The 114,218-nt window shown below is 73.4% G+C and carries 99 protein-coding genes; 43 read left to right on the top strand and 56 right to left on the bottom strand.

Annotated features, from left to right (window positions below; genetic code table 11):
* The first annotated feature begins 143 nt into the window (after positions 1–143).
* Complete coding sequence (locus tag ABD385_RS28965; protein WP_344581618.1) at positions 144–1,280, top strand: DUF4185 domain-containing protein; 1,137 nt, start codon at positions 144–146, stop codon at positions 1,278–1,280.
* 90 nt (positions 1,281–1,370) lie between these two features.
* Here ABD385_RS28965 and ABD385_RS28960 read toward each other — a convergent pair whose 3' ends face one another.
* The gene (locus ABD385_RS28960; RefSeq protein ID WP_344581662.1) at positions 1,371–2,540 is read right to left on the bottom strand and encodes an anhydro-N-acetylmuramic acid kinase; all 1,170 of its coding nucleotides are present in this window, start codon (positions 2,538–2,540) and stop codon (positions 1,371–1,373) included.
* A 427-nt stretch (positions 2,541–2,967) separates the two neighbouring features.
* Between ABD385_RS28960 and ABD385_RS28955 the strand changes: the two genes are divergently transcribed.
* Positions 2,968–3,597, top strand: a complete 630-nt coding sequence (locus ABD385_RS28955) for a PepSY domain-containing protein (protein ID WP_344581617.1) — start codon at positions 2,968–2,970, stop codon at positions 3,595–3,597.
* A 118-nt stretch (positions 3,598–3,715) separates the two neighbouring features.
* Here ABD385_RS28955 and rdmE read toward each other — a convergent pair whose 3' ends face one another.
* The 3 genes from rdmE to ABD385_RS28940 all read right to left on the bottom strand — a co-directional run bounded on the left by rdmE (position 3,716) and on the right by ABD385_RS28940 (position 6,582).
* Positions 3,716–5,314: an aklavinone 12-hydroxylase RdmE gene (rdmE, locus tag ABD385_RS28950; protein ID WP_344581615.1), complete on the bottom strand. Its 1,599-nt coding sequence runs from the start codon at positions 5,312–5,314 to the stop codon at positions 3,716–3,718.
* 220 nt (positions 5,315–5,534) lie between these two features.
* Complete coding sequence (locus ABD385_RS28945; protein WP_344581614.1) at positions 5,535–6,215, bottom strand: NAD(P)H-dependent oxidoreductase; 681 nt, start codon at positions 6,213–6,215, stop codon at positions 5,535–5,537.
* A 34-nt stretch (positions 6,216–6,249) separates the two neighbouring features.
* A complete protein-coding gene (locus tag ABD385_RS28940) occupies positions 6,250–6,582 on the bottom strand; it encodes an ArsR/SmtB family transcription factor (protein WP_344581613.1) in 333 nt (110 codons plus the stop codon).
* A 134-nt stretch (positions 6,583–6,716) separates the two neighbouring features.
* Here ABD385_RS28940 and ABD385_RS28935 point away from each other — a divergent pair, with 134 nt between their 5' ends.
* Positions 6,717–7,679 (top strand): NAD(P)H-dependent flavin oxidoreductase, encoded by a 963-nt coding sequence (locus ABD385_RS28935; protein WP_344581612.1) that lies wholly within the window; start codon positions 6,717–6,719, stop codon positions 7,677–7,679.
* 30 nt (positions 7,680–7,709) lie between these two features.
* On the opposite strand, the gene ABD385_RS28930 is transcribed toward ABD385_RS28935, so the two are convergent.
* Positions 7,710–8,417: a response regulator transcription factor gene (locus ABD385_RS28930; RefSeq protein WP_344581610.1), complete on the bottom strand. Its 708-nt coding sequence runs from the start codon at positions 8,415–8,417 to the stop codon at positions 7,710–7,712.
* Positions 8,414–9,685, bottom strand: a complete 1,272-nt coding sequence (locus ABD385_RS28925; RefSeq protein ID WP_344581608.1) for a sensor histidine kinase — start codon at positions 9,683–9,685, stop codon at positions 8,414–8,416. The genes ABD385_RS28930 and ABD385_RS28925 overlap by 4 nt, the downstream gene beginning before the upstream one ends.
* Before the next feature lie 206 nt (positions 9,686–9,891).
* Between ABD385_RS28925 and ABD385_RS28920 the strand changes: the two genes are divergently transcribed.
* Complete coding sequence (locus tag ABD385_RS28920; RefSeq protein ID WP_344581607.1) at positions 9,892–11,442, top strand: nitrilase-related carbon-nitrogen hydrolase; 1,551 nt, start codon at positions 9,892–9,894, stop codon at positions 11,440–11,442.
* Positions 11,443–11,464: 22 nt separating this feature from the next.
* Here the strand turns inward: ABD385_RS28920 and grpE are convergent, their stop codons facing one another.
* Positions 11,465–12,118 carry a nucleotide exchange factor GrpE gene (gene grpE / locus ABD385_RS28915; protein ID WP_344581605.1) on the bottom strand — a complete coding sequence of 218 codons (654 nt, stop codon included), beginning with the start codon at positions 12,116–12,118 and terminating at the stop codon, positions 11,465–11,467.
* Positions 12,115–13,983 carry a molecular chaperone DnaK gene (dnaK, locus tag ABD385_RS28910; RefSeq protein WP_344581603.1) on the bottom strand — a complete coding sequence of 623 codons (1,869 nt, stop codon included), beginning with the start codon at positions 13,981–13,983 and terminating at the stop codon, positions 12,115–12,117. Before dnaK ends, grpE begins: the two co-directional genes overlap by 4 nt.
* 496 nt (positions 13,984–14,479) lie before the next feature.
* On the opposite strand from dnaK, the gene ABD385_RS28905 reads away from it, so the two are divergent.
* From ABD385_RS28905 to ABD385_RS28895, 3 genes are all read left to right on the top strand, one after another.
* Positions 14,480–15,778, top strand: a complete 1,299-nt coding sequence (locus tag ABD385_RS28905) for an erythromycin esterase family protein (protein WP_344581602.1) — start codon at positions 14,480–14,482, stop codon at positions 15,776–15,778.
* Positions 15,779–15,873: 95 nt separating this feature from the next.
* A complete protein-coding gene (locus ABD385_RS28900; RefSeq protein WP_344581601.1) occupies positions 15,874–16,635 on the top strand; it encodes a DUF72 domain-containing protein in 762 nt (253 codons plus the stop codon).
* A 466-nt stretch (positions 16,636–17,101) separates the two neighbouring features.
* Positions 17,102–18,013: a CAP domain-containing protein gene (locus ABD385_RS28895; RefSeq protein ID WP_344581600.1), complete on the top strand. Its 912-nt coding sequence runs from the start codon at positions 17,102–17,104 to the stop codon at positions 18,011–18,013.
* Between the two features lie 239 nt (positions 18,014–18,252).
* On the opposite strand, the gene ABD385_RS28890 is transcribed toward ABD385_RS28895, so the two are convergent.
* The gene (locus tag ABD385_RS28890) at positions 18,253–18,576 is read right to left on the bottom strand and encodes a putative quinol monooxygenase (protein WP_344581598.1); all 324 of its coding nucleotides are present in this window, start codon (positions 18,574–18,576) and stop codon (positions 18,253–18,255) included.
* 201 nt (positions 18,577–18,777) lie between these two features.
* Between ABD385_RS28890 and ABD385_RS28885 the strand changes: the two genes are divergently transcribed.
* The 8 genes from ABD385_RS28885 to ABD385_RS28850 all read left to right on the top strand — a co-directional run bounded on the left by ABD385_RS28885 (position 18,778) and on the right by ABD385_RS28850 (position 26,893).
* Positions 18,778–20,490 (top strand): CocE/NonD family hydrolase, encoded by a 1,713-nt coding sequence (locus tag ABD385_RS28885; protein WP_425585502.1) that lies wholly within the window; start codon positions 18,778–18,780, stop codon positions 20,488–20,490.
* A 147-nt stretch (positions 20,491–20,637) separates the two neighbouring features.
* Positions 20,638–21,549, top strand: a complete 912-nt coding sequence (locus ABD385_RS28880; RefSeq protein WP_344581596.1) for a universal stress protein — start codon at positions 20,638–20,640, stop codon at positions 21,547–21,549.
* A gap of 124 nt (positions 21,550–21,673) precedes the next feature.
* Positions 21,674–22,327 carry a CBS domain-containing protein gene (locus ABD385_RS28875; RefSeq protein ID WP_344581595.1) on the top strand — a complete coding sequence of 218 codons (654 nt, stop codon included), beginning with the start codon at positions 21,674–21,676 and terminating at the stop codon, positions 22,325–22,327.
* A 149-nt stretch (positions 22,328–22,476) separates the two neighbouring features.
* A complete protein-coding gene (locus tag ABD385_RS28870; protein ID WP_344581594.1) occupies positions 22,477–23,967 on the top strand; it encodes an AAA family ATPase in 1,491 nt (496 codons plus the stop codon).
* Positions 23,968–24,083: 116 nt separating this feature from the next.
* Positions 24,084–24,557 (top strand): Hsp20/alpha crystallin family protein, encoded by a 474-nt coding sequence (locus tag ABD385_RS28865; RefSeq protein WP_344581593.1) that lies wholly within the window; start codon positions 24,084–24,086, stop codon positions 24,555–24,557.
* A gap of 151 nt (positions 24,558–24,708) precedes the next feature.
* The gene (locus tag ABD385_RS28860; RefSeq protein WP_344581591.1) at positions 24,709–24,936 is read left to right on the top strand and encodes a DUF1918 domain-containing protein; all 228 of its coding nucleotides are present in this window, start codon (positions 24,709–24,711) and stop codon (positions 24,934–24,936) included.
* Between the two features lie 386 nt (positions 24,937–25,322).
* Entirely contained in the window at positions 25,323–25,805 is a 483-nt protein-coding gene (locus ABD385_RS28855) for an Hsp20/alpha crystallin family protein (RefSeq protein WP_344581589.1), read from the top strand.
* Positions 25,806–26,095: 290 nt separating this feature from the next.
* On the top strand, positions 26,096–26,893 hold the full coding sequence (locus ABD385_RS28850; RefSeq protein WP_344581587.1) for an ArsR/SmtB family transcription factor: 798 nt from the start codon (positions 26,096–26,098) through the stop codon (positions 26,891–26,893).
* Here ABD385_RS28850 and ABD385_RS28845 read toward each other — a convergent pair.
* The 9 genes from ABD385_RS28845 to ABD385_RS28805 form a co-directional block, all read right to left on the bottom strand.
* Entirely contained in the window at positions 26,841–27,785 is a 945-nt protein-coding gene (locus ABD385_RS28845; protein WP_344581585.1) for a glycosyltransferase family 2 protein, read from the bottom strand. The genes ABD385_RS28850 and ABD385_RS28845 overlap by 53 nt on opposite strands.
* Before the next feature lie 470 nt (positions 27,786–28,255).
* Positions 28,256–29,875, bottom strand: a complete 1,620-nt coding sequence (locus ABD385_RS28840) for an ABC-F family ATP-binding cassette domain-containing protein (protein WP_344581584.1) — start codon at positions 29,873–29,875, stop codon at positions 28,256–28,258.
* Between the two features lie 280 nt (positions 29,876–30,155).
* Positions 30,156–30,533 carry a hypothetical protein gene (locus tag ABD385_RS28835; RefSeq protein WP_344581582.1) on the bottom strand — a complete coding sequence of 126 codons (378 nt, stop codon included), beginning with the start codon at positions 30,531–30,533 and terminating at the stop codon, positions 30,156–30,158.
* Positions 30,534–30,640: 107 nt separating this feature from the next.
* Positions 30,641–31,651: a DUF1259 domain-containing protein gene (locus ABD385_RS28830; protein ID WP_344581581.1), complete on the bottom strand. Its 1,011-nt coding sequence runs from the start codon at positions 31,649–31,651 to the stop codon at positions 30,641–30,643.
* A gap of 248 nt (positions 31,652–31,899) precedes the next feature.
* Entirely contained in the window at positions 31,900–32,328 is a 429-nt protein-coding gene (locus tag ABD385_RS28825; protein WP_344581579.1) for a MarR family winged helix-turn-helix transcriptional regulator, read from the bottom strand.
* Positions 32,329–32,395: 67 nt separating this feature from the next.
* Positions 32,396–34,240: an asparagine synthase (glutamine-hydrolyzing) gene (asnB, locus tag ABD385_RS28820; protein ID WP_344581578.1), complete on the bottom strand. Its 1,845-nt coding sequence runs from the start codon at positions 34,238–34,240 to the stop codon at positions 32,396–32,398.
* A gap of 397 nt (positions 34,241–34,637) precedes the next feature.
* The gene (locus tag ABD385_RS28815; protein ID WP_344581660.1) at positions 34,638–36,818 is read right to left on the bottom strand and encodes an FUSC family protein; all 2,181 of its coding nucleotides are present in this window, start codon (positions 36,816–36,818) and stop codon (positions 34,638–34,640) included.
* A 181-nt stretch (positions 36,819–36,999) separates the two neighbouring features.
* Positions 37,000–37,944 carry an ornithine cyclodeaminase family protein gene (locus ABD385_RS28810; RefSeq protein WP_344581576.1) on the bottom strand — a complete coding sequence of 315 codons (945 nt, stop codon included), beginning with the start codon at positions 37,942–37,944 and terminating at the stop codon, positions 37,000–37,002.
* Between the two features lie 109 nt (positions 37,945–38,053).
* Positions 38,054–39,307, bottom strand: coding sequence for a chitinase (locus ABD385_RS28805; RefSeq protein WP_344581574.1), 1,254 nt, complete (start codon positions 39,305–39,307; stop codon positions 38,054–38,056).
* A 294-nt stretch (positions 39,308–39,601) separates the two neighbouring features.
* On the opposite strand from ABD385_RS28805, the gene ABD385_RS28800 reads away from it, so the two are divergent.
* From ABD385_RS28800 to ABD385_RS28785, 4 genes are all read left to right on the top strand, one after another.
* Positions 39,602–40,456, top strand: a complete 855-nt coding sequence (locus ABD385_RS28800; RefSeq protein ID WP_344581658.1) for an endo alpha-1,4 polygalactosaminidase — start codon at positions 39,602–39,604, stop codon at positions 40,454–40,456.
* A gap of 76 nt (positions 40,457–40,532) precedes the next feature.
* Positions 40,533–41,153: an L-threonylcarbamoyladenylate synthase gene (locus ABD385_RS28795; RefSeq protein WP_344581573.1), complete on the top strand. Its 621-nt coding sequence runs from the start codon at positions 40,533–40,535 to the stop codon at positions 41,151–41,153.
* A gap of 14 nt (positions 41,154–41,167) precedes the next feature.
* Complete coding sequence (locus ABD385_RS28790; protein WP_344581571.1) at positions 41,168–41,731, top strand: hypothetical protein; 564 nt, start codon at positions 41,168–41,170, stop codon at positions 41,729–41,731.
* Between the two features lie 234 nt (positions 41,732–41,965).
* The gene (locus ABD385_RS28785) at positions 41,966–43,774 is read left to right on the top strand and encodes a coagulation factor 5/8 type domain-containing protein (protein WP_344581570.1); all 1,809 of its coding nucleotides are present in this window, start codon (positions 41,966–41,968) and stop codon (positions 43,772–43,774) included.
* Positions 43,775–43,827: 53 nt separating this feature from the next.
* Here the strand turns inward: ABD385_RS28785 and ABD385_RS28780 are convergent, their stop codons facing one another.
* Positions 43,828–44,235: a DUF3224 domain-containing protein gene (locus ABD385_RS28780; protein ID WP_344581568.1), complete on the bottom strand. Its 408-nt coding sequence runs from the start codon at positions 44,233–44,235 to the stop codon at positions 43,828–43,830.
* Positions 44,236–44,339: 104 nt separating this feature from the next.
* On the opposite strand from ABD385_RS28780, the gene ABD385_RS28775 reads away from it, so the two are divergent.
* On the top strand, positions 44,340–45,323 hold the full coding sequence (locus ABD385_RS28775; RefSeq protein WP_344581566.1) for a helix-turn-helix transcriptional regulator: 984 nt from the start codon (positions 44,340–44,342) through the stop codon (positions 45,321–45,323).
* Positions 45,324–45,460: 137 nt separating this feature from the next.
* On the opposite strand, the gene xylB is transcribed toward ABD385_RS28775, so the two are convergent.
* Genes xylB through ABD385_RS28760 form a run of 3 tightly spaced genes read right to left on the bottom strand, consistent with a single transcriptional unit; the run spans position 45,461 to position 48,614 of the window.
* On the bottom strand, positions 45,461–46,726 hold the full coding sequence (gene xylB / locus ABD385_RS28770) for a xylulokinase (RefSeq protein ID WP_425585501.1): 1,266 nt from the start codon (positions 46,724–46,726) through the stop codon (positions 45,461–45,463).
* Between the two features lie 43 nt (positions 46,727–46,769).
* Positions 46,770–47,768 (bottom strand): zinc-dependent alcohol dehydrogenase family protein, encoded by a 999-nt coding sequence (locus ABD385_RS28765; protein ID WP_344581564.1) that lies wholly within the window; start codon positions 47,766–47,768, stop codon positions 46,770–46,772.
* 54 nt (positions 47,769–47,822) lie between these two features.
* On the bottom strand, positions 47,823–48,614 hold the full coding sequence (locus tag ABD385_RS28760) for a DeoR/GlpR family DNA-binding transcription regulator (protein ID WP_344581562.1): 792 nt from the start codon (positions 48,612–48,614) through the stop codon (positions 47,823–47,825).
* 402 nt (positions 48,615–49,016) lie between these two features.
* Between ABD385_RS28760 and ABD385_RS28755 the strand changes: the two genes are divergently transcribed.
* Both ABD385_RS28755 and ABD385_RS28750 read left to right on the top strand, forming a co-directional pair.
* The gene (locus tag ABD385_RS28755) at positions 49,017–50,558 is read left to right on the top strand and encodes an SDR family oxidoreductase (protein ID WP_344581560.1); all 1,542 of its coding nucleotides are present in this window, start codon (positions 49,017–49,019) and stop codon (positions 50,556–50,558) included.
* Positions 50,555–51,928 (top strand): cryptochrome/photolyase family protein, encoded by a 1,374-nt coding sequence (locus ABD385_RS28750; protein WP_344581558.1) that lies wholly within the window; start codon positions 50,555–50,557, stop codon positions 51,926–51,928. Before ABD385_RS28755 ends, ABD385_RS28750 begins: the two co-directional genes overlap by 4 nt.
* A gap of 81 nt (positions 51,929–52,009) precedes the next feature.
* On the opposite strand, the gene ABD385_RS28745 is transcribed toward ABD385_RS28750, so the two are convergent.
* From ABD385_RS28745 to ABD385_RS28735, 3 genes are all read right to left on the bottom strand, one after another.
* Positions 52,010–52,909 carry an RNA polymerase sigma factor SigF gene (locus ABD385_RS28745; RefSeq protein ID WP_344581556.1) on the bottom strand — a complete coding sequence of 300 codons (900 nt, stop codon included), beginning with the start codon at positions 52,907–52,909 and terminating at the stop codon, positions 52,010–52,012.
* Positions 52,910–53,159: 250 nt separating this feature from the next.
* Positions 53,160–53,618, bottom strand: a complete 459-nt coding sequence (locus tag ABD385_RS28740; protein ID WP_344581554.1) for an SRPBCC family protein — start codon at positions 53,616–53,618, stop codon at positions 53,160–53,162.
* A 112-nt stretch (positions 53,619–53,730) separates the two neighbouring features.
* Positions 53,731–54,063: a hypothetical protein gene (locus tag ABD385_RS28735; protein ID WP_344581552.1), complete on the bottom strand. Its 333-nt coding sequence runs from the start codon at positions 54,061–54,063 to the stop codon at positions 53,731–53,733.
* A 194-nt stretch (positions 54,064–54,257) separates the two neighbouring features.
* On the opposite strand from ABD385_RS28735, the gene ABD385_RS28730 reads away from it, so the two are divergent.
* Entirely contained in the window at positions 54,258–55,235 is a 978-nt protein-coding gene (locus tag ABD385_RS28730) for a hypothetical protein (RefSeq protein ID WP_344581550.1), read from the top strand.
* Between the two features lie 71 nt (positions 55,236–55,306).
* Here ABD385_RS28730 and ABD385_RS28725 read toward each other — a convergent pair whose 3' ends face one another.
* Both ABD385_RS28725 and ABD385_RS28720 read right to left on the bottom strand, forming a co-directional pair.
* Positions 55,307–61,804: a toxin glutamine deamidase domain-containing protein gene (locus ABD385_RS28725; protein ID WP_344581656.1), complete on the bottom strand. Its 6,498-nt coding sequence runs from the start codon at positions 61,802–61,804 to the stop codon at positions 55,307–55,309.
* A gap of 208 nt (positions 61,805–62,012) precedes the next feature.
* Positions 62,013–62,393 carry a hypothetical protein gene (locus ABD385_RS28720; RefSeq protein WP_344581549.1) on the bottom strand — a complete coding sequence of 127 codons (381 nt, stop codon included), beginning with the start codon at positions 62,391–62,393 and terminating at the stop codon, positions 62,013–62,015.
* A 330-nt stretch (positions 62,394–62,723) separates the two neighbouring features.
* On the opposite strand from ABD385_RS28720, the gene ABD385_RS28715 reads away from it, so the two are divergent.
* The 3 genes from ABD385_RS28715 (at position 62,724) to ABD385_RS28705 (ending at position 68,990) form a co-directional block, all read left to right on the top strand.
* Complete coding sequence (locus ABD385_RS28715; protein ID WP_344581548.1) at positions 62,724–64,919, top strand: mannosyltransferase YkcB-related protein; 2,196 nt, start codon at positions 62,724–62,726, stop codon at positions 64,917–64,919.
* A gap of 212 nt (positions 64,920–65,131) precedes the next feature.
* The gene (locus ABD385_RS28710) at positions 65,132–67,930 is read left to right on the top strand and encodes a sensor histidine kinase (protein WP_344581547.1); all 2,799 of its coding nucleotides are present in this window, start codon (positions 65,132–65,134) and stop codon (positions 67,928–67,930) included.
* 115 nt (positions 67,931–68,045) lie between these two features.
* Complete coding sequence (locus ABD385_RS28705; RefSeq protein ID WP_344581546.1) at positions 68,046–68,990, top strand: NAD-dependent epimerase/dehydratase family protein; 945 nt, start codon at positions 68,046–68,048, stop codon at positions 68,988–68,990.
* Positions 68,991–69,030: 40 nt separating this feature from the next.
* Here the strand turns inward: ABD385_RS28705 and ABD385_RS28700 are convergent, their stop codons facing one another.
* The 4 genes from ABD385_RS28700 to ABD385_RS28685 all read right to left on the bottom strand — a co-directional run bounded on the left by ABD385_RS28700 (position 69,031) and on the right by ABD385_RS28685 (position 73,421).
* A complete protein-coding gene (locus tag ABD385_RS28700; protein ID WP_344581544.1) occupies positions 69,031–70,077 on the bottom strand; it encodes a methyltransferase in 1,047 nt (348 codons plus the stop codon).
* Positions 70,078–70,433: 356 nt separating this feature from the next.
* On the bottom strand, positions 70,434–71,099 hold the full coding sequence (locus tag ABD385_RS28695) for an RraA family protein (RefSeq protein ID WP_344581542.1): 666 nt from the start codon (positions 71,097–71,099) through the stop codon (positions 70,434–70,436).
* A gap of 96 nt (positions 71,100–71,195) precedes the next feature.
* Complete coding sequence (locus ABD385_RS28690) at positions 71,196–72,848, bottom strand: multicopper oxidase family protein (RefSeq protein ID WP_344581541.1); 1,653 nt, start codon at positions 72,846–72,848, stop codon at positions 71,196–71,198.
* 105 nt (positions 72,849–72,953) lie between these two features.
* Positions 72,954–73,421 (bottom strand): hypothetical protein, encoded by a 468-nt coding sequence (locus ABD385_RS28685; protein WP_344581540.1) that lies wholly within the window; start codon positions 73,419–73,421, stop codon positions 72,954–72,956.
* A 295-nt stretch (positions 73,422–73,716) separates the two neighbouring features.
* Here ABD385_RS28685 and ABD385_RS28680 point away from each other — a divergent pair, with 295 nt between their 5' ends.
* Positions 73,717–74,850 (top strand): hypothetical protein, encoded by a 1,134-nt coding sequence (locus ABD385_RS28680; protein WP_344581538.1) that lies wholly within the window; start codon positions 73,717–73,719, stop codon positions 74,848–74,850.
* Positions 74,851–75,004: 154 nt separating this feature from the next.
* Here the strand turns inward: ABD385_RS28680 and ABD385_RS28675 are convergent, their stop codons facing one another.
* Both ABD385_RS28675 and ABD385_RS28670 read right to left on the bottom strand, forming a co-directional pair.
* Complete coding sequence (locus tag ABD385_RS28675) at positions 75,005–75,796, bottom strand: GNAT family N-acetyltransferase (protein WP_344581536.1); 792 nt, start codon at positions 75,794–75,796, stop codon at positions 75,005–75,007.
* Positions 75,793–76,662 carry a class I SAM-dependent methyltransferase gene (locus tag ABD385_RS28670; protein WP_344581534.1) on the bottom strand — a complete coding sequence of 290 codons (870 nt, stop codon included), beginning with the start codon at positions 76,660–76,662 and terminating at the stop codon, positions 75,793–75,795. Before ABD385_RS28670 ends, ABD385_RS28675 begins: the two co-directional genes overlap by 4 nt.
* 182 nt (positions 76,663–76,844) lie before the next feature.
* On the opposite strand from ABD385_RS28670, the gene ABD385_RS28665 reads away from it, so the two are divergent.
* On the top strand, positions 76,845–78,212 hold the full coding sequence (locus tag ABD385_RS28665; RefSeq protein ID WP_344581533.1) for a N,N-dimethylformamidase beta subunit family domain-containing protein: 1,368 nt from the start codon (positions 76,845–76,847) through the stop codon (positions 78,210–78,212).
* On the opposite strand, the gene ABD385_RS28660 is transcribed toward ABD385_RS28665, so the two are convergent.
* Together ABD385_RS28660 and ABD385_RS28655 are read right to left on the bottom strand one after the other, a co-directional pair.
* Complete coding sequence (locus tag ABD385_RS28660) at positions 78,196–78,927, bottom strand: HAD family hydrolase (protein ID WP_344581531.1); 732 nt, start codon at positions 78,925–78,927, stop codon at positions 78,196–78,198. The two genes, ABD385_RS28665 and ABD385_RS28660, sit on opposite strands and share 17 nt — an antisense overlap.
* Positions 78,928–78,932: 5 nt before the next feature.
* Positions 78,933–80,096, bottom strand: a complete 1,164-nt coding sequence (locus ABD385_RS28655) for a serine/threonine protein kinase (protein WP_344581530.1) — start codon at positions 80,094–80,096, stop codon at positions 78,933–78,935.
* A 295-nt stretch (positions 80,097–80,391) separates the two neighbouring features.
* On the opposite strand from ABD385_RS28655, the gene ABD385_RS28650 reads away from it, so the two are divergent.
* The 4 genes from ABD385_RS28650 (at position 80,392) to ABD385_RS28635 (ending at position 84,822) form a co-directional block, all read left to right on the top strand.
* On the top strand, positions 80,392–81,684 hold the full coding sequence (locus ABD385_RS28650; protein WP_344581528.1) for an extracellular solute-binding protein: 1,293 nt from the start codon (positions 80,392–80,394) through the stop codon (positions 81,682–81,684).
* A complete protein-coding gene (locus ABD385_RS28645) occupies positions 81,681–82,670 on the top strand; it encodes a carbohydrate ABC transporter permease (protein ID WP_425585503.1) in 990 nt (329 codons plus the stop codon). Before ABD385_RS28650 ends, ABD385_RS28645 begins: the two co-directional genes overlap by 4 nt.
* Positions 82,667–83,527, top strand: a complete 861-nt coding sequence (locus ABD385_RS28640; protein ID WP_344581524.1) for a carbohydrate ABC transporter permease — start codon at positions 82,667–82,669, stop codon at positions 83,525–83,527. The genes ABD385_RS28645 and ABD385_RS28640 overlap by 4 nt, the downstream gene beginning before the upstream one ends.
* 182 nt (positions 83,528–83,709) lie before the next feature.
* Positions 83,710–84,822 (top strand): radical SAM protein, encoded by a 1,113-nt coding sequence (locus tag ABD385_RS28635; RefSeq protein WP_344581522.1) that lies wholly within the window; start codon positions 83,710–83,712, stop codon positions 84,820–84,822.
* A 21-nt stretch (positions 84,823–84,843) separates the two neighbouring features.
* Here the strand turns inward: ABD385_RS28635 and ABD385_RS28630 are convergent, their stop codons facing one another.
* The 3 genes from ABD385_RS28630 to ABD385_RS28620 are packed head-to-tail and all read right to left on the bottom strand — an operon-like array spanning position 84,844 to position 87,580.
* Positions 84,844–85,899: a mevalonate kinase family protein gene (locus tag ABD385_RS28630; RefSeq protein WP_344581520.1), complete on the bottom strand. Its 1,056-nt coding sequence runs from the start codon at positions 85,897–85,899 to the stop codon at positions 84,844–84,846.
* Positions 85,896–86,390 carry an NUDIX domain-containing protein gene (locus ABD385_RS28625; RefSeq protein ID WP_344581518.1) on the bottom strand — a complete coding sequence of 165 codons (495 nt, stop codon included), beginning with the start codon at positions 86,388–86,390 and terminating at the stop codon, positions 85,896–85,898. The genes ABD385_RS28630 and ABD385_RS28625 overlap by 4 nt, the downstream gene beginning before the upstream one ends.
* 50 nt (positions 86,391–86,440) lie before the next feature.
* Positions 86,441–87,580 carry an NAD-dependent epimerase/dehydratase family protein gene (locus ABD385_RS28620; RefSeq protein ID WP_344581516.1) on the bottom strand — a complete coding sequence of 380 codons (1,140 nt, stop codon included), beginning with the start codon at positions 87,578–87,580 and terminating at the stop codon, positions 86,441–86,443.
* Between the two features lie 243 nt (positions 87,581–87,823).
* On the opposite strand from ABD385_RS28620, the gene ABD385_RS28615 reads away from it, so the two are divergent.
* Both ABD385_RS28615 and ABD385_RS28610 read left to right on the top strand, forming a co-directional pair.
* Complete coding sequence (locus ABD385_RS28615) at positions 87,824–89,782, top strand: hypothetical protein (protein WP_344581515.1); 1,959 nt, start codon at positions 87,824–87,826, stop codon at positions 89,780–89,782.
* A 400-nt stretch (positions 89,783–90,182) separates the two neighbouring features.
* Positions 90,183–90,704 carry a hypothetical protein gene (locus ABD385_RS28610; protein WP_344581514.1) on the top strand — a complete coding sequence of 174 codons (522 nt, stop codon included), beginning with the start codon at positions 90,183–90,185 and terminating at the stop codon, positions 90,702–90,704.
* A gap of 75 nt (positions 90,705–90,779) precedes the next feature.
* On the opposite strand, the gene ABD385_RS28605 is transcribed toward ABD385_RS28610, so the two are convergent.
* The 4 genes from ABD385_RS28605 to ABD385_RS28590 form a co-directional block, all read right to left on the bottom strand.
* Complete coding sequence (locus ABD385_RS28605; protein WP_344581513.1) at positions 90,780–91,376, bottom strand: Type-2Aa cytolytic delta-endotoxin; 597 nt, start codon at positions 91,374–91,376, stop codon at positions 90,780–90,782.
* Positions 91,377–91,456: 80 nt separating this feature from the next.
* Complete coding sequence (locus tag ABD385_RS28600) at positions 91,457–92,866, bottom strand: MFS transporter (protein WP_344581654.1); 1,410 nt, start codon at positions 92,864–92,866, stop codon at positions 91,457–91,459.
* Positions 92,863–93,381, bottom strand: a complete 519-nt coding sequence (locus tag ABD385_RS28595; protein ID WP_344581511.1) for a MarR family winged helix-turn-helix transcriptional regulator — start codon at positions 93,379–93,381, stop codon at positions 92,863–92,865. Before ABD385_RS28595 ends, ABD385_RS28600 begins: the two co-directional genes overlap by 4 nt.
* 111 nt (positions 93,382–93,492) lie before the next feature.
* Complete coding sequence (locus ABD385_RS28590) at positions 93,493–94,302, bottom strand: LysR family transcriptional regulator (RefSeq protein ID WP_344581509.1); 810 nt, start codon at positions 94,300–94,302, stop codon at positions 93,493–93,495.
* A gap of 67 nt (positions 94,303–94,369) precedes the next feature.
* Between ABD385_RS28590 and ABD385_RS28585 the strand changes: the two genes are divergently transcribed.
* Positions 94,370–95,266, top strand: a complete 897-nt coding sequence (locus tag ABD385_RS28585) for an NAD(P)H-binding protein (RefSeq protein WP_344581507.1) — start codon at positions 94,370–94,372, stop codon at positions 95,264–95,266.
* Positions 95,263–95,952, top strand: coding sequence for an SDR family NAD(P)-dependent oxidoreductase (locus tag ABD385_RS28580; RefSeq protein WP_344581505.1), 690 nt, complete (start codon positions 95,263–95,265; stop codon positions 95,950–95,952). The genes ABD385_RS28585 and ABD385_RS28580 overlap by 4 nt, the downstream gene beginning before the upstream one ends.
* 47 nt (positions 95,953–95,999) lie before the next feature.
* Here ABD385_RS28580 and ABD385_RS28575 read toward each other — a convergent pair whose 3' ends face one another.
* A complete protein-coding gene (locus ABD385_RS28575) occupies positions 96,000–97,253 on the bottom strand; it encodes an RNA polymerase sigma factor (protein WP_344581504.1) in 1,254 nt (417 codons plus the stop codon).
* Complete coding sequence (locus ABD385_RS28570; protein ID WP_344581502.1) at positions 97,250–97,603, bottom strand: YciI family protein; 354 nt, start codon at positions 97,601–97,603, stop codon at positions 97,250–97,252. The genes ABD385_RS28575 and ABD385_RS28570 overlap by 4 nt, the downstream gene beginning before the upstream one ends.
* Before the next feature lie 285 nt (positions 97,604–97,888).
* Here ABD385_RS28570 and ABD385_RS28565 point away from each other — a divergent pair, with 285 nt between their 5' ends.
* Both ABD385_RS28565 and ABD385_RS28560 read left to right on the top strand, forming a co-directional pair.
* Complete coding sequence (locus ABD385_RS28565) at positions 97,889–98,335, top strand: MarR family winged helix-turn-helix transcriptional regulator (RefSeq protein ID WP_344581500.1); 447 nt, start codon at positions 97,889–97,891, stop codon at positions 98,333–98,335.
* Positions 98,328–99,737, top strand: a complete 1,410-nt coding sequence (locus tag ABD385_RS28560) for an MFS transporter (RefSeq protein WP_344581498.1) — start codon at positions 98,328–98,330, stop codon at positions 99,735–99,737. Before ABD385_RS28565 ends, ABD385_RS28560 begins: the two co-directional genes overlap by 8 nt.
* 12 nt (positions 99,738–99,749) lie before the next feature.
* On the opposite strand, the gene ABD385_RS28555 is transcribed toward ABD385_RS28560, so the two are convergent.
* Both ABD385_RS28555 and ABD385_RS28550 read right to left on the bottom strand, forming a co-directional pair.
* Complete coding sequence (locus ABD385_RS28555) at positions 99,750–100,397, bottom strand: hypothetical protein (protein WP_344581496.1); 648 nt, start codon at positions 100,395–100,397, stop codon at positions 99,750–99,752.
* 93 nt (positions 100,398–100,490) lie between these two features.
* Positions 100,491–101,228 carry an HAD family hydrolase gene (locus tag ABD385_RS28550; RefSeq protein ID WP_344581495.1) on the bottom strand — a complete coding sequence of 246 codons (738 nt, stop codon included), beginning with the start codon at positions 101,226–101,228 and terminating at the stop codon, positions 100,491–100,493.
* A 109-nt stretch (positions 101,229–101,337) separates the two neighbouring features.
* Here ABD385_RS28550 and ABD385_RS28545 point away from each other — a divergent pair, with 109 nt between their 5' ends.
* On the top strand, positions 101,338–102,303 hold the full coding sequence (locus ABD385_RS28545; protein WP_344581494.1) for a serine/threonine dehydratase: 966 nt from the start codon (positions 101,338–101,340) through the stop codon (positions 102,301–102,303).
* A gap of 90 nt (positions 102,304–102,393) precedes the next feature.
* On the opposite strand, the gene ABD385_RS28540 is transcribed toward ABD385_RS28545, so the two are convergent.
* Both ABD385_RS28540 and ABD385_RS28535 read right to left on the bottom strand, forming a co-directional pair.
* The gene (locus ABD385_RS28540; protein ID WP_344581492.1) at positions 102,394–102,741 is read right to left on the bottom strand and encodes an Ig domain-containing protein; all 348 of its coding nucleotides are present in this window, start codon (positions 102,739–102,741) and stop codon (positions 102,394–102,396) included.
* Positions 102,742–102,792: 51 nt separating this feature from the next.
* Positions 102,793–102,948, bottom strand: coding sequence for a DUF6131 family protein (locus ABD385_RS28535; RefSeq protein WP_344581491.1), 156 nt, complete (start codon positions 102,946–102,948; stop codon positions 102,793–102,795).
* Positions 102,949–103,457: 509 nt separating this feature from the next.
* Here ABD385_RS28535 and ABD385_RS28530 point away from each other — a divergent pair.
* Complete coding sequence (locus tag ABD385_RS28530; RefSeq protein WP_344581490.1) at positions 103,458–104,477, top strand: AI-2E family transporter; 1,020 nt, start codon at positions 103,458–103,460, stop codon at positions 104,475–104,477.
* A gap of 66 nt (positions 104,478–104,543) precedes the next feature.
* Positions 104,544–105,242 (top strand): hypothetical protein, encoded by a 699-nt coding sequence (locus tag ABD385_RS28525; protein WP_344581489.1) that lies wholly within the window; start codon positions 104,544–104,546, stop codon positions 105,240–105,242.
* 5 nt (positions 105,243–105,247) lie between these two features.
* On the opposite strand, the gene ABD385_RS28520 is transcribed toward ABD385_RS28525, so the two are convergent.
* The 5 genes from ABD385_RS28520 to ABD385_RS28500 form a co-directional block, all read right to left on the bottom strand.
* A complete protein-coding gene (locus ABD385_RS28520; protein ID WP_344581488.1) occupies positions 105,248–105,679 on the bottom strand; it encodes a hypothetical protein in 432 nt (143 codons plus the stop codon).
* Between the two features lie 258 nt (positions 105,680–105,937).
* Entirely contained in the window at positions 105,938–106,885 is a 948-nt protein-coding gene (locus tag ABD385_RS28515; protein ID WP_344581487.1) for a hypothetical protein, read from the bottom strand.
* 117 nt (positions 106,886–107,002) lie between these two features.
* Entirely contained in the window at positions 107,003–108,181 is a 1,179-nt protein-coding gene (locus ABD385_RS28510) for a DUF2306 domain-containing protein (protein WP_344581485.1), read from the bottom strand.
* A gap of 276 nt (positions 108,182–108,457) precedes the next feature.
* The gene (locus ABD385_RS28505) at positions 108,458–109,081 is read right to left on the bottom strand and encodes a PadR family transcriptional regulator (protein WP_344581483.1); all 624 of its coding nucleotides are present in this window, start codon (positions 109,079–109,081) and stop codon (positions 108,458–108,460) included.
* 67 nt (positions 109,082–109,148) lie between these two features.
* On the bottom strand, positions 109,149–109,982 hold the full coding sequence (locus ABD385_RS28500; protein WP_344581482.1) for a DMT family transporter: 834 nt from the start codon (positions 109,980–109,982) through the stop codon (positions 109,149–109,151).
* Positions 109,983–110,254: 272 nt separating this feature from the next.
* Here ABD385_RS28500 and ABD385_RS28495 point away from each other — a divergent pair, with 272 nt between their 5' ends.
* Positions 110,255–111,190 carry a LysR family transcriptional regulator gene (locus ABD385_RS28495; RefSeq protein WP_344581480.1) on the top strand — a complete coding sequence of 312 codons (936 nt, stop codon included), beginning with the start codon at positions 110,255–110,257 and terminating at the stop codon, positions 111,188–111,190.
* Positions 111,191–111,212: 22 nt separating this feature from the next.
* On the opposite strand, the gene ABD385_RS28490 is transcribed toward ABD385_RS28495, so the two are convergent.
* The gene (locus ABD385_RS28490; RefSeq protein WP_344581479.1) at positions 111,213–112,424 is read right to left on the bottom strand and encodes an FAD-dependent monooxygenase; all 1,212 of its coding nucleotides are present in this window, start codon (positions 112,422–112,424) and stop codon (positions 111,213–111,215) included.
* Between the two features lie 103 nt (positions 112,425–112,527).
* On the opposite strand from ABD385_RS28490, the gene ABD385_RS28485 reads away from it, so the two are divergent.
* Positions 112,528–113,157, top strand: coding sequence for a PadR family transcriptional regulator (locus ABD385_RS28485; protein ID WP_344581477.1), 630 nt, complete (start codon positions 112,528–112,530; stop codon positions 113,155–113,157).
* A 55-nt stretch (positions 113,158–113,212) separates the two neighbouring features.
* On the opposite strand, the gene ABD385_RS28480 is transcribed toward ABD385_RS28485, so the two are convergent.
* Entirely contained in the window at positions 113,213–113,854 is a 642-nt protein-coding gene (locus ABD385_RS28480) for an N-acetylmuramoyl-L-alanine amidase (protein ID WP_344581475.1), read from the bottom strand.
* Positions 113,855–114,077: 223 nt separating this feature from the next.
* On the bottom strand, positions 114,078–114,218 hold a 141-nt coding region (locus ABD385_RS28475; protein ID WP_344581652.1), incomplete at its 5' end, for an ATP-binding protein.

The raw sequence follows: 114,218 nt of genomic DNA, 5'->3' as shown, positions 1-114,218 counted from the left end.
GTCATCGCCGTTTCATCGGTGGTGGTTAGCGTCGACGCGCGTCCGTAGCGGCGTCGGTGGTCGACGCGCGCCCTGCGCCGGCACCGGCGCTGGTCAACGGCAATCCACGTACCCGTCAGGCGGCTCTGAAAGGCATCGATGCAATGACACGTCCATCGGACGAGCGGGACGCGACGGTCGGCGGACACACCCGCCGCAAGCTCCTCAAGATCGGTATCGGCGCCGCCGTGGGGGCCGGGGTCATCGGTTCGACCACCGGTGTGGCGCGGGCCGGTGGGCCCGGCGATCCTTCCAGCCCGACCATCGCCTACAAGGTGAAGAACCTCAGCGGCCCGGCCGAGACCGGCCCGTTCGCCTCGCCGTGGACGGACCTCGGCATCCCCGTGCGTTGTCCGAACGGCACCATGCTGTTCGTCGGCGGCGACACCTTCAACGGCGACCACGTCCCGCAGCCCGGCGAGCCCGCCGACGACTGGCGGGCCCCGGTCGGCCTGCGCTCCAACAGCGCGGACCTGAACAACCTGCGCATCGACGGCAGCGTCGGCGGCGGCCACGCCAACAGCCTCGTCGACGAACCGCACAATCCGGTCGGCGACAAGGCCACCACGGCGATCCCCTCCGACGTGTTCGTCGTCGACGGCGTGATGTACATGCACCTCATGCGCGGCGTCATCTACGACACCCACCACACGGACTTCTGGCGCTCCACCGACAACGGCGAGACCTGGCAGTACCTCTGCCAGTGGCCCGCCGACCTGCACGGCGGCCAGTTCCAGCAGAAGACCTACGCGGTGGCCGACGACGGCTTCTGCTACGTGCTGTCCACGGTCTTCAACCGCGAGGTGGAATCGGGGATGCTCCTGCACCGCGTGCGGAAGGAGAGCCTCGGCGACCCGGGCGCCTACGAGCCGTGGGGCTACGCCGACGGCGGCTGGCGGTGGGGCGCGCCCCCCACCACCGTCTTCGGCGTCCGCAAATGGGGCGAGATCTGCTTCCGCGCGATGGACGGCAAGTACGTCCTGACCTGGCTGAACATGAACGCGCTGTCGATCCGGGCGATGGTCTTCCCGCTCCCGACGTCCGACCTGACCAGGACGCTGGAGCAGACCATGATCCTGCCCGGCGCTCCGGGCCAGGAGGTGGGCAACCTCGTCGCCAGTCCGTACGGCGGATTCGTCGTCCCCGGTTCGACGTTCGGCGACTTCCACATCGTCGTCAGCCAGTGGTACGACCCGAGGAACTACCGGTTCATGCAGTACAAGGTGCACATGCTGTCCTGAGCCGGCGCATCCAGTGCGGGCCCCGGCCTCGGGTGGGGCCCGCGTCGGCGACGGCCGGTGGGGCGGTCGTGGTGCCGGCCGCCGCCGTCCTCACGTCGCGATCCGTAGGACGCGTGGGGGGCGGGGCGCAGGCGCGGGGGTGCGCAGCGGCGTGCGGCCCGGGGTGATGCTGCCGAGGAGGGCGGCCCGGCGGGCGCCGGTGCTGGTGGGCACGGTGCCGGGCAGTCCGTGGAACGTGAGGAAGCCCAGAACGGCGAAGGCCAGCGCTTCCTTGGCCATGGCGGGCAGCCCGAGCGCGTCGCTCGGACGCAGCGGCACGCCAGGGAGTTCCTCGGCGAGCATCCGCATGAGGGTCGGGTTGCGGGTTCCGCCGCCGGAGACGATCAGTTCGGTGACGCGGTGGGCGCGGCAGGCGTCGCCGACGGTGACGGCGGTCAGCCGGGTCAGGGTGGCCAGGACGTCGTGGGCGTCGAGCCCCGGCGCGGCGTCCAGGGCTCGCCGGAGGTAGGGCAGGTGGAAGTGCTCCTTGCCGGTGGTCTTGGGGGCGGGCCGGCGGTAGTACGGGTCGGCCAGCAGCCGGCGCAGCAGGTCGGGGTCGGTGCGGCCGGCGGCGGCCCGGCGTCCGTCCCGGTCGTAGCGGGCCGCGCCGCCGGTGAAGTGGTGGACCGCGGCGTCCAGGAGCGCGTTGGCCGGGCCGGTGTCGAAGGCCAGCGGCGCGGTGTCGGGGGCGACGACGGTGATGTTGGCGATGCCTCCGAGGTTGAGCGCCGCGGGTGTGCCGGGGAGCGCACGCAGCAGCAGGGCGTCCGTCATGCTGACCAGCGGGGCGCCCTGTCCGCCGGCCGCCACGTCCCTGCTGCGGAGGTCGGAGACGACGGGCAGGCCGGTGCGCTCGGCGATCCAGGCGGGTTGGCCGAGTTGGAGCGTGCCGCGGACGGTCCCGTCCTCGACCCAGTGGTAGAGCGTCTGGCCGTGGGAGGCCACGAGGTCGGCGGCGTCGGCGCACAGTTCGTGCCGGGCGCGTTCGGCGGCGTCGGCGAAGGCGTGGCCGATGCCGGTGTCCAGGGCGCAGACGTCCCGTGCGGTGGTGGTGGCCGGGGGCAGCGTGGCGGCGATGAGGTTCCGCAGGTCGTCCGGGTAGGGGACGGAGAGGTGCCCGAGCGGGCGCAGGTGCAGGGTGTCGCCGTGGAGCGCGAGGTCTGCGGCGGCGGCCTCGATGGCGTCGTAGGACGTGCCGGACATCAGACCGATCACGCGCAGGGCGTCGCCGGGTGCGGGGGCCGTGGTGCGGGCGGGGCGGGAGGGCGGCACGGGGGTGCCTTCCTGTCGTCGGGAGGGCGGGGACGGGCGGTGCGGCGGAGGTCGGTGGCGGGGCTGGTCCTCCTCAGCATGCCGTCGACGAGGGGGAGTTGTGTGGGGAGGCGGGCAGTGGCGGGCGCGCGTCGTGCCGGCCGGCAGGGGCCCGCTCCGGGGCGGCCGGGACGGTCGCCGTATACGGCGCACCTGCGCGCACGCGGGGCCGGGCGCAGGCGCCGGCACAGGTCGCCGGGGGAGCCGGAGCCACCTGAAGGGATCTTCAGGTGGCTTCAGTTGGGCTTCAGGTGGGTTCGGCCACTGTGGTGGCACAGCGTTCGACAGCGCCGGGCCCGGACGACCGGGGCCGCGTCCCACCATCGGAGGAGAGCCCATGAAGCGCCACCTCGTCATCGCCGCCGCCGCGGTAGCCCTGCTGGCCGGCGGCACGGTCACCGCCGTCGCGGTCAGCGGTGACGGTTCCGGCGGCAGCGCACCGGCGGCGGCCCCGGCCAACGGGCCCGGCCGCCCGGACGTCGAGGACCTCCAGGAGGCCCGCGCGGCCCGGGTGACCGCCGCCCAGGCCGCCGCCGTCGCCCTCCGGGCCGTCCCGGGCAAGGTCTCCGACCTCGATCTGGACCGCGATCGGCCGGGCCTGGTGTGGGACGTGGACGTGCTGGGCGACGACGGCCGGTGGCGCGAGATCACCCTCGACGCGCGCACGGCCCGGGTGCTGAGCCAGCGCGTCGACCGCGGGGACGACGACGATCACGCCCGGGAGCGCGCCACCCTGGTCGGTGCCCGGACGGGCGCCGTCGACGCGGTCCGGAAGGCCGCCGCCGGGTACGGCACGGTGACGTCCGTGGAGTTGGACGACGACCACCGTGCCACGCCGGTGTGGGAGGTCGAGACGGTCACCGGCGACGGCACGGAGCACGCGCTGCTCGTCGACCCGCACACCGGCGCCCTGCGCACCGTCTCCCCGCGCGAAGCGGACGACGACCACGACGGTGGTGACGACTGAGCGGGCGGGACCGGTGGACCGGGGCCGGTGGACCGGGACCGGACGGCGGAGGCGCCGGCCCCGGTCCACCGGTCCCGCCGGCGCCGAGTCGAGCCGGCGGGCGCGCCACCGGCCCCGCCTACCGTGCCAGGACCGCGGTGAGCGCCCGGTGCAGGGCCCCGGCCGGATCGGCCGGTGCTTCGACGGTCCGCCAGGCGACGACGCCGTCCGGTCGGATCAGGCTGGCGCCCGACGGGCCGATGCCGTAGCGGATGAGGAACTCGCCGGCCGGGCCGGTCAGTTGCTCGCCGATGACGTGGGGCCGCACGGTCGTCCCGAGGCGCGCCGCGACCTCGGCGGCGACGCCGGACCAGAATCCGCCCTCGGCACCGGACAGCAGCACGAAGTCACGCCCGAAGAGGTGCACCGTGGACGTCGTGCCGCCGTCGTGGCGCAACCACACGTGCGGCGCGCGGAATCCCGGTCGGCCGCTCGGCCGGTACGGGTCCTCGGAGTTGGCGGGGTCGTCGTCCTCGATGCGCACCGCGGACGAGCGGTAGCGGAAGCCGAGCGTCACGGGGAGCGTGCCCTGTTGGTCGGTGGCCGGCTCGGGGTCGGCGTCCTCGTCGGCCGGTGCGGCCCCGCGGCCGGCGAGCAGCCGCAGTGCCGCGGCGACGACCCGGTCGGCCATCGGGCGGCGCTCGGCGTCGTAGGAGTCGAGCAGCGCCGGCCCGGCCGACGCGTCGAGCACCGCGGCGAGTTTCCAGGACAGGTCGAAGGCGTCGCCGATGGCGGTGTTGCCCCCCAGCCCGCCGCTCGGCGGGGTCACCTTCGCGGCGTCCCCGGCCAGCAGCACCCGCCCCACCCGGAACCGGTCCGCCACGGAGGCCGCCATCTCCCACGGCTGCACGGCCTTGATCTCCGGTCGGAGGTCCGGCAACTCGGTGACCCGGCGGACCAGTTCGGTACAGCGCTCGGTGGTGAGGTCCGCCGGTGACGGCCCGTCGGCGGGGTCGTGGGCGACGCTGTAGAGGTGCCGGCCGGCGGTGTGGTCGAGGGTGAGGAAGATGCCGCTGGCCCCGTCGCCGTGGAGCACGTGCAGGGTCGGTTCCCGGTCGGTCAGGTCACCGAGGTCGGCGTCGAAGATGATGCTGATGTTGTGGCCCAGGCTGCCCGGGCCGTGCCGGTCGACGCCGAGGGCGCCGCGCACGCCGCTGCGGTTGCCGTCGGCGGCCACGAGGTAGTCCGCCCGCACCCGGCTCGGCCGCTCGTCGGAGCGTCCGCGGAGCACGGCGGTCACGCCGTCGTCGTCCTGGTCGAAGGAGACCAACTCGGTGTCGAAGCGCAGTGCGGCACCGAGGTCCTCGGCGCGCCGGCGCAGCAGCGGCTCCAGCACGTCCTGGCCGGCCGTGCCCAACGCGGCCGGGGACAGCGCGTCGAGGTCCGCGGGATCGGCCTCCGAACGCTCCTCGCGCCAGGCCGGCCCCCGCAGGCCGGCCGCGATCCTGACCCGGAACGTGGGCCGGCCCGGCGTGTGCGTCGGAACGTCGTCGGCGATCCCGCCGAACCCCAGCAGCTCCATCGTCCGTTGGTTCTGCCCCACGGCCCGGGGGAACGGCGAGGTCCCGGAGCGCCGCTCGACCAGCAGCACGTCGACTCCGCGCCCCGCCAGGAACATGGCGCTGGCCAGGCCGGCCAGTCCGGCCCCCACGACCAGTACGGACGTCCGCTCCGTCACGGCCCTTCCCCCTCACGCGATGCCCGCTGCGGTGCGGGACGGATCTCTGTCAACTCCCCTCCACTCTAGGGGCGTTGCCGAAGAACGTACCGTCCGTGCGGGAGTCAGGAAGGGGAGGACGGGCGTCCGCCGGTCGGGGAGACGGTCGGGGAGACGGTCGGGGAGACGGTCGGGGAGACGGCGGGGGTGAACTGCCGTGCGCGCGCCGTGCGGTTCGGGATCAGTGCGCGGTGGCTCGTGCGGTGGTCGCGGTGCGCGCGACGGCCTCGCGGACCGCCTCCAGGGCCGCGGTGCGGTCCTGCTCGGTCAGGTGGGCCGGTCCGTAGGTGATCACGGGGTCGAGGACCTGGTAGCCGACGAACTCCAGCATGCCGCGGTGTATGTGGAACAGGAAGTCGTCCATCGCGCCGAGGGTGCCGCCGGGTTGGAAGGACTCGTTGGGGCCGCCGGTCGTGAACAGCAGCATCGCCCGCTTCCCGGCGAGCGCGGCGTCCCCGAAGAGTCCGTAGTCCCCGCCGAAGACCCCGCCCATCACGAAGACCCGGTCCACCCAGCCCTTGAGGATGGCGGGCAGCGAGAACCACCAGAGCGGGAACGACAGGACGAGCAGATCGGCGGCGAGCAGGCGGTCGAGGTGGGCCCTGACGGTCGCGTCGAGCGTCCCGTCCTTGATCGCACGCTGCTGCTCGGCCTGCGGCTTGAAGTGGCCCTCCACCGGGGCGAATTCCGCACGGTCGAGGACCGGGGCCCACGCGTCGGAGTAGAGGTCGAGCACGTCGACCCGGTACCCGGCGTCGCGCAGGGCCTGGGCCGCGGTGGTCATCTGGGCGGTGCTGAACGAACGGGCCTCGGGGTGGGCGTGCACGATCAGGGCTGTGGGCGCAGCATCGAAGGTCGACATACCCCAATCATATCGACGTATCGCGATGCGTCAATCAGATACTGGTGTCGATCGCCCGTGCCACCTCGGCCAGTCGCTCCTCGTTGCGCCGGTAGTGGGTCCACTTGCCCACCCGGGTGGGCAGCACGAGCCCCGCCCGTTCGAGCGTGCTCATGTAACTGGAGACGGTTGACTGGGCGAGCCCCGACTTCGCCTGGATGTGGGTGACGCACACCCCGACCGACCCGCGGTCCGCGATCGGCTCGTACGCCACGAAGTTCTCCTCCGGGTCCTTCAACCACTGCATGATCTGCAGACGGGCGGGGTTGCCGAGGGCCTTGAACACCTCGATCAGCTCGCCCGCCGCCGGTCCCGCCGTCGCACCCATGAGCCACCTCTCTCGCCAGGCATTCCGACACACCACGATATCTCGATGCCTGGGCGGGCCGGTGCCGGCGTGTCGGCCCCCTGCCCGCCGGGGAAGGAAGCCAGGACGGTCACGCGTACCTGAGGAGGACGGTCATGACGTTGTCGACGGCGTTCACCGCGTCGTTCGGTGTCCGGCACCCGATCGCCCTGGCCCCGATGGGAGGGGCGGCCGGCGGTGCCCTGGCGGCGGCCGTTTCGCGCGGCGGGGGGCTCGGGATGCTGGGGGCCGGGGGTGGGGAGCCGGCGTGGTTGGCCCGCGAACTGCCGCTGGTGGCGGGCTGCGGGAAGCCGTGGGGCGTCGGCTTCCAGTCCTGGGCGATCGGCCCCGCCGCGGTCGAGCAGGCGCTGGAGTGCGAACCCACCGCCGTGATGTTCTCCTTCGGGGACCCCACCCCCTTCGTCGGGCGCGTCCGCGAAGCCGGAGCGGCGGTGATCGTCCAGGTGACCGATCTGGAGGAGACCCGGCAGGCACTGGACCTGGGCGCCGACGTCATCGTGGCGCAGGGCACCGAGAGCGGCGGGCACGGCGCCCGGCACGGCCGATCGACGCTGCCCTTCGTGCCGGTCGTGGTGGACCTGGCGGCACCGGTGCCGGTGCTGGCCGCCGGTGGCATCGCGGACGGCCGCGGGGTGGCCGCGGCCCTGGTCCTGGGCGCCGCGGGGGCGCTCGTCGGCACCCGCTTCCAGGCGACGGCCGAGGCCCTCGTCGACGCCCCGACCGCCGAGGCGCTCGTCCGGGGACGCGGACAGGAGACCGAGCGCAACCGCATCCTCGACATCGCCCGGAGTTCCCGATGGCCCGCCAAGTACACGGCGCGCACCCTGGGACACCCGTACCTCGACCGGTGGCGGGGCCGCGAGGACGAACTCGTGGGGGACCCCGAGGCGACCCGCCGGGCCTACCGGGCCGACGTGGCGAGCGGCGAGGTGCCGCCCGCACCGGTCTGGGCGGGCGAGGGCGTCGACCTCGTCACCGACCGGCCCCCCGCCGCCGACCTCGTCGCCACCCTGGCCGCCGAGGCCGCCGACGCCCTGGCCCGGGCCGGACGCCACTGACGGGGACGAGCCGAGCCCGCGCGCCCGCGGCTACCGGGGCGCGTCCGGGCCGGACCGGAGCAGGCCCGCCTCATGGGCCAGCAGGGCGGCCTGCACGCGGTTCGCCACCCCGAGCCGGGTCAGGATGCGGTTGACCCGACTCTTCACGGTGGCCTGGGACAGCCCCAGTTCCTCGCCGATCTGGAGGTTGGAGCGGCCCCGGGCGACGAGTACCAGCACCTCCGACTCGCGGGCGGTGAGGGCGCCGACGCGCCGGGCGGCGTCGCCCGGCGGCGGCGGGGCGCCGGGCAGCAGCCCGGCGGGCAGCGCGGTGAAGGCGCCGATCAGGCGCTGCGTGACGCTGGGCGCGAGCATCGCCTCGCCGTCGGCCACCACCCGGATGGCGTGGGCGAGTTGGTCCGGCGGACTGTTCTTGAGCAGGAAGCCGCCGGCCCCGGCACGCAGCGCCGCGTGCACGTACTCGTCGAGGTCGAAGGTGGTCAACACCAGGACGCGGGGCGGCGGACCGGGGTGCGGCCACTCGGCGCGCAGCCGGCCGGTGGCCTCGACGCCGTTCGTGCCCGGCATCCGGATGTCCATCACCACCACGTCCGGGCGCAGTGCGACGGCGAGCGCGACCGCCTCCGCGCCGTCCGCCGCGGCGCCGACGACCTCGAAGTCCGGGCGCCGGCCGAGCACCGCCCGCAGCGCGTCCCGGACCATCTCCTGGTCGTCGGCGAGGAGCACCCGGATCGTCATGCCGGAACCTCCAGCGGAAGGGCGGCGGACAGGCGCCAGCCGGCGCCGTCCGGACGCGGCCCGGCACGCACCGTGCCGCCGAACGCACCGACCCGTTCGCGCACCCCCAACAGCCCCCGGCCGGAGCCGGGCGGCGGCCGGTGCCCGGCGCTCGCCGGCCCGTTCTCGACGGTCACCGTCACCGCCGCCCCGTCCCGGTGCAGCGCCACCCGCACGTCGGTGCGTCCGGCGTGCTTGAGGACGTTGGTGAGGGCCTCCTGGACGATGCGGTAGGCCGACACCTGGAGCGCGGGCGGCAGGTCCCCCAGGGGCCCGTCCACCGTCGAGGTCACCCGGCAGCCCGCCGCCTCCACCGCCGCGAAGAGCCGGTCGAGGTGGCGCAGGGACGGCTCCTGGGCCGGGCCGACCAGGCCGTCCTGCTCCGCGGCCCGCTCCCCACCGGCCGTCAGCAGGCCCAGGATGCGCCGCATCTCGATCAGCGCGGTGTCGGCGGTCGTCGCGATCCGGGCCACGCCCCGCCGGCCGTCCGCCGGTGCGTCCGGCAGCACCTCCTCGGTGGCGCGGGCCTGGACGGCGATGGCGCTCACGTGGTGCGCGACCACGTCGTGCAGGTCGCGGGCGATCCGGGCCCGCTCGGCGACGACCGCCTGCCGGGCGTTGACGGCCCGCTCGGCGCGCAGCCGCTCGTTGGCCTCCCGCAGGTGGGCGTTGGCGTCGCCGAGCCGCTCGTTGAGGTCGCGCAGCCGGTCGGCCTGGAGCACGATCCGCCGCCGCCCGTACCCCACGAGCCAGGCGACCCCGTAGAAGACGACGAAGGTGGTGGCGGTGACCGGCTCCACCGAACCCGGTTGCGGCGGCCCGGTCCGTCCGGTGAGCAGGTCCGTCGTCACCGCGGTGGCCAGGGACAGCACCGTCCACCGCACCCCGGTCGGCACCGGCGTGTACCGGGCCACCGCGTACACCGCGAAGACCAGCAGGTACGGGCCCGGGATCTTGCCCGGCACCGGATCCGCCACCTCGAACGCGACGAACGCCGCGGTCATCGCGCACAGCACGGCGCGCGGCCAACGGCGCCGCCGGACCAACGGCACTGTCTGGAGCCCCCACAGCACCACCCCGAGCGGTCCCGGCGCCGGCGCGCGGGACAGCAGCGTCAGCACGTCGAAAGCGGTCAGCCCGCCGCCCAGGGCGAGGTCGGTGAGCCAGCCGCGCCGCAGGGCGAACCAGTGCCGGAGGCCGCGCAGCGCGGCCGTGAATTGCGTGTCCATGACTGACCGCAAGGCTATCCAGCCGCACCGGCCCCGGCGATCCTGCCCGAGGAGGGAACGGAAACGCCGCCGACGCAACCAGGGTTGCGCGGGCCCCGCCCCGGATCCCCACCCAGGACGACGCCGCGACCGCCCCGGCCTCCCTAGCGTCGACCCCAGACCGGAGCGCGCCACCCGGCGTCACCTCGAAGGGACCGACGAACCACGTGAACACCACGAGCACCGCCGGGCGGCCGGACCGCACCGGCCCCCGACCGCCCGCGGCCCGGGCCCGTTGGGCCTGGCTGACGCTGGGCACCGCCGCCCACCTCCTCGCCGTCGGCGGCCGTTGGGACGTCGCCGCCGCGGCCTGGATCTTCCCCGTCCTCCTGCTGCGCTTCGCCCGCACGGGCCGGGTCTGGTCCGGCGCCCTGTGGCTGTGGCTCGCCAACACCGCGGCCGCGGTCGGCTGGTTGGTCGAGTCGGCGCTGTTCAGCCCGTTCGTCCTGGCGGGCGCGGTCGGCCTCGCCGCCCTGCTGACCCTGCCGTACCTCCTGGACCGGCTGCTCGTCGGCCGGGTGCGCCCCTGGGCGGCGCTGCTGGTGTTCCCCGCGTCGGTGGCCGCGGCGGAGTTCCTGATCACCCTGCTCTCCCCGTTCGGCACCGCCTACGGTTCGCAGGCGGCCACCCAGGTCGACGTCCTGCCGCTGCTGCAACTCGTCTCGGTCACCGGCTCCTACGGCATCGGCTTCCTCCTCGCCTGGTGCGCCACGGCCGTCAACGCGCTGTGGGAGGCGGCCTCGTGGCGCGCGGCCCGGCGCACCGTGGTCACCTGCGCGTCGGTGGTGCTGGCCGTCGTCCTCGCTGGCGGCGCGCGACTGGCCTTCTGCCCGCCGGACGGGCCGACGGTGCGGATCGCCGCCGTCACCGCGGACGCGGCCCTGATCCGGGCCCAGAAGGCCGCGTACGCCCGGGCCACCGGCGGGCGCGCGGACCTCGTCGCCCACCCGCCGCCGGGCCTCCGGCCGGCCCAGCGCGCCGTCCTGGACAGTCTGCTGGCCGCCACCCGGCGGGAGGCCGCGGCCGGCGCGAAGATCGTAGTCTGGCCCGAGCAGGGCGTGCGGGTGCTGGCCGCCGACGAGTCCGCGACGATCGCGGCGGCCCGGGCGGCGGCCCGCAGCTCCCGGGTCTACCTGGAGGTCGGCCTCGGTGTGCAGACCGCCCAACCGCCCGCCTACGGCCGCAACGAGGCGCTGCTCGTCGACCCCGGCGGCACCGTCCGCTGGACCTACCAGAAGGCCCATCCGATACCCGGCTCGGAGACCTTCGTCCCCGGTGACGGCCGGGTCCCGACCGCCGCGACCCCGTACGGCCGGCTGGCCAACGTCATCTGCTACGACGCCGACTTCCCCGGCATGATGCGGGTGCCCGCCGACATCATGCTGGTCCCCTCCCACGACTGGGCGGAGTACGGGCGCGCGCACACCCGCAAGGCCGCCCTGCGCGCCGTCGAGGCCGGCTACGCGCTGGTCCGCCCGGACGCCGAGGGCGTCACGGCCGCCTTCGACGACCAGGGGCGCGTACTCGCCAGCACGGACTACTTCACCACCGACCGCCAGGCCACCGTGGCGTACGTCCCGGTGCACGGCACCACCACGGTCTACGACCGGATCGGCGACGGCTTCGCCTGGCTGTGCCTGGCCGCCGTCGGGGCGCTGCTGGCGGCCGGCGCGACCGCCGGCCGACGCCCTGCGGCGCCCACCCGAAGCGCCGGCTGACCGGGCCCGACCGGCCTGCCGGTCACGGGAGTCGGCCGGCGCGGGGACCCGGTCGTGCACCGGTCACGGACACCTCGGCGGGACGCAGCAGCCGGTCGCCGACCCGGAAGCCGCGGCGGACGACCTCGGCGCAGACCGCGGGTCCGTCCGGCGCGCTCCGGGCGACCGGCCCGTTCGGTTCGGGCGGGGTGTAGGCCACCGCCTCGTGGACGGTCGGGTCGAACGGCTCACCCACCGTGCCGAAGGAGGTCAGGCCCAGGGCCGCCAACTCCGTCTCCAGGACGGCGGCGACGCGCCCGAAGCCGTCGGTCACCTGGCCCTGCTCGGCGGCCTCGGCGATCGCGTCGAGCACCGGCAGCAGCCGGGCCAGCACGTTGGCCACGGCGACCTGGCCGACGGCCAGCCGGTCGCGGTGCACCCGCCGCCGGTAGTTGTCGAACTCGGCCTTGAGCCGTTGCAGATCGGCCGTGCGCTCGCGCAGTTCGGCCGCCAGCCGTACGGCGTCGGGCCCCTTGGTGCCGCGCCGGGCGGGACCCGGGGGCGCGGCGCGCCGCTCCGGCCGCGCCGGGTCCGGCTGCGCGCGGGGCGGCGGGGTCGGACCGCGTTCCGGCCCGGTGCGCCCGACCAGGGCGAGCGGCGGGCGGGGGAGGCGACCGACATCGGTCGGACGGTTCATCGTCCGCCTCCTTCCTGCTTGTCGTCGTCGACGATCTCGGCGTCGACCACGTCGTCCTCGGCCTTGGCCTGCTGGCCGCCGCCGGCGCCCTCGGCACCGGCCGCACCCTGGGCGGCCTGGGCGTCGGCGTACATGGCCTGTCCCAGTTTCTGCGAGACGGTCGCCACCCGCTCGGACGCGGTGCGGATCGCCGCACCGTCCTCGCCCTTGAGCTTCTCCTTCAACTCGCCGACGGCGGACTCGACCTCGGTCCTGACCTCGGCGGGCACCTTGTCCGCGTTGTCCTGGAGGAACTTCTCGGTCTGGTAGACGAGTTGTTCGCCCTGGTTGCGGGTCTCGGCGGCCTCGCGCTTGCGACGGTCGTCCTCGGCGTACTGCTCGGCGTCGCGGACCATCCGGTCGATGTCGTCCTTCGGCAGCGAGGAACCGCCGGTGACGGTCATCTTCTGCTCCTTGCCCGTGCCCAGGTCCTTGGCGGTCACGTGCATGATGCCGTTGGCGTCGATGTCGAAGGAGACCTCGATCTGCGGGATGCCGCGCGGGGCCGGCGGCAGGCCGGTCAGTTGGAACATCCCGAGCTTCTTGTTGTACGCCGCGATCTCGCGTTCGCCCTGGAAGACCTGGATCTGCACGGACGGTTGGTTGTCCTCGGCCGTGGTGAAGGTCTCCGAGCGCTTGGTGGGGATCGTGGTGTTGCGCTCGATCAGCTTGGTCATGATGCCGCCCTTGGTCTCGATGCCGAGGGACAGCGGGGTGACGTCCAGCAGGAGGACATCCTTGACCTCGCCCTTGAGGACACCGGCCTGGAGGCTGGCGCCGATCGCGACGACCTCGTCCGGGTTGACGCCCTTGTGCGGGTCCTTGCCGGTCAGTTCCTTGACCAGTTCGGTCACCGCCGGCATCCGGGTCGAACCGCCCACCAGGATCACGTGGTTGATGTCGGCGAGCTTGACGCCGGCGTCCTTGACCGCGTTGTGGAACGGTGCCTTGCAGCGCTCCAGCAGGTCCGCGGTCAGCTGCTCGAACTGGGCGCGGGTGAGCTTCTCGTCCAGGTGCAGCGGCCCCTCGGGCGACGCGCTCAGATACGGCAGGTTGATCGTCGTCTCGGTGGCCGCCGACAGCTCGATCTTCGCCTTCTCCGCGGCCTCGCGCAGCCGCTGGGTGGCCATCTTGTCCTGGGCCAGGTCGATCCCGTACGCGTTCTTGAACTGCTTGGTGAGGTGGTCGACGACCCGCTGGTCCCAGTCGTCCCCGCCCAGGTGCGTGTCACCGTTGGTGGCCTTCACCTCGACCACGCCCTCGCCGATCTCCAGCAGCGACACGTCGAAGGTGCCGCCGCCGAGGTCGAAGACCAGGATGGTCTGGTCGTTCTCCTTGTCCAGGCCGTAGGCGAGGGCGGCGGCGGTCGGTTCGTTGACGATCCGCAGGACCTTCAGCCCCGCGATCTCCCCGGCCTCCTTCGTCGCCGTGCGCTGCGCGTCGTTGAAGTACGCCGGCACGGTGACCACCGCGTCCGTGACGTCCTCGCCCAGGTAGGTCTCGGCGTCCCGCTTGAGCTTCTGCAGCACCCGCGCGGAGATCTCCTGCGCGGTGTAGCGCTTGCCGTCGATGTCGCCGCTCTCCGGGAAGCGCCACTGCGCGTCCCCGACGTGGCGCTTGACCGAGCGGCAGGTGCGCTCGACGTTGGTCACGGCCTGGCGCTTGGCGATCTCGCCGACCAGGACCTCCCCGCTCTTGGCGAAGGCGACCACCGACGGTGTGGTCCGGGCTCCCTCGGCGTTGGTGATGACCGTCGGCTCACCGCCCTCCAGCACGCTGACCACCGAATTCGTCGTCCCGAGGTCGATCCCGACTGCTCGTGCCATGGTCCACTCCTCGTCTCGCGGCCCGATCCGGGGCGACGGCGCGCTGCGGGCCCGCACTGGTCGGGACAGCGCCCGACCACGACCCGCACACCACCTCTCACCTGCTGATACGGCGACCAAGCCGGCTACATCATCTGCATAGAACGTGCCCCGCCACCTGTCAAGATGCACCTTTTATTCCGTATCTTCCCCACGGTGGCGGGGGAGCGGGTGCCCGCGCCGGAAATCCGGCTGCGCGGCCGTCGCGGGCGGTGTTACGGTCCGCCGCATGGCGAGGCACAGCAACTTCCTCTGACGGCGTCCTCCGACAGGCGCGGCACACCGGCGTCCCGGTGCCGCCCGCGCCCGCCCGCACGCGTCCCGCCGCCACGCCGGCCCGCGGACGCCCACCCCTTCCGGACCCGCAGGAGACCCCGTGAGGGATCCCGCGAAGGATCCCGCGAAGGATCCCGTGCGAGCTCCCGCCCGCGATCCCGCAAGAGACAGAGGCTGCGCCATGCCTGACCGGACCCCCGCCCACCCTCCGCTCGCCGCCTGGTTCCGCGCGCACACCACCGCCCTGACCACGCTCGACCCCCACCACGACCTCGACGACCTCGAACCACTGCGGGAGATCGTCGGCGACGCCCGGGTCGTCGCCGTAGGCGAGGGCGCGCACTTCGTCACCGAGTTCTCGCTCGCCCGCCGACGCCTCGTGCGGTTCCTCGCCGAGCGCTGCGGCTTCACCGTCCTCGCCTACGAATACGGCTTCAGCGAGGGCTTCGCCCTCGACGCCTGGCTGCGCGGCGAGGGCGCCGACGACGGCCTGGCCGAGGTCAGCCGGACCGCCGCCGAATGGGGCGCCGGCGACTTCCTGCGCTGGCTGCGCCGGCACAACCGCACCGGCCGCCACCCCGTGCGCTTCGCCGGCCTCGACCTGCCCGAGGCCGGCGGCGCCCTGCGGCCGGCCCTGGACCCGCTGCGCGCCTACCTTGCCGAGGTCGCCCCCGACGCGTTGCCGCTCCTCGACACCGCACTGGAGATCAGCGACCGGTTCCTCGCCGGCATCGGCTCCGGCGCCGCCGCCGCGCCCGCCTGGGCCCGCCTCGAACCGGCCGAGCAGGACGCGCTCACCGCCGCCCTCGCCCGCCTCCTGCTCCGGCTGCGCGCCGAGGAACCGCGGTACACGGCCCGCGGCGGTCAGGAGCGCTACGACGTCGCCCGCCGCCGCCTGGAGGCCGCCTGCCACACCGACGCCCTGTTCCGGGCCGTGCACGCCCTGCAATCCGGACGGGGCGACGCGGGCGATCTCGCCCTCCGGGAGAGCTACCTGGCCGAGTCGGTGCACTGGCACCTCGCGCGCAGCGCGCCGGGCGCCCGCCTCGTCCTCGTCGCGCACAACAACCACGTCCAGAAGACCCGGATCGACTTCGGCGGTCCGCTCACCACGCTCCCCATGGGCCACCACCTGGCCCGCACGCTCGGCTCCGACTACCGTGCGGTGGCCGTGACCCACACCGCCGACCACGTCCCCGAGATGGTCCTGGACGCCCGGCGCGCGGTCGGCTTCACGGTCGCGGACACCCCGCTCGCACCCCCGGAGCCCGGCAGCGTCGAGGCCGCCCTCATCGACGCCGGACTCGGCGACCGGATCACCCTCACCGACCTCCGCCGGCCGCCGCGCGACACGGACGGGGAGCCGCTGCCGAACCGCATCCGTTCCCAGAGCACCACCCTCGCCACCCCGGTGCCCGCGGCCTTCGACGCCGTCCTCGCCACTCCCACGGTGACCCGGGACCCCTCCGTGCTCTTCTGAGTACCAGCGGCCCGTCGGGGTGGCCGTCGCCCGCCCCGGGGGCCGCCCCGCCCGCCGACCGGTACGCCCCGCCCCGGACCGGGGACGCATCCCGTATGCCCCTGCACCTCGGCACCTCCGGCTGGCAATACCGTGACTGGCGCGGCGTCCTCTACCCCTCGGACGTGCCGCAGCGGCGCTGGCTGGAGGAGTACGCCCGGCACTTCGCCACCGTCGAGAGCAACGCCGCCTTCTACCGGCTGCCCGAGGCCACGACGTTCGCCGACTGGCGGGACCGCACCCCGACCGACTTCGTCATGGCCGTCAAGGCCAGCCGCTACCTCACCCACGTCAAACGCCTCCGCGACCCGCAGGAACCGGTCCGGCGGCTGATGGCGCACGCCGCGCACCTCGGCCCCCGCCTCGGCCCCGTCCTGCTCCAACTGCCGCCCACCCTGCGCGCGGACGCCGCCCTGCTGGACACCTGCCTGGGCTGCTTCCCCACCGGAACCCGGGTCGCCGTCGAACCGCGCCACGCCTCGTGGTGGACCGAGGAGATCCGCACGGTACTGGAGCGCCGCGGCGCCGCACTGTGCTGGGCGGACCGCGGCTCGCGGCCGGTGACGCCCCTGTGGCGGACCACCGACTGGGGGTACCTCCGCTTCCATGAAGGCGCCGCGGCCCCCTGGCCGCGCTACGGACGCCAGGCACTCGACGCCTGGGTGCACCGGATCGCCGCCGCCTGGCCGGACCGGGGCGACGTCTACGCGTACTTCAACAACGACCCGGGCGGGGCCGCCGTCCTCGACGCCACCCGCTTCGCCCGCACGGCCACCGCAGTGGGCCGCACCGTGACCCGCACACCGCCGGCGCGATAGCCGGCAGCCGAGGGACTGGACCGCCCCAGCCACCACCCCGCTGCCTGTGCGCGGTCACCCACCTCGCGGACGACGCACCGAGGCCCGGCCCTTCCGAACTGGGCTTCCTCCAGGCGGATTTCGTGCCGGCGCCGGACGCGCCGTGATGACTGGGGGAGCGTCGGGCTCCGGAGCGCCTGAAGCCGGCTGGGGGCTGGCACCTTGCTGCTGCCCTCCACTGCATGACTGAGCAGTGCTGCCGCCCAAGGAGTGAAGGTCCGAGTCCCGGTGCAGCCACCAATCCTGATGCAATTGGGCTGATGCAGTTGGGTATCTCGGAGGGTGATCTCGCGGCCGGTTCGTCAACTCCACTGAGCTGCTGCCGGCGTCCGCGTCGCGGAAGTGCTCCCCGTCGGTCACCCTGGAAGGGGGCATCGTACGACTCCGCTGTGAAGCGCCAGGTCGCGTACCAAGCGTGGAGGACCCGATGACCACTTTGCTCGATTGGCGCTCTTGCTACAAGTGCCAGACCTTGTTCTTCGACATGCTTCCGGAGAAGGGCGATTGTCCGGCCGGCGGCGGACACAAGGCATGGGGATTCGCCTACGGTTTCTCGTCGGACGCCACGGAAAGCCCGACTCAGCAGATCAACTGGCGGCAGTGCGGCAAATGCTACGCCCTGTATTTCGACGGTTTCCTGGACAACAAAGGCGTGTGCCCCACCGGAGGTGGCCATCAGGCGAGCGGCTACATGTGTGCCGTCCTGCATGACGGCTCGGTGGAGACCCCGACGCGGCAGACGAACTGGCGCTCCTGCGGGAAGTGCCAGGCGATGTTCTTCGACGGCTTTCCCGAGAAGGGGGCGTGCGCCACGGGCGGCGGCCATCAAGCGAGTGGTTGGACGTACGTCATCGACCACTGGACGGACGAGCCCCAAGACTCCATGGATTGGCAGGAAATCGAGACCTTCGACCTCGTCAACAGCTTGCGTCGACAGGCCGGCGCCGAGGACGTACGGATAGATCCACGGCTGGTGGCCGAGACGCGCGCCCACAGCCAGGATCTTGCGGATCATTTCGGGCTGAAAGATCAGGTGTGGAACGGTTGGCCCGGCCACGTCGGATCGGACGGCAGTACGCCACCGGATCGCATCACGAAAGCGGTAGGGGTGTCTGGTTTCGAGAACGTCTATTCCGGGTGGTTCTCGGGAAACGGTGCTGTGCCTTCTCCTCAGGATGCTTGCAATTGGTGGATGGGGGAACCAGGCCACCGGGCCAACCTTCTCGACCCCCATCACGCCAACGCGGGCATGGGAATAGCCTATGGCCCCGGTGTGACCAGAGACGGCGTACCAGCCACGTGGTTCTACTTCACCCAGGACTTCACCGACGCCGGGTAGTCGTGCGGGAGGTCATCGCCGTCCGTTCCCGGCTGTAATGCAGGGCCTTGGTGGCATGGTGCTCGGCGAAGGCCGGTGAGCAGGGGACGGCGAGGGCCCGGTTGCCGCCCTCGGGCTCTGATCCCGCGCGGGCGAGTGCAGCGCTGCTGCCACCGCCCGCCGCCGACGGGTCGCGGACACGGCGCAGCGGCCGGCGCCCACCTTGAGTGGCGTCGGCCGCTGCGTCGGGTCGTACGGGGTCAGTCGATGGAGAGTTCGCCCATCGCGCTCCAGCCCTCGGCGCCGGCGATCGTGGTGCTCACGATGTCCGGCGTGCTGCGCAGCAGGGGGCGCATGGCCTCCAGGCCGGCGCGGAAGTGGTCGGAGTTGACGTGCGCCTCGCCGGCGTCGTCCTGGAACGCCTCGACCAGGACGTAGGTGTTCGGGTCCTCAAGGCTGCGCGACCACTCGAACCACAGGTTGCCCGGCTCCTCCCGGGTGGCGCGGGTGAATGCGCCGACCTTCTCGGGCCACTCCTCGACGTGTTCGGGCTTCACCGAAAACTTCACAACGATAAAGATCATCCGAACACCCTAAACCATTTGCCCCATCTCTCGCATTTCGCCCCGGCTGCGCGGCCAAGTGGGCGTCGTGGCGGACGTGTTACCCGTGGGTAATTTTGGCTGATCATGATCTCGTCCCAGGTCGGCGCGCCGTCCTACGCTCCCGATCACCGCACCGGACGGACGCCACCGTGGCGCCGCGGTCAGAACCCTGGAGCAGCAATGGCACGATCCCGCCGTACCGCAGGCAGCCCCCTTGGTGGGCGCCACCGACACCGACGGCGCGCCGCAACGTCCTTATGTGCGGCGGCGGTTGCCGCGTCCCTGGCCGTCGCCGTGCCGGTCGGTCCCGCCGCGGCGGCCGTGCGGCACCGGCCCGCGGTGCCCGTCGCCGGTGCGGCGGCCGCCCCCGCCTTCCGGCTCGCCGACATCCCGATGAAGGACGGCACCGTCCTCAAGGCCGACGTCTTCACCCCCGCCCCGGGCACCCCCGGAGCCGATCGCACCGGCCATTACCCGTTGGTCGTCCAGCCGGCCAGCTGGGGCCAGAACGACCTGGAGTACGTGGCGCAGGGCCGGCAGTTGGCCGCCGCCGGGTACGTCGCGGTGACCTACACGGTGCGCGGCTTCTGGGGCTCCGGCGGGCGGATCGACGTGGCGGGGCCCACGGACGTGTCCGACATCTCCGCGGTGATCGACTGGTCGCTCGCCCACACCCCGGGCGACCGGAGCCGCGTCGGGATGGTGGGGCTCTCCCTGGGCGGCGGCCTGACCCTGTTGGGCGCCGCCTTCGACCCGCGCGTCAAGGCGGTCGCCTCGCTCAGCGGCTGGGCGGACCTCACCGACTCGCTCTACAGCGGACGGACCCGGCACGTCCAGGCCGCGGGGCTGCTCGCCGCCATCCAGACGCCGACCGGCCGGCGCAGCCCGGAGTTCTCCCGGGTGCTGGCCGACCTCTTCGCCGACCGTGACATGCCCCGCGTCGTCCAGTGGGCGCACACCCGGTCACCGGCCACCTACGTCGACCGCATCAACGCCCACGGCACCGCGGTCTTCCTCGCCAACGCCTGGGGCGACAGCATCTTCAACCCCGGCCAGATGACCTCCTTCTACCAGCGGCTGACCGGGCCCAAGCGGCTCGAACTGCGCCCCGGCGACCACGCCACCCAGGAGCTGACCAGCCTGCTCGGCCTGCCGAACGCCACCTGGACCAGCGCCCGGCGGTGGCTCGACAGCCACCTCAAGGGCTCCGGCGGCGCGGCCGGGCCGGACGGGGGCGTGCAACTGACGGTCCGGCCGGGCGGCGGCGAGGAGAGCTACCCGAACTGGCAGGCCGTCAGCTCGCGGACCGAACACCTGCGACTGGGCCGCCCGGACGCCGGCGGCACCGGGACGCTCGGCGGACCGGCCGGCTCCGACCCCGCCGGCACCGGTTGGTGGCGGCGGGTGTCCGGCGGCACCGATTCGGGCGCCGACGGCGGCATCGCCGAACTGTCCGGAGCGCTCGACCAGGTCGTCGGCCTGCCGCCGACGGTCGTCGTCCCGCTGCTGTCCCGCAGCGCCGCCGCGGTCTGGCAGTCGGCGCCGTACCGCACCGCGCAGCACCTCCGCGGCGCCGCGCGGCTGCACACCGCCGTCACCGCGTCCGCACCGCAGGGCACCGCGTTCGCGTACCTCTACGACGTGAACGCCCTGGGCGTGGGCAAACTGATCGCGCACGCGCCGCAGAGCTGGACCGGCAAGCAACCCGGGCGCGCCTTCCCGCTGGACATCACGCTCTTCCCCACCGCGTACGACCTGCCCGCCGGGCACCGGCTCGCCCTCGTCGTGGACACCGCCGACCCGCTGTACGGCGGCCGCACGCCGCGGGGGAGCAGCGTCGCCTTCGGGACGCCGGCGGACGGCCCCGCCGAATTGGCGCTGCCGGTGCGGTGACGCCCCGGGCCGCCCCTCCGCGGCGGCCCGGGCCGTTCGCGCCCCCGCGCGGTGCCCACCGGCCGGCCCACTGGCCCCGCGCCGCGCGGGCGCGCAGGCTCGATAGCGGGGCGCGCGCACCGTCCTCGGAAGCGTTGGGGGACAGTCATGGAGCCGGAGACCATCACCGCCGGGCTCGACGGCTCGACGGAGGGCCTGGCGGCGGCGCTGTGGGCCGCCGACGAGGCACACCGCCGGGGCGCCGTGCTGCGCCTGCTGCACGCCTGGATCATGCTGGCCGCCCAGGCACCGGACACCGCCCCCGAGCGGGACCAGAACGTCTTCGCCCGCAAGGTCGTCCAAGAGGCGACGGACGCGGTCCGGCAGCGTCATCCGCAGCTGCCGATCATCGAGGACCTGGTGGGCGACGAGCCGGAGCCGGCGCTGTTGCGGGCCGCCGCGGAGTCCCGGCTGCTGGTGCTGGGCTCGCGGGCCCTCACGACCTGGGAGAGCTTCGTCCTGGGCGACGTCAGCCTGCGCGTGGTGGCCCGGGCGCCGGGGCCGGTGGTGCTGGTGCGGGCCGGTGGGGCGCAACCGCAGGGCGGTGCGCCACCGGCCGCCGAGCCGTCGGACGGCCCCGCGGCGGCGGCCGGCGGACCACGGGTGGTGGCCGCGCTCGGCCTGGGCGGGCCCGCCGAGCACCTGCTGGCGTTCGCCTTCGACGCGGCGGCGAGCCGCGGGGCGCTCCTCCAGGCGGTGCACGGCCAGCCGTTCCCCGCCCGGGTCTACACCCCGTGGGGCGTGGACCCGGACGCGGCGGCCGAGGTGTCCGCGGCGGTGGAGGGCGAGCTGGCGGAGGCCCTGGCCCCCTGGTGCGCACGGTTCCCCGGCGTACTGGTGCAGCGGACGGTGCTGCCGGACAACCCGGCCCGGGCCGTCGTCGAGGCAGCCGCCGGGGCCGGACTCCTGGTGGTCGGTCGCCGGCGGCACCACCGGTTGCCCGGACCCCGGATCGGCGCCGTCACCCATGCCGCCGTCCACCACGTGACCTGCCCCGTCGCCGTGGTTCCGCACGACTAGGGCGCTTCTGTCCGTCGGACCCGTACGCCGTTCGGGCGCCGGACGCGGGATCATGAAGGCAGGACTCCGGTCGAAACCGGCCGGGGCCGACGAATCGCTGCACACCCGGAGGTAGTGGCCCACCATGAGGCACCGCAGAGTGGCCGACCTGATGACCCCCAACGCCGTCACCGTCCAACGGGGCACCCAGTTCCGGGAGATCGCGAGGCTGCTCGACGAGTACGACATCACGGCCGTGGCGGTCGTCGACGACGACGGCCGGCCGGTGGGGGTGGTTTCCGAAGCCGATCTGCTGCGCCGGCAGCTCTCCAAGGCCGGGGCGGCCACCGCCGGGGCGATCATGACCAGCCCGGCCGTGGTCGCGCGGCCGGAGTGGAGCGTCGTCGAGGCGGCCCGGACGATGGAGGAGCGCCGGGTCAAGCGGCTGCCCGTGGTCGACGACGCCGACCGGCTCATCGGGGTGATCAGCCGCAGCGACCTGGTCCAGCTGTTCCTGCGGCGCGACCGCGCGATCCAGGAGGAGATCCTGGAAGAGGTGCTGACCCGCACGCTGGGGGTCGCGCCGTCCGCTGTCACCGTCGACGTCACCGACGGCACCGTGACGCTCACCGGCGCACTGGAGCGCAAGAGCCTGGTGGCGATCGCGGTCCGGCTCTGCGAGAGCGTGGACGGGGTGATCGAAGTGATCGACCGCCTCACCTTCGACCGTGACGACGCCGTTCGGGACGGTCGGGCACCGGACGGCACCACCGTCCGGCCCGCGCCGGAACCGGGCTGACGGCGCCGCCCGCCCCGGTGCCCCGGACGGCGCACCGGGCCGGGCAGCCGCCGTCGGCCGGGGGTGTACTTGACCCACAGCGAACCGTACGGACAGCAAGGTCGGCCGCCGGTCGCCGCCGGCGGCCCGTGAACGAGGGGAGCGGGCCCGTGTCGCCCTCGGACGCCACTGACCTCCCGGCCCGTCCGGACCGGATGTTCGATCGTGCCGAGGCGTGGGCGGACCTGGTGCGCTTCGCCCGCGAACCCGGCCCCGGACCCACCCTCGCCCTGGTCTCCGGGCAGCGCCGGCAGGGCAAGACCTTCCTGCTGGAGGCGGTGGGCCGGGCCACCGACGGCTTCTACTTCGACGGGCAGGCGGCGGCCGAGGCGGAATCCCTGCGGCGGCTGGCCGAGCGGCTCGCCGAGCACACCGGCGCGGCGCGGCCGCCGCACTGGCACCGCTGGGACGAGGCGGTGGAGGCGATGTTCGCGCTGGGCGACGAGCGGCCGGCGCCGGTGATCATCGACGACTTCCCCGACCTCGTCGGGCACAGCCCCGCACTGCCCGCGGTGCTGCACGGCGCGTACCTGCGCGTGCGCCGGGAGCGCCCGGACAACCGCCTGCGCCTGATCCTCAGCGGCGCCAGCCCCGCCGTCATCCGCAGGCTCTTCGCCGGCCCGTCGTCGCTGCACGCGGTGGCGTCCCTGGAACTGGCCGTCCCGCCGTTCGGCTTCCGCAAGGCGGCCCGCTTCTGGGGCATCCGGGCGCCCCGGCTCGCGGTGCAGGTGCACGCCGTCGTCGGCGGCACCCCCGCCTACCGAGGCGACCTGGTCTGCGACGACGTGCCCGCCGGCCCCGACGACTTCGACTCCTGGGTGTGCCGGACCGTCCTCAACCCCCGGGTGCCGTTGTTCTGGGAGGCCCGCCACCTGCTGGAACAGGAGGGCGACTACGCGGACCGCGCACTGTGCCACTCGGTGCTGGTGGCGATCGCCGGCGGCCGGTCCACCCCGGGCGGGATCGCCGACCGCCTCGGAGCCTCGTTGCACGACGTCTCGCACGTCCTGGCCGTGATGCACAAGCACGGGCTGCTGCACGCCGAACCCGACGCGTTCCGCCCGGGGCTGACCCGCTACCGCATCGCCGAACCCCTGCTGGCCTTCGAGCACGCCATCGCCTGGCCGCACCGCGCCGCGCTGGAACAGGAGGACCCGGCCAGCGTCTGGCACCGGATCCGGCCGGAGTTCGACGCCACGGTGGCCGCCCCGCACTTCGCCCAGCTCTGCCGTGACTGGGCCACCCAGTACGCGGCCTGGGACACCTTCGGGGGCGAGGTGAGCACGGCGGTCCGCGGCACCGTGCCCGATCCGGCGGGCGACGCCCGGCTCGACGCCGAGGTGGTGGTCCGGGGCATCGCCGACGGCCGCCCGGGGGTGCTGCTGTCGGTCGGGCTGGCCCGCTTCGGTGAGGTGATGGACGCCCCGCACCTGGAGCGGCTGCGCCGGCTCCTGGCCCTCCTCACCGCGGCCGGCGAGGACACCGGTCAGGCCGTGCCGGCCTGCTACAGCGGCGTCGGCTTCGGCCCGGAGCTGCGTGCCGCGGAGGCCAAGGGCGAGGTCCTCCTCGTCGGCGCGGACCGTCTGTACCACGGCGAGTGACCACCAAGAACCGACGAGGTGTCAGGCAGCGGGCGGCCCGCCGAGTCGCGGCGGCGCGCCGGCGGTGCCCAGCATGGAAGGAGCAGAAGCTTCTGCTGTCGCACCGGGAGGTGACCGTGAGGGAACTGCCGAGGCACCACCGCGCCGGCCCCCTGGGGGAGCACGGGCCGGGCCGGCCCCAGCCGACGGCCGACTTCCAGGAGATCTTCGACCGGATGAACCACTTCCTCCAGGCCGCCTCGCGCACCCCGTCCCCGACCGGGACGACCGCCTTCGTCCCGCCGGCCGACCTGCACGAGACCGAAGCGGCCTACGTCGTCGAGTGCGAACTGCCGGGGATCTCCCGCGAGGACGTCGACGTCGAGGTCGGCGAACACGAGGTGATCGTCTCGGGGGAGGTGCGGGAGTCCGGGCAGGAGGGCACGCTGCGCCGTCGCGGCCGGCCCACCGGCACGTTCGCGTACCGGGCGCTGCTCCCGGTGGACGTCCAGGCCGACGAGGTGACCGCCACGCTCTCCCACGGCGTCCTCACGGTGACGGTGCCCAAGGCCCAGGCGGCCACGCCGCGGCACGTCGAGATCCAGGGGTGAACCGCCGGGGTGCCGCGGGGCGTTGCCCGCCGGCCGTCCGGCGTCCCCCGTGCGGTCCGCGGCCGCGCACGCACACTGGAAGCAGGCGCGGCGCACGCCCCGACGCGGCGTACGCGCAGAGTCACGGCAGCGCAGGGAAGGGTGAGCGGCCATGGAGGCACACGAGGGAGACGTACTGCGGTTCACCGGACGCGCAGTGGGCGATCCGGAGCACCGGGCCACCGTCGTCGAGGTGCTTGGCCCCGGCGGCGAACCCCCGTACCGGGTGCGGTACGAGGACGGTCACGAGACGGAGATCTTCCCCGGCCCGGGCTGCGTGACCGAGGGCGCCCGCGGGGGCCGGCCGGCGCGGGCCGAAGCGCCCCGGCACGCGGTGTAGTCCCCATGGCACGGAAAGCGGCGGGCCGCCGCCGCCACCGGACGCAGCCCACCGGAATCGGAAGTCGGGGCCGCCCGGGCCGCCCCGACCGGAAGGACCGCCCGGGCCGCACCGACCAACCGGGAGGCGTCGGGACACCTGGCCCGGCCGACGCTCCCGACGGCACCGGCCCCCACCCCGTCCGGGCCGACGCGGTCCCCGGCGGTCGGCTGCCACCGCGCCAGGAACCGAAGCAGAAGCGGCCGGTGCGGACCATCCGGGTGCCCGGCCTGTTCGGCTGAACCGGCGGTCCGGTCACCGAAGTCGCCGGCCCGGACCGGGGCGCGCAGCATGGAACCAGGCATGCATCACACCAGCCGACCACAGTCCTCGCGGAGGTGACCGCGATGAACATGCCCGTGCGACACCGGCCCGGCAGCCTCCTGGAACAGGTCCTGCCGCCGTTGAGTTGGGGCGAGCCGATCGCCTCGGAGTTCGACGACCTCTACGAGCGGATGGGCCGCCTCCTGGAGTCCGCCGGCGGCACGTCCGCGCTCGGCGGACGGCCTCACTGGGCGCCGCTGGCGGATCTGCACGAGACGGACCGGGCGTACGTCGTCGAGGCGGAACTGCCCGGTGTGCAACGCGACGCCATCGACGTCGAGATCGCCGACCGGGAGCTGCGCATCAGCGGTGAACACGAGGAGTGCGCGCGGGAGGGCGTCCTGCGCCGTACCACCCGCCGGACCGGCCAGTTCGAGTTCCGCGCGGCGCTGCCCGTGGACGTCAAGACCGACGAGGTCACGGCCAACCTCACGGACGGGGTGCTGACGGTGACCATCCCCAAGGCGCAGGCCGCGACGCCACGACACATCGAGATCACCGACTGACCCCGGGAACGGCGGGCGCGGCGACGGCAGTTGTCGCGCCTGCCCGTACGTCTCAGCGATCTGAAACACCGTCAGTCCGGCTGGCCAGGCACCGATCGCCCACGCACACTCCGCCGCACGCACGCACGCACGCACCACCGTGGGGCCTCCGCGAGAAGTCGTGCACCTGAGCCCGGAAACCCGCCCTGAGCTGGGACGATGTCCATCGATTGACATGCAACCAAACGGCTGCCTATCGTTGGATGTGCAGCCATCCGGCTGCACATCAGGGGTGGGGCAGGAGAACGGGCATGGACGAGGTCTTCAAGGCACTGGCCGACGCGGGGCGCCGCCGGCTGCTGGACAGCCTCAACGCCCACAACGGACAGACCCTGCGGGAGCTGTGCGCGGAGCTGGACATGACCCGGCAGTCGGTCAGCAAGCACCTCGCCGTCCTGGAGGCGGCCCACCTGATCACCACCCTCCGCCGCGGACGGGAGAAGCTGCACTACCTCAACGCCGAGCCGATCAACGCCCTCGCGGACCGCTGGCTCAGTCACTACGACCGCGGCCGGGCCCGCGCCCTCGCCGACCTCAAGCACGCACTGGAGGCACCCCCCATGGACAGCAACGCGTTCGTCTACGCCACCTACATCCGCACCACGCCGGAACGGCTCTGGCAGGCCCTCACCGATCCCGCCTTCACCCGTCGCTACTGGGGAGTGGAGTTCGCTTCGGACTGGCGGACCGGATCACCCATGACCTGGACCGAGCGCGGCGCCACCACCGACCACCCCGAACAGGTCGTCCTGGAGTCCACCCCGCACCGAAGGCTCTCCTACACCTGGCACACCTTCACCCCCGAGTGGGCCGCCGGCGCCGGGGTCGCCGACGACGTGCTCGCCCGGCTCGCGGCCGAGCCGCGCTCCAAGGTGACGTTCGAGATCGAACCGCTCGGCGACCTGGTGAAGCTCACCGTCGTCCACGACGGCTTCGCCCCCGACTCCACCGCCCGCGGCATGGTCCAGCACGGTTGGCCCGCCCTGCTCTCCAGCCTCAAGACCCTGCTGGAGACGGGTGAAACGCTGCCCGAGCCCGCACGGGCGTGAGCCCGGGCGCCCGGCGGCCGGCCAGCGCCCGGGCGGCGAGCTCGAAGCGCAGCGCGCACTCGTGCCGCCCTCGGCCCGCGCCCGCCGGGTCGATGGCTGGTTCGAACGCCCGCTGGAGGACGACCACCAACTCGTCGTGCTTGGCGGTGAAGTAGGCGAGGTTGCGCCGCCACTGCCGGTGCCGCGCCGGGGACACCGGCGCCCGGTGCAGGTGGTACACCGCCGCCTCGGTGGCGTACCGCAGCCGCAGACCGCGCCGGACGAGCCGGAAGCCCAGTTCGGCGTCCTCCAGGCCCCAGCCGACGAACGCCTCGTCGAACCCCCCGGCGGCCAGCAGGTGACTGCGCCGGACCGAGGCGTTGCACGCCCACAGGTAGTGCCAGGCAGTCTCCAGTCCGGCCAGTTCGCAGCCGAACGCCTCCAGTACCGGCTCCCGTTCGTCGCCGCGCACCACCGGCGGCAGCGCCTCGAAGCTGAACTCGTACCGCAGCCGCTCCCGGTCGACCGGCCCGTCCCCCAACTGGAACCGCCGGCCGACCACCACCAGGTCGTCCCTCCCGGCATGGGCCCGGACGTGCTCGGCCAGGAACGTCGGCGCCACCACCTGGTCCGCGTCGAGCAGTACGACGAGGTCACCGACCGCCTGCGCCAGGCCGAGGTTGCGGGCCCGGGCCCGGCCGGACGCGGGGGAGCGGGGCTCGTACACGTAGCACAGGTCCAGGCCGGCCGGGAGGGCGGCGACCATCCGGTCCGTGCCGTCGGTCGAGCCGTCGTCCACCACGATCACCTCCGCCGAGTGCTCCGCGTCGAGCGACTGGCGGGCCAGGGACAACAGGCACAGTTCCAAGGCGTCACGGGCACGGTAGGCGGGGATGACGACGCTGATCCTCATGCTCCGGTGGGCCTCATTCCTCGACGGGCGGCAGCCTGGTGAAGGAGATCCGTGACCGATGCTCACCCGGAGACGTGGCGGTGCCCACGGCGTTCGACGACTCGGGGATGCCCTGGTGTCTGCCGGGGTGCGCGGCGTGGTGCGGGTGACGCGGGAAGTGAACCACTGGGTCAAGAAGAGGGTCAACGGCACTCTTCCGGGTGGGAATCGAGCGCCTTGACGCGGACGTCCCCGTGCGGTAGCGCGCTCGCGCGGCGCGCCGGCCGCACGGCTGAGGACGGTGGGACGCGGGCCGCGTCCTGTGGCGCGGGCAGACGCCGACGCGCACGCCGCCAGGACGCTCGGGCGACCCGGGCCGGGTCCCGCCACGGTGCGCAACAGCCCGAACGGCGGAACGGAAACCGGACCGAACACGGCCGAGAAGTCCGCCCCGCGGAGGGGACGGACCCCAACTGCCGTGCCCGCCGCGGCTATCGGCGCCGCTCCACCCGCCGCTCGTCCCACACCGGCTCCGGAGCCTCCCGGACCTTGCCGTCCTGTCCGAAGACCAGATAGCGGTCGAAGGACCGGGCGAACCACCGGTCGTGGGTCACCACCAGCGCCGTCCCCTCGTACGCCTCCAGGCCCTTCTGGAGGGCCTCGGCCGATTCCAGGTCCAGGTTGTCCGTCGGTTCGTCCAGCAACAGCGCGGTCGTCCCGCCGATCTCCAGCAGCAGGATCTGGAACCGGGCCTGCTGCCCGCCGGACAGCTTCTCGAAGGGCTTGTCACCGTGCTGGTCGAGCTCGTACCGGCGCAGCGCGCTCATCGCCGGACCCCGGCTCCGCGCGTGCTCGGTCCACAGGATGTCGACCAGCGTGCGCCCCAACAGCTCCGGCCGGGCGTGCGTCTGCGCGAAGTGCCCCGGCACGACCCGGGCGCCCAGCTTCCACTGCCCGGTGTGCGCGACCTCCTCGCCGGCCAGCAGGCGCAGGAAGTGCGACTTCCCCGAACCGTTGGACCCGAGGACGGCGACCCGCTCCCCGTAGAAGACCTCCAGGTCGAACGGCTTCATCAGACCGGTCAGTTCGAGCTGCTGACAGGTCACCGCACGGACGCCGGTGCGGCCGCCCTTCAGCCGCATGGTGATCTTCTGCGGACGCGGCGGCTCGGGCGGCGGGCCGATCTCCTCGAACTTCTGCAACCGCGTCTGCGCCGCGTGGTACCGCGACGCCATCTCGTCGCTGCGCTTCGCGTACTGCCGCATGTCGACCACCAGCCGCTTCAACTGGGCGTGCTTCTCGTCCCAGCGCCGGCGCAGCTCCTCGAACCGCTCGAACCGCTCGGCCCGCGCCGCGTGGTACGTCGCGAAGCCGCTGCCGTGCACCCACACGTCGCTGCCCGCCGGCCCGGGCTCCACGCTCACGATCCGCTCCGCCGCACGCGACAGCAGTTCCCGGTCGTGCGAGACGAACAGCACCGTCTTGCGGGTCTCCCGCAACTGCCCTTCGAGCCACTGCTTCCCCGGTACGTCGAGGTAGTTGTCCGGCTCGTCGAGCAGCAGCACCTCGTCCGTGCCCCGGAGCAGCGACTCCAGCACCAACCGCTTCTGCTCGCCGCCGGAGAGCGTCCGCACCGCGCGCCACTGCGCCTTCTCGTAGGGGATGCCGAGCGCGGACATCGTGCACATGTCCCAGACCGTTTCGGCCTCGTACCCGCGGGCCTCCGCCCAGTCGCTCAGTGCCTGGGCGTACTGCATCTGCGCGGCCTCGTCGTCGCGCTCCATGATGGCCGTCTCGGCCTCGTCGACGGCGTGCGCCGCCTGCCGGATCCGTTGCGGCGCGACCGTGACGAGCAGGTCGCGCACGGTCCGTTCGTCCCGCACGGAGCCGACGAACTGGGGCATCACTCCCAGCCCCCCGCTGACCGTCACCGAGCCCCCGTGGGGCTTCAACTCGCCCGAGATCAGCCGCAACAGCGTGGTCTTGCCCGCGCCGTTCGCCCCGACGAGCGCGGCGACGGCACCCTCGCCCACCCGGAACGAGGCGTCGTCGAGCAGCACCCGCCCGTCCGGCAGGTAGTACTCCACGTGTGCGACTTCTACATGCCCCATAAATCGGCCCAAACGTAAGGAAGCGAGAGAACGGAGGAACCTTGCGCCGGAGGCCGCGCGAGCACCGGCATCCCCGCAGGCGGGAGCGCGTCCCGCTTTGTCACTGTATCGGAAGGGGGAACACGCGCCGAGCGGCGAACTCCGCTCGCACTCTCCCCCGCCAGCGCCCTTTCGGCCAAACGCATTTCCCCGCGACAGCGGATACCGGCCACCGCTCCGACAGCTGCCTGGCGTGGACCATCCGTCCGCCGGCTGCTGCCAGATCTACCCCACGGCGCCCTCAGCGCGGTACCGCCTCACAGAGCGCCGCGGCGACCGCGACCTCGGTGCCCGCGAGGCCGATCGCCCCGGTCCGTCGCGCCCCCAACTCCGCGCCGTGCACCACGGCCCGCAGCCGGCCGTCCGCCGTGCTCCACACCGCGACCAGTTGCTCCGCGCCCACGAGGGTGTCGTATGCACGGAAGCCGAACAGCTGCCGGGACCGCAGGTGGCCCGCGGTGACGACCAGGTCGCCGGCCCCGAGCGCGGCCCGGACCCGGGGCGGCGCGACCAGGTCGTCGTGGTGCGCCGAGAGCAGCGCCGCCCGCACCGCCCGGACCGCGGTCGCGGCATCCAGGCGGGCGCGGACCTCGTCGTCGTCGAGCAGGAGCACGGGCACCGGCACGGTCCTTCCGCTGGGAAACGGGCAGCGAGGTCACTGTGCCGCACCGGAGCCGTGCGGTCATCCGTCGTGCGACCTGCGTCCGCGGACGGATGCGGGTCGGTTCAGCCGGCCGGTTTCACGTTGGTTGCCCGGACCACGGGGCGCAGCGCGCGGGCCAGGCGGGCGGCGTCGCCGACCGCCCAGAAGTGGACGAAGAACAGGCGGGGTTTGTCCCGCAGGCCGTGGTTGTGGAGTTCGACGAGCTTGACGTCGGCCTTCCGCAGCAGGCGGAGGACCTGTTGGACCTCGTCGGCGACCATGCAGCAGTCCGCGCTGACCGCGGCCCGGCCGTTGCCCAGCGGTTGGAAGTTGAAGGCGCTGGTCGAGCCCAGGCCCGGGGGCAGCACCATGTAGCCGTCGACGATCTTCTCCTTGCGGACGAAGATGCACTTGTAGATGCCGTCGTCGGCGGAGCCCTTGGCCCCCATGGCGTCGTCGATCGCGCCGGTGTCCAGGTCGTCCGGCGTGGCGGTGTCGGACGACCTGGGGCGCGGGGTGGCGGTTTCGTCGAACGCCGCGCGGATGCCGCGCGCCAGCTCCAGCGGGTCGTGGCCGTGCTTGTGCACGTGCAGCCACCAGACGTCGGGCCGCTGTGCGAGCAGGTGCTTGTGCAGCGCGGTGATGCCGATCCGGTGCCTTTGCAGGGCGTCGACGAAGTCCTGAAGTTCGTCCTCGGTCACCACCACGTCGCCCATCAGCAAGGTGCTGCGGTCGGAGTAGCGGACGAAGGAGACGTGCGAGCCGAGGGCGAGGGACGGTTTGACGTGCACCTGGTGCGAGACCAACCGGAGGTCCCGACGGGGGAACCCGGTGTGGTACATGACCTTGCGCTTCAGGTCGCCGGGGCCGCCCAGGACCTTGGCCACGGCCTTCCAGTCCTTGAGGGTGGTGTGGACCGGCTCGATCAGCTTCTGCGCGAGCTCGACCGGTTCCGTCGCCGGGGCGGCGGTGCGGGCGCGCGCCGGGCTCGGTGCCGCGGCGAGCAGCGGGGCGAGGGCCGCCGCCGCCATCACGCGCCGCCGCGCGGTTCCCGCGCCGCCGGGGCCGGTGTGCTGCGGTCTGTCTCCAGTCATGACGTGCCTACCTCCGCGATGACCACCATGAGAAGTTGGAAGCATGGCTGATCTGAGGACCCGTCAGCTCACTGGTGGGGGCCAGGTGGGCTAAGGCGATCATCGTCAGGGGTGAGTCGGCGGGCGGGCGAGTGCCGATGACGGTGGATCAGCCGCCGGCCCGTGCGCCGACGTGACCGAGGGCCCGGCGGCCGATTCCCGGGCGGACCGGGCCGCGTTCCGCCGGTCGTTCGCGACCCGCTGGCCGTTCAGTCGCCCGCCTCAGCCAGCCGTCGCAGCAGCGGTTCGACCTCCACCAGCCGGCGGATCTCGTCCGGTTGGAGCGCGGTGAGGCGCCGGGCCAGTACCTGCGCCTCACCACGGGCCACGTTCGCCAGCGTCGCGGTGCCCTCCTCGGTGAGCAGGACCCGGCTGGCGCGGCGGTCCTGCGGGTCGGCCTCCCGACGGACCAGGCCCGCCGATTCCAGGCCGAGCACCGCCGCGGTGGCCGTGGGTTGGGAGCAGGGCACCCACTGCGCGATCTGCCCGATCCGGGACGGCCCGCGCTGGGTCAGCAGGGCCAGCACGGCGATGTGGGTCAGCTGGATGCTGTCCGCGGTGGCGGACCTGCGCAGGCTGCGGGTGAGCCGGTGCAGCGAGATCACCAGTTGCAGTGCCGCGTCGTCACCGATCGTCATCGCCCACCCTTCGCCTGCGTGCCGGACCCGGTCCGCGGCGGATTCCCCGTGCGGGGCCCGCCGTTGATCAGGAGAGCGTAATGGTGGGGGAGTACATCTCCAACCACAGGGCCAGGTCCAGGGTTCGTTCGAGGCCGCGCCGCGACGCCTGGGTGATCTGCGGCGCCTCGTGGTCCGCGGCGCGCGTGAGCCAGTCCCGGTCGACGAGGTCGAAGACCTGGTGCGAGGGGCGCGCCAACAGGTCCTTGGCGTGCTGCTGCAGCGCCACCGCGTACTGCGGGTCCTGGGTGGAGGGGTACGGGCTCTTCACCCGGTCGTACACCGACCTGGGCAGCACGTCGGCGGTGGCCTCGCGCAGCAGGCTCTTCTCGCGGCCGTCGAAGGATTTCAGGGACCACGGCGCGTTGTAGACGTACTCGACCAGGCGGTGGTCGCAGAACGGGACGCGCACCTCCAGTCCGACGGCCATGCTCGCCCGGTCCTTGCGGTCCAGCAGGATCCGGACGAAGCGCGTCAGGTGCAGGTAGCAGATCTTGCGCATCCGGAACTCGAAGTCGCTCTCGCCGTCGAGCCGTTCGACGTCCTTGACGGCGCGGTCGTAGCCGTCCTGTATGTAGGTGCCGAGGTCGAGGGCGCCGGTGACGTTCGGTTTGAGGATGTTCCCGTCGTCGCCGAAGTGCTGGGTGAAGCGGACCAGCCAGGGGAAGGTGTCGGCGTTGCGGGCCTCCTCGTCGAAGAACTGCTTGTACCCGCCGAACACCTCGTCCGCCGACTCGCCGGACAGCGCCACCGTCGAATGCTCGCGGATCGCCTTGAACAGCAGGTACAGGGAGGCGTCCATGTCGCCCAGGCCCATCGGGAGGTCGCGGGCGCGCAGCACCTTGGCGCGCACGTCGAGGTCGGCCAGGGCGGCGGAGTCCAGCACGATGTCCTGGTGCTCGGTGCCGGCGAGCCGGGCCACGTCGTGCACGTAGGGGGTGTCGGGGGTGGCGCGCAGGTCGTCGGCGATGAAGTTCTCGGTCTGGCCGACGAAGTCGACGGCGAAGCTCCGCACCGTCTCGCCCGTCTCGGCGAGCTGACCGGCCGCGAGGGCGGTCATCGCCGACGAGTCCAGACCGCCCGACAGCAGGGTGCAGCGCGGCACGTCGGAGACCAGCTGGCGGCGGACGATGTCGTCGAGCAGGGTGCGGACGTGCCCGACGGAGGTCTCGCGGTCGTCCTGGTGGGCGCGGGTCCGCAGCGACCAGTAGACGTGCCGGCGCACCCCGTCCGCGTCGACGGTCACCACGGTGCCCGGCTCGACCTCGTGCATGCCGTCCCACACGGCGTGCCCGGGGGTCTTGACGAAGGCGAAGAGCTCGCGCAGGCCGTCGAGTTGGACCCGGCGGGCGGCGAGCGGGTTGGCGAGGATGGCCTTGGGCTCGGAGCCGAACAGCACGCCGTCGGCGGTGGGGTAGTAGTAGAACGGTTTGATGCCCATCCGGTCGCGGATCATCACCAGCCGTCGGCGCTGCTCGTCCCAGACGGCGAACGCGAACATCCCGTTGAGGCGTTCGGCGACCGCTTCGCCCCACTCCAGGTAGCCGCGGAGCACCACCTCGGTGTCCGAGTCGGTGGTGAAGCGGTGGCCCTTGCCCACCAGTTCGCTGCGGAGCTCGCCGAAGTTGTAGGTCTCGCCGGAGTAGACGAGGACGACCTGGCTGCCGTCGGCGCGCTCGGCCGTCATCGGTTGGCGCCCGCCGGGCAGGTCGATGATGGCGAGGCGGCGGTGGCCGAGCGCGGCCGGACCCCGCACCCAGGTGCCGCGGTCGTCAGGTCCGCGGCAGGACATCGTCTCGGTCATCGCGTCCACGGTCTCCTGCTCGGAGCGCAGCTCGCGGTCGAAGGAAATCCAGCCGGTGATGCCACACATGCCATGTCCTCCTGCTCCGAACCCTGGGGCGCCGGTGCCGGGTGGGGTGCCGCGGCAGGCCGGGAATCCGGGAGGGCGGGCAACGCCGAAGAACGGTGGCCCGACTCGCTCCGCCAGAGTCAGTTGTATCGAGCACCTATGTAACGAGGGTGTTCCTCGGAGGCCGGTCGCGTCAACCGGGGCGCACCACGGGCCGGGGTGCGCAGGGACGCGCCGGGGCGCACGGAGCGCGGCCACTGATCTGTGGCGGGCGCGCTGACCTGCGCGTCCGCCGCGGGGGAGGGAAAGGGCGCGGTCCGGGGCGGGCCGGGCGCCCGACGGAAACGGGGGAAAGGTTTTACCGGGAGGTGACGGAGCCGGGCCGGCCCGGCCGGCGGGCCGCGGCCCGCCGCCCGCGTCAGATGCTCTTCCGCCGGGTGCGCCCGGTCACCGGCACGTCCAGGGCGCGGGCGATGCCCACCACGCCCTCGTCGAGGCGCTGGAGGTGCCGCAGCACGCGGAAGGCCACGGTGTGTGACGGCGGCACCGGCGAGCCGTCCGCGTCCAGCAGCGAGGCGATGCTCGCACCCGCCTCCACCTCGCCGTCGGCGGGCTCCTCCTTCACCCGCGCGGAGATCAGGTCGATGTTCTGCCCGATGCGCCGGCCGACGCGTTCCAGCCGGGGGTCGGCCGCCACGGAACGGCTGGACGGCAGGACTTCGGCGGTCGCCGCCAGCGACCGCGCGTGGTAGGCGCAGGTCTCCAGCAGGGCCACCAGGTACCTGGCGGTCTGCCGGCGCACCCGCAGCGGGGTGATCGGGTGCACCAGCGGCTGGGTGGAGCCGCGCAGGTCGTTCAGCGCGGTGTCCAGATCGCGCGCCAGCGTGAGCAGGTCCGCCGACGGGCCGCCGGAGAGCTGTCCGACGGCCGCCGACACCGCGTCCCGCAACCGCTCCAGGACCGTGCTCAGGTGCTCGTCGGTGCGCCGGTCGGTGTGCACCGGCAGCACCAGCGCCGCGGCGATGATGCCGCACGCCGCACCCAGTGCCGTCTCCTCGATGCGCAGCACCAGCGTCGCGACGCTGTAGGTGTTCAGGAGCGTGTAGAGCAGCCCGAGCATCGCGGTGACGAAGAAGGACATCAGCGCGTACGACAGCGGCGCGGTGAAGAACATCCCGAAGACGCAGAGCAGCACCAGGGCGAACGCCGTCCAGGTGTGGTTGCCCACCAGCCCGGCCAGCCCCACACCGGCGATCACGCCGAGCACCGTGCCCAGCAGCCGGCGGTAGCCCTTGACCAGGACCTCGCCTGTGGAGGCCGTGTTGAGGAACACCACCCAGCAGGTCAGCACCGCCCAGTACCAGCGCTGGGTGGACAGGAACTCGCCGCCCACGATGGCCAGTGCGGAGCCGGCCGCGACCTGGAACGCGGCCCGGGTGGTGGGCCGCTGCAGACCGGTGCGGGTGTCCTCCTCTTCCTCCTCGACGCCGACTATCGCCAGGTCCTCGGCGTCGAACTCCTCCCGCGAGCGGGCGGTGGCCAAGGTGTCGTCGGACTCGTCCTGCGGCCCGTCCAGCGCCAGCCGCAGGCCCAGCACCGCGCGGGCGGCCTCACCCAGCGCACGGAAGGCGTCCTGCACGGCCATCGAGCCGCGCGGCAGGTCCTCCTCGTCGCGGTAGCCGAGCAGGCGGTTGCGTACGTGGGCCAGGGCGGTGCCGCGGTCCCCGGGCGCCCGGCGGGCCACCAGCAGGCCCAGCGCGTAGAGGTCCCGGCGGAGCGTGGCCACGGCGTCGCCCTCGGACTGCATGCGGTTGCCGGTCGCCGGCACCGGGGCGTGCGGAAGGTGCAGGGTGAGGGTGTCGGTGCGCTCCGCGCTGCGGGCGTTGAGCAGCGTCATCCCGAGCCGCTCGGCGGCGATCTCGGCGTCCGCGATGCGGCGCTGGAGCAACGAGGCGGTGGTCGCGTCGCGGGTGCCCTCCTCCAGGCGCCCCTGGATCATCAGCGCCGTCTCGTGCAGCCGGGCGGTGTGCCGCCGCAGGTCGTCGAGGACGCCGTCCAACTCCTCGGGCCCGGCGTCCACCAGCTCCCGGTGGGTGGCCACCAGCTGGGCGAGGCGGGCCCGGAACGCCTCCCGCAGCCGGCTCAACGTGCGTTCGGGGGAGTCCGGGAAGACCGCGAACCGGACCACCGCGCTGCACGCGAACGCCACCGCCAGGGTCAGGAACAGCTCCGGCAGCGTCGCCGCTGTCGCGTGCACGAACAGCGAGAGGAAGTAGACCTGAAAGCCGATCAGCCCCAGCGCCGTGCCGCGGTCGCCGAACCGGCGGGCGTACGCGGCGCCGAAGATCAGCGCGATGAAGAACAGGTCACCGGCGACGATCCGGCTGTGCAGCAGCGCTCCCAGCGCCACCGCGGCCAGCGCCACCGGCAGCCCCAGGGCGAGGGTGACGGCCTGGCCGCGCACCTCCTTCTCCCGGATGGCGAAGGTCGAGACCATCGCCGCCATCGCCCCGGCCACCAGGAGCGTGACGCTGGTGCCGAGCAGGGCCAGGACGACGAGGGTCAGCACGATCGCCCCCACCGTCCGCAGTCCCGCCATCAACCGCAGCAGTCCCGGGTCGGACGCCGCGAAGCGGTTCCACGTGCCGGAAACGGTCCGTCGTATCGCTGCCTTCACGCTGCCCTACGCTCCCCATCCTGGCATCGACCGAGGTCACGCGCCTCGGCCGGGCGCCCCCAGCATCGCACGAGGAGCGTCGGAACGGCCGGTGCGTGTGCCGTCAGGCAGCTTCGTAGGCGGCGCCCGCGACCGCCAGGTCCTCCCAGGCCATGCCGACGCCCTTGAAGAGGCGGGGGCGTTCCGGGTCCGCGCTGGCGGCCCCGCCGGCCAGTGCGGCGAGCGTCACCAACTCCTCACGGGCCAGCCGGCCGCCCTCCAGTTCCGGGATGAGGTCGCCGGCCTCCCGCGCCGCGGCGGCCCGCGACTCCACCACCACGGTGCTGCGCAGCACGGTGGTGCCGTCCACCTCGCGGCTGCCGCGCTCGTGCGATCCGACGGCGGCGACGGTGGCGTGCGGCGGGAGCAGCGTCCCGTCGAAGAGCGGGGTGCGGGCGGTGGTGCAGCAGGCGACGAGGTCGGCGTCGGCGACGGCGGACGGTTCGCCGGCCGCGACGTCGAGCCCGGTGTCGTGGCGGGCCGCGGCCACGAACCGTTCGACGTTCGCGGGGGTGCGGCCCACCACGGTGACGCGGGTGAGCGGGCGCACCGCGCGCAGCGCGTCCAGGTGGCCGCGGGCCTGCGGGCCGGTGCCGAACACCACCAGGTGACCGGCGTCGGGCACCGCGAGCAGGTCGACGGCGAGGGCGGACACCGCGGCGGTGCGCACGGTGGTCAGCGCGATGCCGTCGAGCAGGGCGAGCGGGGCGAGGGTCGGGGCGTCGAAGAGCAGGTACTGGCCCTGGACGCGGGGGAGTCCGGCGGCGGGGTTGTCGGGGGCGACGGTGGCGACCTTGACGCCCGCGTACCGGCTGCGGTGCGCCGGCATCAGCAGGAGCTGGCCGTGCTCGACGGGCACGATGGTGCGCGGCGGATCGGCTTCCGGGTCCGGCCCGTCGTGCAGGGCGGTGCGCAGCGCTGCGACGGCTGCGGCCATCGGGAGGGCGCGCAGCAGGTCGGCCTCGTCGAGGATGCGGGGCGGCTGGGGGGAGGACGGCGTGGGGCTCATGCCGCCGAGTCTGCCCCGGCCGGCTGGTGGGATGCGTGATCTTCGGCCGGGCGGGCGGGGCCGTGGCGGGTGGGGGAGGAGCGCCCCGGCGGACCGCTCCTCCCCGGCCTCAGCAGGCGCCCAGGTCCTGCCAGACGCCCGAACCGCCGGTGGACGGGGCCTCGCCCTGGGTCCACCACCGGGCCTTCCAGGTGTGGCCGTTGGCGGAGACGGTGTCGCCGCCCACGTAGACCGTGCCCGCGCTGTAAGGGCTGGCCGCGCAGCTGCCGCCCGGGGGCGTGGTGGGCGGGGTGGTCGGCGGCGTGGTGGGCGGGGTGGCGCCGGCGAACTTGACCGAGAACTTGGTGAAGTCCCAGGCACCCTGCGGGACGCTGCTACAGGTGCCGGAGGTCCGGCCGTTGTTGTCCGGTGGGGTGCACTGCCGGTCCCGGTTGACGGACCAGTTGGTGAAGCGCGCCATGTGGTGGGAGGTGGCGAAGTCCAGCACGGTCTGGAAGTCCGCCTGGGTGAAGAACTCGCCGGTGTCGCTGCGGCCGTTCATCTGCGAGATGCCCTCGTGGGCGTAGGCGGTGGCCTCGTCCCAGCCGAAGGTGGCGCGCAGGACGGCGTTGAAGTTGGTCAGTGCGGAGGTCTGGGCGGCGGCGCCGGAGAAGCCGCCGTCGAACGGCATGATGGAGAAGTTGTCCGGGACGAAGGACTGGGACTTGGCCTCGTTCAGCATCTGCTTGCCGAACCAGCCGGTGCCGTCGGCGGTGCCGGCGGTGGTGACGGAGACGTAGAGCCCGGGGTTCTTCTGCTGGAGGATCTTGGCGGCGCCGATCTCGTTGTGGATGGCCGCGGTGTTCTCGTACTCCGGCTCCTCCAGGTCGAAGTCGAGCGCCTTCAGGCCGTACTTGTCGACGGCCTGTTGGTAGGCGGCGGCGGTGGCCTCGGGGGTGCCGCACGCCTGGCCGAGCTTGGTGCCGTTGTAGCCGCCGACGGACGCGGAGACGTCGCCGCCCTTCGCGCGGATCGTGGAGATCACTCCGGCCACCGCGGTGTCGGACGCCACCGGGTGGAGGCCGTCCCAGGTCGGCGAGCAGCCGCCGCCGTTGGGCGCGAGGAGGAAGGCTAGTTGGAACGCCTTGAGGCCGGTGGCGTCCATCACCGCGCCGGCGTCCGGCGGGTCGTTGTCGAGCGGCATGAGGTAGGGCGCGGCGGCGTACCAGTTGCTGCCCAGGGAGGTGGGGGCCGGGGCGGTTGCCGCGCCGGCGGGCCGGGCGGGGGCGGGGGCGCCGGTGGCGAGCGCCGTGCCGGCGGCGCCCAGCGCGAGACAGGCCGCCGCGACGGTGGCGGCGAGGGATCTGACGTGACGAGGTGGCACTTGACCTCCACGAGCCGACGAGAGAGGGGGGTGGTCCAGACCAATCGACCACAGAGTGAACCCTCGTCGTGAGCGCGTCAACACTTTGGACTGGGCCAAAGCCGGCCCGACGGCCCATCAGCCATCGTGGATCATGTGTGGTGCGCCACCGGGCCGCGGAAGTTCTCTCCTGGCGGCTTCTCAAGTGCCTTGCTCAGTCTGCGTGTTGACGCTTCGGGCCCGGCGGTCGTCCGGACGGTGTGTGCTCGGGCGGTTAAAGTGCCTGGCGTGTCCCCCGCGTCCTTGATGTCCCGCATGCCCGTACCGGTCCGCCGCGCCACCGGCGCCCTCGCGCTGGCCGCGCTGCCGCTCGCGGGCTGCGCCCCGGCCGGCCCGTCGACCGGGGCCGACCGTCCGTCCCCGACGGCGACCGCCCGTCACGCCGTCCGGCTGCCGGCCGCCGACGCCGTCTTCGACTACCAGATCGGCGGACCGTACCGCCCCGCCGACGACGTCACGGTGGTCTCCCGCGACCGCACCGCACCGCCCGCCGGCGCCGGCCGCTACACCGTCTGCTACGTCAACGCCTTCCAGGCACAGCCCGGCGCCGACGCCCGCCGATGGTGGCAGCGGCACCACCCCGACCTCCTCCTGCGCGACCCGGACGGCGCGCTGGTCGTCGACGAGGACTGGGACGAACCGCTGCTCGACGTCTCCACGCCCGCCAAGCGCACCGCCCTGATGGACGTCGTGGGCCCCTGGATCGACGGGTGCGCCCAGGCCGGCTTCGACGCCGTCGAACCCGACAACCTCGACTCCTACGAGCGCTCCGACGACCTGCTCACCAAGGACGACGCCCGGGCCTTCGCCGCCCTGCTGACCCGCCGGGCGCACGACCGCGGACTGGCCGCCGCCCAGAAGAACACCAGCGACCTGCTGCCCGAACGCCACCGCACCGGCTTCGACTTCGCCGTCACCGAGGAGTGCGCCCGCTACCAGGAGTGCACCGACTACGCCGAGGTCTACGACGACCGGGTCTTCGACGTCGAGTACCGGCGCGCGGACTTCGACACCGCCTGCCGCACCGTCGGCGACCGGCTCTCGGTCACCCTGCGCGACCGCGACGTCAGCCGCCCCGGAACGGACGGCTACGTGCGTCGCGCCTGCTGACCCGCCCGCCCGACCCGCTCGCCGCCGCCCGCGCCGAGCACGCCGACCCGCGCGACGATCACCTAGACTCGCGAAAATGGCCAAGTACTTCGACGTCCATCCGGAAAACCCCCAGCGTCGCACCATCAGCACGGTCGCCGACGCGGTCCGCTCCGGTGCGCTCATCGCCTACCCGACCGACTCCTGCTTCGCCCTCGGATGCCAGCTCGGCAGCCGGGACGGCATCGACCGCATCCGGTCGATCCGCAACCTCGACGACCGCCACCACTTCACCCTGGTGTGCCAGAACTTCGCGCAGCTCGGGCAGTTCGTGCAGATCGACAACGACGTCTTCCGCGCGATCAAGGCGGCCACCCCCGGCAGCTACACCTTCATCCTCCCCGCGACGAAGGAGGTCCCGCGCCAGCTGCTGCACCCGAAGAAGAAGACCGTCGGCGTCCGGATCCCGGACCACACCGTCGCCCAGGCACTCCTGGCCGAGCTGTCCGAACCGCTGCTCTCCAGCACCCTGCTCCTGCCCGACGAGGACGAGCCGCTGACCCAGGGGTGGGAGATCAAGGAACGCCTCGACCACGTCGTCGACGCGGTGGTCGACTCCGGTGACTGCGGCACCGAACCCACCACGGTCATCGACTTCTCGGGCGGCGACGTCGAGATCGTGCGGCGCGGCGCCGGCGACCCGTCGCGCTTCGAGTGACGGGCGGCCCGACGATGACCACGACCCGCAACCGGGCGACGGTGGCGCTCGTCGCGGCGCTGGCCCTTCAGGCGGGCGCGGCCGGCGTGGCGCAGGCCCGGCCGCTGCCGGCGGCGAACGCCCCCGCCGCGTCCCCGGCCGCCCCCTCCCGGGCCGCCGCCCTCCGGATCACCGAGGGCCAGGTCGGTGCGGTCGGGCCCGGCGGCACGCTGTTCTACCCGTCGGTGACCAGCTGCCTGACGGTCACGGTCCGCCTGGCGGACGGCGGGTTGGTCGGCGCGCACGCCAGCCTGTTCCAGGTGCCCGGGGAGTACCGGTCGGACCGGATCCTCGCCGCGCTCCGGGACCGGGTCGGGACGCGGCCGGTCCGCGCCGTGGAGGTGCGCGGCGCGGTGGGTGCCTGGCATCCCGGTTACTTCACCACGGCGATCGAGAGTTACCCCGAGGGCGCCGAGGTCCCGGTGCCCACCCGACCCGACCCCGACGGCCTGGCCCGCGCGGTGGCGGACGGACTCGGCCAACCGCGCGCCGAGGTCACCGTCCAGGACCTCCCCGACGGTGACCAGACGGTGAAGTGAACCACCGTGTCGAACACTTCTTGAAGGCGACAGAGATCCGCCGGTGACCCGGCCCGGCGCCGCGTAAGGGCATCAACTCCCTTTATGCAGACGTACGTTGCTGGTGTCTCGCGGTCACCGTGCGGAACTCCGGTCCCCCCTCTTGACGCACCCTTCACGAAGCTGAAGCATGCGACGGCGGGAGCACGCTCCCCACCCCCCACGTCTTCACTTCCTGAAACAGGAGGGTCGCCCATGACCCCTGCCTCCAAGGAATCCCCCACCCCCGAAAGGCCCGCCGTCGGCCGCCGGGCCGTCCTCGGCGCCGCCGCGGCGGCGGCCGCCGCCCCCGCCCTGCTCGGCCGCACCGCAGCCGCCGCAGCCACCGCCGCTCCGGTGCCCGAGCGCCCGCGCGCCCTGCCCGGCGGCGGCGACCTCGGCCCCAACGTCCTGGTCTTCGACCCGTCCACGCCAGGCATCCAGGCGAAGCTCGACGAGGTGTTCACGAAGCAGGAGAAGGCCCAGTTCGACACCGGACGGTACGCCCTGCTGTTCAAACCGGGCACCTACCACGGCCTCAACGCCCAACTCGGCTTCTACACCTCCATAGCCGGCCTGGGACTCTCCCCCGACGACACCACCATCAACGGCGACGTCACCGTGGACGCCGGCTGGTTCGACGGCAACGCCACCCAGAACTTCTGGCGCTCCGCCGAGAACCTCGCCCTGGTCCCGGTCAACGGCACCAACCGCTGGGCCGTCGCGCAGGCCGCGCCGTTCCGCCGGATGCACGTCCGCGGCGGACTCGACCTGGCGCCCGCCGGCGACGGTTGGGCCAGCGGCGGCTACCTCGCCGACAGTCGCATCGACGGGACCGTGGAGCCGCGCTCCCAACAACAGTGGTACAGCCGCGACAGCGCCGTCGGCGGCTGGTCCAACGGGGTGTGGAACATGGTCTTCTCGGGCGTCGAGGGCGCCCCGGCCCAGACCTTCCCGAACCCGCCCTACACCGTGCTGGACACCACCCCGCTCTCCCGGGAGAAGCCGTTCCTCCACCTCGACGGCGACGCGTACCGGGTCTTCCTGCCCGAGCTGCGGACCAACGCCCGCGGCGTCACCTGGGGCAACGGCACCCCACGCGGCACCTCGCTGCCGCTGTCGCAGTTCTACGTGGCCAAGCCCGGGGACTCCGCGACCACCCTCAACCAAGCCCTCGCCCAAGGGCTCCACCTGTTGCTCACGCCCGGCATCTACCACCTCGGCGAGCCGATCAACGTGACCGCGGCCAACACCGTCGTCCTGGGCCTCGGCTACGCCACCCTCATCCCCGACAACGGTGTCACCGCCCTGAAGACCGCGGACGTCGACGGCATCCGCCTGGCCGGCTTCCTCATCGACGCCGGACCGGTCAACTCCCGCACCCTGCTCGAAATCGGGCCGGACGGCGCCTCGACGGACCACGCCGGCAACCCGACCACCGTCCAGGACGTGTTCCTGCGCATCGGCGGCGCGGGCCCCGGCAAGGCCACCACCAGCATCGTCGTCAACAGCCGGCACACCCTCGTCGACCACACCTGGGTCTGGCGCGCCGACCACGGCGAGGGCGTCGGCTGGGACACCAACCGCGCCGACTACGGCATCCGCGTCAACGGCGACGACGTCCTGGCCACCGGCCTGTTCGTCGAGCACTTCAACAAGTACGACGTGCAGTGGTACGGCCAGCGCGGCCGCACCGTCTTCCTCCAGAACGAGAAGGCCTACGACGCCCCCGACCAGGCCGCCGTCCAGGACGGCGACGTCAAGGGCTACGCCGCCTACAAGGTCGCCGACTCGGTCACCAGCCACGAGGCGTGGGGACTCGGCAGCTACTGCTTCTACAACGTCGATCCCACCATCGTCCAACACCACGGCTTCGCCGCCCCGAACGCACCGGGGGTCACCTTCCACGACCTGCTGGTGGTGTCGCTCGGCGGCAAGGGCCAGTTCGAGCGCGTCATCAACGACACCGGCGCCCCGACGTCGGGCACCTCGACCGTGCCGTCGACCGTGGTGGCGTACCCCTGACGGACCCAGGGCGTCAGGGCGGGCCGCGCCGGCCGCGGCCCGCCCGACGCGGCTCACCCCACCTGGTAGGTGAAGTCGTACGGGAACGACGGCTCGCCGGGCCGGTAGGCGTAGCTGCCCGACCCGGTCAGCCCGGCCAGTTCCCCGGTGCCCGATCCGGGCACGACGTCGAAGGTGCAGCGCACCGTGCCGTCCGGGTCGAACGAGCCGCGCTCCGCCAGGACGAAGGTGCCCGCCCGCCCGTCCAACTGCCCGGTCAGGAGCTCCAGTCCGGTGAACGCGCCGGACTTCTCCGAGGTGTAGACGAGGCTGTACTCGCAGGTCGTGTCGGCGGCCTCGATGCCGCCGGAGAAGGAGTTGGTGACGGAGGCGTGGGCGAGCCGCGGGCCCGCCCCCGCACCGCCGACGGGGCGCTCCTCCCAGTGGGCGGAGGTGATGCGGCCGGTGGTCTGCGCGGGCATGGGGAGTCCTTCCGATCTGCCGCATGGCTGGTGCGGAGGCGATGTGCGACCAGTCTGGCGGCCGTACCTGACACCTCCTGTCAGGTACGCGGGACAATCGGGCCATGCGCGCCGACCGGCTCCTCGCCCTGCTCCTGCTGCTCCAGAACCGTGGGCGGATGACCGCCACCGAACTCGCCGCGGAGCTGGAGGTGTCGGTCCGCACGGTCTACCGGGACGTCGAGGCGCTCGGCGCCGCCGGCGTCCCGGTCCGTGCCGACCGCGGGCCGGACGGCGGCTACCGCCTGATCGCGGGGTACCGCACCCGGCTGACCGGGCTCACCGACGACGAGGCCGGTGCGCTCTTCCTCGCCGGAGTGCCCGGCCCCGCCCGGGACCTGGGGCTGGACGCGGTGCTGGCGACGGCCCAACTGAAGGTCCAGGCCGCGCTCCCGGCGGAACTCGCCGAGCGGACCCGGCTGATCCAGGACCGCTTCCACCTGGACGCCCCGGCCTGGTTCCGGGACGCCGATCCGGTCGCCCACCTGGCGCCGGTCGCCCGGGCGGTGTGGGAACGGCGGGTGGTGCGCACCCACTACCGGCGCTGGCGCGGCGAGGTGCACCGGGAGCTGCGCCCGCTCGGGATCGTCCTGAAGGGCGGCATCTGGTACCTGGCGGCCCTCGTCGACGAGGCGGTGCGGACGTACCGGATCGCGCGGTTCCTGGCCGTCGACGTCACGGACGAGGTGTTCGTGCGTCCGGCCGGCTTCGACCTGGCCGCCTATTGGGCGGAGTCGTCCCGCCGGCTGGAGGCGGAGCTGCACCGGGACACCGCGCACCTGCGCGTCTCCCCGCGGGCGCACCGGCTGTTGCCGATGCTCTACGGGGCGGCCGGCCGGCGGGCCGTGGCGGAGGCCGGGAAACCGGACGCGGCGGGGTGGACGGAGGTGCGCCTCCCGGTCGAGGGGCCGGCCGTGGCCGTCGGCGACCTGCTCCGACTGGGGGCGGAGGCGGAGGTCCTCGGCCCGCCCGAGCTGCGCCGGGCGGTCGCCGCGACGGTGGCCACCTTGGCCGGCCGCTACGGGACGACGACCGACCCTTCGACGTGACCGCCTCCGTGCACGGTGGCCCGGGCGGCGGCGTACGCGGCGCGGATCCGGCGGCCCGGCCCGGGGTCGGCGGGTGCGGGCACCTCGCGGGCCACGGGGCGCGGCCAGGGCGGCGGTTCGGGGGTCCCGGCCAGCGCTCAGGCCGCCTGGCGGGCGGCGCCCAGCGCCACGTACTCCTCGGGTTCCGGCACGGCGACCGGGACGCCGAAGACCTCGGCGGCGATCTCGCCGACCACCGGTGCCCGGGCCGCCCCGCCGATGACGAGCACCCGGCGGGCCTCGACGTGCTGTGCGCGCAGCCGGTCCAGGGCGTCGGCCACGTTGCACAGCATGCCCTCGACGGCCGCGCGGGCGAGGTGCGCCGGGGACATGGTGTCGTGCCGCAGCCCCAGCAGACTGCCGGCCGCCTCGGGGAGGTTGGGGGTGCGCTCGCCCCCGAGGTAGGGCAGGAGCACCAGCCCGCCGGCGCCCGGTTCCGCGGTCCGCGCCAGCCGGTCGAGGTCGTCGAGGGTGACGTCAAGCAGACGGGCGGTGGACGTCAGGACCCGGGCGGCGTTGAGGGTGCACACCAGGGGCAGGAAGCGGCCGGTGGCGTCGGCGAAGCCGGCGACGGCGCCGCTGGGGTCGGCGGCGGGGTGCGCGGCGCGGGCGAAGACGGTGCCGCTGGTGCCGAGCGAGACCACCACGTCGCCCGGTCCGATGCCGAGCCCCAGGGCCGCGCCCATGTTGTCGCCGGTGCCCGCCGCGACCAGGGCGCCGTGCGGCGTGCGCCCGGCCGGCTCGAACGGGTCCAGGACGCGCGGCAGTTGGGGTGCGCGTCCGCCGAAGGCACGGGCCAGCAGGTCGTGGCGGTACCGGCCCTGTGCCGGTGACCAGTAGCCGGTGCCCGAGGCGTCGCCGCGGTCGGTGACCGGTTCGGCGCGCCCGGGCCCGCCGCACAGCTGCCAGGTCAGCCAGTCGTGCGGCAGCAGCACCCGTGCCGTGCGGTCGGCGTGCTCCGGCTCGTGCGCGGCCAGCCAGCGCAGTTTGGCCACGGTGAGGGCCGCGACCGGTACCGTGCCGACCGCCTCGGCCCACTGCTGCGGGCCGCCGAGTTCGTCGACGAGGTCCGCGGCCGCCCGGGCGGAGCGGGTGTCGTTCCACAACAGGGCGTCGCGCACCGGCCGTCCGGCCGCGTCCAGGGCCACGAGGCCGTGCTGCTGCCCGGCCACGGCGAGCGCGTCCACGCGGTCCAGCAGGCCGTCGCCGGCTTCGCGCAAGGCCCGCCACCAGGCCGCGGGTGCGATCTCCGTGCCTTCGGGGTGCGGGGCGCGGCCCCGGTGCAGGACCTCTCCGGTGTCGGCGTCGCAGACGACGACCTTGCAGGACTGGGTGGAGGAGTCCACCCCGGCAACGGTGGGCATGGCGGTGTCGCTTCCGTGCAACGGGACCGGGCGGGAGGGGAGTTCAGCGCTGCGGACGCAGCTGGATCTTGCGGCCGGAGCCCTCCAGGAACGTCCGCAGGGCGGCGTCGAAGTCGTCCAGGGGATAGCGGTGGGTGATCATCGTGTCGGCGTCGACGACGCCCTTCGCCATCAGGTCCACGGCACGGCCGAAGCTGTGCAGGACGGCCATCGACCCGACGATGGTGATCTCGTCGTTGTAGACCCGGAACGGCGAGAAGGCGGCCGTGGCGGCGGACGGTGCCACGCCGAACTGCTGGAAGGTGCCGCCGCGGCGGACCCGCCCCAGGCCGTCCTCGATGACGGGGATGACGCCGGTGCAGTCGATGACGGTCTCCCAGCCCTGCGGCCGGTCGAACTCCGCGGCGCTGACCGCGGTGGCGTCGGCGCCGAGCCGTTCGGCGACCCGGAGCCGGTCGGTGTTGATGTCGACGACGGAGAGGGAGGCGGCCCCGGCGGTCCGGGCGAGCTGGAGCATCAGCAGGCCCATGGTGCCGGCGCCGTAGATGAGGTAGTGGTCGCCGAGGCGGCGCGGCAGGACGTCGAAGCCGCGCACCGCGCACGACAGCGGTTCGATCAGCGCCCCCTGGGCGAGGTCGACGCTCTCCGGCAACCGGTAGCAGTTGGCGGCCGGCACCTTGACGTACTCGGCCATCGCGCCGTCCACGGTGTCCCCGATGGCGCCCCAGTTCTCGCACAGGTTGCCGTGGCCGTTGGCGCAGTAGTGGCAGGCCCCGCAGAACAGGGACGGGTCGACGGCGACCCGTTCCCCGGTGCGCAGCGCGGTCACGCCCGCCCCCAGCGCGACGACCTCGCCGGTGAATTCGTGGCCCGGCACGATCGGGTACGGGGTGGGGGCGAACTCCCCCTGGACGATGTGCACGTCGGTCCCGCAGATGCCCACCGCGGCCGGCGCGACGACGACCTCGCCGGGGCCCGGGACGGGATCGGTGACGGTGGTGACCTCGTACTGCCCGGGGGTGTGGATGACGACGGCGCGCATGGTGGGGGCCTTTCTCGGGGGACGGGGGCGGAGGTTCCGGAGGCGGGGTGCGACTCAGGTGCCGGGGTCCACGGTGCGTACCTCGACGCCGAGGTCCCGGACGGCCCGGACCTCGGCTTCCGGCGTCGCGGCGTCGGTGACCATCAGGTCGTAGCCGCCGGCGTCGCCGTACGGATGGGTCGCGGTGCGGCCGAACTTGCTGTGGTCGACGACGAGGACGGCCCGGTCGGCGGCCCGGAGGTAGGCGTGCTTGGACTCGGCGTAGGCGCGCACCGGGTGGAACAGTCGGCCCTCGCGGACCGACGTCGCGGTGACGAAGGCGAGGTCGGCGCGGAGGTCCTGGAGCTGGCGGCGGGCCTGCGGGCCGGCGCAGGACTCGAAGTCCTCGTAGTAGCGGTCGCCGAGCACCGTCACCTCGACCGGGGAGCCGGCCAGGAGGGCGGTGACCCGCAGCGAATTGGTGATCACGCGGAGCCCGTCGACGGTGGCGAGCCGGCGGGCCAGTGGGAAGAGCGTGGAGCCGCAGTCGATCAGCACCGTGTCGCCGGGCCCGACCTCGGCCACCAGCGCCTCGGCGAACGCGGCCTTGACGTCGGCGTGGGCGTGCTCGCGGAAGCGCAGTGCGCTCTCCATGGTGACGTCGGGGAACGCCGTCGCCACGCCCCGGCCCTTGCGCAGCAGTTGCCGCTGGTGGAGGTTGTCCAGGTCGCGGTGCATGGTCATCAGGCTGACCCGCATCCGCTCGGCGAGTGCGGCGATGCGGATCTCGCCGTCCCGCGCGACCAGGCGCAGCACCGCCTGTCGGCGCTCCTCCACCTCGGCCTCGGAGCCACGGCTCGGTCGCATCGCGAGTGCCCTCCGTCCTCTTCGCCTCGTCGTCCCAACCGCAGCAGGGTCACGGCGGCCGCCGCGGAGCCACCCTAGAACATCACACACTTTGTGTGAAGTGGCGGCCGTCGCGCGTGCGGGCACCGGGATGTGAGGCGGGCGGCTGCCCGGCGAACGACTGGACCGGCGCCGGCCCCGGATCCCCCACGTCCGGTCCACCACGCCCGCGTTCCCACTACGGGCCGACGCCGAGCCCGCCGGCTTCCTCGCCCACACCCTGCCGGCCCCGGAGCGACGCCCGCCGGTACGGTGCCGAGCCCGCACCGCACCGGCGGCGTGGCGCGGCCGAACGGGCTCCCGGAGCCGATGTGATGGCCGGGCAAGCAGCACGCGGACGAGACGGCAGGCGGTGGCCACAGCATGAACGACCGGGAGACGGCTCCGGAGGAACGCCGCGCACGGACCTGCCTGGTGACCGGCGCCACCGGCTACATCGGCGGCCGCCTGGTGCCCGAACTCCTGGCCGCCGGGCACACCGTCCGCTGCCTGGCGCGCGCACCGGACCGGCTCCGGGACCACCCCTGGGCCGGCGACGTCGAAGCGGTCCGCGGCGACGTCACCGACGCCGCCTCGGTGGGCGCCGCGATGCACGGCATCGACGTCGCCTACTACCTGGTGCACGCCCTCGGCACCGGCCGGGGCTTCGAGGAGACCGACCGCCGGGCCGCCCGGATCTTCGGTGAACAGGCCCGCGCCGCCGGCGTCCGACGCATCGTCTACCTCGGCGGACTCACCCCCGCCGGCGTCCCCGAGGGCGAACTCTCGCCGCACCTGAGGTCGCGCGCCGAAGTGGGCCGGGTGCTGTTGGAATCGGGCGTGCCGACCGCGGTGCTGCGCGCCGCCGTCATCATCGGCTCCGGCTCCGCCTCCTTCGAGATGCTGCGCTACCTCACCGAACGGCTGCCGGTCATGGTCACCCCGAGCTGGGTCCACACCCGGACCCAGCCGATCGCCGTCCGCGACGTGCTGCGGGACCTCGTCGGCTGCGCCGGACTGCCGGCGGACGTCAACCGCACGTTCGACATCGGCGGCCCGGAGGTCCTCACCTACCGCGAGATGATGCGCCGTTACGCGATCGTCGCCGAGCTGCCCCGCCGGCTCATCCTGCCCGTCCCGGTGCTCACCCCGAGGCTCTCCAGCCACTGGGTCGGCCTGGTCACCCCGGTGCCCTCGAAGATCGCGCGGCCGCTCACCGAGTCGCTCCGCAACGAAGTCGTCTGCCGCGAGCACGACATCGCCCGTTACGTGCCCGACCCGCCGGGCCACCCCTTCGGCTTCGACACCGCGGTGTCCCTGGCGCTGCAACGCATCCGCGAGGCCCAGGTCACCACCCGCTGGTCGTCCGCCTCGGTGCCCGGCGCCCCCAGCGACCCGCTGCCCACCGACCCGGACTGGGCCGGCGGCAGCCTCTACACCGACTGCCGCGAACTCGACGTGGACGCACCGCCCGACGCCCTCTGGCGCGTCATCGAGGGCGTCGGCGGCGTGCACGGCTGGTACTCCTTCCCGCTCGCCTGGGCCGTCCGCGGCTGGCTGGACCGGCTGGTCGGCGGCGTCGGACTGCGCCGCGGCCGGCGCGACGCCAGCCGGCTCCGGGTCGGCGACTCGCTGGACTTCTGGCGGGTGGAGGAGATCGAACCCGGCCGGCTGCTCCGGCTCCGCGCCGAAATGCGGCTGCCGGGCCTGGCCTGGCTGGAGATGTCCTGTCGGGCCACGGACGACGGACGGTCGCACTACCGGCAGCGCGCCGTCTTCCACCCGCACGGACTGCTGGGCCACGCGTACTGGTGGAGCGTGTCACCGTTCCACGCAGTGGTGTTCGGCGGGATGGCGCGCAACATCACCCGCGCCGCCACGGACACCGCCCCGACCGACCAGTCCAGCAAGGGAGTCGCGCCGTGACCGTCGCCGTCGTCCTGTACACCTCCGATCTGCGGCTGCACGACCATCCGCCGCTGCGCGCGGCCCTGCGCTCCGCCGACGCGGTGGTCCCGCTGTTCGTCCACGACGACGCGCTCGCCGCGACCGGCTTCGCCGCCCCCAACCGCCGGGCCTTCCTCGCCGACTGCCTCGCCCAACTCGACGCCGGCCTGCGCGAACGCGGCGGCCGCCTGGTGATCCGGTCCGGCGACGTGGTCGACGAGGTGTGCCGGGTGGCCACGGAGGCGGACGCCGTCGAGGTGCACCTGGCGGCCGGGGTCAGCGGCTACGCCACCCGCCGCGAGGAGCGGCTGCGCCGCGCGCTGGAAGCCGGGCGGCGCCGGCTGTGCGTCCACGACTCGGTGATCACCGCGGTCGCGCCGGGCGCGGTCGTCCCCGCCGCCAAGGACCACTTCGCGGTCTTCACCCCCTACTTCCGGCACTGGTCCCGACAGCACCTGCGCGATCCGCTGGCCGCGCCCCGCAAGGTGCCGGTGCCCGACCACCTCCACTCGGCGGACCTGCCGTCGACCGAGGACCGGTCCGGTGTCTCCGCCGCGCTGGCCGAGGGCGGCGAGATGGTGGGCCGCAAGCGGCTGACGGCCTGGCTGCGCAGTGGCGCGGCGGAGTACGCCGACCGCCACGACGACCTGGCCGGCGACGCCACCTCACGGCTCTCCCCGCACCTGCACTTCGGCACCCTCTCACCCGTCGAGCTGGTGCAGCGGGCCCGCGGCCAGGGCGGCGCCGGCGCCGACGCGTTCGTCCGCCAGCTCGCCTGGCGGGATTTCCACCACCAGGTCCTCGCCGCCCGGCCCGCCGCGTCCACCGCCGACTACCGCACCCGGCACGACCACTGGCGCAGCGAGGACGCGGCGGCCGAGGAGATCGCCGCCTGGAGGGCCGGCCGCACCGGCTACCCGGTGATCGACGCGGCCATGCGCCAGCTGAGCCACGAGGGCTGGATGCACAACCGCGGCCGCCTGCTCACCGCCTGCTTCCTCACCAAGACGCTGTACGTGGACTGGCGGGTGGGCGCCCGGCACTTCCTGGACCTGCTCGTCGACGGCGACGTCGCCAACAACCAGCTCAACTGGCAGTGGGTGGCCGGAACCGGTACCGACACCCGACCCAACCGCGTCCTCAACCCGCTCCTCCAGGCCAAGCGGTACGACCCCGACGGGGCCTACGTCCGCCGCTGGGTGCCGGAACTCGCCGGGCTCGCCGCCCCGGCGGTCCACCAGCCGTGGCGGCTGCCGGCCGACGAACGCGCCGGCTACGACTATCCCGAGCCCGTGGTCCAACTCGACGACGCACTGGCGCGGTTCAAGCGCGCCCGGGGCCGCGACTGACGGGCCCCCGGTGCCCGACGACGAGCCCCGCGACGGCCCGCCCCGCGACGGCCCGCCCCGCGACGGTCGGGGCTGCGATGGTCAGAGTTGGCCGACCAGCCCCGTCCGCAGCCGCCCGAGGATCCGCGCGAGCAACCGGGAGACGTGCATCTGCGACACCCCGAGCTCCTCGCCGATCTCCGACTGGGTCTTCTCGTGGACGAACCGCAGGGTGAGGATCCTGCGGTCCCGCCCGTCCAGCTTCTGGACCAGGGGCGTCAGGGCGTGCAGGTCCTCGGCGAGCTGGAGCCGCGGGTCCTCGTCGCCGAGGGCGTCGGCGAGGGTGCGGGCCGAATCGTCGTCCGCCGGATCGGTGGGCTGGTCCAGCGACCCGGCGGTGTAGCCGTTGCCGGCGACCAGCCCGTCGATCACCTCGTCCTCGCCGATCCCGAGGTGCTGGGCGAGTTCGGCGACGGTGGGGTCCCGGTCCAGGCGGGCGAACAGCCGCTCCTTCGCCTGGGCGAGCTCGATCCGCAGCTCCTGGAGCCGCCGCGGCACGTGCACCGCCCAGGTGGCGTCCCGGAAGAACCGCTTGATCTCACCCATGATGTAGGGCACCGCGAAGGTCGTGAACTCGACCTCGCGGGACAGGTCGAAACGGTCGATGGCCTTGATCAGCCCGATCGTGCCGACCTGGACGATGTCCTCCATCTCGCTCGGGTCGCCGCCGCGGTTGCGGAACCGGGCCGCGACGTACCGGACCAGGGAGAGGTTCATCTCCACGAGCGTGTTGCGCACGTACTGGTACGCGTGGGTGCCCTCCTCCAGTGCCGCGAGCCGCTCGAAGAACGGTCGGGACAGCGCCTTGGCGCTCTTGGGCGCGACCTTGGTGGCGTCCGCGACGTACGGCAGTCCGCCCGTTCCGGAGCTCACGGTCCGGTGCTCCGAGCCCTGGACGTGGCCCTGCCGGATTCCCGCGTGCGTGCTGACTGCCGTCGTCATGGCTGCCCTCCCATAATTTGGATCATGGTCCGGTAAGCGGCGTCTGCCCTTCGTTCGCGGAACGAAACACCGACCCCTCCTTTTTTGCCACGCGGGACCTTGACGTCCGGTCAAACGGCGTGGTGCGGCGGCGAGGCGGACCTCCACCGGCCCAAGCGCGCCCCTCGAACGGCGGGGCGCGGAGGTGGGAGCCCCGGGCGGGCGGCGGAACCACGGCGGGGCCGGCGTCACCGGAGGGTGTGATCGGGGGTCAGCTGGACGCGTCGATCCGCCGGTCGAGCTGTTCCAGGACGTGCGGCCAGGCCTCCCGGTGCCGGTCGCGCGCTGCCTCGTCGGCGAATCCGGCGTGGGTGAGCCGCAGCCGCGTCCCGGCGCCCTCGGCAGCACACTCGACGGTGACCACGGTCTCCGCACCCTCGGTGCCACCCGCACCGGTGACCCACGTCAGCTGGATCAGCCGGTCCGGTTCGAGGCGCAGGAAACGGCCGTAGTGCGGGTGGCGGGCCCCCTCGTGCTCCGTTTCGAAGAAGAACGCGGTGTTCGGCCGGGCCTGCATGAGCACCGAGCCGGGGGCCGCGAACCAGCGGTCGACCTGCTCGGTCCAGGCCCGGTACAGCGCGGCGGGCGGCGCGCCCATGAGGCGTTCGACGGAGAGCTGGTGCGGACGGGAGGAGAGGTCCGGGACGCGGAGCGGTTCGTTGTTGGACATGGGAGGAATTTAGCTCAATGGGGCAAAAGGGTCGGCGTGCTGGCGGCGCCGGACGGCCGGTCGGTCGGCGCTCCGCCCGCCCTCCGGCTCCGCCCCGCCACCCTGGCCTCTCCTACTCGTCCGTTGCGTTCTGCTTCTTCCGGTAGAGCGCGATGGCCTGATCCGGCGGGTAGTTGGGGAGGGTCGAGATCGTGCCGGTGCCCTTGGCGACGACGAAGCTGCTGCCGCCCGGCGGGGTGGGCAGCGGCCGGCCGTTCGCGTCCACCGGCTTGGCGTACGTGGCGTAGACGAGGTAGCCGAGGTCGAATTCCCGCACCTGCAAGGGGGCCGGGCTCCCGTCGAAGGAACGCGGCTCACCGAACTCGGCCCGCACGATTTCCAGAGCCTCGTCGGAATTGGCGGGAACGGACTGCGGGGCGGTGGGGGAGTCGTGGTCGGGCGTCATGGTGCTTCCTCGTCTGTGGTGGGTGGGAAATCCTGGCACATGCGAAAGGCGGGGCGAGAATCGGGAGAAAAGGTGCCGTCCGGTGCGGAGTTGTCATTGTCGAAAGCGGGCGTCGCGGCCTTCGCTGCGACCGTACTCCAGGTTTCCGGACGGAGCGCAGAAGCCCTTCGTTCCGCTCGGTTAGGGTCGTGTGCATGAGTGAGGAAATTGCCGCACTGGTCCGTCGTCTGGCCGCCGAGAGCCGGGACGACCGCGCAGCCGCGCGGGACGCACTGATCGCTCTCGGGGCCCCCGTCGTGCCGCACCTGCTGCCGCTGCTGAAGAACGACGGAACGCCGGGCGGAACGGCCGCGGAGTTGTGTCTGGAAGACCTCGGCACCGCGGCGCTGGCCCCGCTGCGCGAGGTGCGGGCGCACGGCCCGGGCGCGCTGCGGAGCGCTGCGTTGCGCATGCTGGCGGCCCTCGGCGGCGGTGACGCGCTGAGCGACGCGGACCGGGCCGCCGTCGAGCGCCTGGTGCGGATCAAGCTGCCGGACGAACAGCCCGGCGACCTGCCCGCCGACCGTTGGATCGCGGTGCCCAAGGCGGAAGTCGCGGACATCGTCAGGGCATTGGACCTGCACGACGCCCGGCCCGTCACCACGGCCATGGGACTCTCCGCCGCCGTGCACCACGAGAATTCACTGAGCCACCCCGCGGACGACGGAAGCGACGCCACTGCGTACCGGGTCTTCATCACCCCGGAATTCGAGGGCTGGCGACTCGTCTACGGTGCCGACTACCTCAATGAGAATTGGGCACAGGTCGTGACCCGGCTCAGTGCGCACTGCGGAGAAGCTCATTTCTACCTCGTCGACGACTACGACGGGGCGTGGCTGTGGTGGGTTTCGGAGAACGGACAGGACCGGCGCGGCTACCGCACCTACGGGGACCCGCAGTGGATCGGTGAGCCGATGGAATTCGAGCGCGACCTGATGCCGGACGAGGACCCGGACTCGGAGGACTACGACGAGGAGTACGCCGAGGGGGTGCGTGACCCGGAAGAGGTCGCCTCCTCGATCTCCGTCCAACCGACCGTGGTGGAGGTGCTCGACCGGGTCGGCCACGGCTGGCTCGCCGTGACCGACCCCGACGTCGGCCACGGCCGCTTCAGGGGAGCCCTGGACATCTGAGGACCGGGCCCGAGCCGTGCCGCCGCTGGTTGTCGGAACCAGCGGCGGCACGGCTGCGAGCGTCCGCTGCGTCAGGACGAAAGGCTCGGCTGGATCTTGTTCCAGGTCGATTTCAGGTGCGCGACGTGCCGTTCCATTTCTCGCTCCATGGCCAGTTTCTCGGGCGTGGTGGCCGCTTCCTTACGCTTCTTGTACTCGTAGTCGATCAGCCTGCTGAGCTCCTTGCGCGCCTCCGCGTCCTTCGAGGCGTCGATCTTTTCCTTCTCCTTGTCGATCCACTGCTGGGTGTGCTCCGTGCGGCCGTCGAGCCGTTCCTTGGCGGCCTTTTGGACGTCGGCGTGGGACCACTTGGCCACGTCCTTCTTCAGCTTCTTCTTCTCCGTGTCGAGGTCCTTCTGCGTCTGGACGTGCTCAGGATCGGTGCGGTACGTCGCGCTGTAGTACACCTGGGAGCGGTCCGGCATCATCTTGTGCAGCGTGAGCGAGCAATGGGCGTGCCCTGACCCCTTACCGCACGGTTCGCGCTCGGTGTAGAGGGCGTTCGCGGTGTACGTCGTGCCCTCCTTGTTGGCCCGTTCCAGCCAGTCGAGGAGGTGCTTCTCGGAGTGCCGTTGGGTGACGTTCTTCTCACCTGGCGGAACGGACGAGTCCGCAACGTAGTGCACCTGGCTCTCGGGCGGCGGCCCCTTGACCTCCAGGACCGCGTAGTTGCGGTCCGAGAAGTCCGGGGTGTTCTTCTTGAGGCTGTCCGGGGCGCCGTCGTTCAACCTGAGGTTTTCGAGGACCCTGTTCCCACTGCTGCGGTGTCCGCGGGCCCCCAGTGATTCCTCGGCGTTTTTGGCGGTGCTGTCCCTCGTGCCTTCCGCGGCAGGCCCATCTTTGGGACCGCGGTACGGATGCTTGACCTCGACCGGGTTCTGTCCCACACCTTGCTGCTCATGGAATCCCACGCTCATCCGCGCCAGGGACGAGACGACCGCGAGCTTCTCACCGCGGTCCAGGTCCTTGAAACCGGGGAGCCGCTGCTCCAGGTCGCTCTGGGTGAACTTCTGCGGCCCCTTGCCGGCGTCCGGATCACCGGGCCTGGCATGACCGGAGGAGGCCCGGAAGACCTTTTCGAGGTCCCCGCTGTCGGCCCATCGGGTGAGGTCCGTGTGGACCCGGTCGAGCGGAATGCGGTGGACGTCCAGGGTCTCGCGCCCGCGGAGCTTCTGCTGGTCCGCGTCCGGCTCCTTGCCGTATTCCTTGGAGTGCTCGCCCTCCCGGTCGAGGGTGTGCTTCCCGTCCTTCTCCTGCTGGGCGGTGTCGCTGTCGCCGCGGTCCTTCGGGTCGGAGTAGGGCTGATTGGGGTCGGCCTTCGCGTCGGACTTGGAGTCGGACTTCGCGTCGTTCGACCCTTCGGCCTGGGGCTCCTTGCCCTTCTGCTTGTCGTCCTGCTTGTCGTCGGCCTTGGGGGTGTCCTTGGCGGCGTCCTTCGGTGCCTCGTTCGGACCGTCCTTGGGGGCGGGACCCGCGACGTCCTTGTTGTCGGTGTGGGTGTCGTGCTTGTCGTCGCCCTTGTTGTCCGCCGCCGGGTCGGTCTTGTTGCCGTCCTTCGTCGAGTCCGTGGTGGACGTGCTCGTCTGGTCGTGGTCGGCCGTGGTGGAACTGTTGGCGTTCCCGATCCCGTTGCCGTCTGACTGCCCGGCGTGCGGCTGGCTGTCGAGGTCCATGGGCGTGCCGGACTCGGACTGCGAGTTGTGTCCGGGGCCGGACTCCCCGGTCGGCGGGCCGTGTGGCGACGGCGGTTGGTGGGACGGGGCGTCGACGTCCATGTTGTCGTCGAGGTGCATGGTGTCGAAGTGGTCCGGAAGGCTGCCGGGCGAGGTCTGGGGCGGCGACGGGGTGTTGTTCTGGTTGTTGCCGACCGGATGCTGGCCCGACTGGCCGTCGTCGTCCACCTCCATCTTGGTGCGCTTGTGCGAGTCGGAGTCGGAGGCGGGTTCGGCGGTCTGGCCGTCGTGCGCGGGCTGGTCCTCGGCCTTGCGCTTCGCCGAGGGGTCGTTGGCCGCCGGCTGGTCGCCCTTCGGGTGGTTGCCCTCCGGCTGGTCGCCCTTTGCCTGGTCGCCCTTGGCCTGGTCCGGGCCCGGTGTGCCGTGCGCCGAGGCGCCGTCGTGGGCGCCGTCGTGCGAGCCGTCGTCGGAGTCGCTGTACGAGCTCTCGGAGTCGGAGTCGGAATGGGTGTCGGAGTGGGCGTCGGAGGACGGATCCGGGGCCGGGTGGAGGGGGTTCCGGTCGGCGTCCAGCGGGATGTAGAAGACGTCCGTGGCGCCGTCGGTGTTGATGGGCTTGTGGCTGACCTCGCCGCTCTGGGTGTCGACCCAGACGACCTTCCCGTTGTGGTTGACCGCGTTGAACGCGTGGCCGCCGCCGTTCGCCCAGTTGACCTGGACGATCGCGGAGGAGCCCGGCCCGGCGTTCAGGAGGTCCTGGGCGATCGCGTGGTGACCGTCCGGGCTGGAGCCGGCGTAGGAGTGCGGCGCCCCGGCCCAGTCGATGATGTTCTCGTTGGCCTTGTTCTCCGGCGACCAGCGGTCGGGGGTCCCGTCGGGGTTGACGTCGGACGTGCGCGGTGCCGACACCTGGGGGTTGCCGTACCAGGTCTCCAGGAACGAACGGCTGCAGTCGGCACAGTTGTTGGAACGGCCCGGCACGTCGGTGCCGCCGTCGTTCTGCAACTTGGACCAGTCGCCGGTCGGGTCCGGGAAGCGTTGCGGAGTGCCGTCGTCGTTGCGGGGGACGGAGTTCTCCAACGCCTGCTGGTCGGCGGTGTGCGGCGGCTCCAGACCGCCGGGTGCCTCCTGGATGCCGGAACGGATCTCGTCGAGGCTCGGACGGTCGTCGTGCTTGTCCGCACCGTCGGAGTCTGATTGGTCGGAGTGGTCCGGCTGGTCCGCGTGGTCGGAATCCTGGGATTGCTCCGAGTGGTCCTTCTGGTCGGAGTGGTCGGACTGGTCCGACTCGGGGGAGTTCTCCGAGTGGTCCGACTCCGGGGAGTGGTCCGGCTGCTCGTCCTTGGCGGGGCCGTTCTCCTCGTTCTTGTCGTTGTTCTTGTCCGGTGTCTGGTCGCCCTCGGGCTTGGGGGCGTCCTCGGACTTCGGGTCGCTGTCGGACTTGCCGTCGGCCTTGTCGTCGGACTCGTGGCCGTCGTCCTTCGGGCTGCCGTCCGCCTTGGAGTCGGCGTCCTTGTCGGGACCGTCGTCCTTGGACTGGGCGTCCTTGTCGGGGCTGTCGTCGGACTTCGGGTGATGGTCCTCGGCGTTCGGGGTGTCGTCGGTCTTGGAGGTCTTGTCCTCGGGCTTCGAAGCGTCGCCTTCCGGCGTGGGGGTCTCGTCCGCCTTCGGGGGGTTGCTCTCCGCCTTGGGGCCGTTGTCCTTGGGACCGTCGTCAGGGTTGGGCGTGTTGGCGTCGGCCTTCGGGGGGTTGTGGGACTGCTGGTCCCCGTCGGGCTTCTGGTCGTGGGCGGGCTTGGGCGTGTTGTCGGAGGTGGGCGCGTCGTGGTTCGGCGCGGACGAGGAGCTCGGCTTGGCCGACGCCGGCGGTCCGTCATGGGCCTGCGGCGGCTGCTGCACGGGCCGGGACGGGCGCGGAGACGGCTGCCCGTCCTGCGGCCGCTCGGTCCGCGGCGAGGGGTCGGGCCGGGGCGTGGTGGGCCGCGGGCGCGAATCCTGTCCGGCCTGCGGGGTGTTCCGCGGATCGCCGGAAGGAGTGGGCCGCGAGGGCGTGCCACCGCTGCCGGTGGACGTACCGGACGACCGCGGCGGCGCTGCGGAGCCGTGACCGCCGCCCGTGGGCGGCACGCCTCCGCCGCCCATCATCATGCCGGGGGGCGGGGCGTGCTGGCCGGACGTCGAGGGTGTGCCGGTCGGACCCGACGTGCTCGGCGCGTCGCCGCCGGACGGGCCCGTCTGCGTGAGGCCGGAAGGCCGCGGCGGGGCCAGGGTCGCGCTCTCGGTCTCCATGGTGACCGGGCCGTCCTCGTCCGGACGGTGCGGCGCGGGCTGATGCTGCGCACCGGAGTGGGAACCGGAGCCACCGTGCCCCGACGAGCCCGCATGCGGAGCGCCACCGGACGGCATGCCGCCGCCCGTCGGCATGGCACCCCGACCGCTCCCGCTGCCGTTGTCGTTCTGCGACGAGGAGTGGTCCGGAGCGGACGCCGGCGAAGAGGCGTGGTCCTGCCCCGGGGAGGACTGCGGACCGTGCGTCTCGGGACGGCTCCCGGAGTCCGGGGACCCCGCGTGCGAGGAGTCGGGGGCAGGGGCCGAGTGCGGCGTCGGAGTCGACGACGGAGTGGCCGAGGGGGCGTGGTGCTGCGCCGGGTTGCCCTCGTGCGCGGGGCTGCTGCCACCGCCGTGCTGCTGCGGCGTCGTGTCGTGGTGTTGCGGGTTAGGGGTGTGGCCCTGTGCGGGCCCGTTGTGCTGCTGGGGGGTGGAGTCGTGGTCTTGAGGCGGTCCGTTGTGCTGCTGCGGGGTGGGGCTGTGGTCCTGTGCCGGTCCGTCGTGTTGCTGGGGAGTGGGGTTGTTCCCCTGTGCGGGTCCGTCGTGTTGCTGGGGGGTAGGGCTGTGGTCCTGTGCGGGTCCGTCGTGTTGCTGGGGAGTGGGGTTGTTGCCCTGTGCGGGTCCGTCATGTTGTTGCGGGGTGGGGGTGTTGCCCTGTGCGGGTCCGTCGTGTTGCTGGGGAGTGGGGTTGTTGCCCTGTGCGGGTCCGTCATGTTGTTGCGGGGTGGGGTTGTTGCCCTGTGCGGGTCCGTCGTGTTGCTGGGGAGTGGGGTTGTTGCCCTGTGCGGGTCCGTCGTGCTGTTGCGGTGTGGGGTTGTTGCCCTGTGCGGGTCCGTCGTGCTGTTGCGGGGTGGGGTTGTTGCCCTGTGCGGGTCCGTCGTGCTGTTGCGGTGTGGGGCTGTGGTCCTGTGCCGGCCCGTCGTGCTGTTGCGGTGTGGGGTTGTTCCCCTGTGCCGGCCCGTCGTGCTGTTGCGGTGTGGGGCTGTTGCCCTGTGCCGGCCCGTCATGTTGTTGCGGGGTGGGGTTGTTCCCCTGCGCGGGTCCGTCGTGCTGCTGCGGGGTGGAGACGCCGGTGTGGCCGGAGCTGTCGGAGTTGACGGGGGGCGACGCGGGGCCGTTGTCGTGCGGAGCGGGCGGCGTCGGACCCGAGGAGTCCGGCGTGGGGGAGTGGCCCGGAGCGGGAGGCGGTGCCGAAGCGGTGTCTGGTGCCGGCGCGTGTGCCTGTGCGGTGTCGGGAGACGGTGTGTGCGAGGTGCCGGGGGGCGGGGCGTCGGTGTTCTGCGGGGTCGACTGGGACTCCCGGTACCCCTCGTCGAAGGGCGTCAGCCGGTTCGGCGGCGGGGCGTCGGAGTTCATCGGCCGGGGCGGGGTTCCGCCGTTGGTCGAGTGGTCGCCGGTTCCGCCGGTGGGTGAACTGCCTTCGTGCGTAACGGAGTTCGGAGTTCCTCCGGTGTTGCCGCTGCCGCCGGTCGGGCCACCGTTGGTGCCGCCGGCGCCGCCCGACGCGGAGTCGTGCGGTGCGGAGCCGTCGTTAGAGGTGCCGCCCGTCGAGCCACCGCCGGTCGAACCGCCGCCCGTCGAGGTGTGCCCGCCCGGTGATGCGCTTCCGCCGCCCCCCGAGGACGTGCCGCCTCCCGAGGACGTGCCACCCCCTGAGGACGTGTCGCCCCCCGAGGAACTTCCCCCGCCGCCACCGGACGAGGACGCGCCGTCGCCCGACGAGCTCGTGCTCTCGGAGCCGCCGCTCCCGCTGCCGGATTCGTGCCCCGAGTCCCCGCCGGAGTTGTGGCCCGCGGCCGAGTCCAGGCCGTTGCGGGCGTGGTGGCCGGCCTTGGCGCCGGCGCCGTCGCGCAGGGACTCGGTGAACGTCTGCCCCGAGTTCTCCAGCGCGCTCTTGCCCTCCTCGACGCCCTTGTTGACGGTGCGGCCGGCGTCGAAGCCGTCCTGCGCGCCGAAGCTCATGTTCACGGACTGCGTGATGACGTCCGAGATCATGGCCTGGAGGGCCGAAACGGCAGGCTCCTTGGCGGTCTCCAGGGCCGCGTCGAGGACCTGCTTGGCGGCCTCCTTGATGATCTTCCGCACGATCGCCCGGGTCGCCGCGGTGGCCGCGGCCACGCCTATCTCTGATAGGCCGAAGGTGAACGGCGCCGCGGCTTGGGCCGCGATGATCTCGGCCGCGAGGATCGCCAATTGGGCGATCACCGCGACTTTCATGCCGATGACGAGGCCGGCCGCGACGTCCAGGGCGACGGCAATGGTCTCCGCGGCGGTGCGGGCGTCGGAGAAGTACCCGGATCCGGAACCACCGGCGAACTTCTCCCAGGTGGTGTTGAAGCCGTCGATCGAGTCGCCGGAGTTCTGGGACACCACGTTGCCGGCCGCCGTGACGCCCCGTTGCTGGAGCTCCTCGACGCCGGAGGCGAAGTTCCGCCACTCCTGGGCGGATTCTCGCAGTTTGTCTTCATCTGCCGTGGGCCAGTTGAACCCCAGCATTTCAAGGACCCACTCAAGTGCGTCCGGCAGCATTAGCGACACGACGGGGTTCCCTCGGCAGGTTCTAGATCACGGGTGTGGGGGTGGGGACGGGGTACGGCAAGGGGTAAAGAAGTGGGCATGCGCAGGCCAAGCTCGACGGAGGGACGGGACGGGAAGGGGCGGTGGGTGCGGAGCGGGAAGCGTGGCGGAAGGGAGCGGGGTCGGCGGGTGGAACGGGAGGGGCCCGCTGGGCGACCCGTCAGAGGCTGGGGCTCTTGAGGCGGCCGACCGCCTGGCTCTCCGTCTTGGCTTCCGAGAGGTGCCGCTGCATCATCGCGTCGTTGGACTCCTCGTCGGCCTCGTGGTTCTTCGCCATGTTCGTCAACCCGCCGCCGATTTCCTGGAGTTTCTTGGCGAGGTGCGCCATGGATTCGTACATTCCGTCCCGCAGGCCCACGTAGACGATGCCGAACTTCTCGCCCAGGTCGTCGTCCCCCCAGGGGGGTGTGTCCGAGCCCTCCAAGGACGTCAGCGCACTCTCCAGCTTGTCGACGAGGCTCTGGTAGTCCTTGCCGATCTGATCGAAGTCGCTGCCGCCAGTGCGCAGTGACGGTACGTCAGCCTTGAAGCCGTCTCCCACCGGGTTCCCTACATCTCTCGCGTGATCGTGACTGTGCGCCACAATGGTGATGGAAAGTTTAAACACTTGGACTGGACAAACCTCAAGAATGTCTTTGCAACAGCTTTGTTGCAGAGAGAGCAGCCCATGGGACTGGGCGGCGGCTTGCGTCGACGCCGAAGGTGTGATCTTGCGCCGCCCGGGTTGTCCCGGCCCGTGCGCCTCCGTCGCGGTTCTCCCGCCCGGCGGCGCGAGCTGAACGTTCGTTGAACAATCGGGGCGCGCGGATCCCTGGCACCCATCCGGTCATCTGGCACACCGACCGGTGAGTTCCACCAGGGAGGATCGTCCATGGCCAGCACCACCTCAGCGGGGAGCGTGTCCGCGGGGGAGCACGCGTCCGCAGCGGAAGACGCACCCCCGTCGGGCGCCCCGACCGTGCCGGCGAACGCGACCCCGCCGACGCAGACGCCCCCGGCGGCGCCCACCCCGACCGGCCGAACGGGCCGCGGTGGACTGCTCGCCCGCGTCCGGGCCGCGCCTGCGGACGCGGCGCCCCGGCCCGCCTACGCCCGTCCCGCGCTGCTGGCGATCCTCGCCCTGGCCGCGGTGCTGTTCGCCTGGGACATCCAACACAGCGCGTTCCACTCCTTCTACGCGGAGACCGCGCGCAGCATGGCGGAGAGCTGGCACGCCTTCCTCTTCGGCGCCTTCGACCCCGGCAGCTCGATCACCATCGACAAACTGCCTGGCTTCCTCTGGCCGCAGGCGCTCGCCGTGCGGGTCTTCGGCTTCCATCCGTGGGCGCTGACCCTGCCCCAGGTGATCGAGGGCGTGCTCAGCGTCGCGGTCCTGTACCGCGCGGTGCGCCGTTGGGCGGGTGAGCACCCGGCGCTCCTGGCGGCCGCCGCCTTCGCCGTCACCCCGGCGATAGCCGGACTGTTCCGCACCCCGGTTGAGGACCCGGCGTTCACCCTGTGCGTGCTGCTGGCCGCCGATGCCACGCTGCGCGCGGCCCGCCAGGGCCGGCTGCGTCCGCTGGTGGCGGCCGGTGTCTGGGTGGGGCTGGGCTTCCAGGCCAAGATGCTGGAGGCGTGGGGGGTGCTGCCGGCGCTCGGGCTGCTGTACGCGTTCTCCGCCCCGACGGCGCTCCGGCGCAGGCTGGCGCACCTGTCGGTGGCGGGCGCGGTGTGCCTGGCGGTGTCGGCGTCGTGGGTGCTGTTGGTGACGTTCACCCCCGCCAAGGACCGCCCCTACGTCGACGGTACGACCAACAACTCCGCGGTCAGCCAAGTGGTCGGCTACAACTTCCTCAACCGTTTCTCCAGCGTCAGCGTGAGCGCCGCGGACACCGGCAGCGTCGCCGTGTCGACCATGGCCGGCACCGCCCCGGCACCCCCGACCGGCCGTTCCCGGCCCACCGCCGCGCAGTGGCTGAAGATGTTCGCCCCGTCCCTGGTCTCGCAGATCGGCTGGTTGTACCCGGCCGCGGCGCTCGCGGCGGTGTGTGGACTGGTGTGGCGCCGCGGCCGACCGCGGACGGATCCGTTGCGGGCCGGCTTCGTCCTGTGGGCGGTGTGGCTGGCCACGTACTTCCTGGTGTTCAGCGCCGGGGCGATCGGCGGCCACACCTACTACATGGGGGTGTTGGCCGTTCCCCTGGCGGCGCTGTTCGGCGCCGGGACGGTGCAGTTCTGGCGTGCCTGGCTGCGGGGCGGGCGGCGCCGGGCGTGGGCGCTGCCGACCGTCGTGGTCGCCACGGTGGCCTGGTCGGCCGCGCTCGCGCGACTGTTTCCGACCTTCCTGCCGTGGCTGGCGCCGGCGGTGGTCGCGTTGGGGGTGGGCGCGCTGGTGCTGATGGCCCGCGCCCGCTCCGGTCGCACCGCCGGCGCCGGCGCCGGCTCGGGTGCGGTGCGGCGGCGGACCGCCGTACTGGCGCTGGTCACCGGTCTCGTGGCGATGCTCCTGCCGTCCGCCGCCTGGGCGTCGTCGGTGCTCGACCCGGAGTACGGGCACTCCGGTATGGGCTCGACCGGACCGGTCGCGAACTGGCACCGTCTGGCGGCCGAACGGGCCGCCGCCGCGCGCCTGGCGGCCCACCACCCCCACCGCTCCGACGGCGCGAACCCGACCCCGACCCCGACCCCGCACCCGTCCGCCGCCAAGCCGTCCCCCGACGACTCCGGGCTCACCGCCGTCCAGCAGCAGCTGCTCGCCTACACCCGGGCCCACCAGGGCGGCGCCCGCTACCTCTTCGCCACCACCAGCTGGCGCACCGCCTCCCCGTACATCCTCCACGCCGGCGCCGCGGTACTCCCGATGGGCGGCTTCACCGGGACCGCGCCCACCCCCACCGCGGTCGGCTTCCGCGAACTCGTCGCCACCGGCCAGCTGCGGTACGTCGTACTCGGCGGCCCGGCCACCGACCCCGGTCGCGCCCTCGCCCCGTGGGTCCGCGCCCACTGCGCGCGCGTACCGGGCCAGGCGCACGGGCTCTACCACTGCGCCCCCGGGCCTGCCGCGGCCCGGCCGGCTCCGGGGCGCTGACGGGCGGCCGCCGGACCACCCGGCCCGGCCGGCCCACCGGCGGGTCAGGGTTGCGTCAACGTCTGCGGAGCGCCGCGCGGTTCGTGGCGGTGGGCGGTGACGATGCTCGCAGGACTCGGAGGACGGGTTCGCGCGCCGGACGGTGACAGACCGCGGGGAAACGTTCCGCGCGGCACCGTCCGGCGCGCCGTGGTGCGGAAGGGGAGCACGTCATGCGGTGGGCCACCGAGGGGACCGGGACGGCACAGGAGCCGCGTCCCGGCAGGCTGAAGGTCTTCCTCGGGGCCGCTCCCGGCGTCGGCAAGACCTACCGGATGCTGGACGAGGGCCGGCGCCGGGCCGCCCGCGGCACGGACGTGCTGGTGGCGTTCGCCGAGTGCCACGGCCGGCCGGCCACCGAAGCGATGCTCGACGGGCTGACCGTGCTGCCTCGCCTGGTCCACCGGCACCGCGACGTGGAAAGCGCCGAACTCGACCTCGACCGGCTGCTGGAGCGGCGCCCCGCGGTGGCGCTGATCGACGAACTCGCCCACACCAACGCCCCGGGCTGCCGGCGCACCAAGCGGTGGCAGGACGTCGAGGACCTGCTCGCCGCCGGCATCGACGTGGTGGCCACCCTCAACATCCAGCACCTGGAGTCGCTCACCGACGTCGTCGAGAAGATCACGGGGGTGCCGCAGTTCGAGACCGTGCCCGACGACGTGGTCCGCCGCGCCCACGAGATCGAACTCGTCGACCTGCCGGCCGAGGGCCTGCGCCGCCGCATGGCGCACGGCAACGTCTACCCGCCGGAGAAGGTCGACGCCGCGCTGTCGCACTACTTCCGCCTCGGCAACCTCAACGCGCTGCGCGAACTGGCGCTGCTCTGGGTCGCCGGGCGGGTGGACGAAGCACTGTGCGCGTACCGGCACGACCACCGGATCGGCCCGGTGTGGGAGACCCGGGAACGGGTGGTGGTGGCACTGACCGGCGGCCCGGAGGGCACGACCCTGATCCGTCGGGCCGCCCGGATCGTCAACCTCCCCCGGTCCCGCCATCTGGACCGTGCGGCCGAGACCGCCCTCTCCGCCGGCGACCTGCTCGCCGTGCACATCGCCCGCAGCGACGGGCCGGCCGGCTCCTCGGCCGCCGCGCTGGCCGGCCAGCGCCAGCTCGTCGAGAGCCTCGGCGGCAGCTACCACGCGCTGGTCGCCGACGACGTCCCCGCCGCCCTGCTGGACTTCGCCCGCGCCCAGAACGCCACCCAACTCGTCGTCGGTGCCAGCCGGCGCGGCCGACTGCGCCGGTTCCTCGCCCCACGCGGGGTGGGGGAGACCGTCGTCGAGCTCTCCGGCGACATCGACGTCCACACCGTCAGCCACGAACGCGCCGGCCAGGGGCGCGGCTGGCCGGTGGCCGGCAGCGGTCTGCCGCGCAGCCGGCGGGTGGCCGGGCCGATCGCCGGCCTGGCGCTGCCGCTGCTGCTGACCCTCGTCCTGCGTGCGGTCTCGGGACCGCTGTCGCTCAACCTCACCAGCGAGGCGCTGCTGTTCCTGCTCACCGTGCTGGGCGTGGCCTGCATCGGCGGCGTGGTGTCGGCCCTGCTCGCCTCGGTGACGACCTCGCTGTTGCTGAACTACTACTTCCTGCCGCCCGTCGGGGAGTTCACCTTCGCCGAGGCCAACGTGGTGGTCGCGCAGGCCGCCTTCACGACCGTCGCGGTCACCGTCGCCGCGATCGCGGACCGCTCGCTGCGGCTGGGCCGGCGCGCCGCCCGGGCGACCGCGGAGGCCGCGACGCTGACCTCGTTGGCCGGCGGCGTCCTGCGCGGGGACCGTGCCGTGCCCGCCCTCCTGGAACGCACCCGGGAGACCTTCGGCATGGACCGGATCGAGCTGCGTCCGCGTGCGGAGGCGGGGGAGCCGTCGTGGCCGTCCTGCGTCGCCGAGGCCGCTGCCACGGACGCCGCGGACCCCGCGCGGGCCGCGGCCGGCACGGCCGGCACCGGCGCCGACCACCGCACCGAGGTCGCGATAGGGGACGACGACGTGCTGGTGCTGACCGGGCGCAGGCTGCCCGCCTCCGAGCACCGGGTGCTCACCGCCTTCGCGGCGCATCTGACCGCGGCCGTGGAGCGGGCCCGGCTCGCCGAGGCCGCCGCCGAGGTCGAACCGGTCAAGGCGGCCAACCGGATGCGCACCGCGCTGCTGGCCGCGGTCGGCCACGACCTGCGCACCCCGCTCGCCGGCAGCTGGGCCGCGATCAGTTCGCTGCGCAGCCGCGACGTGGAGTTCTCCGCCGAGGACCGCGACGAACTCCTCGCCACCGCCGAGGAATCGCTCGCCAAACTCAGCCGCCTGGTCGACAACCTCCTGGACATGAGCAGACTCCAGGCCGGCGCGCTGACCGCGCACCGGGAGCCGGTGGCGCTGGCCGAGGTGCTGGCGACCGCACTGGACACCCTGCCCGACGCACCCCCGCAGGCGTCCGGCCAGGTCGTCGCCCGCGGGCTGGCGGAGGCCCCCGACGCGCTCGCGGACCCGCCGCTGTTGGAGCGGGTCCTCGCCAACCTGGTGTCCAACGCGGTGCGCCACTCGCCCGCCGGCCGCCCGGTCACGATCGGTGCCAGCGCGCTCGCCGGCCGCGTCGAGCTGCGGATCATCGACCGCGGTCCGGGCATTCAACTGCCCGACCGGGAGCGGGCGTTCGAGCCGTTTCAGCGGCTCGGCGACACCGACAACACCACCGGCCTCGGCCTCGGCCTGGCGCTCTCCCGCGGCCTGACGGAGGCGATGGGCGGCACCCTCGTCCCGGAAGAGACGCCCGGCGGCGGCCTCACCATGGTCGTCTCGCTGCCGGCCGCACCGGCCCCGCACGTCACCGCGGCGCCCGCGGCGCCGGGCAGCGGTGCCCTCGACTGCTCGGCCCCCCGTCGGGCCGGCGCTCTCCCCGGCCATGAAGTCCGCGCCGAGGAAACGGAGTTGAGTGACCGTCGCCACCGGCGACGCGGAGCCGGGCGCGCCGTGTCCTGACGACGCACCCGGAGGACGGATACCGGCGGCCGAGTACCGAGTACGAGGCCCGCACGTTCGCCCGGCCGGAAGCCGCGAGGTGGGCCGCAGCCCGTTCGCACGCTAGTGTGCCGGGGTGAGCCAGCACGTCGTCATGGGATTCGGGCCCGCCGGGGCGGCCACCGCGCGACTGCTCGTCGCGCGGGGGCACGCGGTGCGGGTCGTCACCACCTCCGGCCGCCGTCCGGAGCCGGGTATCGAGCACGTCGCGTGCGACGCGCGGGACCGTGAGCGGCTGACGGGCATCGTGCGGGGCGCCGTCGCGCTCCACGGCTGTGCCGCACCGCCCTACCACCGGTGGGCCGACGACTGGCCGCCGCTGGTCTCGTCCCTCTGCGCGGCGGCCGAGGAGACCGGTGCGGTCCTGGTCATGCTGGGCAACCTCTACGGCTACGGTCCGGTCGACGGTCCGCTGACCGAGGACCTGCCGCTCGCCGCGACCGGCGCCAAGGGCCGGGCGCGGGCCAACGGATGGGAGCAGGTGCTGCGCCGGCACGAAGCGGGCCGCCTCAGGGCCGTCGAGGTGCGGGCCGCGGACTTCTTCGGGCCGGGCGTGACCGACGGCGGGCACCTGGCGGCCCGGGTGGTGCCGCGGCTGTTGCGCGGCAAACCGGTCTCCGTGCTCGGGGACCCCGACGCCCCGCACAGCTGGAGCTACCTCCCCGACGTCGCCGCGGCACTGGTCGAGGTCGCGGGCGAGGAACGGGCCTGGGGACGGGCCTGGCACGTCCCGACGGCGCCGGCGCTGTCCGCCCGGCAGATGATCGACCGCCTCGCCGCCCGCGCCGGAACCGGACCCGTCGCGGTGCGCGGACTCTCGCCGGCCGTGCTGGGCGTCGCCGGGCTCTTCTCCCCGCTGCTCCGCGAACTCAAGGAGATCCGCTACCAGTTCGACCGCCCGTTCGTGCTGGACGCACGCGCCTACGAAGCCGCCTTCGCCGTACGGGCCACCCCCGTGGACGAACAGGTCGGCGCGACGGTGGACTGGTGGCGGGCGCGATCGACCACCAGCACCGGGTGACGGCCGGGCGGCGGAACGGCCCCGTCCGACCGGGTCGCGGTCAGGCCGCGACGGCCTCCACGAGGGACGCGAAGGCGGGCGTGCGCAGGATCCTGGTGCGGCGCAGGCCGGCACGCGCGAAGAGGCCGTCCAACTCCTTCGGGCCGCGTCGTCTGCCGGTCACGAGCGTCATCATCGCCACGTCCAACGCCTCGCCCGGAGGCGGGGTGTGGCCCGGCACCGGCACGACGTCGACGACCAGGACCCGGCCGGCCGGCGCCAGCCCGCGCCGGCAGGCGGCCAGGACGCGCACCGCCGCGTCGTCGTCCCAGGCGTGCAGGACGCGCTGGAGCACGTAGACGTCGGCGCCGTCCGGCACGGCGGTGAAGGGGTCGCCGGGCTCGGCCCGCCAGCGCCCGACGAGCCCCGGCTCGTCCAGGACGTGGTCCGCCAGCGCGGGCGCCCGGTCCAACAGCACCCCGGTCAGCCCCGGGTGGCGCCGCAGGACCTGCCGCAGCAACCCGCCCCGCCCACCGCCCACGTCGACCACGGTGCCCCGCTCGGGGAACGGGTACGTGCCGGCGACCAGGGCGTCCAACGGCTCGGCGAACGCCGCCATGCCGGTGTCGAAGAGTTCCCGGGCGGTGGCGTCCTCCTTGAGGTACTCGAAGAACGGTGCGCCGACGACCTGGGGGAAGCCCGGTCTGCCGGTCCGTATCGTCGCGTCGAGGGCCGACGACGCGCGTACGAACAGCCCGTCGGTCAGCAGCAGCACCGCGTCGCGCAGCGAGCCGGGCACCCCGGCGCGCAGGAACTGCGCGGCCGGCGTGAGGTGGAAGGCGCCGTTGCCGTCCTCGCGGAAGATCCCGCGCGAGGCGAGGTAGCGCAGGCAACGGCGGAGGAACGCGGCGTCCGTGCCGGTGAGTCGGGCGAGTTCGGCGGCGGTGCGGGGGCCGCCGGCCAGGTGGTCGGCCAGGTGGTGGACGGCGGCCAGCCGCAACGCCGCGGAGTACAGGTGCCCCAGCGACTGTTCGATCAGGTGCGCCGCTCCCGCGTGCGCCGTGGCCTCGGTCAGATCGGGGTGGTCGGTGGGGTTCGGGGTGTTCACCGGCAGCCTCCGGGCAGATGGTCGGTGCGTCGGGCGGGTGCCCCTCACGCGCTCGTGCCGCGCCCTGCCGCCCTCGCCACCGCCCCCGTGCGCAACTCCGTCCCGGCCGCGCGGCCGAGGGCTTCTCGACCCGCCGGACCGGCTCTTCGTGGGAACCGTGGGGTCAGACGGCGGAGGTGTGCAGGAACGGCAGGACCGCCCCCGTCAACAACGGGGATTCGAGAATGGCGCAGCGCGTTGCACCGGGCAAGACTGCCCGCCGGACCAGGCGGGACGGGCCGATCCGGCCGTCTGGCCGGCAACCGCAAGTACGGGCCGCCGTAACCCGCCCGTCCCCGGCCCGTGCCGGTGCCCCGTCAGCCGTCGAGCGCGCCGTCGAGCCCGCCCTCGACCCCACCGTCCCGCAGGAGCGCGTCGATGCGGAGGCGGTGCGCCGCCTCCCAGGCGTCGAGGTCCTCTTCGGCCTCCTTGGCCAGTTTGGTGCGGGCGGAGCGGAGCACCTCCGCCTGCCGGTCCCGGGGCACGACGACGACGCCCTCCTCGTCCGCGACCACGACGTCCCCGGCGCGGACGTCCACCCCGCCGCACCGCACGTCGACGTTGTGCGGTCGCACGGCCGCCTTGCGGCCGGGGAACGGGATGACGCCGCGGGCGAACACCGGGAAGCCCATCGCACGCACCTCGGCGAGGTCCCGGATCAGTCCGTCGGCGACGAAGGCCGCGATGCCCCGGCGTCGGGCCACGGCACAGACGTTGCCGCCGGCGAGCGCGTGGTCCAGGTCGCCGGACGCCACGACGATCACCGAACCCGGTGCCGCGCGGTGGATGGCCGCGTGCACCATGAGGTTGTCGCCGGGCGGGCAGCGCACGGTGAACGCCGGGCCGGCGACCCGCGGCGTCGGGGACCACAGGGGCCGGATGCCGAGGTCCATGACCTGCCCGCGGCCCAGTACGTCGGCGAGGGTGGTGGGCGGGATCTCCCGGAACGCGTCGGGGGCGGGGGCACCGGCGTGGTCGTTCATGCGCTGTCTCCGTTCGGTTCGGGCTGCGGCGCACGGTAACACCGGCCCGGGAGACGACCGGTGGGCGGCACGGGCAGGCCTGCCGCCTACCGGCTCTCAGGCGTGGTAGGCCAACAGCCCCATCATTCCGCTCTCGCCGTGGTAGGCGTTGTGGCAGTGGATCAGCCACCGGCCCGGGTTGTCCGCGTCGAGGTCGCAGGTGACGGTCGCGCCCGGCAGGACGAGGACGGTGTCCTTCCGGGGGCCGGTGGCGCCGAGTTGGTAGGTGTGCCCGTGCAGGTGCATCGGGTGCCACATGTCGGTGGTGTTGACGAACTGCAGGCGCACCCGCTGGCCGCTGTCGACGGTGAAGGGGTGGGCGTCCGCGGCGTTCATGTCGAACCGCCGGCCGTCGAGCGCCCAGTCGTACTTCGCCATCCCGCCGGTCAACGCGATGCGGTGGGTGACGTCCGGCCGACGGGACGCCAGGCGGACGTCCTCGACGGCCCGCAGGGCGCCGGCGACCGGGATCCGGCCGTTGAGCTCCGCGGGCCGGACGGTGGCGGACGGGGCGCGGCCGGAGCCGGTGCGCACCAGGGCCAGTCCGGCCGCCCCCTTGCCCTCGGCCAGGGCGACGAGCGGGAACACGCCGTCGCCCAACGTCACCAGCGCGTCGTACCGTTCGCCGGGGCCGATCAGGAGGGCGTCGGCCGGTTCGTGGACGACGGGATAGCCGTCGGTGTGGGTGACGGTGAGCCGGTGGCCGCCGAGGGCGACCCGGAACGCGGTGTCCCCGCCGGCGTTGACGATCCGCAGCCGCAGCCTGCGGCCGGGCTTGCCCCGGTACGTCGCGGGCGCGGCCGGCACCCGCCCGTTGACCAGGTAGTGCGGGTACTTCACGTCACCGGCGTCACCCCCCAACAGGGCGCTGGTCGCCCCCATCAGCATGAAGGGATCGTCCGCGCCGGCCATCCCTGACATCCCAGGCATCCCAGGCATGTCGCCCGTGCTGCCCATGCCCTTCATGCCGCCCATCTCACCCATGCCGCCGGTCCCGCCGGTCCCGCCGGGTGAGCCGTCCTTCCCGTCGTGCGGGGCGGAGCCGTGGTCCGGGCCCATGCCCCGTCGCAGCGCGGCGAGTGCCTGGTCCGGAGTGCCGGTGACGCCGTCCAGCCAGTCGTCGAGCACCACGACCCACTCGTCGTCGTACCCCAGCGGCTCGTGCGGGTCCTCGACGATCAGCGGGCCGTACAGGCCACGGTCCAACTGGACCCCGACGTGCGGATGGAACCAGTAGGTGCCGGGCGTCTCGGCGACGAACCGGTAGGTGAACGCCCCGCCGGCCGCCACCGCCCGCTGGGTGACGGGCGGGACGCCGTCCATGTCGTTGCGCAGGGCGAGGCCGTGCCAGTGGATCGAGGTGGGCTGCGGCAGGTGGTTGGCGAGTTCGGCGACGAGTGTGTCGCCGGCGGTGACCCGAAGCTCCCGGCCCGGCAGGCGACCGTCGAAGCTCCAGGTCCGGACGGTCTTCCCGGCGCCCAGATCGACGGGTCCGGCGGTCGCGGTCAGCCGGAAACGGCGCTCCCGACCGGAGTGGTGGCGCCGCTTCTCGGTGGCCGCCACGGCGGCCCCGGACGGACTGACCAAGGTGGGACCGGAGCCACCGGGAGTCGCCGGGCCCGCGGCGTCCGTGGCACAGCCGGCGAGCAGGCCGGAGCCCGCCGCGCCCAACCCCGCCAGCAGGACGGAGCGTCGATCGATCGTCTTCATGGAGTGGTGTCCTTACGCAGGGGTGCCCGGCGCGCGTGCGCGCGCCGTGGGGCGCGGCGCTCGTGCGCGGGGGAGGGGAAAGGCCGAGGAGACGTGCGGTTCGGCCTAGATGCGAAGGACGGAGAGGGTCGCCGGATCGGGTGGCGAAGGCCCGCCGGTCGGGCGGGGGCCGGGTGCCGAGGGTGCGGCGGCGCGTGCCGCGCGGGCCGTGCCGAGCAGCGGCGGCGGCCCCACGACGTGCTCGGACCGCACGTCGTACGACGAGCAGTGGGCGCCCGACGGACAGGGCGCGCCGTCGTCGTGGAGGTGCCCGGCACCGCCGACGTGCGCGGGGCCGGGCATGCGGTGGCCGGCCGGGGCGTGCCCGGCCGGCGCGAGGCCGGCCGGGGCGTGCGAGTGGGCGGTGACGGCGGCCGGCGCGACGGCCACCGCGGGCGCGGGCGAGGGGGCGGTCTCGGGCAGGTCGTGGTGGGCGATCACCGAGAGGACCAGCCACAGGAGGGCGAGCAGCGCCGCGGGCCGCCGGTGGCCGAACCTCGCGGTCGGCAGCCGGTGGTGGGTCCGCTTGCTCACGCGCTCCTCCCCTCCGCCGCTCGATCGACCGTCACTTCGCGCCACGCGCCTCGTGCGCCACTGCGGCCCGACCATACCCCCTGGGGCTATGAGGGTGAGGGGCCGGGCCCACCGGGCGGGGTCCGGTCAGAGTGCGGTCGGGCGTGCTCCGTCCGGCGTCCCCGCCCGGACCCGCTCCGCAAGGATTCGGCCACTCTCCAGCGGTGCGGCGGCCGTTGCCCGGTGATCTGCCACGATGAGGCGGCCCGACCGCGAAGTCCGTGCGGTGTCCGCGCGTTGTGAGAGGAGTGGCCCGGTGAGCACGACTTCCCTCAGCTCGGCAGTGATGACCCATCCGGTGCGCGAGCGACAGGCCGCGGCGCTCGCCGCCCGCCTGGGGCTCGGGGTACTGGCGCTGGATCCGGACCCGACCGGCCCGCCGTCCGCGCTGCGCACCGCGCTGGTGGCGTGGGCGGCCCGGGCGGCCGACGCCGGACACCACCTGGTCGTCCAGGACGACGTGGCCGCGCCGCCCGAGCTGCTGGAGTTGGTGGCCGGATCGGTGGCACGGTTCCCGGACGAGGCGTTGATCTTCTACACCAACTGGCACGCCCGCAACGGCGCCGCGGCCCGACTGGCGGCGTTGGCCGGTGCCGGCTGGGTGCGGGCGGTGCCGGAGGAGTTCGCACCGACGCTGGCCATCTGCCTGCCGGTGCGCACCGCGGACGCGTTCCGGGCGTTCGCCGCGGGCACCGCGGAGCGCCACGACGACGAGGTGATGGCGACCTTCCTGCGGGCCGAGGCGCGGCCGGGACTGCTCGCGGTGCCGACCGTGGTCGAGCACATCGGGACGAGCAGCATCAACGGGCACGCCGCGCAGGGCATCCGGCTGGCGGTGTGCCCCGTGGGGGCGGCGGAGGCGCGTCCGCTGTTGGACCGCGGCTGGGTGCTGGAGGAGTGGGGCTGGCTGCCGTACATGCGCTACGGCGAGGGGTACGTGCGGCCCGTGGGACACGAGCACGACGCCGATCCGCGCCGACACCTGCGCTGGACCGAGGCGTTGCCCGCCACCGGCCTGACGGAGGGACAGGTGCGGGACGTGGTGCGGCGACACCGAGACGAGGACGCCGCGGAGTCGGTGGGACGCCTGTTCGGCCGGGGCTTCGCGGACGAACTGTGGATCCACTGCCTGCTGTTGGGTCGGCAGGCCGAGGACGCCGCGCGCCGGCACGCGGCACACCGGGCGGCGGCGGGACCGGTGGGCGAGGCCGCGGCCCGGGTCCGGGCCGCGGCGTTGTCCACCGTCGGGCCGGCCGGACTGCCCCCTGAGCGGCGGCCGGAACTCAACCCGGAGCACACCGCACTGATGACGGCCTACGCACAGCACGCGGTGCGGTGCGGCGGTCGGCTGCTCGAACCGGTGGAGGGACGGTCGGCGGGGGCCCGGTAGGTCGGGCCCGCGACGCCGGGCGCGGCCGGGTTCCGGGGAGGGACTCCGCCGGGCTTCGGACGCCGCGCTCCGGGCGGTGGTGACGGCGGCGCCCAGGCACCGCCGCCACCACCGTTCTCGTCCTCGCGCCCCTAGGAACGCAACCGGTCGGCCTTCAGGCGGCCGGTGCGGATGCCCCGGAGCCGCTGCGGTCGGCACGGCCGCGGACGTCGTGGGTGATCCACACGCAGGGCTCCCAGTAGGCACCGCGGTCGCGGGAGCGGTCGATGTCGAGGGGGGCCAGGCCGCCCGGGAAGACGTACCGGCCGTCGTCGGGGAAGGCCATCTGGGTCCACGCCTCCCATTCGGCGACGGTGCCGGTGATGCGGGACGACTCCGCCACCGCCGCGGAGACGGTCCCGCCCTGGCGCACCTGGGTGCGGATCCACGGGTCGAACGGGGCGCCGTCGGCCCGGGTCCAGGCGGCGTAGCGGTCGATGGGGACGAGCGGGTAGCGGTCCTTCCAGGTGGGGCGCACCGGGACGATCACGTGGGAGAGGCCGGCGGCGCGGGCCATCTCGGCCATGTGGCTCAAGAGGCGGGTGGAGTGCCCCTTGCCCTGGTGGGCCGGGGCGATCTCGATGCCCAGGGCGCACAGGGCATCGGGCGCGGCCCCGGCGTCGTGGTCCTCGAAGGCGGCCGCGATGGAGGCGTCGAGGCCGGTGCCGAGGCCCTCGGGGGTGCCGTCCCAGGTGCGGGGCAGGGTCCGGCCGGCGCCGAGCACGGTGTCCGTCGCGGTATCGGTCAGGAGGAACTGGTGGGCGGGGAAGTCGCTGAACAGGCGGTCCCAGAAACCGGCGTTGACGTCGCCGTGCAGGTTGTATTCCGGGACCACTCCGGCGAATTCCCCGGTGAGTCGGTCCCACAATTCCGGACGCTCGGTGTGGTGGACGAACTGGAGGGTCATGCAGTGCGCTCCTGTGAGTTTTCCGGCTTCTCCGCGGCCCAGACGATGACCAGCGGAATGTCCTGCCAGGCGGCCCGGGCGGCGTCCGCGATGGATTCCTCGTAACCCCCCGGGGCGAGCCGGCCGTTGAAGGCCGGTTCGTGGCATTCCCGCACGTTCAGTCCGGCGGCGTGGAACGCGTCGAGGTAACGGCCGGGCAGATGGACGTGATTGCGGACGAAGGCCAGTTGGTCCGTCTCGTGGACGAACACGCACTGGCCTTGGAGGGAGATGACGAACGGGTGCAGGTCGGAGAGGACGATCCGGCCGCCGGGACGGAGCACCCGGGCCAATTCGGCGACCCCCGGCGTGAGGTCCGAAAGGTGCGTCATCGCCAGTGAGCAGACCACCAGGTCGACGCTCTCATCGTCCACCGGGAGACTTTCCAGTCGACCGTGCCGGAATTCCGCCGCGGGCACTTTGCGGCGGGCCTGCGCCAGCATTTCCGGTGACTGGTCGACACCGATGGTGCGGTACCCGCGGGCGGCCAGGGCGGCGGTCTGGCGGCCCGTGCCGCAGGCCGCGTCCAGTGCGGTGCCCACCGGACCGCGGTCCAGGAGCCGGTGCACCACCGGCTCCTCGACCTCGATGTACGAGCTGGGCAGCGAGTCGTAGCGGGCCGCCCAGGAGGCGTAGCCGGCCGCCTCGTCCAGTTCCGCGACCGCGGCTGCGCCGCCGGGGAGCGGGCCGCCCTCGCCGTTGGCCAGTGCCTGGATCTCCGTCACCCGGGCTTTCAGGAAATCCTCGTCGCCGTCCATGGCATGACGCAGGAGCGCCAACCCCTCGATGCCCAACACGAGTTCGCGTACCCGGAATTCTCGGTTCATTTCCTGCTGCCTTTCTTGGCCGGAAGTTCCGTTGTCGGTGCCTCGTCCGCGCTCCTAGCATGACGCGCGTGATCGAGGGATATATGGAACGTGAGAGCGTGCCAGCCGGACGGCGTCTCGAATTTCATGTGTCGACGGACGCAGGGGAATTCCGGGTCCGTTTCTACCGCTTGGGAAAGGAGTTGACCTTCCTCGCGGAGAGCGGACCGTATCCGGGAGTGCTGGCCGACCCGCCACCGCACCCGGACGGCGTCCCGGAGCACGCCTCGCCCGCCGTGGACTGGAATTGGCCGGCGTACCACCACGACCTGCCCGACGACTGGCCGTCGGGCCTCTATCTCGCGCATTTCATCGAGGGCCCGGAAGCGGAGGCCCGACGGGTTCCGCTGCTCGACGACTCCGGGATCGAGGGTTTCGAGCGGGAGTTCTTCGTCGTCCGCCCGGCCCGTCCCGCGGCCACCGGCGCCCGCATCCTCTACAAGAAGTCGACGTACACCCGGCACGCCTACAACCGCGGCGACCGGGCCGACGCGCAGCGGGCCGGCAGCCTCTACGACAACCCCGTCCACCAGCAGGCCGGTCCGGACGGGCCGCGCGGCCACCGGCTCAGCCTGCACCGGCCCGGCGGAGTCATCGACCTCGCCTACTGGGACGCGCCGTTCGTGGCCTGGTTGGAGCGCAGCGGCTACCGCGTCGACTACTGCACCGACCTCGACCTGCACGAGGACCCCGGACTGCTCGCGCCCTACCGCCTGCTGCTCAGCGTCGGCCACGACGAGTACTGGAGCGCGGCGATGCGCGGCCACGTCGCGGAGTTCGTCCGCGGCGGCGGCAACGTGGCCTTCCTCAGCGCCAACACCTGCTGGTGGCGGGTCCACCCGGTGGACGGGAACACCGCGTTCGTCTCCGACACCGACCACCACGTCGGCACGGAGTACCCGCACCTCCCGGCCACCGACCAGTGGTGGCCGGCCCCGCCGGACGGCGTCGGCGCACCCGAGAACGCACTGACCGGCGTCAGCTTCCGCAACGGCGGGATGTGGCCGGGCGACTGGCCCGGCGACCGGCCGCGCGCCGGCTACACCGTCCAGCACGCCGACCACTGGGTGTACGAGGGCACCGGGCTGCGGGACGGCTCCGACGGCGGGCCAGCCGACGCCCTGGGCGCCGGTACGCCACTGATCGGCTACGAGTGCGACGGCGCGGCCTTCGCCCGGGACGCCGACGGCGTGGCGCACGCCACCGGGGTGGACGGCACGCCCGAGTCCTTCCTCATCCTGGGGATCTACCTCCTCGATCCGGTGCACGACGACTTCCACCACCTGAAATGGGGGCACTGGAACTGCCCGGCGCGCGAGCCGGCGATCACCAGCCCGCGCGCCGCCACCATGGGGCTCTACACCGCCGGCGGCACGGTGTTCACGGCCGGCACCACCGACTGGCCGGTGGTCTGCGGCCGGGAACTCGACGCCGGCGTCGTCCGGGTGACCCGCAACGTGCTGGACCGGCTCGCCGCCCCGGCACCGGCCCCGGTCACACCAGGGAGCTGAGCCCGGCCAACGAGGCGATGCGGGCGGCCCCGGCCGGGAGCGCCGGGGCCACCCCCGCCACCGCCCGGTCGGGGCGCCACAGGTGCACCGCCCGCATGCCCTGCGCGAGCGGCCCCGCGACGTCCACCTCCCACACGTCACCGACGAACAGGGCCTGTTCGGGCCGGAGCCCGCACCGCTCCAACACCGTCCGGTAGATGCGCGGATGCGGTTTGCGGGCGCCGGCGCGGGCCGAGGTGACCGCGACGTCGACCAGCCCGGTCAGCCCCACGGCATCGAGGGCCCGGTCCAGGTCCCAGTACCAGTTGGAGCAGACCGCCACCGTCAGGCCGCGGGCCCGCAGCCCGGCCAGCGCCGCCGGCACGTCGTCGAACGGCGCCAGGCGCACGTCCTTCATGGCCCGGTCGATCTCGACGGCCAGCGGACCGGCCTCCGCCGCCGGCACGCCGCAGGCCAGCGCCCGCCGCCGCAACCGGGCCAACTCCCAGGCGTGGTACGCCCGTTCGCTGGTGGAGTGCGCGGCGTGCTCGGTGCCGTCCGGCGGCCCGGCGGACCACCGATCGCCCCACGCGTCGGCGGGCCCGGTCAGGCCCCGACGGAGGAAGAACGGCCGGTGACTGGGCGGCAGCGGCTCGATCAGCCGCACCAGCGTGCCGTAGAAGTCGAGGATCACGCCCCGGACGGCGGCCCGACCGGACGGTGACGGTTCCGGCACCGGCTTCAGTACCGACCGTGGCGGCGCGGGAAGTAGTCCTCCAGCGTCCCGTCCCGCTCGATGTCGAAGGTGGCGCAGTGCAGACCGCCGCCGAACGGGCCCACCGCCCGGAACGGCACCGGCACGATCTCGAAACCGTAGCCGGCGAGCTGGTCGGCGAGCGCCACCTCCTTCTCCTCGATGCACAGGGTGTTCTGGTCGAGGTTGAGCATGTTCCCGGCCAGCCACGGGCTGCAGTACGACAGCTTGGGCGGGTGGTCCCAACTGGCCGGCTGCACGGCCTCGACGATCTCCCAGTCGTTGAGCCGGAAGAACTCCATCAGCTCGGCGTCCGCCAGCCGTTCGCCGCAGTGCAGCACCAGGCCGGGGCGCAGCGGCACCCAGGTGGCGTCGATGTGCAGCGGGTGGGTGTTGGTGGAGGTCACCGCGTGCACCCGGTGGTCGGGGAAGTGGCGTTTGAGCCACTGATGGCCGCTGCGGTTGGTGACGAACGAGAGCTGGACGAAGAGGTCCTTGCCGAAGCGCGCGATGTCCGCCGCGTCGAACAGCGGCTCCTCCTCGGTCAGCACCAGGTCGTAGTCCCGCACCCGGGCCAACTGCACGTCGGTGGGCAGGGAGTTGTAGGTGTCCCAGAACCCCGGCTTGTACGTGGCGTCGGTCAGCCGCGGCTTGGGAGCCGCCTCCCAGCGCATCCGCGGGTCGGACCTGAACAGCTCCTGGAGCAGCGGCCGGTAGCAGAGGTACTCGTACCAGCGGCTGCGGTACGACATGGTGGCTTCGAGGATCTCGTTGCCGACGGTCAGCAGCAGGTCGCGCGGCGGCATGCAGCCGGACATGGTGTCCTGCGTCCAGTCCGGGGTGCCGACCTGCTGGTTGAAGTCGACCGGAGTGGGGCGGTCGACGCGGATCCCGCGACGGCTCAACATCGCCGCGAAGTCGTCGAGTTGCTCGTTGGCCTCGGCGGTCATCTCGGCCGGCATCGGACCGTAGGTGCCCAGCGGGAACCCGTCGTCGGGGAAGTCCCGTCGGACCGCCGGTTCCGGAGCCTGCACCACCGCGTTGTCGGCGCGTCCGACGACGACGTGCCGCAGGGGATCCCAGCCGTTCCAGGCGTTCACCTGCACGGGGCGGTTGGCCGGATCTGCGGCCGTCGTGCCGTAGTCAGTCACGTGCAAACCCTTCGATAGGGGACGTGGGAGACGCCCGAGCAAAACTGAGGCAGCGGAGGTGGCACCGTCAAGAGCGGATCATTCGGGCAGCGTTCCTTTTGCGTCAAAACCACGATGGCTTTGCCGCGGCGAACGCAAGATCGGCATATGGCCCGGCCTGCCCGACGGCAGATCGCGGAATATTTCGACGGTCAGTTCCGACCGCCGATTTTTCTGGCCGGAAAGATTCCCCGAGGTGCGAGGCCGGACGCCCGGGGTAGATACAGCCGGTTCCGACAACCCGACGGAGGAGATCATGGCCGTACGCATCTCCCGTTTGGCGGCGGGCCTGGCGGCAATGGCCGTGCTGGGCACGGTGGCCGGCTGTGGCGGCGGTAAGCCGGTCGCCGCCGCGGACCGGACCGGCGAACTCACGGTCTGGCTGACCGTGGACGCCCAGGAGAGCTGGCCGGATCTGGTGGCCGCGGTGAACGCCCGCTTCCGGAAGACCTATCCCAAGATCAAGGTCAACGTGCAGTACCAGCAGTGGACCACCAAGAACCAGAAGATCGACGCCGCGCTCGCCGGGCGGAACGTCCCCGACGTGGTGGAAATGGGCAACAGCGAAACCACCAATTACATCGTCAACGGCGCCTTCACCACCGTCGATCCGGCGAAATTCGATCATTCCGCGGAATGGCTCCCGGCGCTCCGCGACGCCTGCCGCGACAACGGCAAGACCTACTGCGTCCCCTATTACGTCGGCGCCCGGGTGGGCATCTACCGCACCGATCTGCTCGCCCAGGTCGGAGTGGATCGGGCCCCGCGCACCTTTCCCGAACTCCGCGCCGACCTGGACAAACTCAAGGCGAAGTTCGGCGCCGCCGACAAGAATTTCTCCGCCTTCTACATGCCCGGCCGCTACTGGTACGCGGCGATGGCCTTCGTCAAGGACACCGGCGGCGAGATCGCGGTCCGCGAGAACGGCCGCTGGCACGGGGCACTGTCCTCCCCCCGCTCGGTGGCCGGGCTCACCGCCTGGAAGGACCTCCTCGACGCCTACTACACGGGCGACCGCTCCAAGGACAACGGCGACGAACCGGCCGTCGTCGGCCAGGGCAAGGTCGGCATGTTCTACGGCAACACCTGGGAGGCCAAGGCCGCCACCGACAGCAGGTCGGGCGGTGACCCGGCACTGCGCGGGAAGTTCGCCACGTTCGCCTTCCCCGGCCCCTCCGGCAAGCTGCTGCCGCCGTTCCTGGGCGGCTCCACCCTGGCCATCCCCGCGAAGTCCGGCAACCAGGACCTGGCCCAGGACTGGATCCGGCTGTTCACCGACCGCACCTCGCAACGCCGCCTGATAGCCGCCGACACCCTGCCCAACAACACCGCCCAGCTCCGGGAGGTGGCCGCCGGCGGCGTCAACGGCCCCGCCGCGCAGGCCGCCGAACGCGGCTGGGTGACCCCGCTGGCCCCCGGTTGGGGCGCCGTCGAGAAGTCCAACGTCCTCCAGGAGATGCTCCAGGACATCGCGACCGGCAAACGGTCGGTGGCGGACGCCGCACGGGCCGCGGACCGCCGCATCGACGCCGTGATCAACGAGCACTGACGGCGGTGGGAACCGTGGAGCTGCCGGGGCCGCCGCGCGCCGCCCCACCGCCGCACCGGCCGCGGACGGCCCGGGCGCCCCGCCCGCGGCGCACCCTCCGCCGGCGGCTGCTGCCCTACCTGCTGATCGCCCCGACCGTCCTCGCCCTCGCCGCGGTCCTCGGCTACCCGCTCGTCGACCTGGTGGTGCTGTCCTTCCAGGACATGACCCGGCGCGAACTGTTCTCCGGGGCCCCGCCGCCCTACGCCGGGCTCGCCAACTACCGGTCGATCCTCACCGACGGCTTCTTCTGGACCGTCGTCGGCCGCACCGCCCTGTTCACCGTCGCCTGCGTCGCGGCCACGATGGTGCTCTCGCTTCTGGTGGCGCTGTTGATGCGACGGGTCGCACCGTGGGTGCGGACGGTCATGACCGGTGTCCTGGTCGCCGTCTGGGCCATGCCGGTGATGGTCGCCGCGTCCATCTTCCGCTGGCTCTCGGACGCCGACTACGGCGTCGTCAACTGGCTCCTCGGCCTGCTGCCGGGCCTCGACTTCAGCAAGCACAACTGGTTCGAGGACCCCTGGCAGGGCTTCGCCGTCATCACCGGCGTCGTGGTCTGGGGCGCCGTCCCGTTCGCCGCGCTGACCCTCCAGGCCGCGCTCAGCCAGGTCCCCGCCGAGTTGGCGGAGGCGGCACTGGTCGACGGCGCCCGCCCCGGCCAACTGTTCCGGTACGTCACCTGGCCGGTGATCAAACCGTCCGCCGTCCTCGTCACCTCGCTCAGCGCCATCTGGGACTTCGGGGTGTTCAACCAGATCTGGCTGATGCGCGGCGGCCAGCCGGAGAAGGAGTACTACCTGCTCGGCGTCTATTCGTTCATCGAGTCCTTCGCCGTCAACCGCTACAGCGTCGGCGCGGCCATCGCCGTCGTCACCGTCCTGATGCTGCTGGTCGGCGCGGTCGTCTACGTCCGGCAGCTCGTCCACCTGGGAGCGGCCGAGTGACCACAGCCCCCGCCACCGGACCCGCACCCGGCCGCCGGCGCCGGCGACGCGCCACGGCGAACGCCGTCGGGCTCGTCTTCAGCGCGCTGATGGCCTTCCCGCTGTACTGGATGCTGCTCACCGCCTTCCGCCCCGCCACCGAGATCCACGCCGACCCGCCGCACTTCTGGCCCGACCACCTGACGCTGGAACACTTCCGCCGCGCCGTGGACACCCCGACGTTCTGGGCCAACGTCCGCTCCAGCGTGCTGATCGGCGTCGGCACCGTGCTGGTCTCCCTGCTGATCGGCACCCTCGCGGCCTTCGCCCTCGCCCGCTTCTCGTTCGCCGGCCGCAAGGCCCTCGTCCTGGTCATCCTCGGCGTCCAGATGGTCCCGCTGGCCGGCCTGATCATCCCCCTCTACCTGCTGCTCAGCGACGCCGGACTGACCGACAGCCTGGTCGGCGTGATCCTCACCTACCTCGTCTTCATGCTGCCGTTCACGGTCTGGCTGCTGCGCGGCTTCATCGCCGGCGTCCCGGTGGAGCTGGAGGAGGCCGCGATGACCGACGGCTGCACCCGCCTCGGCGCGTTCCGCCGGGTCGTCCTGCCGCTGCTGGCCCCGGGCCTGGTGGCGACCTCCATCTACGCGCTGGTCCAGGCGTGGAACGAGTACGTGCTGGCCTACGTGCTGCTGTCCAGCAACGACAAGCAGACCCTCAGCATCTGGCTGCTGTCCTTCCAGACCAGTTTCGGCACCGACTACGGCGGACTGATGGCCGGCGCCACCCTCACCGCCCTGCCCGTCGCGGTCTTCTTCGCCTTCGTCCAGCGGCGGATCGGCGCCGGCCTGACCGCCGGCGCGGTCAAGGGATGAGCCGCCGAAGACCGGCCGACCGCGCCACGACGGCCGCCCACCGCTGAGCCGGGCGACCGCAGCGGTCACCCGCCCCGACCACCACCCCACCGGGCCCGCCGCCCCAGCGCCCCGCGGCCCGCGCCCGGCCGGTGGCCCGACGCTCCACCGGTGTACGCAACCTCCGACCTGCAGGAGAACACGTGACGTTCGACCGTCTCGACCTGGTGTCCAAGCTGTACCAGCCGTCCGGCTGGCCCCGGATCCTCGAAGCGGCCACCGGGACCCGCTCCAGCGGCCCCTTGGTCGTGGACCTGGACCCGACGACCTTCTGCGACCTGGCCTGCCCCGAATGCATCAGCGGCAAGCTGCTCAACCAGGGGCGCTTCACCCCCGAGCGACTCGCCGAACTCGCCGGTGAACTGGTCGAGATGAAGGTCCGGGGGGTGGTCCTGATAGGCGGCGGCGAGCCACTCGCCCACCGGGGCACCCGCCAGGTCCTCCGCGTCCTCGGCGAGGCCGGCATCGCCATCGGCGTCGTCACCAACGGCACCCTGATCCGACAGAACCTCGCCGAACTCGCCGCCTACGCCTCCTGGGTGCGGGTCTCCGTGGACGCCGGCACCAGCGAGACCTACCGGCTCTTCCGCCCCGACCGCAAGGGCCGCAGCGTCTTCGACAAGGTCATCGGCAACATGCGGCTGCTGGCCGAGGCCAAGCGCGGCGCCCTGGGCTACTCGTTCCTCGTCATGACCCGGCAGGAGCCCGACGGCACCGTCGTCACCAACCACCACGAGGTGCTGCAGGCCGCCGAACTCGCCCACGACATCGGCTGCGACTACTTCGAGACCAAGGCCATGTTCGACGACGGGCACCACGTCATCCAGGTGGCGGACGAGATCCTCACCTCCGTGGACGACCAGCTCGACAAGGCCGCGGTCCTCGCCGGCGACGGCTTCGAGATCGTCAACTCCTCGACGCTGACCTCCCTGCGCAACCGGGTCGGGCCGGTCCAGGAGAAGGACTACCACCGCTGCCGGGTCGCCGAACTGCGCACCCTGGTGACCCCGTCCGGGGTGTACGTCTGCTCCTACCACCGCGGGAACGCCGGCGCCCGGATCGGCGACGCGGTGACCGAGAGCCTCCCGGAGATCTGGCGCACCTCGGACCGCGGCATCGTCGACCCGACCCGGGACTGCCGCTTCCACTGCGCCCGCCACCGCTCCAACCTCGAACTGGAGGAGATCGGGATCGGAACGACGGCGGGCACCCTGGCCGCACCGGAACCCGGCACGGACTACGACCCGTTCCTCTAGGGACGGGGCCCGGCGCCCCGCCTAGGGGGCCGGTGCCGCGGCGATCTCCGGCGCGAGGCCCGCTGCGGCCCGGGCCGGGATCACCCGGGCCCGCGGGTGCGCCGGGCCGAGCGCCCGCCGCAGCCGCGCCACCACCTCGGCCTGCTCGGCGGCCGGACAGACCCCGACCAGCGCGCCCCCGCCGCCGGCCCCGCTGAGCTTCAGCGGGAGCCCGGCGGAGCGCCGGGCCACCGCCCGCAGCTCCTCCAACAGCGGCGTGGACATGCCCTGGAGGTCCCGCATCGCACCGTGCGCCCGCTCCATCGCCGCGCCCAGTGCGGACAGTTCGCGGGACCGGACGGCGTCCCACACCGCGGCCGAGGCGGCGTCGGTCAGCTCCCGGTACGCGGCGAGCCGGGCGTCCCCGGCGGCGAGCTGGGCGCGCACCGAGCGGATGTGGTCGCTGGTGTCCTTCCTGGTCGCCGAGTCCAGCACCACCACCGCCCACTCGTCGGGGAAGTCGGTCCGGTGCACGATCTCCGGGAGGCCCGTGGTCCGCCCGTCGAGCAGCAGCAGGCCGCCCGCGATGACCGCGAGGTGGTCCATGCCGCCGCCGTTGAACACGGCGAACTCGAACTCGTACGCCCACTGGGCCAGCGTCCGCACCGGGACCGGCCGGCCCCTGCCCCCGGGCGCCGCCGCGGCCTCGGTGAACGCCCGGAACAGCGCCACGATCAGCGCGGTCGACGACGACAGGCCGCTGGCCGCCGGCGCGTCGCTGCGGGCGGTCACGGCCGGCGGCCGGACGCCGAGGCCGGGCAGCCGCCGGCGGAGGAACGCCCACACCTCGTCCGCCCAGGCGCCGGCGCCGGCACCGGCGTCCGCCGCCGCACCGGCCGGCGGCCGGGCCGCCGGCGGCCGCACGGTGACGGACGTGGTCAGGTCCAGCGCGAGGCTGACCGACCTGCCGCCCAACCAGTCCAGGTCCTCCCCAGAGAGGCACGCCCGGCACGGCACCACCGCGCGCCCTGCCGCCGGGGCGGCGCCGGCCCCCGCGGCCCCCTCGTCCGCTCCGGACACCGTCGTCGGTCCGCTCATCGGGCCTGGAACCTTCCGGTCGAGCCGAACTCCCGGAACATCTCCAGGACCACGGCGGTGGGCGGGTGCAGCGGCCGCGGCGGATCGGACAGCGCCCGGAACTGCGCCCGGGTCACCTCGTCCGCGCCGGGGGAGAGCTCCCCGGACCACCGGCGGGCCACGAAGCACAGCGCGAAGCAGTGCGTGACGTCGCCGTTGGGGTAGGTCAGGGTGTGGACCGCGGGGTCGGACAACGAGCCGAACGCCTCCAGGTCGCCCCGCTCGACGTGCAGCCCGGTCTCCTCCGCCAGCTCCCGCCGGGCCGTCCCGACGAAGTCGCTGCCCTCCTCGCACGCCCCGGCCGGCAGCTCCCACACGCCGTTGTCCGCGCGCTGCTGGAACAGCCCCCGGCCGGCCGCGTCCAACAGCAGGACCTGCGCGCCGGGCACGAGGAGCGGCCGACTGCCCACCTTCTGCCGCAACTCCCAGAGGTACGAGCCGACATAACTCACCTGGACGTCACCTTTCTTGCCGTTCTGTCCTGATACCTGCCGGCAGGTTGTCATGCGGCGGGCGCCGCCGTCAGCCACCCCGGCACCGCGTGCGGGGTCGCGGACAGCCAGCGCACGTACCGCTCGACACCCGCCCGGACGTCGATCCGCGGGGTCCAGCGCAGCAGTTCACGGCACTGCTCGGTGGACGCGTAACCACCCAGCGGGTCACCCTCCGGCAGGGGAGTGGTGACGAAGTGGGACTGCGGGAAGTGCGGGGCGATCAGTTCGCCGACCGCGCGGACAGATGTCGGCACGCCGGTGCCGACGTTGACGGTCGCCCCGGCCATCCCGTCCTCCACGAGGGCGAGCGCGGTGGCCGCGGCCACGTCCTCGACGTGCACGAGGTCCCGCACCTGGACCCCGCCCCCGTTCAGCCGCATCGGCCGGCCCAACCGGGCCTGCATGGACAGCCAGGCCACCATCCACGAGTGGCTGCCGGGCTTGGGGACCTGCGGATCGCCGTACACCGAGAAGTACCGCAGCACCGCGAACTCCGGAGTCTCCGGACCGTTCAGCATCAGCCGGGTCTGGTGCTCGGCCCAGAGCTTGGAGTTGGCGTACACCGACACCGGGAGCAGCCGCTGGTCCTCCTGGAAGACCTGCGGCCCCCGTATGGCGGGGTCGCCGTTCCCGTACACCGCGGCCGAGGACACTAGCACCAGTCGGCGCACGTCGGAGGCCGCGACCTCCTCCAGCATCACCTGCGTGCCCTCGACGTTCGCCCGGAAGGCGATGTCAGGTCGGCGCGTGCACGCGGCCACGTCGGCGTACGCCGCGGCGTGCACCACGTAGTCGGCGCCGGTCAGTACGCGGCGTACCGCTTCGCGGTCGCAGACGTCACCGACCACCACGTCCGCGCCGAGCCGGTCGACGCCGAACAGCGTGGAGTGCACCGCGTCCGGATAGGCGTCCAGCCGGTCCAGCACCGTCACCTCGGCGTCCACCCGCCGCAGCAGCCGGGCCAGCCGACTGCCGACCAGTCCGGCGCCACCGGTCACCACCACCCGGGAATCCCGGAGTTTCTCCAGTCGGGCCTCCACCGATTCCTCGAAGACCTCGCGTGCCGGACTCCCCGTTCCGACACCGTCATTACCGTTCGCATTGCCGTGCGGTGCGACGTTCTGCTTTCCGTTCACCGTTCCGGGCATGGGACCCTCTCTTCCCGCATAACGGAGCACGAGCCGACCCGGCGTGGGCCAGCGGTCAGCATGTCCGGCGTCGATTCCGGTGGCCAGAGCGCCATTTCGGCAGTCTTGCGGCGCGCATCCGGACCGCCGTACTGTCCGGATTCACCTGTGTCGGAACGACCGGCACGGCACAAAAGCCCGGCGGGCCGGAAAAGCGGAGAACCGGAGGAATTGATGACGCCTTATCGGCTGAGCGGAGCCGTGATGACCCACCCCAAACGCCGTGCCGCGGCAGAACGGCTGGCGCGGTCCGCGCCACCGGGAGCGCTGCACGTCGTCATGGATCCCGACCCGGCCGGCAAACCGTCCGTATTGCGGACCGCACTGTGCGCCTGGGAGGCAATCGAGGACGGTGCGACCCATCAACTCGTCGTCCAGGACGACATGATCCTTTCCGATACGTTCTTCGAACGTGCCCGGCTGGCGATTGCCGAGATGCCGCATGCCGCGCTCGCGCTTTTCGCGCTCTGGGACTCCCGGAACGGCGCCGCGGTGCGATTCGGCGCGCTGGCCGGGGCCCGGTGGGTGGGCGCCGTCAACGAGTACTTTCCGTGCGTCGCCATCATTCTCCCCCGGGAAGTTGCCTCCGGATTTGCGGCTTTCGGTCGACGCCATCTTGACAGTTGGCCCGACGACATCCTGATGAACCGCTACTTACGCGCGAACGGAATCCCGGCATACGTCTCGGTCCCCAGCCTCGCCGAGCACGAGGACCACGGCAGCATCTCCGGCAATGCGTTCCGCGGCCCGCGCCGTTCGGTCTGCTTCGTGCCCCGGGACGTTCCCGGACGCGAAGGTGCACGACTGACCGACCTGCGGGTGCTGCCGTTCTTCAAGCAGGGCGTGGCGCAGTGCGCGGTGCGCCTCGACGACCCCGGCGACGGGGCGGCCCCGCGAACGGCCCGGGGCGCCGACCGCTGGCTCCACCTCGACTGCGAGCACTATCTGGAGGGCGTGGGCGTCCGTCTGGAAAGGCATCAATCGGCCATTGTGCGAATGGCTGAAGTCACCACCCCTGAGGCGGCCGAAGGGGCCTGGCTGACCGCCTTCACGATGGGCTTCGTCCAGCGGCGGGACGGACTTCGCTGCGATCCGGTGACCGCCGGTACCGACGATCCGGCCCGCCCGGGTCCTCCGGGCGACGCGGACGCGGCGACGGGCGACATGGCCCCCGATCCCGCGGTGCTCGCCGAAGCCCTCGCGACCGTGGGCCCCGGCGGGATCAGCTACGCGCAGTCGGAGGACCGGATCGCCGAGCAGCGGGAGGAGCTGACCCGGATCACCCTGGCCGGCCTGGCCGCCGGCCAGGAGGCGGGCGAACGCACCCGACGGGCCCGCCGCGCCCCCCGCAACGCGCCGCCCGTACCGCACCGCGGTGACCGTCCCGCGGCCGAACCTCACCTGCCCGCACCCCAGTCGACCGCACCCGAACTCCCTGCCCCGCACCGTCCCGCGGCCGACGGCGCGGCTGCCGGCCGGGCCCGGGACGAGCGGAGCGAGCCCCCGCGCGTCGACGTGCTCGGCGCCGACACCCCGCTCGGCGAACACCTCGTCCGCGGGCTGGCCGACGCCGGACACCCCGTCACCACCCTGGCCCACCGGCCGCCCGGCCACCCCGCCCACGCACTCCTGGACCTGACCGGCCTGACCGGCCCGCCCGCCGGGCCCCCGGCCTTCGGTTCCACCCCTGTCCTCACCCTCCAACTCCCCACTCACACACAGGCATTGACCCTGCACGTCGGCGACCTCTACGGCCCCGGCTGTCCCCACGACTCCCGCATCGGCCGCCTGGTCTGGGACGCCCTGCGCAGCCAGCCCCTGACCCTCGACGACCCCGCCGGGACGCTGCGCCCCCTGCACACCCGTGACCTGGTCGGGGCCCTGTCGGCGCTGCTGGGCGCCGCACCCCCGGAGCCCGTGTTCGGCCTGGCGGGCGCCATGGTGACCACCGCCGAACTGGCCGAGGTGGTGCGCACCGCCGTCCGTCCCGTCCCCCTCGCCCCTCTCGTCCCCGCCGGGTCGGCCCCGCGTCCCGTTCCCGAGGGCGCTGCCTGGCCCCCGCCCCCGCCCGGCTGGAAGCCGATCACGGAACTTCCCTACGGGCTCCACACCCACGCCCAGTGGCTGGCCTACGAGGGCATCCACTTCGTCCTGGAGGTGTGAACTCCGGTCCGGCTGCCGCCCGTTCCACTCCCCGGCGGGGTGGGGCGGGCGGCTTTCCGCGTGCGACGCCGAGAGACCGGCGCCGTATGCACCGACGGGCCGGCACGCGCCGGGCGGCGGTGGGACTGGCCGCTGCTGGTGGTGAGCGCGGTGTCCGCGCTCGCGGTGGGGCTGTCGTCGCCCGCCGGCACCGCGCAGGAGGCCGGGGGCCTGGCCGCCGTGGTGGGATACGGCTGCGCCGCACTGATCGCGGTCCGGTCGTCGGCGCGCTGGGCCACGGGCCCGGCCGTGGTCGCGGTCGCCGGAGCGGCGGTCGCGCCCCTGCTGTACCTGACGCCGATCCCTGGCCCCGGCCTTCGCCCAGCGCGACGCGGCCGGCCGGGCGGGCCTGGCCCTGGGCTTGGCGGCCGCGCTGAAGTGGACCGCCTGGCCGGCCATCGTGGTGCTCGTCGCCGTGCTCGTGGTGCGCCGCGGCAGGCGGGCCGCCGTCACCTGTGCGGCCGGCGCCCTGGGCATCGCGGCGCTCGCCGTCCTGCCCGTGGTGCTGGTGGACGCCGGCGCCTTCCACCAGAACGTCGTCTGCTACCCGTTGGGCCTCGGCGCCGCGGCGTCCACCGCCCAGAGCCCGCTGCTGGGGCACCTGATCGCCACGCTGGTCCCGCACGGCGCGGCGGTCACCGTGGCGCTCATCGCGCTGGCGGCCCTGGGCGTGGCCGCGTCCCTGCTGGTCCGTCCGCCGCGCACCGTCGTGGCCGCCGCCGACCGGCTGGCGCTCGGCCTGCTCCTGGCGATCGTGCTGTCCCCGGCGACCCGCATCGGCTACGCCGTCTACCCGGTCGTCCTGTTCGCCTGGCCCCGCTTCGCCGCCGCCCTGTCGACGGGCCGGACCGGGCGCCACCCGGCCCCGGCCGCGGGGGAGTAGCCCGGGCGACGACGCGCCCGGACTCCACCCTCCGGCCGACCGGCAGGTGGTGGGGATCGCTCCCCACCACCGTCGTCAGACCGCCGCGCGGACCGGCTGGCGCACCGCCATCGCGTTGAGCCGGATCGCGCAGTGCGCGACGTCGTCCATGGTCAGCGCGCCGGCCGCGTCGGCGCTCAGCGCGATCGTCACGTTCACGCAGAAGGCGAGGGCGTACACGTGCCCTTCGGTCTCCTCGTCCTGGAGCGCGAACAGCAGGTTGTAGTAGTAGCTGGTGGCGTCGGGGGAGTCGCCGTAGAACGACAGGTGGGTCCCCTCCTGGCGGCCCAGGCCGATGAAGACCTCGGTGAGGGCGGCCTCGGCCCGCTCCCAGAAGGCGGGGTTGCCGAACGGCTCGTTCAGCGCCTGGCGGACGGCCTCCCTGAGCGACATCACCATGACGCCGACGGGCGCGGTCTCCTGGAGTCCCCAGCCCCGCACGATCTTCACGGTGGAAGCCCCGGGGAGGGCGCCCGCGGCCCGGCTGATCTCACCGAAGTCGAAGTCCACGGTCGCCGGCGCGATCGCGTACTGGAACGTGTCGGCGATGGCCTGCGCCTGCTCCAGGACGGCGGGGCTCACCTCGAAGACGGTCTTGAACGTCGTCTTCTCGGCGGTGGGTCGGTCGGACATGACTGCTCCTCACATGCGAAAGATCGCGTCGCGCCGAGCGGCAAGTATGCCGCTGCCCGGGTCCGCGCCCGCCACCGCCCTCACCGTTGGGCCGTCACACCGCCCGGGTCGCCCCGACCTCCCGGCGCACCGGAATCCTCGACGCCTCCCGGAAGGGAGGAATCCGCCGAGCCGTCCGGGCGCCCCGAACCACCCGTTTCGCCCGGGTCACCGGAACCGGCAGCACCGGCTGCACCGCCGACACCGGCCGCACCGCCGGCACCGGCCGCACCGCCGGCACCCCGCCACAACTGCGGTGTCGCCGCCCCCACCAGCACCACTGCCACGACGCACAAGATCCCACCGCTCACCAGCGCCGTCACCCCGGACGTCGCATCCGCCACCACCCCGCCCCGCAGGTTGCCGACGTCCGGACCGGCCTGCCCGACGATCTGCTCCGCGGCGCCGACCCGCCCCAGCAGCTCGGGCGGGGTGTGCGCCTGGACGACGGTGCTCCGGGAGACCACCGACACCGTGTCCGCCGCCCCCGCCAGCACCAAACAGGCCAGCCCCAGCCACCGGTCGGGCGCCAGGCCGAACAGCGCGAGCGCCAGCCCCCAGACGGCCGAGCCGCCGAGCACGGCCAGTCCGGGGCGGGTCAGCCGGGTGAACGTCCCGGAGAAGAGCGAAGCGACCAGCCCACCGACGGCGATCGCGGACAGGAACAGTCCGAGCGTGCGCGGATCGTCCCCGAACCGCTCGGCGTTGATCAGCGGGAACAGGCTGATCGGCATCGACAGCACGGTGGTCGCCAGATCCGTCAACAACGCCCCGCGGACGAGGGGCGTGCGCACCAGGAAGTCCACGCCGTCGCGGACGCCCCGCAGCCCGGAACGGGCCGCCGCCCCGGCCGGCACGGTGAGCGACGGCAGCTTGCACGCCCCGTACAGCGTCCCGGCGAAGCTCACCGCGTCGATCGCGTAACAGGCGCCGACCCCCAGCCACCCCAAGACCAGCCCGGCCACCGCCGGCCCGGCCAACAGTGCGCCCTGGAAGGAGATCCGCCGCAGCGTCAGCCCGGCCGCCAGCTGTTCCGGCGGGAGCAACGCCACGACGAACGTCTTCGACGCCGGCCCGCCACCCGCCACGAAGCAGGACTGCACCGCCACCAGGAGCACCACGCCCACCACCGGCACACCGCCGACGAACGCCTGCACCGCGAGCAACACCGAAGAGACGGCCTGTCCGGCCGTCATCGCCACGTAGAACGTCCGCCGGTCCACCCGGTCGACGACCGCGCCCGCGAACAGTCCGAGGGCGACCAGCGGCACGGCCTGGGCCAGCGCCACCGCACCGGTCCAGATGGTGCTGTGCGTCGACTGCCAGACCTGGAACATCACGGCGACCACCGTCATCTGGCCGCCGAACCCGGACAGCGTCTGCCCGACCCACAACCGCCGGAACGCCCGCGACGTGCGCAGCGGCGCGAGGTCGAGCAGCGCGCGCCTCATTCCCACGCGGGGTCCGCGGCGAGCTTCGCCGCGATCCGGTCGTGGAAGCTCTGGCGCTCCAACGCCCGCTCGATGTCGACGACGACCCGGCTGAGCGGGTACGGCACTTCGGCCTCCAGCTCCGCGAGCGCGGCCTCGGTGGCCCGCCACTCCGCCGCCAGCCGCCCGACGACCTGCCGGCTCTTCGCCGTCAGCGTCACCCGCCGGCTCCGCGCGTCCGCACCCGGCACGGTCCGGACCCAACCGGCCGTCCGCATGGCGGCCACCTTCTGGCTGAGTGCCGAAGGGGTGAGGCCGACCGACGTCGCCAACGCGCCGATCGTCATCGGCCCGCAGGCGTCGAGCCGCAGCAACTCCCGTACGAAGCTCGGCTTCAGGCCCTCGATGCGCCGCTCCGCGTAGACCCGCGCGATCTCCGCGTCCATGGCCTCCTGTAGCTCCCGCAACGGCCGCCACAGGCTCTCCCGACCGGGATCGTCCGCCCCGCCGCCCGGGCGCTCCTTCTCCTGAGTCATCCGCCCACCGTAACAGCACTTGCATAAGCACTTACATAACTGCTTACGTAAAATCGTCGGCGCGCCCCGACCTGAGCCGGACCGCTGAACGGCCCTTCCCGCCAAGGCCGTTCAGGAATGGCGCAGCGTCTCGGTGGCGATCTCCAGGAAGTCGCGGAGCAGCTTCTCGCGCCGGTCGGCGGCGACGGCCAGGCAGGTCTCCTGGGGCGGGGTGTCCGTGACGGGGAGGTACACGAGGTCGGGGCGGGAGTAGGACCGGGCGACGCCCAGCGGAATGAGGGCGATGTTGCGTCCGGCGGCGATGAGTTCGAACTTCTCCTCCAGTGTCATGGTCCGCCGCTTCGAGGTGACGAGCATCCGCTCGCCGTCGAGGTCCGCCGAGGTGAGCTGCTGACGGCTGGCCAGCGGATGCGCCGCGGGGATGCAGGCGACCCGGGGTTCGTGGCCGATGGGGACGACGCGCAGGCCCGTCTCGTCGAACGGGCGCCGCAGATAGCCGACTTGGGCACGGCCGTCCCGCAGCGGCCGGTCCTGCTCCCACCAGCGCGCCGGGATGACGTCGATCTCGACGTCCGGGTGGAGCGCGGCGAACGCCCGGATCGCGTCCGACACGTGCAACCCGGGGGAGAAGGCGACCGCGAGGCGTCGGACGCCCTGCTCGACGTCGTGGACGCGCCGGACCGCCGCCGCGATCGAGGGCAGGAGCTGCTGCGCCTCCTCGTAGAGCTGCTTGCCGGCGGTGGTCAGCTCCACGCTGCGGGTGGTCCGCAGGAGCAGCGTGCACCCCAACTCCTGCTCCAGCGACTTGATTTGCCGGCTGAGGACCGGCTGGGCGATGTAGAGCTGTTCCGCCGCCCGGCCGAAGTGCCGGAGCTCGGCCACCGAGGCGAAGTAGCGGAGTTTGCGGAGATCGAGATCCATACCCCGAAGGTATCAATTGTCGGGAAGGGTATTGGACGCGCCGGATCGCCGCCCCGAGACTCGAAGCATGATCGTCATCACCACTCCCACCGGCCAGATCGGCGGCCGGCTGCTGGAACTCCTCCTCGCCGACACCCGCACCCGCGGCGAACGACTGCGCGTCATCGTGCGCGACCCGGCCAAGCTCCCCGACGCGGTCCGCGCCCACGTCGAGGTCGTCACCGGCGCGCACGACGACGTCGAGGTCGTCGACCGGGCGTTCGCCGGCGCGGACGCCGTTTTCTGGCTGGCGCCCTCACACGGCCGGGCACCGGACCTGGACGCCCTGTACTCCGGCTTCACCCGAGTCGCCGCGAAGGCGTTCGCCACCCACGGGGTCGGGCACGTCGTCGGCGTCTCGGCGCTCGGCCGCGGCACCCCCGTCGCCGGCCGCGCCGGGCACGTGACGGCGTCGCTGGCCATGGACGACCTGATCGCCTCCACGGGCGTGGCCTACCGCGCGCTCGCCAACCCGACGTTCTTCGACAACCTGCTGTGGCAGGTGGCCTCGATCCGCGACCACGGCGTGTTCACCGAGACCGTCGCCGCCGACCGCGCGGCACCGCGGGCCGCCACCCGCGACATCGCCGCGGCCGCCGCCGCCCTGCTGCTCGACCGCTCCTGGACGGGGACGGGCGAGGTCGCGGTGCTGGGCCCCGAGGACCTCTCGCCGAACGACCTGGCGGACATCATGTCCGACGTGCTCGGCCGCCCGATCCGCTACGAACGGCAACCGCTCGACGCGTTCCGCACCGAACTCGCCGGCCGCGGCATGTCGGACCCCCTCGTACAGGGCTACGTCGACATGATGCGGGCCAAGGACGACGGCCTCGACGACGGGGTGCGGCGCACCGCGCCGACCGCCAGCCCGACGACCTTCCGCGAGTGGTGCGAGCAGGTCCTCAAGCCGGCGGTGCAGGCATGAGCGCCGGGACCGCCCTCATCGTCGGCGCCTCCCGGACCCTCGGGCTCGGCCTGGCCACCGAGTACGCCCGCCGCGGTTGGGACGTCATCGGGACGGTCCGGGGCGAGGGGCGCACCGGCCTGCACGACCTGGCCGACGCCTCCGACGGGCGCGTCACCGTCGAATCGCTGGACATGACGGAGCCGGACCAGATCGCCGCGCTGCGCGAACGCCTGGCCGGACGCACCCTCGACCTGCTCTTCGTCAACGCCGGCATCACGCGCGGCGACCTCCCGGTCGGCGAGGTCCCGACGGAGATGTTCGTCGACGTCATGGTCACCAACGCGCTCAGCCCGATGCGCGTGGTGGAGTCCTTGCGCTCGCTGGTGGCGCCGACCGGGACCATCGGCGTGATGTCCTCCCGGCAGGGCAGCCTCAGCTTCAACACCAGGGGCGGTCAGGACGTCTACCGCGCCAGCAAGTCCGCGCTGAACCAGCTGATGCGCAGCTACGCCGTGCGGTACGCCGACGCCGCGCACTCGCTGCTGCTCATGTGCCCCGGCCACGTCCGCACCGAACTCGGCGGCGCCGACGCGCCGTTGACCATCGAGCAGTCCGTCCCGGGCGTGGTGGACACCATCGAGCGGCACCGCGGCGAACCGGGCCTGCAGTACCTCAACTACACGGGCGATCCGGTGCCCTGGTAGCCGCTGCCGGCACCTGCCGGCCGGCCGGCGCGCACCGCACGGGCCGGTCACGGACCGGTGAGTTCCCCGAGCCGGCGGGCGAGCGTGGCGCGCTCCGGTTCGTTCCCGACGAGGTCGAGGGCGGCCCGGTAGGCGGCGGCCGCCTCGGCGGTGTGGCCCAGTCTCCGCAGCAGGTCGGCCCGCGCCGCGGGAAGCAGGTGGTACCCGCGCAGCTCGCCGGCGGCGGTCAGCTCGTCCAGCAGGACGAGGCCCGCCTCGGGGCCGTCGCGCATGGCCAGGGCCACGGCCCGGTTCAGTGCGACGAGCGGGGACGGTTCGAGCTGGAGCAGCACGTCGTAGAGCGCGACGATCTGCGGCCAGTCGGTCGTCTCGAAGGCGGCCGCCTCGTCGTGCAGCGCCGCGATCGCCGCCTGCACCGCGTACGGCCCGACGCCGGGGCCGGTCAGGGCCGGCACGAGGAGCCGCTGCCCCTCGGCGATGCGGTCGGCGTCCCACCGGGCTCGGTCCTGGTCCTCCAACAGCACCTGGTTGCCCGCCGCGTCGGTCCGGGCGGCGCGCCGGGCGTCGGTGAGCAGCAGCAGTGCGAGGAGTCCGGCCACCTCGCGTTCGCCGGGGAGCAGCCGGTGCAGGATCCGCGCGAGCCGGATGGCTTCGTCGGCCAGGTCGGGGCGCAGCAGCTCGCTGCCGGAGCTGGCCGCGTACCCCTCGGTGAAGACGAGGTAGAGGACCCGGAGCACGCTCGGCAGCCGGGCGGGCAGTTCGTCCGGCTCCGGGACGCGGAACGGGATGCGGGCACTGCGGATCTTGCGTTTCGCCCGCACGATGCGCTGGGCCATGGTCGCGTCGGGCACCAGGAACGCCCGGGCGACCTCGGGCGTGGTCAGGCCCGCCAGGAAGCGCAACGTCAGCGCGGTCCGAGCCTCGGCGGAGAGCGCTGGGTGGCAGCAGGTGAAGAACAGTTGCAGCCGCTCGTCGGGGATGTCGTCGAAGCCCGCAGCGGCGGGCGCCGCGGCGCCCGCCCGGTCGCTCTCCACCTGGAGGAGCGCCAGCCGCTCCGCGTACGCCCGATCGCGCCGGATCCGGTCGATGGCCTTGCGGCGTGCCGTGGTGAGCAGCCACGCCAGGGGTTTGTCCGGCACCCCGTCGACCGGCCACCGCGCCAGCGCGGCCTCGATCGCCTCGGACGCGGTCTCCTCGGCCAGGTCGAGGTCGCCGAACCGGGCGGCGAGGAGAGCGAGCAGCCGGCTCCGGTCCTCGCGGAACACCGCCTCCACGGAGCGGGCCGCTCGCTGCTCGTTCACGGCCGGACCGGCTCCCAGACCGTGCGGACCTCGACGGTGCCGTACCGGGCCCCCGGGCACCGGGCCGCCCAGTCGAGCGCCGCGTCCAGATCGGGGACGTCGATCAGGTAGTAGCCGCCGACGATCTCCCGGGTCTCGGCGAACGGCCCGTCGGTCACCACGCGCTCACCGTTCACGCGGACGCGCACGGTGGTCGCGGTCGAGACGTCCAGGGCGTTGCCGTCCAGCTTGACGCCGGCGTCGGAGACCGCCTTGTCGAACGCCATGAAGTCCTCGACGGTCGGCCCCTCGGCCGGCCGCTCCTCGGTGGAGTCGGGCGACGCGGTGTTGATCAGCAACAGGTACTTCACGGTGTGCTCCTCATGTCGTGCATCGGGTGGTTGCCCAGGTATGACGAACGGCCGGAAGGAGAATCGACAGTGCTCCCGGAGAATCTCGTGGCGAATCCCGCCGTGGAGCTCGGGCGCCCGAGCGTACCGCCGGGCACGGCCGGCACCGCCGCTCCGCGCCCGCCCCCCGGCTGACCGTGTCGCCGCCGGTCAACGTCGTGCCGCCGCACCCCGCGCCCCCTTGGATCCGACACATCTTGCAGGTAAAGCTGTACAGCTAAGGCTGTAGACATTACGGTGGAGGGCATGAGCGAGAACCCGAGCCCGTCGCCCTCGGCGATCGAGGCGTCACGCGACGTCCGTGCCGTCATCAGCCGGCTGCGCCGCCGCATCCTGAACGCCTCCCAGGTCGAGGACATCACCTTGGGCCAGGCCTCGGCGCTGGCCCGCCTGTCCGACAAGGGGCGCGTCACGGCCAGCGAACTCGCCGCCGCCGAAGGGGTGCGGCACCAGTCGATGACGGCCACGGTCGCCGCGCTCGCCGCGCAGGGGCTGGTGCGGCGGAACCCCGACCCCGACGACGGCCGGCGCCTACTGATCACCCTGACCGCGGAGGGCCAGCGCCGGGTCGAGGAGGGGCGACAGGCCCGGACCGAATGGCTCGCCGGCCAGCTGCAGGCCAAGTGCACAGAGGACGAACGCCGAGCGGTGATCGCCGCCATGGCCGTATTGGAGCGACTGACCCATGACTGAGGCGAAGACGGGCGTCATACGAGGGACCGACAAGCCGGGATTCGACCGGCGGCTGCTGCCGCCCATGATGCTCGGCTCGGTCCTGAACCCGATCAACTCCACCATCATCTCCGTCGCGCTCGTCCCCATCGGGGCGGCGCTGGGCGCACCCGCCGCGCAGACCGCCTGGCTGGTCTCCGCCCTCTACCTGGCCACCTCGCTCGGACAGCCCGTCGTGGGCCGGCTCATCGACCTCTACGGGCCGCGCCGGCTCTTCCTCCTCAGCACCGCGCTCGTCGGCGTCGCCGGCGTGGTCGGCACCCTGGCACCGAACCTCGCGGTGCTGATCGTCGCCCGCGTCCTCCTCGGGTTCGGCACCTGCGCCGGCTATCCCGCCGCGATGGCCCTGGTGCGCAGCGAAGCCGAGCGCACCGGACGGGACAGCCCCGGTGGGGTGCTCACCGGCCTGGCGGTGGCCAACCAGACCGTCGCCGTCGTCGGCCCGCTGCTGGGCGGGGTGTTGATCGCGGTGGGCGGCTGGCGCGCCACCTTCGCCCTGAACGTCCCGCTGGCAGTCGCCGCCGTGCTGCTGGGACTGCTCCGGCTGCCCCGATCCACCGGAACGAGCCGGCCGACGCCACGCGGCCGCCTGACCACCCAACTCGACCTGCCCGGCATGGCCCTGTTCGCCGCGATGCTCGTCGCGCTGCTGCTGTTCCTGATGAACCTGCACCTGCGCAGCTGGTACCTGCTGGCGATCGCCGTCGCCGCGGGAGGCGCGTTCGCGGCGCGGGAACTGCGGGCCGCCACGCCCTTCATCGACCTGCGGGTACTCGGCGGCAACCGGCCGCTCCTCGCCACCTACGGACGCGCGCTCGTCGCCTACGTCGTCGCCTACGCCTTCCTCTACGGCTTCAGCCAGTGGACCGAAGAGGGCTTCGGACTGACCCCGTTCCACGCCGGACTGGTCCAGATCCCCATGTTCCTGGTGGCGATCGGCGTCTCGGTCGTCAGCGGACGACGCCCGGGCGTGCGCGGGAAACTGCTGGTCGGCGCCGTCGGCCAGATCGTCGCCTGCCTGGTGATGCTGACGCTGTCCGGACGGAGCCCGCTGTGGACGCTGCTCCTCGTCGCGCTGCTCTTCGGCGTCCCGCAGGGACTGAACAACCTGGCCCTGCAGAACTCCGTCTACTTCCAGGCGGATCCCGCACGCACCGCCTCCTCGGCCGGACTACTGCGCACCTTCGCCTACCTCGGCTCGATGGTCGCTTCCTCCGCGACCGCCGCGTCCTTCGGCCGCCGCGTCGACACCGGCGGCATGCACCACCTCGCCTGGGTCATGCTCGGCGCCGGCGTGCTCTACCTCCTCCTGACCGTCTTCGACCGCACGCTCGGCCGCGCGACGACGCCGGCCGCCCAGTGACCCTCGGGCGCCCTAGCGCGGGTGGCCGTCGGCCGACGACCGACCGACCGCGTGCTGCGCCGCGGCGGTCGCCAGGACCGCGTCGGCCAGCTCCTCGGGCGAGCGGCCGTCACCGGAGTCGAGGTGGTCGAGGCCCAGACGGTGCACCTCGGACAGCATGAGCGACTGGTAACGCCCGGTCCGGGCCAGGAACTTGTCCATCAGGTGACGTTCCGCGGCCGTCGCCTCGGCGTAGCGGCCGGCGCCGTGGATCCGGCCGCGCACGACGGCCGGCCCGGCGGTGAGCCAGACGGCCGCGGTGTGCGGGACGGTCAGCCCGGCGACCCGGGTGGGCCACAGTGCCGAGCCCTCCAGGACCAGTCCGGCCCCGGCCTCCGCGCCGGTCGCGTGCGCGGTGATCAGGTCCTCGATGCGGGGCCAGAGCCGCGCGTAGTGGTCGAGGACGGAAGTGATCAGTTCGTCCAGCGGCAGCGTGGCGTAGTGCTCGGCGACGTGCGGCGGGACGTCCCGTTCCGGCGTCCGCCACGGCCGCCCGGGGTGCCGGGCCAGCCGGTCCGTCGACCGGTACGCGAACCGCAGCCGCTCCGCGACCACTTGGGCCACCGTCGACTTGCCGACGTTCGAGGTCCCTCCGATGAGCACCACCCGCAGACCGCCCATGCCGACGACCATAGCCGGACCATCCGCCGCCGGTACCGCGATCCGGTCAGCGGCCCGCTCTTGCACACCGGAACGGCGCGGTGGGCGGGCACGTCAGGCGTCGATCCCGACGAGCCGCAGCACCGCCGCCAGCCCCCGGTGCGCCCCGGCCGCCGCACCCGCCGGCAGGACGTAGGAGCGGAGCCCCGCACCGGCCGCGCCGCCGTCCTTCGCCGGATGGTCGCCCACCATGAGCGTGGCGGCCGGCTCGACGCCGAGTTCCGCACAGGCGTGGTGGAACAACCGCGGATCCGGTTTCTCGGTGGCGTGTTCGTAGGAGTGCACCCAGGAGGAGAAGCAGGCGTCCAGGCCGTGGTGCGCGAACGTGGGGCGCAGGTCCCAGCCGACGTCGCTGACGACGCCCAGCGCCAGGCCGTGCGCCACCAGGCGCCGCAGCGTGTCTGCGGCGTCGGCGTACGGCAGCCAGTTCCGGGGTGACCTGAGCTGTGCGTACAGGTCGTCGGCGACCGGTGCCAATTCGGGCGCCGACGCGTACCAGGTGGTGAAGGCGTGCCGGTGGGCCTCGGGGGAGACGTCGCGGGCGCGCTGCGCCGCGACCACGACCGGGTCGGCGAGGCCGGCCTCAAGTCCGTTGAGGATGTGCTCCATTGCCGCGTCGTCGACGGCCTGCGGCAGCACGTCCCGGATCCGGTCGGCGTACGACCGGATCTGGAACAGCGTTCCGGAGAAGTCGAAGAGCACGGCGTGGATCGCGGATTCCGCGACGGTGTGCGAGGCGTCGGGGCCGACGCGCAGGGGGCCTTCCGGCCCGCAGACGGGGATGCGGTGCATGCGGAAGGTGTACCGCAGGTCCGCGTTCCCGGCGGGCGGTTCGCGGCGCTGCGTAGGGTGGAGCGTTCGGGACCGGTTCGTTCGACGCGAGAAGAACCATGGGTGAGGAATGGACGACGTGCTGCACTACGACGAGGTGATGGCGGCGGCCGGCAGGATCGCCGGGCAGGTGCGGCCGCTGGCCGTCGCGCCGCTCGACGCGCCGGCGCGGGACGGCGGGTCGGTGTGGCTGGGGCTGGAGCACCTCCAGCACACCGGGTCGTTCAAGGCCCGCGGCGCCCAGAACTTCCTGCTGGCCCACCGGGCCGCCGGCACGCTGCCGGCGGCCGGCGTCACCATCGCCTCCGGCGGCAACGCGGGACTGGCCTGTGCCTGGGCGGCCCGGCAGCAGGGCGTGCCCGCCACCGTCTTCCTGCCGGAGACCGCACCGGAGGTGAAGGTCGCGAGACTGGGGGCGTACGGGGCCGACGTGCGGTTGGTGGGCAGCGAGTACGCGGAGGCACTGGCGGCCTGCCAGGAGTTCGTCGCCACGACTGGTGCGCTCGCCTCGCACGCCTACGACGACGTCCTGATCGCCGCCGGTGCCGGCACGATGCTGGAGGAGTTCCGGGCCCGGGTGCCGGGACTGGACACGGTCGTCGTCGCGGTCGGCGGCGGCGGACTCTTCGCCGGGGTGGCGGCCGCCGCGCAGAAGCACGGCATCCGCGTCATCGCCGCCGAACCGGAGGAGTGCTGTGCCTTGGCCGCCGCCGTGCGGGCCGGCCGGCCGGTCGACGTCACGGTGGATTCGGTGGCCGCCGACTCGCTGGGCGCCCGGCGGGTCTCCGCACGTGCCCTGCACGCCGCGCAGCAGGACGGCGTGGACTGCGTGACGGTGCCCGACTCCGCGATCGTCCGGGCCCGCCGCACGCTGTGGGCGGAGCACCGCATCGCGGTCGAGCACGCGGCAGCCACCGCGTTGGCCGCCTGGGACGCCTGGCAGCACCGTGCCGACGACCGCCCGGCGCGTCCCGGCGCGACCACCGGCATCGTGCTGTGCGGTGCCAACACCGACGTCCGGACGTTGGTCGACTGACGGGCCCGCCGACCCGGCATGGCGACGGCGGTCCCGACCCACGAGGGAGGGACCGCCGGGCGGCGCGTCGACCGCCGGCCGTCGGCCGGCTCAGCGATCGACCGTGATCTCGACGTGCACCGGGGGCGCGCCGGCCGCCGTGACGGCGAAGCTCGCCGTGCCGGCCGCGTCGCCGGCGACGAGCGGAGGGCTCTCGGCGTACCCCTGCGGGTCGGTGAGCACGGTGACCGTTTCCTGCGCGCCCTCGAAGAGCGCCTGTTGGCTCATCGTGTCCCAGGCGAACGTCACCGGCAGCTCCGTCACCGGCGTCCGGTCCTCGCTGTCCACGACCCGGGCCTTCAGCGGGTGGGCGAAGGCGCGGTGGTGGACGGCGTGCTGCCCGGTCCCGCCGGCCGGCAGGATCATGTACGTCCGACGGTGAACCGCTTCCCCATTCATACCGTCCGTCTCCTGACCTGACTGCGGCGTGCCTGGCGGCCGCGCCGGCCGCTACCAGTAGTGCCGGCGCCCGCCGATTGCGTGTCCCAACGTGCCCAGGAGCCACAGCACCGCGCCGATGACGAGCAGGATGATGCCGATCGTCCACAGGATGGCGATGCCGGTCAAGAAGCCGATGATGAGCAGGATGATGCCGAGAACGACCACGACGTGCTCCGATCTCGTTCGGATGTCTCCTTTCACTGTGTCCCTCGACCGGAGCAACGGCAACTTCTCCGGAGCGAGCCTGCAACGGAACGGAAAGACCAGGTCAGGGGCGCTGTAGGCGGGCTGGTGACGTGCCGGCTCGCGCGAGACTCCGGCCGCGCCGCGCGGTACCCTCCCCGGCCCGACGGCGCCCCGCCCCGCAGGCGCGCCGGCAGCGGCCCCACCCCGGCCGGGTGCCTTCGAGGGAATACCGGCCGGTCGCGTTCGGTATCCGCCGCCCGCGGTTACCGGTCACTCCGGGGCCCACGGCAGGAGGGCTTCCGAGGAGGTCCGTGGGCGGGAGGAGGTGGCGGCTCGAAGTGCCGAACGGAGCCCGCCGAGCCCGCCCGAGCCGCCGTTCGCGGGATGCCGCGACCACGGCGCGACGGGCCGTCCCGCACCGGAGACGGCCGCCGACCGGGCGGCCGGCCGGCGGGACCCTGGGCCCGCGACTGCGCGAGGCCGTCGTCGTGCCCAGGCCACTACGGGTGGCCGCCGCCTACGGGTGGCGGCTGCTCGTCGTGGGCGCCGCGGTCTACGTGGTGTTCATGGCGCTGGGGCGGTTCCACCTGGTCACCCTCGCGGTGTTCCTGGGCCTGGTGCTGACCGCGCTCCTGGAACCCCTCACCGGCCTACTGGCCCGCTGGCTGCCGCGCGCGGCGGCCGTCACCGTCGGACTGCTGCTCGGCATCGTGCTCGTGCTGGGCGTGCTCAGCCTGATCGGCGCCGACGTGGCCGACGCGTGGCCCGGCCTGCGGCAGGTGTTCACCGGCGGCGTGGCGCGGATCGAGCGCTGGTTGGAAGGCCCGCCGTTCCACCTCCAGCACGGTTCCCTCGCGCACTTCCAGGAGTGGGTCTCGCACTTCGTGTCCACCAACCGCGCCAACCTGATCAACACCGCGGTCAGCGGCGTGAGCCGCCTGGTGGAGGTCCTGACGGTCGGCGTGCTGGCCCTGTTCTGCTCGGTCTTCTTCCTGCACTCCGGCGGCCGGATGTGGCTGTGGTTCGGCGGCCAACTGCCGGAGCGCGGACGCAGCACGGTGCGCACGGCCGGAACCGCGGCGTGGACGACCTTCACCGGCTACACCCGCGGCATCGTGCTGATCGCCGCGACCAACGCCGTGCTCGTCGGCTGCGCCCTCTTCCTGCTGGGCGTGCCGCTGGTCCTGCCCCTGGCGGTGTTGGAGTTCTTCGCCGCGTTCGTGCCGCTCATCGGCTCGCCGGTCGCCCTGGCGGTGGCGGCGGTGGTGGCCCTGGCCGCCAAGGGCCCGCTGGTGGCCCTGGTCGTCGTCCTGCTCATCGTCGTCATCGGGCAGCTCGAAGGACACGTCCTGCACCCCCTGGTGATGAGCCGCGCGGTCAGCCTGCACCCCGTCGTGGTGGGTCTGGCGGTGATCTGCGGCGGCGTCACGGCGGGGGTGCTCGGGGCGGTGGTCGCGGTCCCGCTGGTGTCGGTGGTGTGGTCGGTGTACGGGGCACTGCGCCGCTGACCCTTCGGCAGCGCACCCGCGCCGGCCCCCTGACCGTCCCGCCCGCCGCCCCCTACGCTTGCCCCCATGGACCCTGCCGCGGACCGACGGGCGTTGACGCAGGCGGTGCGCGCCGTCCTGGAGCGTGACTGCCCCGGTTCGCGGACGCTGCTGCTGGGCTCACTGGCGACGGGCACCGCGGACCACTTCAGCGACATCGACGTCGAATGGGTGGTGCCGGACCGGGCGTTCGCGGCGTGCCTGGCGCGGGTGGCGGACGTGCTGGGGCGGGTACGGCCGGTCGCGGCGGTGCGTTGCGATCCCGACTACCGGCATTCCGACCGGCGCCGCCTACTGTTCGTCCGCTTCGCCGAGCTGCCGTTGTTCTGGCGGCTCGACCTGTCCGTACGCGCCGAGTCCGTCGCGGACGACCCGGACTACGACCGGGACAACCCGCGGGCGCGCGCCCGCGACGACGCGTGGTCGCGGCCGGCCAGCGCCCTGGCCAACGCGATCGGCGCGGTCAAGGCCCTGGCCAGGCACCGTCCGGAGGAGGCCAGCGGCCTGCTCGACCGCGGTTTCGCCCGCATCGACGAGCCTCCCCCCGGGTGGGAGCCCGGGGAAGCGGTGGGGGAGCCGGCCGCGGGGTGGGTCGCGGAGATCGCACGCCTGGCGCGGGCCGCGGCACGCCACGAGCCGGAGCTGGGCCCGCTGGCCGAACAGACCGTCGAGCTGGCCACCCGCTACGTTCCCACCCGCCGTGCCGGGGGCCCGCCGGGTGGCTGAGGCGGTCAGCGCGGCCACTTCTCCGGCGTGCTGCTGGTCGTCACCTGGCACACGGCGGGGCGGCCGGGGCCGGGGGACTTCCCCTCGGCGACGACGCGGATGCCGTCGAGCAGGATCCGGCACGTCGCGACCGCGTCCCCTTCCGGCTGCACCTCCACCCGGGCCGGCTCCCCGGTGTTGACCAGCACCTGAGTGCTCCACGGGAGCGGTGTGCGGCCGAGGCGCTTGACGAGGGGGGCCGGTTCGAAGCGGTCCGGGTTGAGCCGGTAGCGGACGGCGGCGGCGTGGCCCTGGCCGCCCGCCACACCTGCCTGGTAGGTCAGCGACCAGGCGTTGCCGCCCCGCATCCGCTTGAACCACATGGTGTGGTCCTTGATCCACAGCCCGCCACCGATCACGAGACAGGCCATGACGAGCCCGCCCAGCGTGAGGGACACGGTGCCGAGGGAACGGCGACGAACGTGCGGGGACATGTACTCCCGGTTTTCTCTCGGGCGCGGTGCTGCGGGCCGGCGGCTCCGGGGGAGGGGCCGTAAGGACAGGGGTTGTGGAGGGTCGCGGTGCGTAAGACGCGCCAGGCGACCGTATGGTTCAGCCGAACGACGCCCGCCCGGTGCCGCTGCCCGGGGCCCGGTACATCCGTCGACGGGCGGGAACGCGATCGCGACGGGCCGCCCGCTGGCCCGGACCCGGCCTCAGGAGGGGGCTGGCCCGCCGGCTCCCGCCCCCCGGCCCGGGCCGCGCGCCAGCAGCCACCGACCGGTCGCGCCCGCCACCAGCAGCCCGCCGACCATGCCGAGCAGGGCCAGTCCGCCGCCGGAACCCCAGTGCACCTGGGCGGCGTGGCCGGCCAGTTCGACGACGACCGCGAGCGCGACGCCGGGCAGGGCCAGCAGCGCCGGGCGGGTCCGGTCGAGGTCGTCCTCGGCCAGGGAGCCCAGGACGCCGATGCCGAGTGCGAGGGCCCAGACACCGAGTGCCTGGGCATCGGCCCGCCCGACCGCCCACGGGACGAGGCCGGCCCAGAAGCCGGGCAGGACGAGCAGGCCCGCGCCGATGCCGAACCAGGCCGAACCCAGGACGGCCAGGACCGGCTTGGACCAGCCGGGCAGCGGCACGGCCCGTTTCGCCCGCGGCCGGGCCGGCTTGAGGTACTGCCGGAGCAGGCAGACCGCCGCGCCGAGGCCGAGCAGTCCCAGCACGGCCACCCAGCCCAGGCTGAACAGGACGAGGAAGAGCGGGCCGCCGCGCACCGCCTGGAGCTCACCACCGTTGCGCACGCTGACCGCGAAGAGCCCGACGAGGACCACGACGAGGGGCAGGACCAGCGTCCTGACCTCCTCCCAGGCACGCGCCCGGCCGACGGCGAACAGGCCGGGCACGACGCCCAGCATGGCCGCCCCGATCAGCCCGGGGCTGAGGGACGCGGGCGACTGCCAGGCGCCGAAGGTGTGCCCGGTGAGGTTGACGACGGCGAGCAGCGTCCCGGTGAGGCCGCCGACCACGCCCACGGTCGACGCCAACATCGCGGTGCCGACGGCGAGTTCACGTCCACCGGTGGCGGTTTCCGGCGGCGCGCCCGCCGCGGGCGCGCGGACGACCGGCTCCTCGGCGGTCATCGAGGCGTCCGTTGGCTCGGTCATGCGTGCTCCGTTTCCCTGCTGTCGTCGCCCGCGCCGTCGCCCGCGCCCGCGGCCGCAGGCAGGTGCGGGCGTCCCACGGGCGCGATACCGGTCGGGCGGTCCGGTCGGCCGGGCGGCTCAGCCCACCGGGGACGGATCCCGGTCCCCCTGAGGGAGGACGGCCAGTCGCTCCCGCCTGCGCACCTCGCGGGCGAACAAGACCCGCAGACTGACCACGGCGGTCGCCGCGAACGCCAACATCCCGCAGCCGATGGCGATCCCCGCGGCCAACGCCGTACGCCGGTCCAACCCCACGTAGCGTTCGAAGACCAGGCCCGCGGTGGCCGAGAAGAGCGGGGCCAGGCACAGTGCGACCAGGTGCAGCCGCCACTCCTCGCGCGCCCAACTCCTGCCGTCCCGGCCCGCCCGCCGCTGGCGGACGACCATGACGACGTACGCCGCGAGGAGCGGGACGAGATAGGCGGCCAGCAGGCGGCGTCCGGTGGTGCCCCACCCCGCGGCTGCCGCGACGATCCACCCGAGCGCCGCCACGCCGACCACATGGGCCGCGACGAGCACCGGCGTCGGCGCCCACGTGCCGCGCACCCCGGGGACGGTGTCCCGCCTGTCCATCGCGCGCGAGGCGAGCAGCGCGCCGAAGACCACGACCGACCCGAGGTGCATGATCGCGACGCGGTTGACGTCCTCCATGGACAGCCCGGGCAGCAGCGCCGGGAGCGCGCCCCACTCAAGACGCAGCAGCGGCGCGGTCATCAGGTAGCCGTAACACAGCAACATCCACCGCTGGTGCAGGTCGGGCAGGCCGCCGACGGCGGCGAGGATGCCGAAGGTGACGCTCAGGACGGTGCCGACGAGGATCGTGGCGAGCACGATCCAGAACGCCGGGCCGCTGAACGCCTCGCCCGGCGCGGTCCGCGCCAAGTAGACCGCGGCGCCCGCCATCGAGGCGTACACCGTCAGTGCGAAGACCACGCCCAGGGCGCGGTGCAGCCGGCTGCGCCGCCGGATCGCCGAGAGCAGTTGCACGGGGCCGAGCAGCATCAGCAGGCCGCCCAACACCGAGTGCAGGACCATCGCGACCAGGCTGCGGCCGTACGGACCGATCCGGGTGGCCAGGGCGTCGGCGACGTACTGCGGCGACACCGCCCGGCCCAGCAGCCAGGCACCGACGGCCGGGGCGCCCCGGTGCGCGTAGGGCCAGAGTTCGGTCATCGCGATCGGTGCGTATCCCACACAGACGACGACCACGGCGAGGGTGGCTGTGCGGCGCCAAGTGGCGCCCCGCGGACGGTTCATGGCGACTCCCTGGATCGCGGCCCTGCCCCTGACTGGCCCGGCGGGCGATGATGGTCCACATTGGATGGTCCCAAATGGACTGTCGTGAAGGTAGGGGGGATCGGCGCCGCGGTCAATGGGGGACGCGGACCTTCTTTACGCACCGGTAGGTCACTCGTGGCGTCGCGGGCGAAAGGGGGAGGTGGGTGAAAGGGGAGGCGCGGGAGATAGGGGACGCGCGGAGCGCCGTCGGAGTCGGCGCTCGTGGGGTTGCTGGCGCTACTGGCGCTACTGGCGCTACTGGCGTTCCGCGTCCCGGAGTTCGCCGTCCCGGTGAGGCGGCGCACCGGTGTCCTCGCGGGCCCCGGCGCCGGTGTCGGGGCCGGTGTCCCCCTCGCCCCGCTGCTCCACCCAGTGCCAGAAGTCGATCATCATCCGCTCGTAGCGGATGCCGAACTCCAACGCCTCGCGCTGCCCGCGCGTCAGCAACTCCCCGATGTTCGTGGAGATTTCCTCGTAGTCCGCGAGCGTGCTGCGGTGGGCGTCGAGCTGCACGGGGGAGTGGACCTCCGGCCGGCCGCCCAACCACAGCTTGAGGATGCCGCGTTCCCGCGCCTCGACGGGGACGAAGGTCGAGTCGGCGAGCCACTCCGCCAGGGCCGCCCGGCCCGCCGCCGTCAGTTTCAGCAGCCGCCGGTTGCGTCCGCCCGCCTGCCGGGACTCCGACAGCAGGCCCGCCGCGACGAGCCGGTCGCACTGCGCGTAGACCTGCGCGTGCGGCATCGACCAGAAGGGGGCCACCGTGCGGGCGGCCGCGACCTTGATGTCGTACGGACTGGCCTCGCCCAACTGGTCGATGAAGCCGAGCACGAGGAACGACGGCGTGGTCAGGCGGGGGTCCGCCCTGGGGGAATCAGCCATGCCGTGACCGTATCGCGGTGCCGCGGCCGGATGGAGCGCCCTCCGGGACGGCCCGGGTGCCGCCGCCTCAGCCGCCTGCCCGCCGTCGCCCGGAGGCCGGGCGCGACGCCCGCCGCGGCCGGCTGTTGTGCCAGACCGCCGCGACCACCAGGGCGCAGCCGGCGGCCTGGGTCAGGGTCGGGCGTTCCCCGATCGCCAGGCCGAGGCCGAAGGCCATCACCGGTTGGAGGAGCAGCAGCGCGGCACCGACGTTCGGCGCCAGGCCGGGCAGCGCGGAGGTGATCAACAGCCAGGCCAGGACCTGCCCGACGAGGGCCAGGGTGATCAGCCAACCCCACGCCGGCCAGCCGGGATCGAGGGTGATTCCGGTCCACACGCCGCCCATCAGCGCCGCCGTCGCGGCGGCCGCCGCGGTCGAGACGCACACGGGCAACAGGGTGTGCTCCCGTCCACCGCCCAGGCGCATCAGGAAGAGGTAGCCCGCGTACGCCACCCCCGCCGCCGTTCCGAACACCACTCCGGCGACCGGATCGCTGCCGGCCTGCGGCGCTCCGATCGCCCCGCTCGCCAGCGCCACCCCGGCCAACATCAACGGGGCCATCAGCACGAACCGCCCCGACAGCCTGGTCCCCGACACCAGGCGGGCGAGCACCGGGAAGACCACCACTTGGACGTTGAGCAGCACGGTGGCGACCGAGGCACCGACGGCGAGCACGCTGGCCGCCCAGAAGACCATGTCCACACCGAGCAGCACCCCGGCGGCGAGGTCCATCAGTTGGTGGCGCAGCGACCGCGCACCGATCCGCCGCACCTCCCGCCAGGCGAGCGGAACCAGGACGAACAGCGCCAGCGCGCAACGCAGGAAGGCCGCCGTACCGGCGTTGGTCCCGGAGAGCTTCATGAACACGGCCGACGCGGAGATGCACGCCGACCCCGCCACGACGAGCGCCACGGGACTCGCGGCCCGGCCGCCCGGTGACGGCCACCGCCGCCCGGCGCCGGACCCGCCCCGGACGCGCGCCGACCCCCTTCCCGGGACCGACCCCCTTCCCGGGACCGACACCGACGTCGCGGCGGACACCTCGTCTCCACTCGTCATGAAATCCACTGTGCCGGCCCGGACCATAAACGAAAAGCAATGATTCAAGCCCAATAATCGGTAGCATCCGTACCGTGTTCAGCATCGACCGGCTCCGGGCGCTCGCCGCCGTCGCCGCGCACGGATCGATCGCCCAGGCCGCTCGCACGCTGCACCTGACGCCCTCCGGCGTCTCCCAGCAGCTGGCCAAACTCGAACGCGAGGCGGGCCACCCGCTCCTCCAGCCGCACGGCCGCAGCGTGCGGCTGACCCATGCCGGCCGTGTCCTGGCCGCCCACGCCGACCGTCTGATCGCCCAACTCGCCGCCGCACAGGCCGACTTGGCGGACCTCGACGACGAAGTGCTGGGGCCCCTGCGGATCGGCGGGGTGGGCAGCGCGGTGCGCGCCCTGTTGCCCGACGCGCTCGCCGCACTGGCCGCCGCGCACCCCCGCCTCGTCCCCACGGTCGTCGACGGCGAGGCCGTCGAACTCCTGCCCCGCCTGGTCGACGGCGGCCTCGACCTGCTGCTGGTCGAGAGCTGGGCGCCCCGCCCGCTCGCCGTCCCCGAAGGCGTCGCGCTGCGCACCCTCGTCAGCGAAGAGGTCTACGTCGCCCTCTCCGAGCGCCATCCGCTCGCCGACCGCGCCGGGCTCGACCTCACCGCCCGGACCGACCTCGACCCGCTCGCCGCGACCGCCTGGGCCTGCTGCCCGCCAGGCACCGAAGCGTACGAGGCGCTCGTCCAGGCGCTCCGCACCCACGGCGTCGAACCCGACGTCCGCTACGTCCTAGCCGACCACTTCACCCAACTCACCCTGGTGGCAAGCAATCTGACGGCCTGTCTGACACCCGCGGCGGCCCGGCGGCCGGCCCCGCCCGGCGTGCGGTTCCTCCCGGTGCGACCGGCCCTCCGCCGGGACATCCGGGTTGCCTGGTCCACCCGTGCGGAGAGCCCGCCGGTCCGCGCCTGCCTGGCCGCCCTCGCCGCCGCGCCGGGGACGGCGCACGGCGCGGGCGGTACGGGGTAGCCGACGGCGGCCGCCGGCCGGGTCACGCCGGGACGGTCTCCGCCCAGTCGATCCGGTGGAAGTGCAGCGCCCGGAACATCTCCTCGGGCGGTGGGAACGCCGGCCCGGGCGCCGCGCTCTTGCCTGCCTTGACCTTGTTGACGGCCGCGGCGCTCTGCCCGATCGCCTCCACCCTCGGACGCCGCAGCGCCTCGTAGGCGGCGAACGCCTCGCCGTACGTGGGCCGGTCGCGCAGGCAACGGGCCAGTTCGACGGCGCTCTCGATGGCGAGCGAGGCGCCCTGTCCCGAGCTGGAGGACGGCGCGTGCACCGCATCGCCCACCAGCACCATCCGTCCGCGGTGCCAGTGCGGTACGGACGGCATGCGCTCCATCCGACCGACCGCCATCAGTTCCTCGGGGGCGGTGTGCCGTAGCAGCCGCTCGCCCGGGACGTGGCCGGAGTACAGGGCGCGGAGCCGGTCCAACCACTCGGCGGCGGGCACCCGCGCGACCTCCTCCTGGCTCGGCGGGTTGTCGACGGGCAGCCCCGCGAACCAGATCAGCCGCCCGTCCGGGCCCCGCCAGTACCCCATGAAGGCCCGGCCGAACGCGAAGTACATGGTGCCCGGGGCGACCTCGACGTCGGCCTCGATGCCGCTGTCCGCCGCCGCGAAGCCGCCGAAGCTCAGCACCCCGCCGTACTCCGGCGCGGGCGCCGCGGGGTCGATCAGCGTGCGGACGGTGGAGCGGATGCCGTCGGCGCCGATCAGCAGGTCGGCGGTGGCGGTGGTCCCGTCGGCGAAGCGGGCGGTGACGCCGGCGGCCGTCTCCTCGGCGCCGACCAGCCGCTTGCCGTACGCGAACCGGACGCCCTCGGCGACCGCGTGGTCGGTCAGCGCCCGGAACAGCCGGTCGCGCGGCATGGTCATCGTGGCGGGCAGTTCGGGAAAGCCGTCGAAGCGGGTGAGCTGACGGCCGGTGCCGTCCGCCATCACCACCCCGGGCACCGGCTGCCCCGCCGCCCGCACCGCCGCGTCGGCGCCCACCGTCGCCAGGGCCGCCAGCCCGTTGGGCGCCAGGCCCAGCCAGGCCCCGATGCCGTCGGCGGCGCTCGGGTACGCCTCGTGGACCGTCGCCGCGATGCCCGCCTTGCGCAGTGCGAGGGCCACGACCGGGCCGGCCACCCCGCCCCCGATGACGAGTGCCGTTCGGATGTCCCCGCCGTGCCCGACGAGGTCGCCGTTGTCGTGCAAAACCCCTCCCACAGGATGTGCCTGGATCTGACTCATGCGGCACATAGTCGCAAAGAAACTAGTAACAATGCAACTAGTTCGCGCGATGACTACGATGACCTGCATGACCGCCCCCGTGAAGAGCTCCCCGCTCGGCCTGACCGTGCTGGTGCTGCTCCACCACCGCCCGCTGCACCCGTACGGCATCCAGCAACTGCTCAAGCAGTGGGGCAAGGAACAGGTGGTGAACGTCGGACAGCGAGCCGGGCTCTACCGCACCATCGAGCGGCTGCAGAGCGGCGGACTGATCGCCGTCCGGCACACCGAGCGCGACCAGCAGTACCCCGAGCGGACCGTCTACGAGGTCACCGAAGCGGGCCGGGCGACCACCCGCGAGTGGCTGGAGCAGATGCTGGCGGTGCCCAAGGCGGAGTTCCCGGTGTTCCCGGCGGCGCTGTCCAGCGCGCTGCTGCTCGCCCCGGACGAGGTGGCGCCGATCCTGGAGCGGCGACTGGCCCGGATCACCGCCCAACGCACCGCACTGGAACGCCAGAGTGCCGACGTCCCGGCCGGCCTCCCGCGCATCACGCTGATCGAGAACGAGTACCTGCTCGCCGTACTCGGCGCCGAGGAACGCTGGCTGCGCGGAGTGGTCGACGACCTGCGCGACGGCAGCCTGACCTGGTCCCGAGAGCTCCTCGCGGCGTTCGACGAGACCTTCGGACCGGGCGCGGACACCGCCGAACGGAGCTGAGCCGCGCCCCGGCGCGGTGGCCGAGCGGATCACCGAAGACCCGGGCCGGCGTTCCTCAGGAGGCGGCGGCCACCAGGCGCATGTAGCGCGGCCAGTCCCACAGCGGCCCGGGGTCGGTGTGGTCGGCGCCGGGCACCTCGTTGTGGCCGATGACGTGCCGGCGGTCGACGGGGATGCGGTAGCGGCGGCAGATCGCGGCGGTCAACGCCGCCGACCCCGCGTACAGCGCATCGGTGAACCAGCGGGGCTCGTCGACCCTGCCCTCGTGCTCCACGCCGATGCTGCGCCAGTTGTACCGGGCGTTCCCGGCGTGCCAGGCCACGTCGTGCTCGCGCACGCACTGGGCGACGTGGCCGTCCTCGGAGCGCACGGTGTAGTGCGCGGAGGCGCGGTAACCGGGGCGGCCGAAGAGCATCAGGGTGTCGGGGAACGTCTCCTGCGTGACGTGCACGATCACCAACTGCACCGGATGACTGCTCGGCCGGTTGGCGGGGGTGTAGTTGGTGATGTCGGCGGGGACCCACTGCGCCCCGGGATAGCCGGGCGGCTCGCTGCCGGTGTCCGGGTTCGGGGCGCCGGAGCCGGAACAGGCCGTGGTCGCCGCCAGCGCCGCCACCCCCGCCACGAGGCGCCGACGGGTGAACGCCCGCTCGTCGCCGGTCACCGCGGACCGGTCGCGCGGGAAGCGGAGCAGCACGGACGCATCGTGGGAAGTTCCCTCCGGCCTCGACGTCTGACGCGCGGTCCGACGCGTCCGCGCACCTGCGACGCGCGCGGAACGCCGGACCCACCGGCAAATTACCCGCGACCCGCGGTGCGCCCCGACTGCGACACGGCCCACCGCCAGCGGGGCACTTCGGCGACCGGGCGCGGTTGCCCGCCACCCGCCGGGCCCGTCTCCGCGGTGCGCGGCGGCGCTGTCAGAGGGGGAGCGCCACGCGCATGTCCAGGCCGCCGCCCTCGCGGGGTTCGGCGGTGATGGTGCCGTCGTGGGCGCGGGCCACGGAGCGGACGATGGACAGGCCCAGTCCGACGCCCTTGTCGCTGCCGGTCCGCTCGGT

The organism is Streptomyces lunalinharesii, assembly GCF_039532155.1.
Taxonomy (GTDB): Bacteria; Actinomycetota; Actinomycetes; order Streptomycetales; family Streptomycetaceae; genus Streptomyces; species Streptomyces lunalinharesii.
This window is presented reverse-complemented; position numbering and strand designations above follow the sequence as displayed.

Excerpts from the sequence above, each read along its gene's own strand:
- ABD385_RS28965 (WP_344581618.1), top strand. The coding sequence starts at position 144 with ATGACACGTCCATCGGACGAGCGGGACGCGACGGTCGGCGGACACACC.
- ABD385_RS28955 (WP_344581617.1), top strand. The coding sequence starts at position 2,968 with ATGAAGCGCCACCTCGTCATCGCCGCCGCCGCGGTAGCCCTGCTGGCC.
- ABD385_RS28945 (WP_344581614.1), bottom strand. The coding sequence starts at position 6,215 with ATGTCGACCTTCGATGCTGCGCCCACAGCCCTGATCGTGCACGCCCAC.
- ABD385_RS28940 (WP_344581613.1), bottom strand. The coding sequence starts at position 6,582 with ATGGGTGCGACGGCGGGACCGGCGGCGGGCGAGCTGATCGAGGTGTTC.
- ABD385_RS28935 (WP_344581612.1), top strand. The coding sequence starts at position 6,717 with ATGACGTTGTCGACGGCGTTCACCGCGTCGTTCGGTGTCCGGCACCCG.
- ABD385_RS28930 (WP_344581610.1), bottom strand. The coding sequence starts at position 8,417 with ATGACGATCCGGGTGCTCCTCGCCGACGACCAGGAGATGGTCCGGGAC.
- ABD385_RS28925 (WP_344581608.1), bottom strand. The coding sequence starts at position 9,685 with ATGGACACGCAATTCACGGCCGCGCTGCGCGGCCTCCGGCACTGGTTC.
- grpE (WP_344581605.1), bottom strand. The coding sequence starts at position 12,118 with ATGAACCGTCCGACCGATGTCGGTCGCCTCCCCCGCCCGCCGCTCGCC.
- dnaK (WP_344581603.1), bottom strand. The coding sequence starts at position 13,983 with ATGGCACGAGCAGTCGGGATCGACCTCGGGACGACGAATTCGGTGGTC.
- ABD385_RS28905 (WP_344581602.1), top strand. The coding sequence starts at position 14,480 with ATGCCTGACCGGACCCCCGCCCACCCTCCGCTCGCCGCCTGGTTCCGC.
- ABD385_RS28900 (WP_344581601.1), top strand. The coding sequence starts at position 15,874 with ATGCCCCTGCACCTCGGCACCTCCGGCTGGCAATACCGTGACTGGCGC.
- ABD385_RS28895 (WP_344581600.1), top strand. The coding sequence starts at position 17,102 with ATGACCACTTTGCTCGATTGGCGCTCTTGCTACAAGTGCCAGACCTTG.
- ABD385_RS28890 (WP_344581598.1), bottom strand. The coding sequence starts at position 18,576 with ATGATCTTTATCGTTGTGAAGTTTTCGGTGAAGCCCGAACACGTCGAG.
- ABD385_RS28885 (WP_425585502.1), top strand. The coding sequence starts at position 18,778 with ATGGCACGATCCCGCCGTACCGCAGGCAGCCCCCTTGGTGGGCGCCAC.
- ABD385_RS28880 (WP_344581596.1), top strand. The coding sequence starts at position 20,638 with ATGGAGCCGGAGACCATCACCGCCGGGCTCGACGGCTCGACGGAGGGC.
- ABD385_RS28875 (WP_344581595.1), top strand. The coding sequence starts at position 21,674 with ATGAGGCACCGCAGAGTGGCCGACCTGATGACCCCCAACGCCGTCACC.
- ABD385_RS28860 (WP_344581591.1), top strand. The coding sequence starts at position 24,709 with ATGGAGGCACACGAGGGAGACGTACTGCGGTTCACCGGACGCGCAGTG.
- ABD385_RS28855 (WP_344581589.1), top strand. The coding sequence starts at position 25,323 with ATGAACATGCCCGTGCGACACCGGCCCGGCAGCCTCCTGGAACAGGTC.
- ABD385_RS28850 (WP_344581587.1), top strand. The coding sequence starts at position 26,096 with ATGGACGAGGTCTTCAAGGCACTGGCCGACGCGGGGCGCCGCCGGCTG.
- ABD385_RS28845 (WP_344581585.1), bottom strand. The coding sequence starts at position 27,785 with ATGAGGATCAGCGTCGTCATCCCCGCCTACCGTGCCCGTGACGCCTTG.
- ABD385_RS28840 (WP_344581584.1), bottom strand. The coding sequence starts at position 29,875 with ATGGGGCATGTAGAAGTCGCACACGTGGAGTACTACCTGCCGGACGGG.
- ABD385_RS28830 (WP_344581581.1), bottom strand. The coding sequence starts at position 31,651 with ATGACTGGAGACAGACCGCAGCACACCGGCCCCGGCGGCGCGGGAACC.
- ABD385_RS28825 (WP_344581579.1), bottom strand. The coding sequence starts at position 32,328 with ATGACGATCGGTGACGACGCGGCACTGCAACTGGTGATCTCGCTGCAC.
- asnB (WP_344581578.1), bottom strand. The coding sequence starts at position 34,240 with ATGTGTGGCATCACCGGCTGGATTTCCTTCGACCGCGAGCTGCGCTCC.
- ABD385_RS28815 (WP_344581660.1), bottom strand. The coding sequence starts at position 36,818 with ATGGCGGGACTGCGGACGGTGGGGGCGATCGTGCTGACCCTCGTCGTC.
- ABD385_RS28810 (WP_344581576.1), bottom strand. The coding sequence starts at position 37,944 with ATGAGCCCCACGCCGTCCTCCCCCCAGCCGCCCCGCATCCTCGACGAG.
- ABD385_RS28800 (WP_344581658.1), top strand. The coding sequence starts at position 39,602 with ATGCCCGTACCGGTCCGCCGCGCCACCGGCGCCCTCGCGCTGGCCGCG.
- ABD385_RS28795 (WP_344581573.1), top strand. The coding sequence starts at position 40,533 with ATGGCCAAGTACTTCGACGTCCATCCGGAAAACCCCCAGCGTCGCACC.
- ABD385_RS28790 (WP_344581571.1), top strand. The coding sequence starts at position 41,168 with ATGACCACGACCCGCAACCGGGCGACGGTGGCGCTCGTCGCGGCGCTG.
- ABD385_RS28785 (WP_344581570.1), top strand. The coding sequence starts at position 41,966 with ATGACCCCTGCCTCCAAGGAATCCCCCACCCCCGAAAGGCCCGCCGTC.
- ABD385_RS28780 (WP_344581568.1), bottom strand. The coding sequence starts at position 44,235 with ATGCCCGCGCAGACCACCGGCCGCATCACCTCCGCCCACTGGGAGGAG.
- ABD385_RS28775 (WP_344581566.1), top strand. The coding sequence starts at position 44,340 with ATGCGCGCCGACCGGCTCCTCGCCCTGCTCCTGCTGCTCCAGAACCGT.
- xylB (WP_425585501.1), bottom strand. The coding sequence starts at position 46,726 with ATGCCCACCGTTGCCGGGGTGGACTCCTCCACCCAGTCCTGCAAGGTC.
- ABD385_RS28765 (WP_344581564.1), bottom strand. The coding sequence starts at position 47,768 with ATGCGCGCCGTCGTCATCCACACCCCCGGGCAGTACGAGGTCACCACC.
- ABD385_RS28760 (WP_344581562.1), bottom strand. The coding sequence starts at position 48,614 with ATGCGACCGAGCCGTGGCTCCGAGGCCGAGGTGGAGGAGCGCCGACAG.
- ABD385_RS28755 (WP_344581560.1), top strand. The coding sequence starts at position 49,017 with ATGAACGACCGGGAGACGGCTCCGGAGGAACGCCGCGCACGGACCTGC.
- ABD385_RS28745 (WP_344581556.1), bottom strand. The coding sequence starts at position 52,909 with ATGACGACGGCAGTCAGCACGCACGCGGGAATCCGGCAGGGCCACGTC.
- ABD385_RS28740 (WP_344581554.1), bottom strand. The coding sequence starts at position 53,618 with ATGTCCAACAACGAACCGCTCCGCGTCCCGGACCTCTCCTCCCGTCCG.
- ABD385_RS28735 (WP_344581552.1), bottom strand. The coding sequence starts at position 54,063 with ATGACGCCCGACCACGACTCCCCCACCGCCCCGCAGTCCGTTCCCGCC.
- ABD385_RS28730 (WP_344581550.1), top strand. The coding sequence starts at position 54,258 with ATGAGTGAGGAAATTGCCGCACTGGTCCGTCGTCTGGCCGCCGAGAGC.
- ABD385_RS28725 (WP_344581656.1), bottom strand. The coding sequence starts at position 61,804 with ATGCTGCCGGACGCACTTGAGTGGGTCCTTGAAATGCTGGGGTTCAAC.
- ABD385_RS28715 (WP_344581548.1), top strand. The coding sequence starts at position 62,724 with ATGGCCAGCACCACCTCAGCGGGGAGCGTGTCCGCGGGGGAGCACGCG.
- ABD385_RS28710 (WP_344581547.1), top strand. The coding sequence starts at position 65,132 with ATGCGGTGGGCCACCGAGGGGACCGGGACGGCACAGGAGCCGCGTCCC.
- ABD385_RS28695 (WP_344581542.1), bottom strand. The coding sequence starts at position 71,099 with ATGAACGACCACGCCGGTGCCCCCGCCCCCGACGCGTTCCGGGAGATC.
- ABD385_RS28690 (WP_344581541.1), bottom strand. The coding sequence starts at position 72,848 with ATGAAGACGATCGATCGACGCTCCGTCCTGCTGGCGGGGTTGGGCGCG.
- ABD385_RS28675 (WP_344581536.1), bottom strand. The coding sequence starts at position 75,796 with ATGACCCTCCAGTTCGTCCACCACACCGAGCGTCCGGAATTGTGGGAC.
- ABD385_RS28670 (WP_344581534.1), bottom strand. The coding sequence starts at position 76,662 with ATGAACCGAGAATTCCGGGTACGCGAACTCGTGTTGGGCATCGAGGGG.
- ABD385_RS28650 (WP_344581528.1), top strand. The coding sequence starts at position 80,392 with ATGGCCGTACGCATCTCCCGTTTGGCGGCGGGCCTGGCGGCAATGGCC.
- ABD385_RS28630 (WP_344581520.1), bottom strand. The coding sequence starts at position 85,899 with ATGAGCGGACCGACGACGGTGTCCGGAGCGGACGAGGGGGCCGCGGGG.
- ABD385_RS28620 (WP_344581516.1), bottom strand. The coding sequence starts at position 87,580 with ATGCCCGGAACGGTGAACGGAAAGCAGAACGTCGCACCGCACGGCAAT.
- ABD385_RS28615 (WP_344581515.1), top strand. The coding sequence starts at position 87,824 with ATGACCCACCCCAAACGCCGTGCCGCGGCAGAACGGCTGGCGCGGTCC.
- ABD385_RS28605 (WP_344581513.1), bottom strand. The coding sequence starts at position 91,376 with ATGTCCGACCGACCCACCGCCGAGAAGACGACGTTCAAGACCGTCTTC.
- ABD385_RS28600 (WP_344581654.1), bottom strand. The coding sequence starts at position 92,866 with ATGAGGCGCGCGCTGCTCGACCTCGCGCCGCTGCGCACGTCGCGGGCG.
- ABD385_RS28595 (WP_344581511.1), bottom strand. The coding sequence starts at position 93,381 with ATGACTCAGGAGAAGGAGCGCCCGGGCGGCGGGGCGGACGATCCCGGT.
- ABD385_RS28590 (WP_344581509.1), bottom strand. The coding sequence starts at position 94,302 with ATGGATCTCGATCTCCGCAAACTCCGCTACTTCGCCTCGGTGGCCGAG.
- ABD385_RS28585 (WP_344581507.1), top strand. The coding sequence starts at position 94,370 with ATGATCGTCATCACCACTCCCACCGGCCAGATCGGCGGCCGGCTGCTG.
- ABD385_RS28580 (WP_344581505.1), top strand. The coding sequence starts at position 95,263 with ATGAGCGCCGGGACCGCCCTCATCGTCGGCGCCTCCCGGACCCTCGGG.
- ABD385_RS28565 (WP_344581500.1), top strand. The coding sequence starts at position 97,889 with ATGAGCGAGAACCCGAGCCCGTCGCCCTCGGCGATCGAGGCGTCACGC.
- ABD385_RS28560 (WP_344581498.1), top strand. The coding sequence starts at position 98,328 with ATGACTGAGGCGAAGACGGGCGTCATACGAGGGACCGACAAGCCGGGA.
- ABD385_RS28555 (WP_344581496.1), bottom strand. The coding sequence starts at position 100,397 with ATGGGCGGTCTGCGGGTGGTGCTCATCGGAGGGACCTCGAACGTCGGC.
- ABD385_RS28550 (WP_344581495.1), bottom strand. The coding sequence starts at position 101,228 with ATGCACCGCATCCCCGTCTGCGGGCCGGAAGGCCCCCTGCGCGTCGGC.
- ABD385_RS28545 (WP_344581494.1), top strand. The coding sequence starts at position 101,338 with ATGGACGACGTGCTGCACTACGACGAGGTGATGGCGGCGGCCGGCAGG.
- ABD385_RS28540 (WP_344581492.1), bottom strand. The coding sequence starts at position 102,741 with ATGAATGGGGAAGCGGTTCACCGTCGGACGTACATGATCCTGCCGGCC.
- ABD385_RS28525 (WP_344581489.1), top strand. The coding sequence starts at position 104,544 with ATGGACCCTGCCGCGGACCGACGGGCGTTGACGCAGGCGGTGCGCGCC.
- ABD385_RS28515 (WP_344581487.1), bottom strand. The coding sequence starts at position 106,885 with ATGACCGAGCCAACGGACGCCTCGATGACCGCCGAGGAGCCGGTCGTC.
- ABD385_RS28510 (WP_344581485.1), bottom strand. The coding sequence starts at position 108,181 with ATGAACCGTCCGCGGGGCGCCACTTGGCGCCGCACAGCCACCCTCGCC.
- ABD385_RS28505 (WP_344581483.1), bottom strand. The coding sequence starts at position 109,081 with ATGGCTGATTCCCCCAGGGCGGACCCCCGCCTGACCACGCCGTCGTTC.
- ABD385_RS28500 (WP_344581482.1), bottom strand. The coding sequence starts at position 109,982 with ATGAAGCTCTCCGGGACCAACGCCGGTACGGCGGCCTTCCTGCGTTGC.
- ABD385_RS28485 (WP_344581477.1), top strand. The coding sequence starts at position 112,528 with ATGACCGCCCCCGTGAAGAGCTCCCCGCTCGGCCTGACCGTGCTGGTG.